Annotated in this window: 95 protein-coding genes (3 of these 95 running past the window's edge); 50 read left to right on the top strand and 45 right to left on the bottom strand. The window is 34.4% G+C overall.

All coding sequences use genetic code 11. The features are described from left to right. From metH to GKZ88_RS05125, 6 genes are all read left to right on the top strand, one after another. Positions 1-1,804 carry the 3' portion of a methionine synthase gene (gene metH, locus GKZ88_RS05150; RefSeq protein ID WP_155101329.1) on the top strand. The gene continues 872 nt to the left of window position 1, outside the view, so 1,804 of the gene's 2,676 nt are visible here — the last part of the coding sequence; its start codon lies beyond the left edge, outside the window; its stop codon occupies positions 1,802-1,804. A gap of 77 nt (positions 1,805-1,881) precedes the next feature. Then, entirely contained in the window at positions 1,882-2,838 is a 957-nt protein-coding gene (gene metF / locus GKZ88_RS05145; protein WP_073483305.1) for a methylenetetrahydrofolate reductase [NAD(P)H], read from the top strand. A gap of 130 nt (positions 2,839-2,968) precedes the next feature. Then, positions 2,969-3,622 carry a class I SAM-dependent methyltransferase gene (locus GKZ88_RS05140; protein ID WP_155101328.1) on the top strand — a complete coding sequence of 218 codons (654 nt, stop codon included), beginning with the start codon at positions 2,969-2,971 and terminating at the stop codon, positions 3,620-3,622. Between the two features lie 218 nt (positions 3,623-3,840). Next, positions 3,841-5,064: a dicarboxylate/amino acid:cation symporter gene (locus GKZ88_RS05135; protein ID WP_155101327.1), complete on the top strand. Its 1,224-nt coding sequence runs from the start codon at positions 3,841-3,843 to the stop codon at positions 5,062-5,064. 133 nt (positions 5,065-5,197) lie between these two features. Continuing rightward, positions 5,198-8,266, top strand: a complete 3,069-nt coding sequence (locus GKZ88_RS05130) for a T9SS type B sorting domain-containing protein (protein ID WP_155101326.1) — start codon at positions 5,198-5,200, stop codon at positions 8,264-8,266. Positions 8,267-8,343: 77 nt separating this feature from the next. Beyond that, entirely contained in the window at positions 8,344-9,753 is a 1,410-nt protein-coding gene (locus tag GKZ88_RS05125; protein WP_155101325.1) for a pyridoxal-dependent decarboxylase, read from the top strand. A 310-nt stretch (positions 9,754-10,063) separates the two neighbouring features. Here the strand turns inward: GKZ88_RS05125 and gldA are convergent, their stop codons facing one another. Then, on the bottom strand, positions 10,064-10,960 hold the full coding sequence (gene gldA / locus GKZ88_RS05120; RefSeq protein ID WP_155101324.1) for a gliding motility-associated ABC transporter ATP-binding subunit GldA: 897 nt from the start codon (positions 10,958-10,960) through the stop codon (positions 10,064-10,066). A gap of 146 nt (positions 10,961-11,106) precedes the next feature. Between gldA and GKZ88_RS05115 the strand changes: the two genes are divergently transcribed. The 3 genes from GKZ88_RS05115 (at position 11,107) to GKZ88_RS05105 (ending at position 13,201) form a co-directional block, all read left to right on the top strand. Further along, the gene (locus GKZ88_RS05115) at positions 11,107-11,688 is read left to right on the top strand and encodes an outer membrane beta-barrel protein (protein ID WP_155101323.1); all 582 of its coding nucleotides are present in this window, start codon (positions 11,107-11,109) and stop codon (positions 11,686-11,688) included. Between the two features lie 167 nt (positions 11,689-11,855). Then, a complete protein-coding gene (locus GKZ88_RS05110; protein WP_196216448.1) occupies positions 11,856-12,446 on the top strand; it encodes an outer membrane beta-barrel protein in 591 nt (196 codons plus the stop codon). Positions 12,447-12,616: 170 nt separating this feature from the next. Then, positions 12,617-13,201 carry an outer membrane beta-barrel protein gene (locus GKZ88_RS05105; protein ID WP_155101322.1) on the top strand — a complete coding sequence of 195 codons (585 nt, stop codon included), beginning with the start codon at positions 12,617-12,619 and terminating at the stop codon, positions 13,199-13,201. A gap of 303 nt (positions 13,202-13,504) precedes the next feature. On the opposite strand, the gene metE is transcribed toward GKZ88_RS05105, so the two are convergent. After that, complete coding sequence (gene metE, locus GKZ88_RS05100; RefSeq protein ID WP_155101321.1) at positions 13,505-15,835, bottom strand: 5-methyltetrahydropteroyltriglutamate--homocysteine S-methyltransferase; 2,331 nt, start codon at positions 15,833-15,835, stop codon at positions 13,505-13,507. A 158-nt stretch (positions 15,836-15,993) separates the two neighbouring features. Here metE and GKZ88_RS05095 point away from each other — a divergent pair, with 158 nt between their 5' ends. Both GKZ88_RS05095 and GKZ88_RS05090 read left to right on the top strand, forming a co-directional pair. Further along, complete coding sequence (locus GKZ88_RS05095; protein WP_129053166.1) at positions 15,994-16,455, top strand: Lrp/AsnC family transcriptional regulator; 462 nt, start codon at positions 15,994-15,996, stop codon at positions 16,453-16,455. Positions 16,456-16,519: 64 nt separating this feature from the next. Next, a complete protein-coding gene (locus GKZ88_RS05090; RefSeq protein ID WP_155101320.1) occupies positions 16,520-17,866 on the top strand; it encodes a deoxyguanosinetriphosphate triphosphohydrolase in 1,347 nt (448 codons plus the stop codon). A gap of 73 nt (positions 17,867-17,939) precedes the next feature. On the opposite strand, the gene GKZ88_RS05085 is transcribed toward GKZ88_RS05090, so the two are convergent. The 5 genes from GKZ88_RS05085 to GKZ88_RS05065 all read right to left on the bottom strand — a co-directional run bounded on the left by GKZ88_RS05085 (position 17,940) and on the right by GKZ88_RS05065 (position 23,590). After that, complete coding sequence (locus tag GKZ88_RS05085; protein ID WP_155101319.1) at positions 17,940-18,941, bottom strand: DUF3078 domain-containing protein; 1,002 nt, start codon at positions 18,939-18,941, stop codon at positions 17,940-17,942. A 34-nt stretch (positions 18,942-18,975) separates the two neighbouring features. Continuing rightward, a complete protein-coding gene (locus GKZ88_RS05080) occupies positions 18,976-20,763 on the bottom strand; it encodes a 1-deoxy-D-xylulose-5-phosphate synthase (protein ID WP_155101318.1) in 1,788 nt (595 codons plus the stop codon). A 65-nt stretch (positions 20,764-20,828) separates the two neighbouring features. Further along, positions 20,829-21,713: a hypothetical protein gene (locus GKZ88_RS05075; RefSeq protein ID WP_230392463.1), complete on the bottom strand. Its 885-nt coding sequence runs from the start codon at positions 21,711-21,713 to the stop codon at positions 20,829-20,831. Then, positions 21,713-22,546, bottom strand: a complete 834-nt coding sequence (locus GKZ88_RS05070; protein ID WP_155101317.1) for an energy transducer TonB — start codon at positions 22,544-22,546, stop codon at positions 21,713-21,715. Before GKZ88_RS05070 ends, GKZ88_RS05075 begins: the two co-directional genes overlap by 1 nt. Before the next feature lie 78 nt (positions 22,547-22,624). Beyond that, complete coding sequence (locus GKZ88_RS05065) at positions 22,625-23,590, bottom strand: energy transducer TonB (RefSeq protein ID WP_155101316.1); 966 nt, start codon at positions 23,588-23,590, stop codon at positions 22,625-22,627. 59 nt (positions 23,591-23,649) lie between these two features. On the opposite strand from GKZ88_RS05065, the gene GKZ88_RS05060 reads away from it, so the two are divergent. Next, entirely contained in the window at positions 23,650-24,093 is a 444-nt protein-coding gene (locus tag GKZ88_RS05060) for a nucleoside deaminase (protein ID WP_155101315.1), read from the top strand. A 12-nt stretch (positions 24,094-24,105) separates the two neighbouring features. Here GKZ88_RS05060 and GKZ88_RS05055 read toward each other — a convergent pair whose 3' ends face one another. Then, positions 24,106-24,618: a hypothetical protein gene (locus tag GKZ88_RS05055; RefSeq protein ID WP_155101314.1), complete on the bottom strand. Its 513-nt coding sequence runs from the start codon at positions 24,616-24,618 to the stop codon at positions 24,106-24,108. A gap of 232 nt (positions 24,619-24,850) precedes the next feature. On the opposite strand from GKZ88_RS05055, the gene GKZ88_RS05050 reads away from it, so the two are divergent. Then, complete coding sequence (locus GKZ88_RS05050) at positions 24,851-30,520, top strand: MG2 domain-containing protein (protein ID WP_347343855.1); 5,670 nt, start codon at positions 24,851-24,853, stop codon at positions 30,518-30,520. Positions 30,521-30,651: 131 nt separating this feature from the next. Next, on the top strand, positions 30,652-33,027 hold the full coding sequence (pbpC, locus tag GKZ88_RS05045; RefSeq protein ID WP_155101313.1) for a penicillin-binding protein 1C: 2,376 nt from the start codon (positions 30,652-30,654) through the stop codon (positions 33,025-33,027). A gap of 148 nt (positions 33,028-33,175) precedes the next feature. Here the strand turns inward: pbpC and GKZ88_RS05040 are convergent, their stop codons facing one another. After that, positions 33,176-34,720, bottom strand: a complete 1,545-nt coding sequence (locus GKZ88_RS05040; RefSeq protein WP_347343854.1) for a ribonuclease E/G — start codon at positions 34,718-34,720, stop codon at positions 33,176-33,178. Between the two features lie 384 nt (positions 34,721-35,104). Beyond that, a complete protein-coding gene (locus GKZ88_RS05035; protein WP_007805026.1) occupies positions 35,105-35,395 on the bottom strand; it encodes an HU family DNA-binding protein in 291 nt (96 codons plus the stop codon). Between the two features lie 140 nt (positions 35,396-35,535). On the opposite strand from GKZ88_RS05035, the gene mutY reads away from it, so the two are divergent. From mutY to GKZ88_RS05010, 5 genes are all read left to right on the top strand, one after another. After that, a complete protein-coding gene (mutY, locus tag GKZ88_RS05030; RefSeq protein ID WP_155101312.1) occupies positions 35,536-36,582 on the top strand; it encodes an A/G-specific adenine glycosylase in 1,047 nt (348 codons plus the stop codon). A 37-nt stretch (positions 36,583-36,619) separates the two neighbouring features. Further along, positions 36,620-37,060 (top strand): single-stranded DNA-binding protein, encoded by a 441-nt coding sequence (gene ssb / locus GKZ88_RS05025; protein ID WP_133523260.1) that lies wholly within the window; start codon positions 36,620-36,622, stop codon positions 37,058-37,060. Positions 37,061-37,083: 23 nt separating this feature from the next. Next, a complete protein-coding gene (locus tag GKZ88_RS05020) occupies positions 37,084-38,379 on the top strand; it encodes a gliding motility-associated protein GldE (protein WP_155101311.1) in 1,296 nt (431 codons plus the stop codon). A 1-nt stretch (position 38,380) separates the two neighbouring features. After that, positions 38,381-38,941 (top strand): gliding motility lipoprotein GldD, encoded by a 561-nt coding sequence (gldD, locus tag GKZ88_RS05015; RefSeq protein ID WP_155101310.1) that lies wholly within the window; start codon positions 38,381-38,383, stop codon positions 38,939-38,941. Between the two features lie 94 nt (positions 38,942-39,035). Beyond that, positions 39,036-39,428: a hypothetical protein gene (locus tag GKZ88_RS05010; RefSeq protein ID WP_155101309.1), complete on the top strand. Its 393-nt coding sequence runs from the start codon at positions 39,036-39,038 to the stop codon at positions 39,426-39,428. A gap of 94 nt (positions 39,429-39,522) precedes the next feature. On the opposite strand, the gene GKZ88_RS05005 is transcribed toward GKZ88_RS05010, so the two are convergent. Then, positions 39,523-39,900 carry a heavy metal-associated domain-containing protein gene (locus GKZ88_RS05005; RefSeq protein ID WP_155101308.1) on the bottom strand — a complete coding sequence of 126 codons (378 nt, stop codon included), beginning with the start codon at positions 39,898-39,900 and terminating at the stop codon, positions 39,523-39,525. A 100-nt stretch (positions 39,901-40,000) separates the two neighbouring features. Between GKZ88_RS05005 and GKZ88_RS05000 the strand changes: the two genes are divergently transcribed. Further along, on the top strand, positions 40,001-40,867 hold the full coding sequence (locus tag GKZ88_RS05000; protein WP_155101307.1) for an EamA family transporter: 867 nt from the start codon (positions 40,001-40,003) through the stop codon (positions 40,865-40,867). Between the two features lie 194 nt (positions 40,868-41,061). Here GKZ88_RS05000 and GKZ88_RS04995 read toward each other — a convergent pair whose 3' ends face one another. Together GKZ88_RS04995 and GKZ88_RS04990 are read right to left on the bottom strand one after the other, a co-directional pair. Next, the gene (locus GKZ88_RS04995; RefSeq protein ID WP_230392462.1) at positions 41,062-43,110 is read right to left on the bottom strand and encodes a pitrilysin family protein; all 2,049 of its coding nucleotides are present in this window, start codon (positions 43,108-43,110) and stop codon (positions 41,062-41,064) included. Between the two features lie 12 nt (positions 43,111-43,122). Then, a complete protein-coding gene (locus tag GKZ88_RS04990; protein ID WP_155101306.1) occupies positions 43,123-44,445 on the bottom strand; it encodes a pitrilysin family protein in 1,323 nt (440 codons plus the stop codon). A 275-nt stretch (positions 44,446-44,720) separates the two neighbouring features. On the opposite strand from GKZ88_RS04990, the gene rplU reads away from it, so the two are divergent. Further along, positions 44,721-45,158 carry a 50S ribosomal protein L21 gene (gene rplU, locus GKZ88_RS04985; RefSeq protein ID WP_155101305.1) on the top strand — a complete coding sequence of 146 codons (438 nt, stop codon included), beginning with the start codon at positions 44,721-44,723 and terminating at the stop codon, positions 45,156-45,158. Positions 45,159-45,182: 24 nt separating this feature from the next. Next, complete coding sequence (gene rpmA, locus GKZ88_RS04980; RefSeq protein WP_012023622.1) at positions 45,183-45,443, top strand: 50S ribosomal protein L27; 261 nt, start codon at positions 45,183-45,185, stop codon at positions 45,441-45,443. 311 nt (positions 45,444-45,754) lie between these two features. Here rpmA and GKZ88_RS04970 read toward each other — a convergent pair whose 3' ends face one another. Both GKZ88_RS04970 and GKZ88_RS04965 read right to left on the bottom strand, forming a co-directional pair. Beyond that, entirely contained in the window at positions 45,755-48,511 is a 2,757-nt protein-coding gene (locus GKZ88_RS04970; protein ID WP_155101303.1) for an AsmA-like C-terminal region-containing protein, read from the bottom strand. 39 nt (positions 48,512-48,550) lie between these two features. Then, the gene (locus tag GKZ88_RS04965; protein WP_155101302.1) at positions 48,551-49,132 is read right to left on the bottom strand and encodes a tRNA-(ms[2]io[6]A)-hydroxylase; all 582 of its coding nucleotides are present in this window, start codon (positions 49,130-49,132) and stop codon (positions 48,551-48,553) included. A 114-nt stretch (positions 49,133-49,246) separates the two neighbouring features. On the opposite strand from GKZ88_RS04965, the gene GKZ88_RS04960 reads away from it, so the two are divergent. Continuing rightward, positions 49,247-50,488 (top strand): glycosyltransferase, encoded by a 1,242-nt coding sequence (locus GKZ88_RS04960; RefSeq protein ID WP_155101301.1) that lies wholly within the window; start codon positions 49,247-49,249, stop codon positions 50,486-50,488. A 54-nt stretch (positions 50,489-50,542) separates the two neighbouring features. Here the strand turns inward: GKZ88_RS04960 and GKZ88_RS04955 are convergent, their stop codons facing one another. The 9 genes from GKZ88_RS04955 to porU all read right to left on the bottom strand — a co-directional run bounded on the left by GKZ88_RS04955 (position 50,543) and on the right by porU (position 63,413). Then, complete coding sequence (locus GKZ88_RS04955) at positions 50,543-51,421, bottom strand: helix-turn-helix domain-containing protein (RefSeq protein ID WP_155101300.1); 879 nt, start codon at positions 51,419-51,421, stop codon at positions 50,543-50,545. 10 nt (positions 51,422-51,431) lie between these two features. Continuing rightward, positions 51,432-51,845: a nuclear transport factor 2 family protein gene (locus tag GKZ88_RS04950; protein ID WP_155101299.1), complete on the bottom strand. Its 414-nt coding sequence runs from the start codon at positions 51,843-51,845 to the stop codon at positions 51,432-51,434. Between the two features lie 71 nt (positions 51,846-51,916). After that, positions 51,917-52,468, bottom strand: a complete 552-nt coding sequence (locus tag GKZ88_RS04945; RefSeq protein ID WP_155101298.1) for a carboxymuconolactone decarboxylase family protein — start codon at positions 52,466-52,468, stop codon at positions 51,917-51,919. Between the two features lie 561 nt (positions 52,469-53,029). Then, a complete protein-coding gene (locus tag GKZ88_RS04940; RefSeq protein ID WP_155101297.1) occupies positions 53,030-54,883 on the bottom strand; it encodes a hydrolase/aminopeptidase in 1,854 nt (617 codons plus the stop codon). 91 nt (positions 54,884-54,974) lie between these two features. Further along, entirely contained in the window at positions 54,975-56,612 is a 1,638-nt protein-coding gene (locus GKZ88_RS04935) for a pyruvate dehydrogenase complex dihydrolipoamide acetyltransferase (RefSeq protein ID WP_155101296.1), read from the bottom strand. 4 nt (positions 56,613-56,616) lie between these two features. After that, positions 56,617-57,615, bottom strand: coding sequence for a pyruvate dehydrogenase (acetyl-transferring) E1 component subunit alpha (pdhA, locus tag GKZ88_RS04930; protein WP_035645485.1), 999 nt, complete (start codon positions 57,613-57,615; stop codon positions 56,617-56,619). A gap of 158 nt (positions 57,616-57,773) precedes the next feature. Beyond that, positions 57,774-58,256, bottom strand: a complete 483-nt coding sequence (cdd, locus tag GKZ88_RS04925) for a cytidine deaminase (protein ID WP_155101295.1) — start codon at positions 58,254-58,256, stop codon at positions 57,774-57,776. Positions 58,257-58,331: 75 nt separating this feature from the next. Beyond that, on the bottom strand, positions 58,332-59,534 hold the full coding sequence (porV, locus tag GKZ88_RS04920; protein ID WP_155101294.1) for a type IX secretion system outer membrane channel protein PorV: 1,203 nt from the start codon (positions 59,532-59,534) through the stop codon (positions 58,332-58,334). A gap of 42 nt (positions 59,535-59,576) precedes the next feature. Beyond that, positions 59,577-63,413, bottom strand: a complete 3,837-nt coding sequence (porU, locus tag GKZ88_RS04915; protein WP_155101293.1) for a type IX secretion system sortase PorU — start codon at positions 63,411-63,413, stop codon at positions 59,577-59,579. A gap of 215 nt (positions 63,414-63,628) precedes the next feature. Between porU and gldJ the strand changes: the two genes are divergently transcribed. Both gldJ and murF read left to right on the top strand, forming a co-directional pair. Next, positions 63,629-65,314: a gliding motility lipoprotein GldJ gene (gene gldJ / locus GKZ88_RS04910; protein WP_155101663.1), complete on the top strand. Its 1,686-nt coding sequence runs from the start codon at positions 63,629-63,631 to the stop codon at positions 65,312-65,314. Between the two features lie 116 nt (positions 65,315-65,430). Continuing rightward, complete coding sequence (gene murF, locus GKZ88_RS04905; protein ID WP_155101292.1) at positions 65,431-66,717, top strand: UDP-N-acetylmuramoyl-tripeptide--D-alanyl-D-alanine ligase; 1,287 nt, start codon at positions 65,431-65,433, stop codon at positions 66,715-66,717. Between the two features lie 42 nt (positions 66,718-66,759). On the opposite strand, the gene GKZ88_RS04900 is transcribed toward murF, so the two are convergent. Beyond that, positions 66,760-69,630 carry a triple tyrosine motif-containing protein gene (locus tag GKZ88_RS04900; protein ID WP_155101291.1) on the bottom strand — a complete coding sequence of 957 codons (2,871 nt, stop codon included), beginning with the start codon at positions 69,628-69,630 and terminating at the stop codon, positions 66,760-66,762. A 345-nt stretch (positions 69,631-69,975) separates the two neighbouring features. On the opposite strand from GKZ88_RS04900, the gene GKZ88_RS04895 reads away from it, so the two are divergent. The 11 genes from GKZ88_RS04895 to GKZ88_RS04845 all read left to right on the top strand — a co-directional run bounded on the left by GKZ88_RS04895 (position 69,976) and on the right by GKZ88_RS04845 (position 87,611). Further along, on the top strand, positions 69,976-73,086 hold the full coding sequence (locus GKZ88_RS04895; RefSeq protein WP_155101290.1) for a TonB-dependent receptor: 3,111 nt from the start codon (positions 69,976-69,978) through the stop codon (positions 73,084-73,086). Positions 73,087-73,099: 13 nt separating this feature from the next. Beyond that, positions 73,100-74,605 carry a RagB/SusD family nutrient uptake outer membrane protein gene (locus tag GKZ88_RS04890; RefSeq protein ID WP_155101289.1) on the top strand — a complete coding sequence of 502 codons (1,506 nt, stop codon included), beginning with the start codon at positions 73,100-73,102 and terminating at the stop codon, positions 74,603-74,605. A 28-nt stretch (positions 74,606-74,633) separates the two neighbouring features. Further along, positions 74,634-75,491: a hypothetical protein gene (locus GKZ88_RS04885; RefSeq protein WP_155101288.1), complete on the top strand. Its 858-nt coding sequence runs from the start codon at positions 74,634-74,636 to the stop codon at positions 75,489-75,491. 141 nt (positions 75,492-75,632) lie between these two features. Next, complete coding sequence (locus GKZ88_RS04880) at positions 75,633-77,084, top strand: glycoside hydrolase family 30 protein (protein WP_155101287.1); 1,452 nt, start codon at positions 75,633-75,635, stop codon at positions 77,082-77,084. A gap of 90 nt (positions 77,085-77,174) precedes the next feature. Next, entirely contained in the window at positions 77,175-78,644 is a 1,470-nt protein-coding gene (locus tag GKZ88_RS04875) for a glycoside hydrolase family 30 protein (protein WP_155101286.1), read from the top strand. A gap of 28 nt (positions 78,645-78,672) precedes the next feature. Beyond that, entirely contained in the window at positions 78,673-80,148 is a 1,476-nt protein-coding gene (locus tag GKZ88_RS04870) for a glycoside hydrolase family 30 beta sandwich domain-containing protein (RefSeq protein WP_155101285.1), read from the top strand. Positions 80,149-80,186: 38 nt separating this feature from the next. Next, positions 80,187-81,929, top strand: coding sequence for a cellulase family glycosylhydrolase (locus tag GKZ88_RS04865; protein WP_155101284.1), 1,743 nt, complete (start codon positions 80,187-80,189; stop codon positions 81,927-81,929). Positions 81,930-81,965: 36 nt separating this feature from the next. After that, positions 81,966-83,039 carry a glycoside hydrolase family 16 protein gene (locus tag GKZ88_RS04860; protein ID WP_155101283.1) on the top strand — a complete coding sequence of 358 codons (1,074 nt, stop codon included), beginning with the start codon at positions 81,966-81,968 and terminating at the stop codon, positions 83,037-83,039. A gap of 62 nt (positions 83,040-83,101) precedes the next feature. Further along, the gene (locus GKZ88_RS04855) at positions 83,102-83,941 is read left to right on the top strand and encodes an endonuclease/exonuclease/phosphatase family protein (RefSeq protein ID WP_155101282.1); all 840 of its coding nucleotides are present in this window, start codon (positions 83,102-83,104) and stop codon (positions 83,939-83,941) included. 2 nt (positions 83,942-83,943) lie between these two features. Continuing rightward, the gene (locus GKZ88_RS04850) at positions 83,944-85,368 is read left to right on the top strand and encodes a glycoside hydrolase family 30 beta sandwich domain-containing protein (RefSeq protein WP_155101281.1); all 1,425 of its coding nucleotides are present in this window, start codon (positions 83,944-83,946) and stop codon (positions 85,366-85,368) included. 14 nt (positions 85,369-85,382) lie between these two features. Continuing rightward, entirely contained in the window at positions 85,383-87,611 is a 2,229-nt protein-coding gene (locus GKZ88_RS04845; protein ID WP_155101280.1) for a glycoside hydrolase family 3 N-terminal domain-containing protein, read from the top strand. Positions 87,612-87,659: 48 nt separating this feature from the next. Here the strand turns inward: GKZ88_RS04845 and GKZ88_RS04840 are convergent, their stop codons facing one another. Next, positions 87,660-87,917 (bottom strand): hypothetical protein, encoded by a 258-nt coding sequence (locus tag GKZ88_RS04840; protein WP_155101279.1) that lies wholly within the window; start codon positions 87,915-87,917, stop codon positions 87,660-87,662. Between the two features lie 284 nt (positions 87,918-88,201). On the opposite strand from GKZ88_RS04840, the gene GKZ88_RS04835 reads away from it, so the two are divergent. Both GKZ88_RS04835 and GKZ88_RS04830 read left to right on the top strand, forming a co-directional pair. Then, positions 88,202-88,966, top strand: coding sequence for an NUDIX domain-containing protein (locus GKZ88_RS04835; RefSeq protein WP_347343853.1), 765 nt, complete (start codon positions 88,202-88,204; stop codon positions 88,964-88,966). A gap of 34 nt (positions 88,967-89,000) precedes the next feature. After that, on the top strand, positions 89,001-89,324 hold the full coding sequence (locus GKZ88_RS04830; RefSeq protein ID WP_155101278.1) for an MmcQ/YjbR family DNA-binding protein: 324 nt from the start codon (positions 89,001-89,003) through the stop codon (positions 89,322-89,324). A gap of 2 nt (positions 89,325-89,326) precedes the next feature. Here the strand turns inward: GKZ88_RS04830 and GKZ88_RS04825 are convergent, their stop codons facing one another. The 8 genes from GKZ88_RS04825 to ahcY form a co-directional block, all read right to left on the bottom strand. Then, positions 89,327-89,935: an alpha-ketoglutarate-dependent dioxygenase AlkB gene (locus GKZ88_RS04825; protein WP_155101277.1), complete on the bottom strand. Its 609-nt coding sequence runs from the start codon at positions 89,933-89,935 to the stop codon at positions 89,327-89,329. Continuing rightward, positions 89,922-90,167 (bottom strand): Ada metal-binding domain-containing protein, encoded by a 246-nt coding sequence (locus GKZ88_RS04820; protein WP_155101276.1) that lies wholly within the window; start codon positions 90,165-90,167, stop codon positions 89,922-89,924. The genes GKZ88_RS04825 and GKZ88_RS04820 overlap by 14 nt, the downstream gene beginning before the upstream one ends. Positions 90,168-90,264: 97 nt before the next feature. Next, positions 90,265-90,978, bottom strand: a complete 714-nt coding sequence (locus tag GKZ88_RS04815; protein ID WP_155101275.1) for a 2OG-Fe(II) oxygenase — start codon at positions 90,976-90,978, stop codon at positions 90,265-90,267. A gap of 82 nt (positions 90,979-91,060) precedes the next feature. Next, positions 91,061-91,903: a methylated-DNA--[protein]-cysteine S-methyltransferase gene (locus tag GKZ88_RS04810; RefSeq protein ID WP_155101274.1), complete on the bottom strand. Its 843-nt coding sequence runs from the start codon at positions 91,901-91,903 to the stop codon at positions 91,061-91,063. Between the two features lie 147 nt (positions 91,904-92,050). After that, the gene (locus GKZ88_RS04805; RefSeq protein WP_155101273.1) at positions 92,051-92,383 is read right to left on the bottom strand and encodes a multidrug efflux SMR transporter; all 333 of its coding nucleotides are present in this window, start codon (positions 92,381-92,383) and stop codon (positions 92,051-92,053) included. A 52-nt stretch (positions 92,384-92,435) separates the two neighbouring features. Further along, positions 92,436-92,720 (bottom strand): hypothetical protein, encoded by a 285-nt coding sequence (locus GKZ88_RS04800; RefSeq protein ID WP_155101272.1) that lies wholly within the window; start codon positions 92,718-92,720, stop codon positions 92,436-92,438. Positions 92,721-92,983: 263 nt separating this feature from the next. Next, entirely contained in the window at positions 92,984-95,302 is a 2,319-nt protein-coding gene (locus GKZ88_RS04795) for a patatin-like phospholipase family protein (protein WP_155101271.1), read from the bottom strand. A gap of 233 nt (positions 95,303-95,535) precedes the next feature. After that, on the bottom strand, positions 95,536-96,852 hold the full coding sequence (ahcY, locus tag GKZ88_RS04790; protein ID WP_155101270.1) for an adenosylhomocysteinase: 1,317 nt from the start codon (positions 96,850-96,852) through the stop codon (positions 95,536-95,538). 291 nt (positions 96,853-97,143) lie between these two features. Here ahcY and GKZ88_RS04785 point away from each other — a divergent pair, with 291 nt between their 5' ends. Further along, positions 97,144-97,794, top strand: coding sequence for a 4'-phosphopantetheinyl transferase superfamily protein (locus tag GKZ88_RS04785; RefSeq protein ID WP_155101269.1), 651 nt, complete (start codon positions 97,144-97,146; stop codon positions 97,792-97,794). Between the two features lie 36 nt (positions 97,795-97,830). Here the strand turns inward: GKZ88_RS04785 and GKZ88_RS04780 are convergent, their stop codons facing one another. The 3 genes from GKZ88_RS04780 to GKZ88_RS04770 form a co-directional block, all read right to left on the bottom strand. Beyond that, the gene (locus GKZ88_RS04780; RefSeq protein WP_155101268.1) at positions 97,831-98,229 is read right to left on the bottom strand and encodes a group III truncated hemoglobin; all 399 of its coding nucleotides are present in this window, start codon (positions 98,227-98,229) and stop codon (positions 97,831-97,833) included. Beyond that, positions 98,226-98,513 carry a hypothetical protein gene (locus GKZ88_RS04775; protein ID WP_155101267.1) on the bottom strand — a complete coding sequence of 96 codons (288 nt, stop codon included), beginning with the start codon at positions 98,511-98,513 and terminating at the stop codon, positions 98,226-98,228. Before GKZ88_RS04775 ends, GKZ88_RS04780 begins: the two co-directional genes overlap by 4 nt. Before the next feature lie 82 nt (positions 98,514-98,595). Continuing rightward, entirely contained in the window at positions 98,596-99,192 is a 597-nt protein-coding gene (locus tag GKZ88_RS04770) for a Crp/Fnr family transcriptional regulator (RefSeq protein ID WP_155101266.1), read from the bottom strand. 93 nt (positions 99,193-99,285) lie between these two features. Between GKZ88_RS04770 and GKZ88_RS04765 the strand changes: the two genes are divergently transcribed. The 5 genes from GKZ88_RS04765 to GKZ88_RS04745 all read left to right on the top strand — a co-directional run bounded on the left by GKZ88_RS04765 (position 99,286) and on the right by GKZ88_RS04745 (position 105,573). Continuing rightward, positions 99,286-100,014 carry a geranylgeranylglyceryl/heptaprenylglyceryl phosphate synthase gene (locus tag GKZ88_RS04765; RefSeq protein WP_155101265.1) on the top strand — a complete coding sequence of 243 codons (729 nt, stop codon included), beginning with the start codon at positions 99,286-99,288 and terminating at the stop codon, positions 100,012-100,014. A 27-nt stretch (positions 100,015-100,041) separates the two neighbouring features. Then, on the top strand, positions 100,042-100,665 hold the full coding sequence (gene pnuC, locus GKZ88_RS04760; RefSeq protein WP_155101264.1) for a nicotinamide riboside transporter PnuC: 624 nt from the start codon (positions 100,042-100,044) through the stop codon (positions 100,663-100,665). Beyond that, positions 100,626-102,740: a DUF4301 family protein gene (locus GKZ88_RS04755; protein WP_155101263.1), complete on the top strand. Its 2,115-nt coding sequence runs from the start codon at positions 100,626-100,628 to the stop codon at positions 102,738-102,740. The genes pnuC and GKZ88_RS04755 overlap by 40 nt, the downstream gene beginning before the upstream one ends. Beyond that, positions 102,740-103,144: an alternative ribosome rescue aminoacyl-tRNA hydrolase ArfB gene (arfB, locus tag GKZ88_RS04750; protein WP_155101262.1), complete on the top strand. Its 405-nt coding sequence runs from the start codon at positions 102,740-102,742 to the stop codon at positions 103,142-103,144. The genes GKZ88_RS04755 and arfB overlap by 1 nt, the downstream gene beginning before the upstream one ends. Before the next feature lie 278 nt (positions 103,145-103,422). After that, positions 103,423-105,573, top strand: a complete 2,151-nt coding sequence (locus tag GKZ88_RS04745) for a TonB-dependent receptor (RefSeq protein WP_155101261.1) — start codon at positions 103,423-103,425, stop codon at positions 105,571-105,573. A 44-nt stretch (positions 105,574-105,617) separates the two neighbouring features. Here the strand turns inward: GKZ88_RS04745 and GKZ88_RS04740 are convergent, their stop codons facing one another. Then, positions 105,618-106,031, bottom strand: a complete 414-nt coding sequence (locus GKZ88_RS04740) for a hypothetical protein (protein ID WP_155101260.1) — start codon at positions 106,029-106,031, stop codon at positions 105,618-105,620. 155 nt (positions 106,032-106,186) lie between these two features. On the opposite strand from GKZ88_RS04740, the gene greA reads away from it, so the two are divergent. Beyond that, positions 106,187-106,663 (top strand): transcription elongation factor GreA, encoded by a 477-nt coding sequence (gene greA / locus GKZ88_RS04735; protein ID WP_029271926.1) that lies wholly within the window; start codon positions 106,187-106,189, stop codon positions 106,661-106,663. A gap of 71 nt (positions 106,664-106,734) precedes the next feature. Continuing rightward, entirely contained in the window at positions 106,735-107,124 is a 390-nt protein-coding gene (locus GKZ88_RS04730) for an HIT family protein (protein WP_155101258.1), read from the top strand. A 116-nt stretch (positions 107,125-107,240) separates the two neighbouring features. On the opposite strand, the gene GKZ88_RS04725 is transcribed toward GKZ88_RS04730, so the two are convergent. Further along, positions 107,241-108,392, bottom strand: coding sequence for a HAMP domain-containing sensor histidine kinase (locus GKZ88_RS04725; RefSeq protein WP_155101256.1), 1,152 nt, complete (start codon positions 108,390-108,392; stop codon positions 107,241-107,243). A gap of 160 nt (positions 108,393-108,552) precedes the next feature. Here GKZ88_RS04725 and GKZ88_RS04720 point away from each other — a divergent pair, with 160 nt between their 5' ends. The 4 genes from GKZ88_RS04720 (at position 108,553) to GKZ88_RS04705 (ending at position 111,462) form a co-directional block, all read left to right on the top strand. Then, positions 108,553-109,428 (top strand): flavin reductase family protein, encoded by an 876-nt coding sequence (locus GKZ88_RS04720; RefSeq protein ID WP_155101254.1) that lies wholly within the window; start codon positions 108,553-108,555, stop codon positions 109,426-109,428. A 31-nt stretch (positions 109,429-109,459) separates the two neighbouring features. Further along, positions 109,460-109,831 (top strand): DUF3127 domain-containing protein, encoded by a 372-nt coding sequence (locus tag GKZ88_RS04715; RefSeq protein ID WP_133523206.1) that lies wholly within the window; start codon positions 109,460-109,462, stop codon positions 109,829-109,831. 190 nt (positions 109,832-110,021) lie between these two features. Next, entirely contained in the window at positions 110,022-110,666 is a 645-nt protein-coding gene (aat, locus tag GKZ88_RS04710) for a leucyl/phenylalanyl-tRNA--protein transferase (protein ID WP_155101253.1), read from the top strand. Position 110,667: 1 nt separating this feature from the next. Next, positions 110,668-111,462 carry an MOSC N-terminal beta barrel domain-containing protein gene (locus GKZ88_RS04705; protein ID WP_155101251.1) on the top strand — a complete coding sequence of 265 codons (795 nt, stop codon included), beginning with the start codon at positions 110,668-110,670 and terminating at the stop codon, positions 111,460-111,462. On the opposite strand, the gene GKZ88_RS04700 is transcribed toward GKZ88_RS04705, so the two are convergent. Further along, complete coding sequence (locus GKZ88_RS04700; RefSeq protein WP_155101249.1) at positions 111,459-112,169, bottom strand: HesA/MoeB/ThiF family protein; 711 nt, start codon at positions 112,167-112,169, stop codon at positions 111,459-111,461. The two genes, GKZ88_RS04705 and GKZ88_RS04700, sit on opposite strands and share 4 nt — an antisense overlap. Positions 112,170-112,264: 95 nt before the next feature. After that, positions 112,265-113,386 (bottom strand): 2-iminoacetate synthase ThiH, encoded by a 1,122-nt coding sequence (thiH, locus tag GKZ88_RS04695; RefSeq protein WP_155101247.1) that lies wholly within the window; start codon positions 113,384-113,386, stop codon positions 112,265-112,267. 41 nt (positions 113,387-113,427) lie between these two features. Continuing rightward, positions 113,428-113,805, bottom strand: coding sequence for a GxxExxY protein (locus GKZ88_RS04690; protein ID WP_155101246.1), 378 nt, complete (start codon positions 113,803-113,805; stop codon positions 113,428-113,430). A 145-nt stretch (positions 113,806-113,950) separates the two neighbouring features. Further along, positions 113,951-114,727, bottom strand: a complete 777-nt coding sequence (locus GKZ88_RS04685) for a thiazole synthase (protein WP_155101244.1) — start codon at positions 114,725-114,727, stop codon at positions 113,951-113,953. Continuing rightward, positions 114,708-115,343, bottom strand: partial view of a thiamine phosphate synthase gene (locus GKZ88_RS04680; RefSeq protein WP_155101242.1) — the 3' portion only. Its footprint extends 3 nt past the window's final position; 636 of the gene's 639 nt are visible here — the last part of the coding sequence; its start codon lies beyond the right edge, outside the window — the gene reads right to left on this strand; the stop codon is at positions 114,708-114,710. Before GKZ88_RS04680 ends, GKZ88_RS04685 begins: the two co-directional genes overlap by 20 nt. After that, positions 115,339-115,343, bottom strand: partial view of a hydroxymethylpyrimidine/phosphomethylpyrimidine kinase gene (locus tag GKZ88_RS04675; protein WP_155101241.1) — the 3' end only. Its footprint extends 748 nt past the window's final position; only the last 5 of its 753 coding nucleotides appear in the window; the start codon falls outside the window, past its right edge; it ends in the stop codon at positions 115,339-115,341. The genes GKZ88_RS04680 and GKZ88_RS04675 overlap by 8 nt, the downstream gene beginning before the upstream one ends.

Genomic DNA, 115,343 nt, shown 5'->3' with positions numbered 1-115,343 from the left:
ACGCGACGATGCGACGGAACGACTTTTGGATTTTGCTGAAAACGTAAAAGGCGAAGTAAAAAGTGATGAAAAAGCGGTTCAGGAATGGCGTTTTGGAACGGTTCAGGAACGTATTACACATTCATTGGTAAAAGGAATTGATGCTTTTATTGAAGAAGATGTTGAAGAAGCTCGTTTAGCGGCAACAAAACCAATTGAAGTTATCGAAATCAATTTGATGACGGGAATGAATGTGGTCGGAGATTTATTTGGAAGCGGAAAAATGTTCCTGCCTCAGGTGGTAAAATCGGCACGTGTAATGAAAAAAGCGGTGGCTTATTTATTGCCTTTTATTGAAGCAAGTAAACAAGCCGGAGACAAACAAGGAAATGGAAAAATCCTGATGGCAACTGTAAAAGGTGACGTTCACGATATTGGTAAAAACATCGTTTCGGTGGTTTTGGCCTGTAACAACTACGAGATTGTAGATCTTGGTGTTATGGTGCCTCCGGAAAAAATTATTGCAGCGGCAATCGAGCACGAAGTTGACATTATTGGTCTAAGCGGATTGATCACGCCTTCGCTTGACGAAATGGTGTATTTAGCCAAAGAATTAGACAAACAAGGAATTAAAATCCCGATTATGATTGGCGGGGCAACGACTTCGCGCGCGCATACAGCCGTGAAAATCGCACCTCAATATAGAGAAACTGTAATTCACGTAAACGATGCTTCAAGAGCCGTTACCGTTGCAGGAAATCTGTTAGATCATAACCGAAAAATATATGCAAGCGATATTCGTGCAGAATATGATGCTTTTAGAGAAACGTTTTTGAATCGCTCAAGAGACAAAAACTTCCTGACGATTGAAGATGCCCGTAAAAATAAATTACCATTGGATTGGAGTGAATACACACCAACTAAACCAAAAGTAATTGGAAAACAAATTGTCGAAGTTGAATTAGATGTTTTAGAACCATATATCGACTGGACACCATTTTTTCAAACTTGGGAATTACATGGAAAGTTTCCTGCAATTTTAACCGATGAGATTGTGGGAGAGCAGGCAACTTCTGTTTATAACGATGCTAGAGAAATGTTAAAAACTATTCTAGCTGAGAAAAAACTAAAAGCCAAAGGTATTTACGGAATTTTCCCTGCGAATCAGGTTGATGATGACGATATCGAATTGCGTGATGAAAATGGAAAAGTTTTGGAGAAATTCCTAACGCTTCGTCAGCAGTCACAAAAAACAAAAGGTGCTCCAAACATCGCTTTAGCCGATTTTATTCTGCCAAAAGAAAGCGGAATAGAAGATTATATGGGAGCCTTTTGTGTGACCACCGGTTTTGGTGTAGATGAATGGGCAGCAGAATTTGAAAAGAATTTAGACGATTATAATTCGATTATGGTGAAAGCACTTGCGGATCGTTTTGCAGAAGCTTTCGCCGAATATCTTCACGAAAAAGTTCGTAAAGATTTCTGGGGTTACGATAAAGAAGAATCGTTAACCAACGAAGAATTGATTAAAGAAAATTATAAAGGAATTCGTCCGGCTCCGGGTTATCCAGCTTGTCCAGATCACTTAGAAAAACCAACGATTTGGAAGCTTTTAAATGTAGCCGAAGAAATTGGAGTTACGTTGACAGAAAGTATGGCGATGTGGCCAGCTTCATCGGTTTCTGGGTATTATTTCGGAAATCCAAAAAGCAGGTATTTCGGACTCGGAAAAATAAAAGAAGATCAGGTAGTAGATTACGCCAAACGACGCAATGTTCCAACGGATTACGCAATGAAGTGGTTAAATCCTAATATAGCAGATTAAATTAGTCTAAAGTCAAAAGTCTTAAAGTCCGAAAGGAAAGACTTTCGACTTTCGACTTTCAAACTTTAAGACTTAAAATGAAAGTAACAGAGCATATAGAAAACGCCAAAGGAAAAACATTATTCTCATTTGAAATTATTCCGCCTCAAAAGGGGAAAAGCATTCAGGAATTATACGATAATATCGATCCGTTGATGGAGTTTAAGCCACCATTTATTGACGTAACAACGTCTCGTGAAGAGTATATTTATATTGATCGCGGTAACGGACTTTTGGACAAAAAATTGACTCGTATGCGTCCGGGAACGCTTGGAATTTGCGCTTCTATAAAGCATAAATACAATGTTGATACCGTTCCGCATTTGCTTTGCGGTGGATTTACGCAGGAAGAAACCGAATATATGCTGGTGGATTGCCAGTATTTGGGAATCAACAATGTAATGGCACTTCGCGGTGATGCCATGAAAGACGAACAATCTTTTGTGCCAAAAGCGGGTGGAAATCATTATGCGATTGATTTGGTTCGCCAAATCAACGATCTAAACTGCGGGAAATATCTGCATGAAGTGATGGATATTGACAACAAAGCTGATTTTTGTATTGGTGTTGCAGGTTATCCTGAAAAACATTTAGAATCACCCTCTTTACAATCAGATTTAAAAAGATTAAAAGAAAAAGTTGACGCAGGAGCAGATTATGTGGTAACACAAATGTTTTTTGACAACTCTAAATATTTTGCCTTTGTAGAAAAAGCAAGAGAAATGGGCATCACAATTCCGATTATTCCTGGAATTAAACCAATTGCTGTTCAAAGACATTTACAAGTTTTACCACAGATTTTTAGAATTGATCTACCGGAAGATTTAATCGATGCCGTAGATAAATGCAAAAATAACGCTGAAATTAAACAAGTCGGAATTGAATGGGCAATTCAGCAGTCATTAGAATTAAAAGCTGCCGGAGTTCCTTTTTTACATTATTATTCAATGGGGAAATCGGAAAATATTCGCCAGATCGCGAGTCAGGTTTTTTAAGGTTTTTACGGATTGAACTTTGTCAAAGTTTAAAACTTTGACAAAGTTGTTCGAGTCTAGTTCCTCGGAAGACAAGAATAGGCTTAATTTGGAATTTGGTATTTTTTTATTGGAATTTAATTTAAGAATTATGAAAAACGAAGAACTACAAGCCATAGCCTCTCAATTAAAACTTCCATCGGGAGAAAAAGGAATAGAAATGGCGAACATGATGAACGAAACGAACATCAATATGACGCGCCATTCAATTCAGAATCTAAATATATCCAAAGAAAATAAAATTCTGGAATTGGGCCACGGAAACGCTGGACACCTTGAATTTCTGATGGAACAAGCAGACAATTTGAAATATTACGGACTGGAAATGTCGGAACTAATGTTTCAGGAAGCACGCCAGATTAACCGAAATTTTGTCTCTCAAAAACAGGCTTTCTTTTCACTTTATGACGGAAACGCAGTTCCGTTTGAAGATGATTCTTTCGATAAAATATTTACCGTAAATACGATTTACTTCTGGCAAGAACCAGAAAAATTACTTTTAGAAATTTACAGAGTTTTAAAATCAAGCGGAAATTTCTGTTTGACATTTGCTCAGGAAGATTTCATGAAACAACTTCCGTTTACTCAATTTGAATTTGAACTTTACAGTACTGAAAAAGCACAAAAACTAATTGAAAAAACAGCTTTTAAAATTGTTTATATTGAAAGCCAGACAGAACAAGTAAAAAGCAAAACAGGCGAACTTGCCGACAGGGTTTTTACGACGATTGTTTTGGAGAAATAGAATGAAGTTTTTTTTAAACACATAGAAACATAGGTTTATAGTTCAGTCGAAAAGAACTAAAAGAAAAATACATTTTTCACACATAGCTATGTTTGTTTAAATAAATGAAATGCCTTTTTAGACAAAGAAAAGCTATGTTTCTATGTGTTAAAAATAATTGCTTATAAGATTGTTTTTTTGAGTACTTTCATGTTTCTGAATTATAATCCTTAAAATTTATGGAAGTTAAAAAAATCAATTTTTTACAGAATTACAGTAGCATACTTTTGCTTCTGGGCGGTATTATAATCGGAAGCATTTTTGGATTAGTATTCGGAGAAGAAGTTTTAGTAATAAAACCAATTGGTGATATATTTCTGAACTTACTTTTTACAGCTATTATTCCGCTTATCTTTTTTACAATTGGTTCTTCGATTGCTAATTTGGAGAGAACGGAGAAATTAGGAAAACTGTTTGTTATTATGGTATTGGTTTTTCTGGCTACGATTCTTATTTCAGCAATTGTGATGATTTTCGCCGTTTATCTTTTTCCCATTCATCAGGATATAGCCATTACCAAAGTTCCGTTTGAAAAAATTGAATCAGGATCAGTGGGAGATCAAATTGCAAAATTGGTTACGACAAATGATTTCTTTGAACTGCTGTCACGAAAAAGCATGTTGGCTTTGATTATTTTTTCTTTTTTAATTGGATTTGCAACCTTACAGTCAGGAGAAAAAGGAAATGCTTTCAAGAGTTTTCTGGATTCTGGAAACGAGGTAATGAAACAGCTTTTAAACATTATAATGAAATTTGCCCCAATTGGTTTGGGAGCATATTTTGCTTATCAGGTTGGTATTTTTGGACCACAGCTGTTTGGTGTTTATGCAAAACCTATGGCGGTTTATTATGCTGCCTGTGTTTTTTATTTCTTTGTCTTTTTTAGTTTGTACGCACTTGTTGCTGGCGGAAAAAGAGCTTTTAAAGTTTTTTGGAGCAATAATATCACACCGTCATTAACAGCGGTAGGAACTTGCAGCAGTATTGCAACTATTCCTGCGAATTTGGATGCAGCAGAAAAAATGGGCATTCCGGCACATGTTCGAAATTTGGTAATTCCGCTTGGTGCGCCTTTGCATAAAGACGGTTCGAGTATGTCATCTATCTTAAAAATAACTTTTTTATTCGCCATGTTTGGGAAAGATTTTACAGATCCTATGACGATTCTTTTAGCGTTAGGAATTACTGTAATTGTTTCGATTGTTGAAGGCGGAATTCCAAATGGAGGTTATATTGGCGAAATCTTAGCCATAACCGTTTATGGTTTCCCGATGGAACAAGCACTGCCAGTCGCCATGATTTTAGGAACTTTAGTTGATCCAATTGCAACTTTGCTAAATGCAAATGGGGATGTAATTTGTTCGATGATGGTTTCGCGATTTTCGGAAAAAACCAAATGGTAGACTATTTCAATTTCGAAGTAAATCTTTGGTAGATAATACTTTTAAATACATCGATTGTTTCTTGGCATTAGTATAAAATTTTAAGCCGTTATTTTATTATAAAGTAGTTTTACCGACACAAAAACACTTTGTTTTGAATCGTAAAACTGTCTTAGTAATAATCTTATTTTTTCTTGTATTAAAAATACAGGCACAATTGTGTACTGGAAGCTTAGGTGATGCTGTTGTGAAGCTCGATTTTGGATCAGGAACAGCTTCCCACGGAACAGCTCTGGGAACTGGAATTACAAGCTACACTTGGACAACTGCAGATTTTCCAAACGACGGTTCTTATACCATCGAAAAAACAACCAATACGCCCGGCACCTGGTGGACAACGACAGATCATACAGGCGGAGGTTATATGATGGTTGTCAATGCGAGTCTTTCAACCACTGATTATTTTTATAAAAACACGGTTACAGGTCTTTGTCCAGATACTACTTATGAGTTTGCGGCCTGGATTATGAACTTACTGCGCTCAAACGATACTAGTCCGCCCAATATTACTTTTACTATCGAATCAACTTCTGGAACTATTTTAGGAACTTATAATACAGGAGACATTGGTTTGAGTTCAAGTGCAGTCTGGAAACAATATGGTTTCTTTTTTACGACTCCGACGGGAATTTCTACTGTAGTTATCAGAATGCGAAATAATAAAGCCGGTGCTGCGCCAGGAAACGATATTGCTTTAGACGATATTACTTTTAGAGCGTGTGGACCAACAGTTACTTCCTCTGTACAAAACAATACCAGCACTAATTTAACGATTTGTCAAGGCGATTCTCAAAGTTATACCTTGACAGGAACGGTATCTTCGGGATATTCAAATCCGGCTTATCAATGGCAAGTCAGCAGTGATAATGGAACAACTTGGACTGACATTTCAGGAGCAAATACATTAACCTACTCTTTTGTCCCCAACTCGACAGTGGGCACTTATTTATATCGCATGGCGGTTGCACAAAGCGCAAATATTTCCTCGGCATCTTGCCGGGTTGTATCAAACACTATCAGCTTTAAAGTAAATGAAAGCACCGTTGTTCCAACTTTCACAACTGTGCAGCCAACATGCGATGTGCCAACTGGAACTATAAGTATTACTGCTTCGGCAAATACAACTTATAGTATTGATGGAACCAATTATCAGGCATCTGGTATTTTTTCTAATTTGCCGGGCGGCGATTATAATGTTACGGCAAAACTGAGTACAGGTTGTGCTTCAACACCAATTGTGGCACATATCAATACAGTTGCTTCATCAAGTGCTGTCCCGACATTTTCTGTAATACAGCCTGTTATTTGTTCTAATCCTTTAGGAACAATTACTTTTACAAGTTTAGATTACGAATATAGTTTTGATAATGGTATAAGTTGGTCTGTCAGTAATTCTAAATCAGGATTAGAAGCTGGAGATTATTTAATAAAAAGCAGAAACAGTTCGGGCTGCGAAACAACGGCTGTTACAGTTTCAATTTTAGTGCCACCTGGTTATCCGCCAACACCAACAACTTCGGTAATTCAGCCGGATTGTATGCTCTCAACGGGAACAATAACAGTTTCTGATTCGGCAGCATCTTATAGTTTTGATAATGGAGCATCTTGGATAACTTCCAATTCAAAAGATAAACTAGTTCCGGGAATTTATAAAATTCTTATTAAAAACAATTTAGGCTGTGTTTCTTTAGTGCCAAATGAAGTTGAAATAAAGGCTTATATCAATACAGAACCACTTCCGTCAGCAGTAAGTCCGCAGACTTTTTGTATACAGCAAAATGCGAGTTTACAGGACATTTCAATAAACGGCCAGAATATAAAATGGTACGATGCTTCTTCAAATGGGAATTTATTGTCTGCGGCGACAATTCTAGGAAACAAAACCTATTACGCATCACAAGCAATTTCCATTTGCGAAAGCGAAAGAATTCCAGTTCTTGTAATTATTCAAAATACACTACCTCCAGTAGGAGATTCAGAACAAAATTTTTGTACCTCACAAAAACCAACAATTGGAAATCTAACTGCTGTTGGGACAAATGTTGTTTGGTATGACAGTGCAGTAAATGGTCAAATTTTATCTTCAACAACAAATTTAATAAATGGGACAGCCTACTTTGCATCACAGACTTTAAATGGGTGTGAAAGTGGAAATCGTCTGGCAGTTTCGGTTTCTATAGCTGTCCCATCTTTATTATTGAATAATGTTTCGGCTAATGTTTGTGATGAATTAAACGATGGAACTGAAATATTAAATCTTAATAATTATAATGCCGAAATAACTTCATGTCCTTCATGCATTTTTAATTATTACACTACATTAAGCGGTGCCGAAAATCAGATTACTGTTGAGAAAATCGAGAATGCTTCAAGTTATAATTTAGCAGATGGAACAACTTTAATTTATGTCAGAATTGATTCTGATGATAAGTGTTTTCAAATTGCGGAACTAAATCTGACACTTGTAAATGTCCCTGTAATTTCAATTTCTGATACTGTTTCTTTATGCCAAAATAAAGATGTCGAAGTTCATGCAGGCTCTGGTTTTGATGGTTATTTGTGGTCAAATGGAGCTTCTTCAGAATCAATAATTATTACAGAAGCCGGTTCTTATTCGGTAACTGTTACTCAAAATCATGGAAACGTCATTTGTTCTTCGACAAAAGATTTTCAGGTTAAACTCTCTAATAGTGCCACAATTAAAAATCTAGCTGTTCAGGATTGGACAGATTCAGATAATGTAATTGAAGTACAATTGGCGGATTCAAGTTTAGGAAATTACGAATATTCAGTTGATGGAAATACGTATCAGGACAGCAACATTTTTTCGGGATTAGCAACAGGTGATTACATCGTATATGTTCGTGATAAAAATGGCTGCGGAATTGTAAATCAAGAAGTATTTCTGCTGAATTACCCGAAGTTTTTTACTCCAAACCAAGACGGTTATAATGATACTTGGGGAATAAAATTTTCAGAAACAGAACCCTCAATAATTACCAAGATATTTGACCGTTACGGAAAATTTTTGAAAGAATTAAATGCTTACAGTACTTGGGATGGTACTTTTAACGGAAAAGAACTTCCATCTTCAGATTATTGGTTTGTTGTAACACGAGAAAACGGAAAAGTTTATAAAGGACATTTTAGTATGAAAAGGTAGCTGTTTTTTGGTGTATTTTTTCGGATGAAATGGAGATTATTCACTAAATTCGGGAAAAACATTTTAAAGCAGAAAAAATGAACTCAGTATTGCAAAATGATCTTAATGATTTTGAAAATATTCTTGAAAAAACAAAACAGCAGGGAATTGATTTCTTAAATAATCTCGAAACGATTCCTACTTCAAATAAAAACACAATTGATCCTGCGGCTACTTTAAACGAGTTTGGTTTAGGTTCAATTGCAGCATTAAATGAATTTAATGAAAGACTGGCACCGCTTATGGTTTCTTCGCCGGGACCGCGTTATTTAGGATTTGTTACCGGAGGTTCGACTCCAGCATCAATTGTTGGTGATTGGCTGGCTTCGGTTTACGATCAAAACACACAGGCGATCAAAGCGCAGGGAGGTGCATCGGCATTGATTGAATTCGAAACCATTAATTTTTTATTACAGTTATTAGAATTGCCGGATACATTTTCTGGCGGATTTGTAACTGGTGCTACGATGTCAAATTTTACCTGTTTAGGAGTTGCCAGACAGTGGTTTGGAAAACAGTCAGGAAAAGATTTTGCTAGAAACGGAATTTCTGAACCTATTTCAATTTTAACTGCAACACCACATTCTTCTTCTATCAAATGTTTATCAATGTTAGGAATTGGCAGTCAAAATTATACGGCTGTAAAAACAATTGAAGGCAATCGTGAAGCCATAGATTTATCTGATTTAGAAGAAAATATTAAAAAATTAAACGGAAAACCTTTTATCTTAATTTCAAGTGCAGGAACGGTTAATACAGCCGATTTTGACGATTTTGAAGCCATTGCAGCATTACGTGAAAAATATAATTTCTGGTGGCATATTGACGCTGCTTTTGGCGGATTTGCAGCTGTTTCAGATAAATTCAAACATTTAGTTGAAGGTTGGGAAGGAGCAGACAGCATTACAATTGATTGTCATAAATGGCTGAATGTACCTTATGAAAGTGCTTTTTATTTGATAAAAAAAGACCATTTAAGTTTACAGATCGAAACGTTCCAGAATTCTAATGCACCTTATTTAGGAAATCCGCTGGAGAATTTTAATTATTTAAATGTTCTTCCTGAAAATTCACGACGTTTACGTGCACTTCCGGCGTGGTTTGCGCTGCGCGCTTATGGGAAAGACGGATTTAAAGATATTGTTGAAAACAGTACAGCATTGGCGCTTCATTTTGCCAACGCTTTGATTGAAACAGGAAGTTTTGAATTGTTGGCTCCAATTCGTCTTAATAATGTTTGTTTTACTTTAAAAGGAAATCATAATCAAGAGAAAGTAAATGAGTTTTTGACGATTTTGAATGATAAAGGAAAAGTTTTTATGACGCCGACATTTTATCAGAATAAAAAAGGAATCAGAGCTTCTTTCGTGAATTGGCGCACAACCGAAGATGATATTAAGATTATTATTGACGAAATGAAAACTTCTATTTTAGATCTTGAAATATAAAGGTTCTAAAAATATAAAAGAGCCTGTTAACTACATACAGGCTCTTTACTAACACAAAAAAAAACAAAAAACAAGAATCGAAAGGTTGATTAAAGTATGAAATTGTACCATTTCTCTTTGCAAATATAATACTATTTATATCAAGTCTAAATAAAAATAAATAAAAAAAGCATATAAATTATTAATCGTTTGAAAACGAGATGATAAAGTGTGTTTGAAAAGAAAGAAAGCTTTAAGAGCTATCTAAAAAAGAAAAACCAATTTATTCTTAAGAACAAATTGGTTTTAATAGTATAGTGATTTGAAAAAACTACTTAGTAATTTCTCTAAAAACCGCTTCCAGATTTTTGTTTTTTTGATTCAATTGTAATGTTTTTAAGCCATTTTCATTGGCAAAATCGAAGATGGCTGGGCGCATGTCTTTCTCGGTTACAAAAGTAAGTTCCCAAGTCATGTCATGTGTGTTAACATATGAAGTGATGTTTTCCAGTTTTGCCAACAGCTGTTGTTCTACCTGATAATCAAATTCAACTTCTATAACTTGCTCTTTATTGGCAGATACTAAATGATCTAATTTATTATCGGCTACAATTTGTCCTTTGTCAATAATTATGACACGATCACAAATCGCTTCGACTTCCTGCATAATGTGTGTCGATAAAAAAACGGTTTTATCTTTTCCCACATTTTTAATTACATTTCGAATTTCCATTAACTGATTCGGATCCAGACCTGTAGTTGGTTCATCCAGAATTAAAACATCAGGATTGTGCAATAAAGCATTGGCAAGTCCAACACGCTGGCGGTATCCTTTTGATAATTGGCTTATCTTTTTATGACTTTCCGGTGTCAGTCCTGTCAGTTGAATTACTTCTTCGATTCTTGATTTTGGAACTTTATAAACATCGGCATTAAAAGCCAAATATTCACGAACATACAAATCTAAATACAGCGGATTATGCTCTGGCAAATACCCAATCGAGCGTTGCACCTCTTTAGTGTTTGTCATGACATCGTGGCCATTTACAAGGGCTGCGCCACTATCAGCAAGTAAATAAGTGGTCAAAATTTTCATTAAAGTAGATTTTCCAGCTCCATTTGGACCAAGAAATCCGACGATTTCTCCTTTGTTGATTTTAAAAGAAATTTCATTTAAAGCTTTTTGCTCTCCGTAACTTTTTGATATGCTGTTTACTTCTATCGACATTGACTTTTTATTTACTGCAAAAGTAAACAGAAATAGTTTCGATTACTACATTTTGTCTTCTAAAAATGATGATAAAAAATAGGAGAGTCCTTTATTCACGGCATCGTTATTGTTAAAGGAATGCTAAATTAAAATACACCCAAATCATGAAAAATTTTTTAGTGATAGCTGCCCTAGCTATCTGCAGTTTTGCAAATGCACAAAAAGGAACAATTTTAGTAGCTGGAAGCATTGGTTACACTTCTGAAAAATCAGAATACCAATTTAGCGAAGACAAAACAAGTACGTTTACTTTTTCTCCAAAAGTAGGTTACCAATTTAACGACAACTGGACAGTAGGAGGAGAAATTGCAGCAACTTCATCTGATGTGGATGCAGGTACGAAACGTAAAGACAATAATTTTAGAATTGGAGGTTTTGTACGTTATTCTGTGCCGTTAAGCCAAACGTTTTCGGTTTTTGCAGATATGGGAGCAGGTTTCCAAAGCGAAAAAAACAAGATCTACGCTAATAACGGAAATAGTTATGTGAAATATAAAGGAAATGGTGTTTATATTGGTGTAACACCGGCTCTTTTTATTAACATGAAAAAAGGTTTTGGTCTAAACTTCAATATTGGTGGTTTAGGATACGAAACATTAAGTTTTGATAACAATGGAGAAGATTACAGCAAATTCTTCTTCAATTTTGGTCAGACATTTAATATTGGAGTTTCTAAAAACTTCTAATCTTAATTTTTATTCAATTTCAAAAAGCATCTGCTCCGGCGGATGCTTTTTTTTTTAATTTATGTTTTTACAACTGCTTGTTAATTAATTGTTATGAAAATAATTGCTCAGTTTTTGTGGCATCTTTATTGTTAAATCTATATAAAATTTAACAAATCTCAACAATTATGAAAAAAATGTTACTTATTGCAATGTTAACTGTTTTTGGTGTTATGAACGCTCAAAAAGGATCTGTTTTGGTTATGGGAAATCTTGAATATAATTCTCAAAATGGAACAGCTGTAAATTCAGAAATCAAATCTAGATCTTTTGTTTTTTGGCCAAAAGTGGGGTACCAATTTCACGAAAACTGGACAGCCGGTATTGAAGGAGGAATTGGGAATGCAAAAACGGAATCCAAGTTTGTTGAAAGTTCTGAAAGTAAATCAGATGTTTTTTCGTTAGGAGGTTTTTTGCGTTACTCTAAACCTTTAAATCAAACTTTTTCTGCTTATGTTGATTTAGGATCGGGATTTCAGAACCAGAAGAGTACAAATAGTAACGGGTCTATTTCGTCAGTTGATAAAGGCAATGGGTTTTATGTTAGCCTTACCCCTGCAATTTTCATTAATGTTAATAATGGGTTTGGTTTAAATTTTAATGTAGGAGGTTTAGGGTACAATACTTTTAATTATGAAAATGAAAATGTAAACGATTTTAAAAACTTTAATTTCTCTTTCGGAAAAGCATTTTCTGTAGGTATTTCAAAGAATTTTTAATCGGGAAATAAATATTCAATTTTAGAAAGCATCCGCCACGGCGGATGCTTTTTTGTTTTAAAGTTTGTGTTTTTTAGATGCACTTGTTATGTAATTGTTATTAAAACAATTACATGTTTTTTGTGGCATCTTTATTGTTAAAACTATATAAAATTTAATAAATACCACATATGAAAAAAATTCTAGTTATTGCTGCATTGGCTATTTTTAGCTTTGCGAACGCCCAAAAAGGGTCAATTTTAGTAATGGGAAGTATTAGTTACAACTCTCAGACAACTTCTTATAATGCTGGAGATAATAAACAGCATTATTTTTCTTTTGCTCCAAAAGTAGGTTATCAGTTCCATGAAAACTGGACAGCGGGTATCGAAGGTGCTGTAGGAACTTATGAAAATAAAGATGAAGATTTGTTGCTGCAAAAAACAAATAATTTTAAGGTTGGAGGTTTTGTTCGTTATACAAAACCATTAAATCAAACCTTTTCATTTTATACTGATTTGGGTTTAGGTTTTCAAAACCAAAAAGAAAGAATTATAAACCCGGCAGATGGAGGAAATGATCAAAAAGCTGATGGAGTATATGTTACTGCTACTCCAGCTATTTTTATCAATGTTGATAAAGGTTTTGGCATCAACTTCAATATTGGCGGTTTAGGTTATAATACTTTAAACTATGATAATGGCGGAAGAGATATTAAAAACTTTAATTTTAGTTTAGGCCAGGCATTTTCTGTAGGAGTTTCAAAGAATTTTTAATTTCGAAACAGTATATAATTAAAAAGCATCTGCGAAAGTGGATGCTTTTTTTTAACTAAAAGGTCTTTTAAAAATATAAAGTTCTAGTCTAGCCCCGATAGAAGCGGTATCCTTTTATGGCAGTCCCGATAGCTATCGGGAGCCATAAAAGATATAGCGGATAGCGGGACAGAAGGTGTTATGAAAACGAAATTTCTGCTTCAAAAAATAATGCCAGCAAGAGTGAAGCTGAAACCGAATCATAACTAATTTCGAGCTCCACTTGCTGACATAAAAAAACAAAAATTATATTGTAATAAAATATTAATCCACAGGGTTTTCAACGGCAGTTCTCATTTCTTGAGCCGCTTTTACCATTTCAATTAGGGCTTTTTTAGTTTCGTCCCAATGACGCGTTTTTAAACCACAATCCGGATTTACCCATAATTGATCTACCGGAATTACAGATGAAGCTTTCTGTAACAGTTTCACCATTTCCTGACTTGATGGCACACGAGGCGAGTGAATATCATAAACTCCTGGTCCAATTTCGTTTGGATATTTGAAGTTGGCAAACGCATCTAAAAGTTCCATTTGCGAACGCGAACATTCGATCGTGATAACATCAGCATCCATATCGGCAATATTTTGAATAATGTCGTTGAATTCGCTGTAACACATGTGTGTGTGAATTTGTGTGTCGTCATTTACACCGCTTGCCGAAATTCTGAAAGCTTTAACGGCCCAATCTAAATATTTTGCCCATTCTTCTTTTCTTAAAGGCAAACCTTCGCGAATGGCTGGTTCATCAATTTGAATGATTTTGATTCCGGCTTTTTCTAAATCGACCACTTCGTCACGAATTGCCAACGCGATCTGTGTACAAGTTTCAGAACGAGGCTGATCGTTACGTACAAACGACCATTGTAAAATGGTTACAGGACCTGTAAGCATTCCTTTTATCCATTTTGGAGTCAATGATTGCGCATATTCTGACCATTTTACAGTCATAGGATTTGGTCTTGAAACGTCACCGTAAATAACTGGAGGTTTCACGCAACGGCTTCCGTAACTCTGAACCCAGCCATTTTTAGTGAACGTAAATCCGGATAATTGCTCTCCAAAATATTCCACCATATCATTACGTTCGAATTCTCCGTGAACTAAAACGTCAATTCCAGTTTCTTCCTGAAAACGAATTGTAGCTTCGGTTTCTTTTTCGATTAAATCGTTGTATTCTTGGGTAGATAATTCTCCTTTTTTGAATTTTGCTCTCCAGCTTCTTACTTCAGCAGTTTGAGGGAAAGAACCAATTGTTGTTGTTGGGAATAACGGTAATTTTAAGGCTTCAATCTGGCTTTTTCTTCTTACAGAAAATGTACTTTTTCGTTGATCATCAGAAGCTGTAATTCCGGCAACACGCGCTTTAACTTCGCTGTTATGAATTAATTTTGAAGTTTTTCGGTTTTCATTTGCAATCACGTTTCTTTCGTAATCAATTGAGTTTTTAAAGTCAATTTCGTTTGAAGCCGATAATTGTTTTAAAATTACAATTTCATTGATTTTTTGCTTCGCGAAAGCCAGCCATTGTTTGATTTCTGGCGTTAGTGTTTCATCATTCGTTTCTAATTCTAAATCGCACGGACTGTGAATTAAAGAACAAGATGGAGCGATTAAAATTCGGCTTTCACCTAAAGTATCAACCGCTTTTTTGATTATTTCTAATGATTTTTTGAAATCATTTTTCCAGATATTTCTTCCGTCAACAACTCCAAGTGAAAGATTTACGTTTGAAGCCAGTTTTCCAGATTCTAAAATATCATCTAATTGAAGCGGACAACGCACTAAATCTAAATGGAAAGTATGAACTGGCAAAGCCAAAGCGGTTTCCAAATTCTCTCCGAAACAGTCAAAATAATTCGCCAAAACAATTTTAAGTTTTGGAAAACGAATGTTGATTTCGTTGTAAACTTGTGTAAACGTTTTTCTTTCTTTATCAGTTAGATTTAGAGCTAAGAAAGGCTCGTCTAATTGAATATATTCGGCGTTTTCGGCCTGTAATTTTTCAAAAATTTCGAAGTAAACAGGAAGCAATTTATCAATAAGATCAATTCGGTGAAAACCTTCTTCTTCTTCTTTTTCTTTTCCTAGAAGCAAATACGAAATTGGCCCAATTAAAACGGGTTTTGTTTTAATTCCGATTGCATTTGCTTCTTTGAATTCATCGATTATTTTTTCAGAAAACAATTCAAACTTTTGGTTCTTTGTGAATTCGGGAACAATATAATGGTAATTGGTATCGAACCATTTTGTCATTTCCATTGCCACAACATCCTGACCTTCTTTTTGCGATCCTCTTGCCATTGCAAAATACAAATCCAGAGCCGAATTGTTTTTTGCCAATTCATGGTAACGTGCCGGAATTGCTCCAACTGTTAAAGTTAAATCCAAAACTTGATCATAAAAAGAGAAATCATTAGACGGAATTAAATCAACGCCTGCTGAAGCTTGTAAATGCCAGTTTTTGCTGCGAATTTCTTTTCCGACTGTGATAAGTTCTTCTGCAGAAATTTTTTCAGCCCAGTACAATTCAGATGCTTTTTTAAGTTCTCTGTTGCTGCCAATTCGTGGGTAACCTAAGTTATTTGTTTTCATTTTTTCACTCAGTATTTTTTACTGAACAAATTTATGTTAATGGATTTTAAAACTTATATTTGAGGTTTATTTCAGTAAAATGTGTTTTTAAATTGGAATTTAAAAGATTTATTTACTGGGAATGTCTTTTTAATGAACCTTTAGCAGTAAAAAAAACTATGGAAAATCTAGATAAAACTGATTTGTTGATCCTGAAACATCTTCAAGAGAACTCAAATATCAATACAAAAGACCTTGCGAGTAAATTATTCTTAACGGTTACGCCAGTTTATGAACGAATAAAACGATTAGAAAGAGATGGTTTTATAACTAAATATGTAGCGTTGTTAGACAAGCAAAAAATGAATCGGGGTATGACGGTTTTTTGCAACGTTCGTTTAAAAGAACACGCCAAGAATGTGGGAAGCAATTTTGTGAAAGATATTGTCGCCCTTCCAGAAATTATAGAATGTTATAACATTGCCGGCGATTATGATTTTATGCTGAAAATTCTAGTAAAGGATATGGCTAGTTATCAGGATTTTGTAATGAATAAGCTTTCTACAATTGAAAATATTGGAAATACGAATAGTATTTTTGTAATGGGAGAAATTAAACATAGTACGGCATTAGAATTTTAAAGAGAAAGAAAATCTTAAAATAAAATGTATTTTTGAAGTGAAATCTACAATCTAAAATATCAAAATGAACTGGGAACAACTTTTATCATTAAAACGTCAAGGAGATACAAGCAAAAGATTACGCGTAGAACAAGATGATACACGTTTAGGTTTTGAGGTCGATTATGACCGAATTATCTTTTCATCGGCATTTCGATCTTTGCAGGATAAAACACAGGTTATTCCGCTTTCAAAAACAGATTTTGTGCATACAAGATTGACGCATAGTTTAGAAGTTTCTGTTGTAGGAAGATCTTTAGGGCGTTTGGTTGGTAAAAAAATCATTGAAAAATATCCTTATTTAAAAGAAATTCACGGTTATCATATGAATGATTTCGGTGCTATTGTTGCGGCGGCATCTTTGGCGCATGATATTGGGAATCCTCCGTTTGGACATTCTGGTGAAAAAGCAATTGGGGAATATTTTTCGATTGGAAAAGGATTGAAATACAAAGACAAGCTTACAGCAAAACAATGGCAGGATTTAATTGATTTTGAAGGAAATGCCAACGGATTTTCGGTACTTACAGCTAGTCGTCCGGGAATTGAAGGCGGACTTAGAATTTCGTATGCGACTCTGGGCGCTTTTATGAAATATCCAAAAGAAAGTCTTCCTAAAAAACCGACCACTAATATTGCCGATAAAAAGTATGGTTTCTTTCAGTCTGATAAAGCATTTTTTGAGGAAGTCGCTCAGGATATGGGAATGATTGCCAATAAAGAAGAAGGCGATATTGGTTTTGAACGCCATCCTTTGGCATATCTTGTTGAAGCAGCAGATGATATTTGCTACACGATAATTGACTTTGAAGACGGAATCAATTTAGGTTTGGTTTCTGAAGATTATGCTTTAGAATACTTGATTAAACTGGTAAAAGATAATATTGGTGTTGCCAAATACAAATTATTGGAAACCAAAGAAGATAGAATCAGTTATTTGCGTGCTTTGGCAATTGGTGCATTGATCAATGATGCCGTTGATGTTTTTATCGAAAATGAAGAAGCGATTCTGTCTGGAAATTTCCCTTTTGCTTTAACTGATAAAAGCAAATACAAAGCGCAGATGAATGATATTATCAACTTAAGTGTCGAGAAAATTTATCAAAGCCGCGAAGTTATCGAGAAAGAAATTGTGGGCTACCAGATTATCCAGACTTTACTAGATAAATTTATTACAGCATTTAACAACAAATTTGAAGGAACGGCATCAAATTACGATAAGCTGATTCTGAAAATGCTTCCTGAAAAACATCATTTAGAAAAAGGCAACTTATATGAGCGTCTGCTTCATATTTGCCATTATGTTTCGCTTTTGACAGATGGAAATGCACTGGAATTATATGAAATGATTCAAGGACGAAAAAAGAGATAATGTCCTTTTGCTATAAAAGAAACAGCCGATAAAATATTTGTTTTATCGGCTGTTTCTTTATGTGAGAAGTTATTTATTGAAAAGCATAAACTAAACCAACACCAAGAACTTGACGTAATTGTGTTCGTGGTCCATCGTTAACTTGTGATTTTGCTCCAGTAATTGGGTCAATAACATCTTTTTTGGTTTTAATATCGTCATCATAAACAAGATGCAAGCCTATATTTGCTTTAACGTAAGCATTTACAACAAGATCTAATTTGGTGTCATAATCAACATCGACGTTTCCAAATTTATTTAAGTAATCCGTATATAAGCTCAGACGATTTTCGTAAAAAACGTTTTTATAAATCTCTGTTTTCATATATCCTGTAGCAAGTATACCAAATTCGGCTTTTACTTTCTGGCCTTCCTGAACCAATATTTGATTATTAGGATCAGCAGGATCAGCTATATAAACAGCTTTTTTAACCCCAAATGATCCTTGATTGGCTAAATATTGATCTAAAACCAAAGTAGTCTTTAATGTAATTGGAGAGAAATAGAACGTTCTGTTTTTCTTTTTGTTTGAATTCTCAGCTCCAGCTCCAAGGAAAATGTACGCTGGTGCAAAAGGTTTAGAGATTGCAATGTCTCGGTTTGGATAATTGTAACCGTTTGTAAACTGGGTATTGAAATTGAATTTTGAAGAGTAATACCAGTTTGAAACGGTATCTTTTCTAAAACCGTAAGTTGAATTGAATTGAACGGCGTCATCGGTTTTTCTTAATTCAATTCCGTCTTGTTTATTTAAGCCGTATTTAACAATAAGTTCGTTTACCCACTTATGATTTCCTTTAACGTAAGTTCTTCCAAATTCGCCTTTAAATAATCCAGAAATCGAACTTGTTCCCCCCGCGCTCCAGTTCACAAAAGCAATCTCAGAAATATCAAAACCCAGCTGATTTTTTTTAGTCCAGTTTGATGGAAGTTTCGGCAGTTGATTTGGGTCTAAAGTTGTTTGAATAATTTGAGCAAAGTTATGTGAAGTACACAATAGCAATAACAGCAAAAGGGTAGAACGCAATAATTTCATTAGGCTTATTTTAGTTTTTGGTTGTGCAAAATAATTATTTTGAATCGTTTGAAAAAAGATTTATTAAACTTTTAACGTCAATTTTACATAAATGTTGCAGTTCCGGAATGCTTCCATGCTCAATAAAATGGTCTGGAATACCTAAAATTTCAATCTTATTTTTAAAATTATTTGCTGCTGCATATTCTAAAACAGCGCTTCCAAAACCGCCATTTTTAACCCCGTCTTCAATTGTAATAATGGCTTCAAAGGTAGAGAATATGTGTTTTAATGTATTGATGTCTAATGGTTTAATAAAACTGAAGCCGTAATGAGCAATATTGTCTGGATTGCCGCATTCTTGTAAAGCTTCAATAACATTATTTCCAATTGTTCCGGTCGAAAGCACTGCAACTTTCGTACCGTTTTTTAGACATTTTGCAGGACCAATTTCAATTTTTTCATATTGTCCGAAATTTTCTACTTCCCAATTTGGTAAAACACCTCTGCCGCGCGGATATCGAATCGCGATGGGGTGATTTAACCCTAATTGTGCCGTATATAAAATGTTTTGCAGTTCAATTTCGTTGATTGGCGCATAAATAATCAGATTCGGAATTGCTCTTAAATAAGCAATATCAAAAACGCCGTGATGCGTTGCGCCGTCTTCGCCGACTAATCCGGCTCTGTCGAGACAGAAAATAACGGGCAAATCTTGCAGAGCCACATCATGAATCACTTGATCGTAGGCGCGCTGTAAAAAAGTCGAGTAAATATTGCAGTATACGATCATACCTTGTGTAACCATTCCTGCAGAAAGTGTTACGGCATGCTGTTCGGCAATTCCAACATCAAAAGCACGCTGAGGCAATTCATCCATCATGAATTTTAATGAACTTCCTGATGGCATTGCAGGCGTGATTCCGATAATTTTTTCATTCTTTTTGGCCAAATCTAAAATAGTTAAGCCAAAAACATCCTGATATTTTGGAGGAAGATTTTCTTCCGATTTTATATGAATTTCTCCGGTCGAAGCATCAAATTTTCCAGGGGCATGGTATTTCACCTGATTTTCTTCAGCTTGCTGTAAACCTTTTCCTTTTATGGTTACAATGTGAAGAAATTTCGGACCTTTTATCTTTTTTAGGCGATTTAATTCTTTGATTAATGTCGGGAAATCATGTCCGTCAATGGGTCCCGAATAATCGAAATTCAGTGATTTGATGATATTATTCTGTCTCGGATTTTTCCCGTTTTTAACAGCAGTTAAGTATTTTTTTAATGCGCCGACACTTGGATCAATTCCGATAGCGTTGTCATTTAGAATAACTAAAATATTAGCATCCGTAACTCCGGCGTGATTTAATCCTTCAAAAGCCATTCCGCTTGCGATGGAAGCGTCGCCAATTACAGCAACATGCTGTTTATCAAAATCGCCTTTTAATTTAGAAGCAATCGCCATTCCGAGCGCTGCAGAAATAGAAGTGGAGGAATGCCCAACTCCAAAAGTATCGTACACACTTTCGCTTCTTTTAGGAAAGCCAGAAATACCGTTTATTTGTCGGTTAGTATGAAAATTTTCTCTTCTTTCAGTTAAGATTTTATGTCCATACGCCTGATGGCCAACATCCCAGACCAATAAATCTTCGGGTGTATTGAAAACGTAATGCAAAGCAATTGTAAGTTCTACAACTCCTAAACTGGCTCCTAAATGACCTTCTTTTACAGAGACAATATCAATTATAAAATCTCGTAATTCTTTGGCCAGCTGTGGTAATTGAGTTTCGTCGAGTAAACGTAAATCAGCAGGATTGTATATGTTTGAAAGTAAATTGCTTTTCATTGTAAGGTAAAAAGCAAATTTACGGTTTTAAATTTAATTTTATGAATGAGATATTTAACGATACGCTATTGTAATGTTATTGGCAATGAATATTGTATTCTTATTTTTTTTCCATTGGATTCTCCAGGCTGCCATTTTGGACAAGATTTTAAAACTCTGATAATTTCATTTTCTATGCTTTTATCAATAGCTGGATCAGCTTGTAAAAAAGACATTGAGCCATTTTTCTCTACCGCAAACGCAATTCTAATTTTTAGATTTGAATCAGAAATGTTTTCGGGTTGTTTAAACTCTTTTGCGAAAAAGTTATAGAATTGTTCGATACCGCCCGGGAACTCTGCATTTGTCTGCATTACAGCGCCTGTAACAAAAGCAACATCATCTTCTTCTTCTCCTTTTGCCTTCTCGCAATTGATTTTTACTGATTTTTGAGTGCTTGTTTTTTTAGTATTAATTGGAGAGTTAACAAATTTTACCTGATCAACTTTTGGAGGCGGTGGAGGAGGCGGTACATTTGCCTTCGCAGTATCTTTTGGATCAAGAGGAGTTTCTCCAACAACGATTCGCTCTTTCGCCACAGTATCTGTTACAACTTCAACTTTATCAATTTTTTGCTTTTTACCATCTTTATTTTGACAGCTAAACAAAGTCGTTCCCATAGCAATGAACAATGCTAAAAGAAACATTTTACTATAATGAGTTTGAGAATACAAAATACGATTAGGAATTTGAATGGTTATTGAATCTAATTGCGATTTTTTGAATCTTCCGCAAATTTTATTGCTTTGATTTTGAATAAAAAAATGCTGAATTTCCTCCGGAAGCATTGACGTAAAATCAATAACAGTTTTAGAACAGCTCATACAAAATCGGCCATTTTCATTTGGAGTCATTTTGTTCCAGTTTTCGTGGCATGGTTCAGGAATTGTAATTTTAAGATTTCTTTCCATTATTTAATTGTAATTGGTAAAATATAAGAAGAACGGACAATTTTGCCGTTAAGCTTTCCGGGAATCCATTTTGGAGCTGTTTTCAAAACTCTAATGGCTTCTTCTCCAATTTCTTTTGATGTATTTCTAACGATGTTGAAATTGCTTAAAGTACCATCTTCTTCTACAACAAATACAACAAAAGCTCTTTCTTTAGATTTTTCTGTAGGTTTTGAGATAACATAGTTTTGTTTAAAAAACTCAACGAATTTTTTCATTCCATTTTCTGGAACTGGAGAAATATCTAAATCAGTTGAATTGTATATTGGGTGATAGTTAAAACTTCCAGTTTGAATAGAATTTGGAGCAATTAGATTTCCCATTACAAATTTCTGTCTAGTTTTTTTTGAGTTTGCTCTTTTAGATTCGAATTGATGTCCATAACATACAGAAGGAGCTTCACTTTCTTCTTGATTTTGTTCTGCATTATCAACAACTTCTATAGAAGCAATTTTCTTTTTGTTTCCATCGTTGTCTTGACAACTAAATAAAGTTGTTCCCATAGCAATGAATAAAGCCAGTAAAAACATCTTATGATAATGTGTTTGAGAATAAACAATCCGACTCGGAATTTGAAATGTGATTGTTTCTAATTGTTCATTTTTAAATCTTCCGCAAATAGTATTGTTTTGATTCTGAATAAAAAAATGCTGAACTTCTTGCGGAAGCATGGACGTAAAATCAACAACGGTTTTAGAACAGCTCATACAAAAACGGCCATTTTCATTTGGCGTCATTTCGTCCCAATTTTCATGGCATGGTTCCGGAATTGTTATTTTAAGATTTCTTTCCATATTCAGATATTAGAAATTAAATGTAATAAAAAATACATACCAATTAATTGATTTTTAAAACGTATTGGGAGCAATTATTTATTGACTTAAATTTAATTCTGTTTCTTCCTTACTCTCTCCGGTTTTAAAAATTTGCATGGAGGTAATTTTTGAAAATTTTCTTTTTCTTTTTTCCGGATTCAAAGTGTCGAGTTCAAGTGTGATAGGTAGATTGTAATAAGTTCTAACTTTCTTTCCCATGGTTTCGCCCGGAGTCCAATTTCTGGATTTTTCGAGAACCCGTTTTGCTTCTTCCCCAGTTCCAAAACCAAGGTCTTCAATTATTTTGACATCATCTAAACTTCCATTTTTTTCAATCACAAATGACATTTTAATTACTCCGGTTGATTTTTTTAAATCTTTAGGGATTTTGAATTCTTTTCTCAAAACATCATAAAATAGTTCAATTCCCCCCGGATAATCAGGTAAAACATCAATCCCTACGCCTCCATAAACTGTAGTGTCTTCATAAATTTCAGCGTAAGGCATTGTTTCTGCGGGTTTTGTTTCTGTGAAGGAAAAGAATTTTTCTTTTTTGAGTAGTGAACGACTTTTGCGTTTTGTATATTTTGTTTCTGGAGTTGTATCATTGCTTACTGCAATCTCTTCTTTATGAGGAGTTTTTGTAACCAAAGAATCTTCAATTACTTCAACTTTGTCGATCTTTTGTTTATTTCCATCTTTATCCTGACAGCTAAACAAAGTAGTTCCCATAGCAATAAACAATGCCAATAAAAACATTTTGTGATAATGCGTTTGTGAATATAAAACGGCACTCGGAATTTGAATTATAATAGTATCTAATTGTGATTTTTTAAATCTTCCACAAATTTTATTGTTTTGATTTTGAACAAAAAAATGCTGAATTTCATTAGGAAGCATCAAAGTAAAATCAACAACGGTTTTAGAACAGCTTATACAAAATCGGCCATTTTCATTTGGCGTCATTTCGTCCCAATTTTCATGGCATGGTTCCGGAATTGTTATTTTGTATTTTCTTTCCATATTCAGATATCAGAAATTAAATGTAATAAAAATTATTTCAAAACCTTATTTTTGCACTTATGATAAATCCTTTCACCGACGAATATTTTATGAAAAAAGCTTTGCAAGAAGCTGAAATGGCTTTTGATAAAGGCGAAATTCCTGTTGGAGCCATTGTTGTTGTTGCTGATAAAGTTATTGCAAGAAGTCATAATTTAACTGAATTGCTGAACGACGTTACCGCTCATGCCGAAATGCAGTCCATTACTGCGGCGGCAAATTTCCTTGGCGGGAAATATTTAAAGGATTGCACACTTTATGTAACGCTTGAACCTTGCCAAATGTGTGCAGGTGCGCTGTATTGGAGCCAAATTTCAAAAATTGTTTTTGGCGCACGCGACGAACAGCGTGGCTTTATTGCTATGGGAACTAAACTGCATCCTAAAACTACCGTTGTTTCTGGAGTTATGGCAAATGAAGCGGCTGATTTAATGAAACGTTTTTTTCTTGAAAGACGGAAGTAGGCTAGTTTTTTTCTAAAATAAATAAAACATATAAAAGCATAAAAACACCATAAAACCATTAAAACAAATTATATTGTAAAATGCGTTTTCAGTAAATTGTTTTTCAGAAAGAAGTATCTTCAAACTGATCGCTATTGAAAAAAGTAATACGAGAAAAAAGTAAAATTGAATTCCTTTTGGACTTAAACCATTGACAAGTAGTTTAGTGTAATCCTTATTTTTTGACTTAACATTTGTAACACTTTTAAAAAGCAGTGAGTATTCAATTGCTATATCAGCGTCATCAACAACATATTTTTCAGTTGTAAAAGTGAATCCTTTTTTTGTGAAAAAATGGTAAGAAATGCTTTTGCCTTTTACTTCTCTTGTCGAATAAGAAATTATAATATCATTAGCTTTTGTTGTTGGCAAAAGAAAAAAATCAGCAAAAGATATTGCGATAAAAAAAGTAACTACCGCTAACGCACGAATGACAAATGATTTGTACTTTATTATAAATTCACTTTCCGAGGAGTATTGAGACATAAATTAACTAAATTAAATGCTTTAGCAAGATATTATATTTTGGTATGATTTGATAAAAAACTTCAACAAAAGTTAAATGTTTTACTAGAGAAATTTCTTCTTAAAAGAGCGCGGAAAATATTTTATATTTACTACAATATATTTATTATTTGATAGTTATAGGATGTAACTGTCAAATGTTAAAATGTTCTCTGATTTCCTAAAAATTGTAACCCATTAACTCTAAATAAAAGTGAAAGCAAAAGGATTAGTTCTCGTGTTTTGTGTGTTTTTTATTTTTCAATCTTGCGGCAGAAAATCAGCAGCCGATTTCAATTCTGATTTTTCATTATTTAAAGAGTATATAGTCAGTTTCACAGGGGGAATAGTCTCGTCGGAATCAGATATTAGGGTGGTTTTGGCTTTTGATAAAAAAGAGTGGAAAGCCAATCAGGTTTTAGACAGCGATTTATTTGATATTTCGCCAAGCGTTGACGGAAAAGTGGTGGCGCTTTCGCCAAATACAATTGCTTTTATTCCAGAAAAAAAGCTGAAGCCTGGTACAGAATATCAGGTGACTTTGAAGTTGAATAAACTTATTACACTTCCGAAAGAGAAAGAGGCGGCACTTTCTGAATTCAACTTTACAGTCAAAACAATAAAACAGGATTTTACTATCAATACTGCCGATATTCAGTCGTACAGTAAAGAATATCAATATTTGAACTGTGTTTTAAAAACGGCTGATAATATTGATGTTGAAACTGCTAAGAAATTAGTTTTAGCAAAACAAAAAGGAAATAATCTTAAAGTTAAGTTTGAGAAAAAATCAGGATTCGGCAAAGAATTCAATTTCATCATTGATAGTATTCAACGTTATTCTGAAGCATCAAATCTTGAAATTTTATACGATGGAAGCGATTTTGATATTGATCAGAAAGGACAAATCGATTTCCCGATTACTAACATAAACGAATTTAAGATCATAAAAGTTGAAGTTCCAGATGGAAATAATCAATCGGTTTCGATTAATTTCTCAGAACCTCTGGAAAAAGGCCAGGACTTTAAAGGTCTAGTTTCAATTCAAAATACCAATAATTTAAAATTTTCTACGCAAGGAAATCTGTTGAAAGTTTATTTTAATAATGAAAAGGAAGCTAAAAAAGAAAAGCCGAATCCGGTTGCTGTAGAAGAAACAGCAGTTTCATTGGTAGATTCTGCAGCAGTTGTTGTAGATAGTGCTGCCGCGGTAGTAGATGAACCTGTAGAAGTGGTTCAAAATGAAGAAACAGCTTCTGATGAGATTGTCGTTGGAGATTTGACGCTTGAGGTTTTTCAGGGAATTGAGAGCCAATACGGCAAAAAACTGGAGGCGAACTTTACCGAGAAAATTTCTTTTGATCAGATAAAACCCAATGTCCGCTTTATTAAAAATGGAACAATTCTGCCAAGTTCAAACAATTTGAAATTAAATTTTGAAGCAGTAAACTTGAGCGCTGTTGATGTGAAAGTTTATAAAATCTACAAGAATAATATCTTGCAGTTTCTTCAATACAATGAATTAAACGGAGGCCAAAATCTTAAGAAAGTCGCACAGCCTGTCGCAAAAACAACACTGAATTTAATTGAAAGCAAACTTATAAATCCGAGTAAATGGAACACTTTTGCATTGGATTTATCCAAATTAATTACTCCAGAACCGGGAGCGATTTATAGAGTTGAATTTCTCTTTAAAAAGAAATATTCACTTTATAAATGTGCAACTTCAGACGGCGATGAAAACGATGAAGAGGAAGAAGAGGTTGATGAAAATGACGTAAACTACAGCGGCAACTCGTACGACGATTATTATTATGATGATTATGAGTGGAGAGAAAGCCAAGATCCTTGTTCAAGTTCGTATTATTACAACTCTAAAATAACAACCAATATTTTAGCAACAGATTTGGGTGTTATTGCTAAACGAGGAGAAAATAAATCGTATGTGTTTGCTGTAAACAATATTGTTACGACAGAACCAGTTTCGAATGCAAGAATTGATTTATACAATTTTCAACAACAAAAAATAGGAACGCAAGCAACCAGCAGTGAAGGAATTGCATCTTTTCAACTGGATAAATTCGCTTATTTTGCAATTGTAACTTTGGGCCAGCAATCCACTTATGTAAAACTTGATGACGGACTTTCGTTGTCCGTGAGTAATTTTGATGTTGCTGGGGAGACGCTTCAAAAAGGCTTAAAAGGATTTATTTATGGAGAACGAGGCGTTTGGCGTCCGGGCGATAATTTGTATTTGTCTTTCATTTTAAATGATGCCTCTAACAAATTGCCAAAATCACATCCAATTAAATTCAGATTAAATGACCCGAACGGAAAAACGGTTTATCAAACAGTTCAAAAAACAAATGAACTAAATCATTATGCTTTCACGGTTCCTACAAATCAAGATGCACCAACAGGAAATTGGGAAGCGATGGTAAGTGTTGGCGGAGCAAAATTTTATAAAAGCATCAAGATTGAAACGATTAAACCAAACCGTTTAAAAATCAAAAATACGTTTACCAGAAAAACCCTTTCTTCATCTTATCCTAATACCGATAATCTTGAAGTGACTTGGCTTCACGGTGCGATTGCTAAAAATTTAAATGTAGAAATGCAGGCTAAATTTTCGCAACAAGCAACAACATTCAAAGGTTATGAGAAATATAGTTTTGATGATTTGGTACGTCAATTCAGCACCGAAGAAATTAATGTTTTCTCCGGAAAATTAAATGAAAACGGAAAAGCATCGGTAAATATTCAGCCAAAATTGCAAGGTCAGGCGCCGGGAATGCTTCGCGCTTCGTTCATCACAAAAGTGTATGAAGAAGGAGGTGATTTTAGTACTGATGTTATGTCAACCACTTATTCTCCGTATAAAACGTATGTCGGAATTAAATCTCCAGAATTAAACAAATACAATATGCTTGAAACCAGAACGAATAATCGTTTTGATATTGTTACAGTTGATGAAAACGGAAGACCAAAATCAGTACGAAACTTAGAAGTAAAAGTGTTTAAAGTAGACTGGCGCTGGTGGTGGGATGCTTCAAGCGATAATTTATCAAATTATAATTCATCGAATGCTACAACTTCGTATAAAACCTTTGTAGTAAATACGGATTCAAGTGGAAAAGGAAGTGTTCAGTTTTCTTTAACCGATGAAGAGTGGGGACGTTATTTAATTCGTGTTTCAGATACTGCAGATGGACACGCAACAGCTTTAACGGTAAATATTGACTGGCCAATCTGGTCTGGAAAAACGCGAAACAGAGATGCTTCTACAGCTAATATGCTGGTGTTTTCTACTGATAAAAAGAACTATGCCGTTGGTGAAAAAGCACAAATTTCTTTTCCTTCAAGTGAAGGCGGACGCGCTTTGATTTCAATCGAAAATGGATCAAAAGTGGTTCAGACACTTTGGGCAAAAACAAAACAGGGAGAAACAAAAGTTGAAGTTCCAATTACCGGAGCGATGGCGCCAAATGTGTATTTTAATATTACATTATTACAGCCTCATGCATCAACTAAAAATGATTCGCCAATTCGTATGTATGGAATTGTTCCGATTGAAGTTGTAGACAAAAACACGATTCAGGCACCAACTATTAATATGCCGGATGTTTTGAAACCAGAACAGCCGTTTACGGTAAAAGTGGGAGAGAAATCAGGTAAAGAAATGACGTATACAATTGCCGTTGTTGATGAAGGGCTTTTGGATTTAACTCGTTTTAAAACACCTAATGCCTGGGACAGTTTTTATGTTCGTGAAGCTTTAGGAGTAAAAACTTGGGACGTTTATGATGATGTCATTGGTGCTTACGGCGGAAAAATAAATCAAATTTTCAGTATTGGTGGAGATCAGGATTTAGGAGGCGGGAAAGCTAAAAAAGCAAACCGCTTTAAGCCAGTTGTATTGTATTACGGACCATTTAAATTAGAAAAAGGACAAACAAAATCGCATCAGTTAAAATTGCCAAAATACATTGGTTCTGTGAGAACTATGGTTGTCGCTGGTGATGCAAATACAAGCGCTTACGGAAGTGTTGAAAAAGCAACTCCAGTTAAAAGTCCGTTGATGGTTTTGGCATCGTTGCCGAGAAAAATTTCGCCTTCAGAAAAAGTAACAATTCCGGTTACTGTTTTTGCAACAGAGAATAATATTAAAAATGTTTCGGTTCAGATTAAAACTAGTAATGGTTTAAAAGTAATGGGAAGCGCAACACAATCATTAAGTTTTACTTCGCCTGACGAAAAAATGGCCTATTTTAATTTGGTCGTTGGTGCAGCAACAGGAATAGCAAAAGTTCAGGTTATCGCAACTTCGGGAAATGAAAAATCAAGTTATGATGTCGAAATTGACATGACAAATCCGAATCCGGTTACAAGTACTTTTACGGATGTTATTTTGGCTCCAAACAGTACAAAAACACTTTCGTGGAAAACATTTGGAGTAGCCGGAAGCAATAAAGCCAGATTAGAAGTTTCGTCAATGCCTTCAATGAATTTGAACGGAAGAATGCAGTTTTTAATTCAGTATCCGCATGGCTGTGTTGAGCAGACAACTTCGTCTGTTTTCCCACAATTGTATTTAGGAGATGTTGCTGATATTGACGCTGTTCGTAAAGGATTAATTCAAAAGAATGTTACAGCAGGAATTGCAAGACTAGGAAATTTCCAATTGTCTAATGGTGGGATGCCGTATTGGCAAGGAAATGCAATAGCAGATGACTGGGGAACATCTTACGCTGGACATTTCTTAATTGAAGCCGAGAAAAAAGGATATGTCCTTCCAATTAATTTCAAATCAAAATGGCTTTCCTATCAGCAAAAAGAAGCAAAACAATGGCGTTTTGAACCTAAATATGGCAACGATCTGGCTCAAGCTTATAGATTATATACTCTGGCTTTAGCAGGAAACGCCGATTTATCGTCAATGAACAGATTGCGTGAAACAAAAGGAATTTCGAACGAAAGTAAACTTCGATTGGCGGCTGCTTATGTTTTAGCAGGTCAAAAATCGGCTGGACAAAGTTTGTTCTTGTCAACAAGTATTGAAGGCGATTCAGATGGATATAGTTATTACTATTATGGCTCTAGTGAAAGAAACCGTGCAATGGCTTTAGAAACATTACTGCTTTTGGGACAAAAACAAAAAGCATTTACAACGGCTACAAAATTAGCTAAAGAAATGTCAGCGAATCAATGGATGAGCACACAGACTACGGCTTATTGTTTGTATTCGATGTCGAAATTTGCAATAGGTAATGGTCCAAAAGGAATCAATATTCAGTTTAGTAAAAACGGCAAGGGAGAAACGATAAACACTCAAAAAACAATCGCTGACCGCAGTTTGCCTACTGCAAGCGGAACAAATAGTATTACGTTGAAAAACATTAAAAATAATACAGTTTATGTTCGTGTGTTAAATACAGGAATATTGCCAATTGGACAGGAAAATGCTGTTCAAACTGATGTTTCGGCTTCTATTGTTTTCAAAAACAGAAAAGGAAGTGTGATCAATGTTTCAAAAATTAATCAGGGAACAGAATTTATTGCTGAGGTTACCATTAAAAACCAAAGAAATGAAAGTGTTCAGAATGTTGCATTATCTCAGATTCTACCTTCTGGATTCGAAATTGTAAATACCCGTTTTACCGATTATGGAGACGCAGTTAATAATACTGCTGATTATATTGATATTCGTGACGACAGAACTAATTTCTACTTCGGAATGAAATCCAGAGAAACCAAAGTTTTCCGAATTCTGTTAAATGCATCGTATTTAGGGAATTATTATTTGCCAGGATTGCAATGTGAAGCCATGTATGATAACACTTTCTTAGCGAGAACAAAAGGATTCTGGGTTGAGGTGGTGAAATAAAGTTTCACGCAGATTTAGCAGTTTTTAGCGGATCAAAAAAGAAAATCTGCCATAATCTGCTAAATCTGCGTGAAAAAAAACTTAGCGGACTTAGCGAATAACTTAGCGCCTTTGCGGTAAAATAATCAGCATTGAAAAATAAACTTATAGCGTTTTTCCAACGCATTATAAACGGGATAAAAAGAAATAAAATAAAATCGGCAATTGCATTTCTGCTCTTGCTGCTGTACTATTTTTCTATACCAAGAACTTTATTCAAAGAGCCTTATTCAACGGTGATTGAAAGCAAAGAAGGAGAATTACTGGGAGCTAAAATTGCACGTGACGGACAATGGCGATTTCCAGCGCAGGACAGCGTTCCAGATAAATTTAAAAAATGCATCGTTTATTTTGAAGACGAGTATTTCTACAAACATCCGGGTTTTAATCCGGGAGCGATGGTAAATGCTTTTAAACAGAATAAAAAAGCTGGAAAAGTGGTCAGAGGCGGAAGCACCTTGACACAGCAAGTTATCCGATTATCCAGAAAAGGGAAAAACAGAACTTATTTTGAGAAAATCATCGAAATTATTCTTGCTACAAGATTAGAATTAGGTTATTCTAAGGATGAAATTCTGGAGATGTATGCGGCGCACGCACCATTTGGTGGGAATGTTGTGGGATTAGAAATGGCTTCTTGGCGTTATTTTGGTGTTCAGGCCAATCAATTATCTTGGGCAGAGAATGCTGTTTTGGCTGTGTTGCCAAATGCCCCAAGCTTGATTTATCCCGGAAAAAATCAGATAAAATTACTTAAAAAACGCAACCGACTTTTATTGAAACTTCATCAGGAAGGAATTATTGATAAACAGACGTACGAACTTTCTATAGAAGAACCTTTGCCTCAAAAGCCATATGATTTGCCTCAAATTGCACCGCATTTACTGCAGCGAGTGGCTAAAAATGAAGAAGGAACTAGAGTGAAGACAACGATAGATTATGCATTGCAGAATCGTGTAAATCAAATTGCGAGGTATTATTACAATCAATACAAGCAAAATGAAGTACATAATCTGGCTATTTTGGTAATTGATGTTCAAAATAGAAATGTAATGAGTTATGTTGGGAATGCTCCGGCAGATTCAGATCACCAAAAAGATGTTGATATTATTGATGCACCGCGAAGTACCGGAAGTATTTTAAAACCGCTTTTGTACGGCGCCATGCTAGATGACGGCGAATTATTGCCAAATACGCTCGTGGCTGATATTCCAACCCAAATTTCAGGTTATACACCACAAAATTTTAATTTGACATTTGATGGAGCTGTTCCTGCACATCGCGCATTGTCGCGTTCGCTTAATATTCCTGCTGTATTGATGTTACAGGATTTTGGCGTAAATAAATTCTATGAAGAACTCCAGAAATTTAAATTGAGAGATATCAATAAAACTCCAGATCATTATGGTTTGTCTCTTATTTTGGGCGGTGCCGAAAGTAATTTGTGGGATTTGTGCCGAACGTATGCTAATTTATCTTCAACATTAAATTATTTTACTAAAAATCAGGCAAAATATAGAACAAATGAGTTTACGGAATTGAATTATAAAAATGATTTCAAGCCCGATTTTGGTTCAGAAACCGATCAAAAGAATATTTTGGGTGCAGGATCAATTTGGCTGACTTATAATGCAATGGAAGAAGTTAATAGGCCAGAAGGAGACGAAGCATGGAAATTTTATGACAGTTCCTTAAAAATTGCATGGAAAACCGGAACAAGTTTCGGAAATAGAGATGCGTGGGCCATTGGAACAAATTCAAGATATGTGGTTGGGATTTGGGTTGGAAATGCAACCGGAGAAGGAAGGCCGACTTTAACAGGAGTTACCAGCGCCGCACCAATTTTATTCGACGTTTTTAATTTACTGCCAAGGCAAAGATGGTTTGATATTCCGTATAAAGATTTGGAAGAAGTTGAGGTTTGCCGATTAAGTGGTTATCTGGCAAAAGAAAACTGTCCGAAAATAAAACAGTGGGTTTCTAAAAAAGGAAAATCAACAAAAGTTTGTCCGTATCATAAAACGGTTCATTTAGATAAAACAGAACAATTTCAGGTAAACAGCAGCTGTGAAAGCATTGAGAATATTGTAACCAAAAATTGGTTTGTATTGCCTCCGGTTATAGCTTGGTATTATAAAAGTCAGCATATTGAATATTTGCCTTTACCGCCTTTCAAAGAAGGCTGTGAAGGAACGCAAACCACAACAGTGGATTTTATTTATCCAAAAACAAACAGCAAAATTTACTTGACTAAAGATTTCAATAGTAATGTGCAACCGGTAATTTTAAAAGTAGCGTATTCTGAAAGAGATAAAGAATTGTTTTGGTATGTAGATGATGTTTATAAAGCCACCACAAAAACATTCCATGAACTGCCAATTACGCCAACAACAGGAACGCATTATATCACTGTTGTAGATGCTTCTGGGAATGAAATTAGGCGTAAAATTGAAATAATAAGAGAATAATAACGGATTGTCAGGCTGAGCGGAGTCGAAGCCCTTTTTCGTTTTAAATGCCTTCGACTCCGCTCAGGGTGACACTCATGAGGCTGCTTCATAACAAATAATAAAGCACAAAAAAACCGCCAATCTCACGAAAGGCGGTTTTGTTTTTTTATTCTGAAATAACATTTCCTTTTTTATCATAGAAATGGTATTCTAAGTACGTGTAAGCGTCACGAGGTATGATTTTCACCCATTTCTTATGTTCAAAAAACCATTTTGAACGTAATGATGGAAAACCTTTGCTGAGGTATGCAGCCACAAACGGATGTGTATTAAGCACAACTTTATTGTGGGTTTTTAAAAGTCTTTCTAAGTCAGAGGTGATCTTGTCAATTATTAATATTGGTGCTTCAATTTCACCGTTGACTTTATTTGGATCTTCTTCTCTAGTTTTAATGTTAACTTCTGGTCTTACGCGCTGTCTGGTAATTTGGACCAAACCAAATTTACTCGGCGGTAATATTTTATGCTTTGCTTTATCGTCGCTCATTTCTTCTCGCAAGAAGTCGAACAAAACTTTCCTGTTTTCTGGATTAGACATATCGATAAAATCAACAACTATGATGCCTCCCATATCTCGCAGACGTAATTGTCTGGCGATTTCTGCTGCAGCGATCATATTTACTTCCATGGCGGTGTCTTCCTGGTTGGTTGCTTTGTTTGAACGGTTTCCGCTGTTTACGTCTATAACGTGAAGAGCTTCAGTATGTTCAATGATAAGGTAAGCACCTTTACTCATAGAAACGGTTCTGCCAAAAGAAGTTTTGATTTGTCTCTCTATATTGTATTTCTCGAAAATGGGAGTATCATTTGATTGATAAAACTTAACAATCGATTGTTTAGAAGGTGCAATTTCTTGCAGATATTCCTTCGTTTGATGGTACAACTCTTCGTCATCTATCTGGATACCGCTGAAGGTATCGTTAAATACATCTCTTAATATTGAAGAAGCTCTGTTGAGCTCTCCTAATACTTTTGATGGATGATGAGCAGTTGGTAATTTTTTACACATTGCAGTCCATCTGCCAAGCAGGTTCTGCAAATCTTTTTCTAATTCGGCTACGTTTTTGCCTTCTGCTACTGTGCGAACAATAACACCAAATCCTTTAGGTTTGATCGATAGAACAAGTTTTTTTAGACGATCCTTTTCTTTTTTGTCTTCTATTTTTTGAGAAATAGAAACACGATCAGAAAAAGGAACTAGAACGATAAATCTTCCGGCAAGAGAAAGCTCAGCACTTATTCTTGGGCCTTTGGTCGATATAGGTTCTTTAACTACTTGAACTAAAACAGATTGATTGGCACTTAAAATATCAGTAATGATGCCATCTTTGTCAATCTCTTTTTCAAACTGAAAGGTTTTTAGGGAGAAATCTTTTATTTTACCTGCGCTTACAAGTTTTATGAATTTCAGCTGAGAAGCTAAGTTTGGGCCTAAATCGTGATAATGCAAAAAGGCATCTTTTTCGAAGCCTACATTTACAAAAGCAGCATTAAGTCCTGCAACTGGTTTTCTGATTTTGGCAATAAAAATATCACCAACCTGAAAGTTGCTTTTCTCTTCTTCTTTGTGTAATTCAATTAGTTTTCCATCTTTTAATAAGGCAAAATCTACGGCATCAGAACTAGATCTAATGATTAATTCTTTATTCACACTGTAAATTTTTATCTGTTTTTTCAGAAAATAGAGTAAAGAGTAAAGAATATAGACTTCGTAAAAATCTAAAATCTGAAATCTAAAATCTAAAATCTTATCTACAGATGGATTAAACAATATTTTTAACAGGTATTAACCCGGTGAAAACTAGCTGGCAGTTTGCAGTTTTGAGTAATCAGTAGACTAAAGACTATAAACTGATGACTGAATACTAATTTTCAATTTCAATGAACGTTTAAAAAGAAAAAAGTAGTTTAAAACTACTTTTTCTTTTTGTGACGGTTAGCTCTCGCTCTTTTTTTACGTTTGTGAGTAGCTACCTTATGTCTCTTTCTTTTTTTACCACTTGGCATATCGTGTCAGATTTTATGTTAATTAATATTATTTTGCTTCGTTGTTCGTTTTTACTCCTTCTACAAAAACTTTTGCAGGTTTAAACGCAGGGATGTTGTGTGCTGGAATTTTAATTGTAGTGTTTTTTGAAATGTTTCTACCAGTCTTTTCAGCTCTAGTTTTAACGATAAAGCTTCCAAAACCTCTTAGGTAAACATTATCTCCAGTTTCCAATGAAGTTTTAACTTCTTCCATAAAAGTTTCTACTGTTGCTTGAACATCTCCTTTTTCAAGACCTAGTTTCTCTGAAATTTTCGCTACGATATCTGCTTTCGTCATTTTCTTTCCTATTTTATTTTATAAATGATGTACTATTTTTTTGAGTTTGCAAATATAGGAATTAAAAAAATAATTAATCAAGCTAAATCGTTAAATTTTAATTACATAAACATTTACTTTTGTTTTCTAAGTATTTTTAAATGGATTTTCATAAAGTATTGATAAATTGGTATTTACAAAACAAGCGCGATTTGCCTTGGCGTAAAACGGCCGATCCGTACCTGATTTGGCTCTCAGAAATTATGTTGCAGCAAACAAGAGTTGCTCAAGGAATGCCTTATTTTTTTGCTTTTACGAAGGAATTTCCTACTGTATTTCATTTGGCAAATGCCTCAGAAGAGCAAGTTTTAAAACTTTGGCAGGGATTAGGATATTATTCCAGAGCTCGAAATTTACATAAAACAGCTCAATATGTGGCAAATGAGCTCAACGGTATTTTTCCAGAAAATTATAAAAGTTTATTAAAATTAAAAGGTGTAGGCGAATATACCGCTGCTGCCATTGCTTCTTTTTCTTACAATGAAGCGGTTCCCGTTGTTGACGGAAATGTTTTTAGAGTTCTTTCTCGTTATTTTGATATAGAATCTGATATTGCTTTGCCGGCTACAAAAAAAGAGTTTACCGAATTGGCATCTGAATTAATGCCAAAAGATAACCCAGCGATCTTTAATCAGGCAATAATGGAATTTGGCGCGCTGCAATGTGTTCCTAAAAGTCCTAATTGTATGGTTTGTGACTTTAATGATAGCTGTGCTGCATTGCAAAAAAAGAAAGTCGCAGTTTTGCCTGTAAAATTGAAAAAGACAAAAGTGACAAACCGCTTCTTTAATTATTTGGTTTTAGAAGATGTTTCAGGAAATACAATAATTCAAAAAAGAACTGCTAAAGGAATCTGGCACAATTTATATGAATTTCCACTTTTAGAAACTGATGAAATTGTTGGCTTTGATTTGGTTTCAAAAGCGGTACAAAACGATATTTTTCCTTCCTATACTATTATAGGTATAGAGGAATGTGTAGAAACGACCGTTATACACAAACTTTCGCACCAGCATCTCCACATACAGTTTTGGAAAGTAAAAATCAGTGATAAACTTCAGAACGGCGTGAACGTCAGAGAGTTAAAAAGTTTTCCTTTTCCAATTGTGATTTATAATTTTATTGAAAAGCAGGAAATAAATTGCTAAAAAAATGTATCTTTGGGAGAAATACCACAAAAAAACTATGAACGGAACATTAAATAAGGTGATGTTAATTGGCCATTTGGGAGATGACGTGAAAATGCATTATTTTGATGGAGGAAATTGCATAGGACGTTTTCAGCTGGCTACAAACGAAGTGTACATCAATAAAACAACGAACGAAAAAATAACTTCGACAGAGTGGCATAATTTAGTTGTACGTAACAAAGCCGCCGAAATTTGTGAAAAGTATTTATCTAAAGGAGATAAAATATACGTTGAAGGCCGAATAAAATCACGCCAATGGCAGGCAGAAGATGGTACAACAAAATATACTACAGAAATTCAGGTAACGGAGTTTACTTTCTTGACTACCAAAAAAGAAACAGGAAATCATAGGCCAAATCACGAGTCAGAATCCACAAAAAACACTAACTTTGACGCAGCAAATGAAGGCCTGCCTGTAAACGACTTGCCTTTTTGATTGTTTAACTAATTCTTTTTAATTTGGACCCAGAGCCCAGTTTACTTTTTACTACAACTTTAGACACCAATTTAATCATTGGTTTTGTCGGAATATTTATTTTGCTGTTTTTATCAGCCATTGTTTCAGGCGCCGAAGTCGCTCTTTTTTCATTATCACAAAAAGATTTAGACGAAGCCTTGCAGGAAAACCTCTCAAAAGGAAAAACCATTTCCAATCTTTTGGATAAACCAAAAAAATTGCTGGCAACGCTTTTAGTTGCTAATAATTTCTTGAATATTGGGGTGGTTATTTTGTTCTCCTTTATTGGACGAAATATCTTTTCTAATATAACTTCGCCTGCTTTTAAATTCTTTTTAGAAGTAATTCTGGTTACTTTTCTGATTTTATTATTTGCAGAAGTTTTGCCTAAAGTTTATGCCAGCCGAAATAATTTAAAATTTGCTAAACGCGTTGCGTATCCCATCGCTTTTTTAGACAAATTACTTTCGCCAATAAGTTTACCGATGCGTGCTATTACCTTATATTTGCAGCGTAAATTGGGAAAACAAAAGAACAGTTTTTCTATAAATCAAATTTCTCAGGCGTTAGAATTGACAGATTCTGAAGGAACATCAACCGAAGAACAGAAAATATTAGAGGGAATTGTTTCTTTTGGAAACACAGATACCAAGCAGGTCATGAGTCCGCGAATTGATATTTTTGCCTTGGAAATTTCAGAGTCTTTTGCAGCAGTTTGTTCTAAGATTATAGAAAAAGGATTTTCGAGAATTCCGGTTTATAGAGACAATATCGATCAAATTGAAGGCGTTTTGTTTGTAAAAGATTTACTGCCTCATATTGATAAAAAAGAGTTCGAGTGGACTTCTTTAATGAGAGAAGCCTTTTTTGTTCCTGAGAATAAAAAATTGGATAATTTATTAAAGGATTTCCAGAGCCTAAAAAGCCATTTGGCAATTGTAGTGGATGAATATGGCGGAACTTCTGGATTGGTTTCTTTAGAAGATGTTATAGAGGAAATAGTAGGGGATATCAGTGATGAGTTTGATGATGAAAATTTAAACTTTTCGCAGATTGATGAAAAGAATTTTCTGTTTGAAGGAAAAATTAATTTGAAAGATTTCTACAGAATTATCGATGTCGATGAAAATATTTTTGAATCTCGTAAAGGAGAAGCAGAAACTCTGGCAGGATTTATATTGGAAATTTTAGGCAATTTCCCTAAAAAAGATCAAAAAATAGCTTTTGAAAACTGTGTTTTTACAATAGAAACAGTCGATAAAAAGCGTGTAAAACAAATAAAAGTAACGATAGATTAAGATGTTAAAAAAGATAATTTCAACGGCAGTAATTTTACTGACTCTGACTGTAGTAAGCTGTAAAGATGATGTATTGCCAAAACCGGCAAGTTTTCTGCGTTTAGATTATCCAGAAGCAAAATATGTTCATTTTGAAAATAACTGTCCGTTTGCTTTTGATATGAATGAAGCGGCAATTATTAAAGGCGAAAAAGACTGCGGATTTGCAATTACCTATCCAAAAATGAAAGCTACTATTTATTTGACTTATAAACCGGTCCACGGTGACATTAATAAGCTTTTAAAAGATGCTCAAAAACTGACATACGAGCACGTTATCAAAGCCGATGATATTTTAGAACAGCCGTATTTAAATCCAGAAAAAAAGGTTTACGGAATGTTTTACCAAGTAGACGGAAACGCGGCTACAAACTCTCAATTTTACGTTACAGACAGTACAAAACATTTTATAACGGGTTCGGTTTATTTTTACGCTAAACCTAATTTTGATTCGATTATGCCGGCGGCGAGTTATATCAAAAATGATATGCAAAGGCTTATGGAAACTTTGAAATGGAAATAAATAAAAAAAGAATCCAATTTGGATTCTTTTTTTATTTATGTAACTTTATTTAAGTTATCTAACAATATTCTAGCGGAGATACGAAATAATAATTATGAGATATAGATATATAATATTCCTAGTATTTAGCATAACAATATTTATATCCTGTGATGATGAATATGAAAAAGCTGTCATCGGAACTTATGAAGTAAATAGATATAAAACTATTAACGAGGTTCAAGATGAAGGGATTGATAATTTAAAAGTTATTATATGTCAAAATAAAAAAATCAAAATTTCTACAGATAAGGCAATAACATTTGGAGAATGGGATGTATATGATGATGGTGACAGAACTGTGATTAAATTTATGATTAACAATAAAATTGCAGAAGGAGTAGTACTTGGAGAAGGACAGCAAGTAGGTATACGTATCTATAATGGTGAAAAATTATTCTATGAAAATTTGGCTGAAATCTATCTGGAAAAGCAAAAATCGCCTTAAAGACTCACTTGTAAGATATGTGTTGTAACTGGAAGGAAAATAAAAAAAAGGCGTTCAAATTGAACGCCTTTTTTTTATTGGAAAGTTTTAGAATTTAAGATTTAAACTTCGAAACTTTATATGTTTTTCCGTCTCCAGTTCCTTGAACAATTCTAGTTAAAGACTCTTGATTTTGTAGCGTTTTGTCAAAAGTAACAGTTGCCGTTTTTTTGTCGAAATCAACCGCAGCTTTTTCAACTCCGTCAAGATTTGATAATTCTTTTTCAATAGTTTTGGCACATCCCATTGCGCAAGTCATTCCTTCGATTTCAAAACTTGCAGTTTGTACATTTTCTGCAGCAATTGGCTTTTGTTCTTTAGAAGTTGTTTCTAACGGTTTTATGTTAGCCAAATTTTTATCTTCTTCCTTTTTACAGCTTACAAATACTAAACCGGCAATGGCTATCGATGCTATTATTTTAGTGAATTTCATTATATAGAATTTTAAATTGTCAATATGTTTGTTGCAAAATTAATAAAATTGGAGAGGTCAATTCGTAAAAATAGTACAAATTTGCAGTAAAAAGGTGTTTATGGATGCAAAACAATTAAAGTGGGCTTATTTATTGGTTCTTTCACTAATCTGGGGAAGTTCTTTTATTTTGATCAAAAGAGGTTTGGTTGGTTTGACTGCAATTCAGGTAGGTTCATTCCGAATTATTTTTGCAGCCTTGTTTTTATTGATCATCGGATTTAAGAGTCTGAAGAAAATTTCGCTTCGCCAATGGAAATTTGTTGCCATAACTTCGTTTTTCGGAACTTTTACTCCGGCCTATCTTTTTGCTATTGCCGAAACACAGGTTGACAGTTCGATTGTAGCGATTTTAAATTCGCTTACACCTTTAAATACATTGGTTTTAGGAATTCTGATTTTCGGAATACAATTTCAAAAACGACAGGTTTTAGGTGTTTTTGTTGGATTAATAGGTTGTTTGCTTTTGGTTTTGAGCGGAGCATCAGCACATCCGGGGCAAAATTATTATTACGTTGTTTTGGTAGTAATTGCAACGCTTTGTTATGCGATAAATGTCAATTTGATCAAAAAGTATTTATCTGATTTAAATTCATTAAGTATTACAACCGGAAATTTTACCGTTTTGCTTTTGCCTGCATTAATCATTTTAAGTACAACTGATATTCCTCAAAGAATAAATATTGATATCACGCAGCATTCCATATTTTTTGTGATGATCCTTGGCGTATTGGGAACAGGAATAGCAAATGTTTTGTTCTTTAAATTAATACAAATGTCGTCTCCTGTTTTTGCAACTTCAGTTACTTATCTAATTCCGATTGTGGCTTTCTTTTGGGGATTGTTGGATAATGAAATGCTTACGCCAATTCAGTTTTTTGGTGCGTTTATTATTTTGATTGGAGTTTATTTATCGGCGAAGAAATAAGAGATTTGTTTGGATCTATTATTGTCACCCTGAGCGATCCCGAGGCTTCGGGAGAAGGGCTTGCCAATTGGAACGGGGCTTCGACTCCGCTCAGCCTGACAAAACGTTGCAAAAAAAAAGCTTTGTCAAAGGTTAAAACTTTGACAAAGCTCTCGAAATCTTAGAATCTTAGTATCTCAGAAACTTAGAATCTTCTACAAAAAATCTGCATCAGAAACTCCTTCGTTTATTTTGATATCAGACATTTTGATGTCCAATTCAAAACCTACATTCTGAATTAAATTAAAAGGGACTTTTACTCCTTTTACTTCTTTATAATCACCAAAGTTTGTTATTTGCGTTGCCGATTTTCCACCTTGCTCACGAACTTTAGATTCTGCAACTTTCAATCCTGATTTTACATCATAGAAATAAGTTGTTTTTCCATCCTTAATAGCGTAAGCCTCGCTTCCGTTAATTGATTCGATACTGTCAACTTTTAAATCTGTTCTTTTTTGCAATTGTAATTCTTCAAAAGGTGCAGCATTTGCTTTCATTTCTTTAAGATCATCGCCTTCTAAATTTTTGCGCTGTCCTTGCTGTTCAATATAAGCGCCTTTATCATTTACAACTTGTTTCATTAAATTCATAGTTCCCATAGCAAGAGAAACCATCATTTTTCCTTTTGAATCTAATTTTGAAGTAAAAGTAAGTGGAGTTGGAGCTTGCGGAATTGTAGTGCTTCCGTTCATGTAAAGTGTTTTTACTGCTGTTACTGCTTTTTCGCCGCCAATTGCTTTAATGTAATTTTGGAAAACGGTTTGTGCTGTAACATTTGAAGGAGCTTCTTTTTTAGTTGCTGGTTTTTCAACAGGAGTTCCGTACTTGTCAAAATAATAAATCGGAATTTGAAGTTTTTCTAAGCCAGAAATTACATCAGAACCTTTTCCTGCAATAACAATTCGCATATTATCAAGTAAGAAATACTTGTTTGCAACGCGGTAAATATCATCAGCAGTTACGTTGTTGATGGTTTGGATGTATTTTTCGTAGAAATCAGCTGGAAGTTTTTCTGTTTCAATGTTTAAGGCGTAACGCGCTACCGCTTGAGGTTTTTCAACCTGCATAACAAAACGGCCAATATATCCTGCTTTTACATTTCTTAAAACTTCTGGATCAACTCTTTCCGTGCGAATTCTTTTGATTTCTTTTATAAACTGAACGACTGCGCTGTCAGTAACTGAGTTTCTAACTGCAGAAGAAGCTTTGAATTTGGTTACATATTTACCACTTCCAATGTTTGAATTTGCACCATATGTCCAAGCGTGCTGTTCGCGTAGATTCATATTTAAATAACTGTTGAAATCGCCTCCTAAAATTTGATTGGCAATAACAGCAGGGAAAAAATCTGGATCACTCATTTTTAAATTCACCGTATTTACCAATGAAATCTCAGATTGTACTGCATTTGGAACATCTACAAAATCGATTTGAAGTTTAGATGCATTTTCCGGATTTGGATACGTGTTTTTTGGTGCAGCTTGTTTTTTCCATCCGCCAAAAAGTTTTTCTACGGCAGCTTTAGTTTCTTTAAACTTAACATCTCCAATAACAACTAAATAGGCGTTTTCAGGAACAAAATAAGTGTTGTAATTTGCTTGAACATCTGGCAGTGTTACATTTTTTACTGTTTCTTCAGATAAAAATTCTCCAGAAGGATGATTTTTTCCGAAAGCCAAAACATCAACCACTCGGTTAGCAATGGCAGGAACGCTTTTTTCGTCGGCTTTAAGTCCTTCTAAAAGTTTTGCTTTTTCTTTATCAAATTCGGTTTGAGTGAAATTTGGCTGTAAAGCACCTTCAGCAAGAAGTTCTAAAACACGTCCAGAATATTTTGATAAAGAACTTCCATAAGCACCTTGTGAAGAAAAGTTGATGCTTGCTCCGTAAAAGTCAATTTCTTCATTAAAAGCTTCTTTTGTTGTTTTTTTAGTCCCGTTGCCAATTAAGCTGCTCGTTAATTCGTCTACACCTTTTTTGTTTCCTTCAGTAAAAGGAGCGTTGTCAAGTGTTAAGTTAAAACTGACTCTCGGTAATTTATGGTTTTCAACAACTAAAACTTTCATGCCGTTTGCCAACACAAAAGTTTGAGGCTTTTTAATATTGACTACAGGGGCGTTTCCTGGTTTTGGTTGTGGACGATCTTGTGCTGTCATAATTCCAGTTAGGAAAAAAAGGATTAAAAAAGTATGTATATTTTTCATGATTCGATATTCTTAGTTTTGAGATTTTACGGTTGGTACATAATCTAAAATCAAGCGCTGGTTCGGATTTAAATATTTCTTGGCAACTTCTCTGATTTCTTCTCTCGTTATAGAATGGTACATGTCAATTTCAGTATTGATCAAGTTCACATCTCCGTAAAGAAGGTAGTAAGAAGCAAGATTTTCAGCAATTCCTTCTACGCTTGCATTCGCGTTCACAAAATTATTATCGAATTTGTTTTGTAATTTTTCGTAATCTTTTTCAGAAATCAAATCAGTCTGAATTTTTACGATTTCTTCATCCATTTCTTTTAAAATGTCGGCTGAAGTATATGGTGCCATTGGTAAACCATATAAAATGTATGTTCCGTAATCTTCCTGACTAAAACCTACTGCACCAATTTGAAGTGCCATTTTTTTGTCGTCAACGATTTTTTTGTACAATTTTGAACTTTTTCCGTCGCTCAAATAAGAAGATATTAAATCTAAAACTCTAGCGTCTCTCGTTTTCATTGAAGGCGTTCTGTAAGAAGCAACAACCATTGGAATCTGAATGTTAGGATCTTCGTAAGTGGCTTTTATAGTCTGCGTAATAGGTTCTTCGTTAAAAGTTTGTTTTTTAACTTCTTCACCTTTTGGAATTGGGCCAAAATATTTCTGAACCCATTCTTTGGCTTTTGCTTTGTCAAAATCTCCAGCAACTACTAAAACAGCATTATTTGGCGTATAGAATTTTTTATTGAATGCCTGAAATTCTTCAAGAGTTGCGGCATCTAAATCTTTCATAGAACCGATAGTTGTCCAGCGATACGGATGATTTTTGAACATATTCTTTTTAACCTCTGGAAGAATATTTCCGTAAGGCTGATTGTCGTAACGCATTCTTTTTTCTTCTTTTACCACTTCATTTTGCGTGTCAACTCCAATTTTATTAATAATAGGATGCATTAATCTTTCAGATTCCATCCATAAACCTAATTCTAAATTGTTTGATGGAAAAACTTCATAATAATAAGTTCTGTCGTCTGAAGTGTTGGCATTATTTACGCCTCCGTTTGCAGTAACGATTTTCATCCATTCACCGCGTTTTATATTTTGAGTTCCTTCAAATAATAAATGTTCGAAAAAATGTGCAAAACCAGTTCTGTCAGGACGTTCGTCTTTTGAGCCAACGTGATACATTACAGAAGTTATAACTACTGGTGCCGATGGGTCGTTATGCAGAATTATATGCATTCCGTTATCTAAATTATACTCTTCAAAAGCCACCTTTTGAGCATGAGCCACTCCGCCGAGCATTAGTGCTGCACTTAACATCATTATTGAATTTTTCATATACGATTAATAAATTTATAATACCTAGAACAAATAGGTAGCAAAAAGTTGATTATGTTACTTCAAAAATAGTGTTTTTTGTGGATTGTTTTAAATTTTATGTATTCAGGGTTAATAATTAACAGTATTTTACATCGTTTTTTTGTTTTTGAAATAATTAAAAAGCCCTGTAAAACAGTCTTTAAAGCCAAAGAAAATATTTTTGCAGCAAGGGATTGCGTAGTAAATTTTTAGTTGTATATTTGCAACCTTAAAAATCAATAAATCAATTTGATATGTATGCAATCGTAGAGATAGCAGGGCAACAATTTAAAGTAAGCAAAGACTTAAAGGTTTATGTTCACCGTTTAGCTAACGAAGAAGGTTCAAAAGTTTCTTTTGACAAAGTTCTTTTATTAGATGATAACGGAAATGTAACTTTAGGCGCCCCAGCTATAGAAGGTGCTTCAGTAGAAGCTAAAGTGTTACAACACTTAAAAGGTGATAAAGTTATCGTTTTCAAAAAGAAAAGAAGAAAAGGATACAAAAAAAGAAATGGTCACAGACAATATCTTACTCAAATTGTAATTGAAGGTATTATTGCAGCAGGAGGAACTAAAAAAGCAGCAGCTAAAAAAGCGGTTGTAGCAGAAGAAGCAGCTACTGAAGAAGTAGAAGCTCCAAAAGCTAAAAAAGCGGCTCCAAAAGCAAAAAAAGAAGCTACTAAAGAATAATAACAATATTTAAACTCATACGTCATGGCTCACAAGAAAGGTGTCGGTAGTTCGAAGAATGGTAGAGAATCAGAATCAAAACGTTTAGGCGTTAAGATTTATGGTGGTCAAGCTGCTATTGCTGGAAACATCATCGTTAGACAAAGAGGTTCAAAACATAATCCAGGTGAAAATGTTTACATCAGTAAAGATCACACACTACACGCAAGAGTAGCTGGAGTTGTTAAGTTCCAAAAGAAAAGAGATAACAAGTCTTATGTATCTATTATCCCATTCGAGGCATAATAATCATAGATTACTTTTTATAAAAAACCCGTTCAGAAATGATCGGGTTTTTTGTTTTTAGAATGTTTGTTCTGTATATGTTTTGTCATCCTGACGGAGGAAGGATCACACACGAAATTCCGCAATCTATGTTGCCAATCTTTATCGGGTTTCTAGTGTGATCCTTCCTCCGTTAAGATGATAAGATTGCGCTGAGTTTGCTTATGTTTCTAAGCAAAAAACCTTTGTCAAAGTTTTAAACTTTGACAAAGGCGTTATATTATTAGTAATAATTGGAATTTGGAATTTTAAAGATTTGGAATTTAAAATTTTTATTCCTCAGTATCCTTGGTTTCTTCTAAATCTTCAGATTTTTTGCCCACTTTTATTTTTGGATTATCCTGAGTTCCTGTAACTGTAAGAGGAATTCCGAAAATACCGAAAGGAGGCAATCCTAAACGCATTTTTAAGTTTAGTTTTCCATCTAAAGTTGTTTTGCCTTCGATTCTTGGTCGGAAACCGGCAAACTTAAATTTGAAACGTTCAACAGTCATTATGTTGTTTTTGATCGTAGTTTTGATATCAACTTTTGACAGATCTGGATTTTTTATGGATTCTGTGTTGGTTTCTTTGCTTACTGCAGTAAACATTTTCAATCCGCGTACTTTTACATCTTTTACAGAAAGCGTTCCGCCTCCAACTAGAGAAGGATAAACGGGATCCATATTTGCATTCAAACGGCCTTTTAGCTGATAATCTAAAGAGACAATTCCTTGTGCTTTTTCGGCAGCGCTGGCCATTTTTCTAAAAACTTCAATTTCGTTGTAAGCTCTTTTAATGTCAAAATCAGTTGCTTTTATAGCATAATCAAAATTTGCTTTTTGAGGAGTTACAGCTTGGTAATTGGCATTCATAGTTACCTTGCAGCCAATTAGATCAAAACCTGTATTTTGCATGGTCAGTTTGCCTTTGTTCATGCTTAGGTTTCCGGTAGCATTTTGAAGATTTAATTTGTCGAAATTTACTTTTTGAGCATTAGCAGTAAATTTTAAATTCAAATTAGACGGAATGATAATAACGCCTTTTTGAGTGTTTTCAGTTTTTGTCTCCGGTTTTGGAGCTGATTTTTCTGTTACAGAGGCTCCAGCTGTTGTTTCTGACATAAACTCATCAGCATTAATATAACGCGAGTTCACATTAAAAGAGCCTTTTAAAACGCCTGTATTTGTGGTTGCGTAATTAAAAACGTTCTGCAAATAACCATTCATTTTAAAGTCTGACTGGCCGTAGGCCGCTAGGAAATTATTGAAATACATTTTATCCTGATTGATCTTAAAAATACCTTCTTTAATGATGAATTTCTTTGGCAGATATTCTGATGTAATACCAATGTTTCTTAACTCAAGAGTTCCTTTATTATTCAGTTTGCTATAATTGCCTTTTTCAGCATCGCTTTGTTTTCCTTTTAAAGTCACATCGGCTTTTACGAAACCATCTAAATCAAGTCCTTTTTGCGAAAAAACTTTGTAGATTTTGTTTACGTCAAGTTCGCCTTTGGCTTTTATGTCATAAGTCAAATCATCAAAATTGCTTAAGTCGGCTTCTACAAAAACTGGTTTTCCTTCAAAAGTGAATTGCGCTGGTTTTAGTTTTACTTTCAAATCATCGTAAGTGCCTTTTTGATTGTCAATTCTCGATTTAACTGTAATATTTGTAATTGGATTTGGATAATAAGGCGTTTTTAAATAACCGTTTACCAAATTAATTGTTCCTTGTGTTTTTGGAAAAAGTCTGTTTTTTTGGTCGAATTTTCCATTTACAACAGCATCTCCATCAAGATTTCCTTTTAATACGATGTTTGGAATTCCAAGAGCTGACATCAATTTTCCGAGATCTATTTTAGCCTTTAAATCGGCATCAATATCTGGAGTGTTTACGCCGACTACGTGAAATTTCGATTTCAAATAATCGGTATTAATGTTTAATGATAAATTTTTAGCATCAATATCAGCCAGGTCTGGATTTAGATTTGGTACTTTGGTTTTAACTTCTAAATTCAGGTTAGTAACTGGGAAGGCACTTTTGTTATAATTTACAAATCCGCTGTCGATTTTTACATCCAAATCAAGTTCTGGTGCAATATTTTGTGAAGTAATATAATCGCCTTTTAAAGTTAAAAGAAGATTTGTGTTTCCTTTTAATTCGGTTTTAGAAAGCCAAGTGATGTATTTTGGTGGGAATGCAGTGAAAACATCGTTAAGTTTGCTGTTTTCTGATTTTATAACAAAATCCATATTGTAGCCATCTTTCAGGAAGTCGAATTTCCCTTTAAAATCAACTACAAGTTGATTGATTTTTAAGTTATTTTGTTGAAAAAAGAAAGAAAGCGAGTTTACATTTACTTTGGTAATCAAATCAGCATCGACCTTTTTATTCATCAAATACGGTTCGCCTTCATACACTACATTCAGCTTTTCGATTTTAGCTTTCGAATACAAATCAAAAACAGATTTGTTCAAATCTCCTTTTCCTAAATAGTTAAAACCAAACGCATCAAAATGAACTTTAGTCGACTGGTCGTCATAAATTATTTTGCTGTTTAAAATCTCAATTCGTTCCAGTTTTAAAGCAGTTTCAGTGCTGTCTTTAGGATTTGAAGGTTTTGATGATTTGTAAATATTATAATTGGCTTCGCCTTTTGCATTTACTTTTACATTGATAAAAGAATCTGATAAGTAAATTTGATCAATTTTTACAGTTTTACTGAAAACCAGACTGGCAACATTTATTCCAAAAGAAACTTCCTTTGCAGTAATGAATTTTTCCTTTGCATAAGGAGCAGAGCCATTAAGATTCAAGTCGCTTAATGTCAATGTCAGCGAAGGGAAATGGTGAAAAAATGAAACGGAAACATCGGAATAATTTAATTCTGCACTAAGCTTTTCGTTTGCCGTTTTTTTAATTTGTTCTTTAATTTTATCTGCAAAAATAATTGGCGTTAAAAACAATAATCCTATAATAACAACAAAGGTTATTCCAAGATATTTAAGGGTTTTTAATATAATGGATTTCTTTTTACTTGCAGTCATGTTATTTTGTTATTTGTTTTTGGAAAATATTCAGGAAAATTATCCGTGCACAGTTTCGTTTTTTCCGTAATTGGTAATAATGGAGCCTTCGAATTCAATCCATTCTTTCCAGCGTTTGTCAATGTCAATATTGTCTTGATATTTTCTGGCGAATCCTAAAAAAGTAGTATAATGCCCTGCTTCAGAAATCATTAAATCGCGGTAGAATTTAGCTAGTTCTTCGTCTTTAATATTTTCTGAAAGTACTTTAAAACGCTCACAGCTTCTGGCTTCAATCATGGCCGAAAATAATAATCGGTCACAAAGCGCGTCTCTTCGGCTTCCGTCTTTCTTCATGAATTTAAAAAGTTCATTTACATAATGATCTTTGCGTTCGCGTCCCAAAGTAAGTCCGCGTTTTTTGATTACATCATGAACCATTTGTAAATGTTCTAGTTCTTCTCTGGCAATTACCAGCATTTCAGTCACTAATTCCTCTAATTCAGAGTTATAGGTAACAATGCTTATTGCGTTCGAAGCCGCTTTTTGTTCGCACCAGGCATGATCCGTTAAAATTTCTTCGATATTTGATTCGACTATATTCACCCAGCGAGGGTCTGTGGCTAACTTTAATCCCAGCATAATTCTTTAAAAAAAATGTTCCTACAAAATTAGTGTTTTTTTACGACCGAATCTCAGGAAATTGGGTGCAAATCCGCGGAAAAAAGCATTATTTTGTAATATGAAACAAATATTATGAATCAGATAAAAAAACTTTTAATTATTGGGTTTGTCTGGCCTGAGCCAAATTCTTCTGCTGCAGGTGGAAGAATGATGCAGCTGATTTCTATTTTCAAAGAAAATGGATTCGAAATCACTTTTGCCAGCGCTGCACAAGACAGTGATTTTATGGTTGATTTAGCTGTATTTGGAGTCGCAAAAGTAAGCATCGAACTTAATTCTTCAAGTTTTGATGATTTTGTAACCGAATTAAATCCAGATGTAGTTTTGTTTGACCGATTCATGATTGAAGAACAATTTGGATGGAGAGTAATTGAAAATTGCCCGAAAGCAATCCGAATTCTAGATACAGAAGATTTGCATTGTTTAAGAACGGCAAGACAAAAAGCTTTTAAGGAAAAACGAACTTTTGAAATTTCAGATTTATTATCTGAAGAAGTGGCGAAAAGAGAAATTGCCAGTATTTTAAGATGTGATTTGTCTTTGATTATTTCAGAATTTGAAATGAATATCTTGCAAGATGTTTTCAGAATCAATAAAGAATTACTTTTTTATCTTCCTTTTTTAGTTGAAAAAATGAATGAAGAAGAACTGCTGAAACTTCCTTCTTTTGAGAATCGAAAGAACTTTGTTTTTATTGGAAATTTTCTTCATGAACCGAATTGGAATACCGTTCAGTATCTAAAAGAATCGATTTGGCCTTTTTTGAAAAAAGATTTTCCAGAAGCGGTTTTAGAAGTTTACGGCGCTTATCCTTCGCAAAAAGTATTGCAGCTGCATCAGCCTAAAAATGGTTTTTATATTATGGGAAGGGCAGAAGATGCCAATGAAGTGGTCAAAAAAGCCAGAATTGTTTTAGCTCCAATTCGTTTTGGGGCAGGTTTAAAAGGGAAATTATTGGAAGCCATGCAATGCGGAACGCCAAGTGTAACATCTTCAATTGGTTCCGAAGCCATGCATTTAGATTTTCCTTGGAATGGTTTTATCGAAGATGATCCGGCGGCGTTTGCAAAAAAAGCAATTGCACTTTATCAAGATGAAAATCTCTGGAAAGAATCTCAAAAAAATGGAATTACAATTATTAATGAATGCTATCAAAAAAGCGCTTATTCAGATAAATTAACTTCACTGATAAATTCTCTTTTAGCTGATTCTGAAAGTCATCGCCTTCATAATTTTATGGGCAATTTACTGCAACATCATGCTTTTAGAAGCACGATGTATATGTCGAAATGGATTGAAGCGAAAAATAAGTAATCAGTAACAGTTTACAGTAAGCAGCAGACTGAGACTGAAAACTGCGACTCTAAATTAATCTGTCATTCTTCCAAATCCTACTGTTTCACGATACAATTGTGGCGAAACATCGGCATTTGTTTTAAAGAAACGGCTGAAATAATGTTCGTCGTCATAACCTAATTCGTAGGCGATTTCTTTGACCGTTTTGTTGGTCATGTATAATTCTCTTTTGGCTTCAATAATTATTCTTTCAGATATTAAATCGGTTAAAGTTTTGTTGAAGTAATTCTTAGATAATTTTGCTAATGCTTTTGGTGAAATATTGAGCAAATCGGCATAATTTCCTGCGGAATGTTTGGTTTTGAAATTGAGTTCTATTGCATCTTTTAGATTTTGCAGAATTATAGGTTCTTTTGAATCTGGAACCGATTTCATTTCTTCCAATTGCTGATTCTTTAATCGGGAAGCTGTAATTAAAAAGATTTTCAAATAAGAAACAAGAGATTCGTATTGTGCCAAATCAGTATTTTGAATTTCAATTTTCATCTGTTCCAAAACCATTTTAAAAGTAGCGGAAGCTTCTTCAGTAATGATCGTAAATGGCGGTTGATATACATTATTAAATAAAACGCCATTGCAGGAAACTTCTTTTTGATGAAAGTGAATGCAATAAAAATCCGGATGAAAATGAATGGCAATTCCTTCGATTGGTTCGTTTACACAAAGCATATAAGGCTGATAAGGCGAGAAGGCCAGGAGCGAGTTTTCTTCAAATTGATGTTCAGCAAAATCAGCTTTTACCTTTCCTTTTCCTTTGGTGACCCAAATTAGCGAGAAAAAATTATTGCGTTGCAGATGATCAAAATGGCTATTGTCATCAAACGGAAGAAGTTTGAAAGCTAAATTGCCATTTTGCGGATTTATTAAAGTGAAAACATTTTGATTGCTCATTTGGTACTATTTATAATTTGCGATCTGCTTCATTAATTGGTAAATCATTAATGCTGGCAAATCTTTTTTGCATATAACCGTTTTCATCAAATTCCCAGTTTTCGTTGCCATAACTGCGAAACCATTGTCCTGAATGATCTTGCCACTCATATTCAAATCGAACGGCCATTCTGTTTTCACGAAAACCCCATAATTCTTTTTTGAGTTTGTAGTGCAGTTCCTTTTGCCACTTTGCCGTAAGGAATTGTTTTACTTCTTCACGTCCATTAATAAAATCAGTTCTGTTTCTCCATTCGGTATCGATAGTATAAGCAAGAGCTACTTTTTCAGGGTCTTTTGTGTTCCATGCGTCTTCAGCTATTTGAACTTTTTGAAGAGCAGTTTCCATTGTAAATGGAGGTAAAGGATGTCTTTGTGGTTCCATAATTAAATTTTTATGATAAAGATAGTCATGAAATTAATCATGACTATCTTTAAGAATTTCTTTTTTGAAAATTAATTTTGTAATTCCAAACTTGGAACTGCAGGAAAATCAATTTCTGTATTTGCGGTATTGTTGAAATAGTTTGTTAAAACATTTAGCGCTACATGTGCAACAGTTTCAGCAATTTCAGCTTCTGAAACTCCTGCATTTTTAATTGCATTTACATCTTCATTGTTTACCAAACCATTTTTGCTTACTAAAGTTTTAGCAAATTGAAGAATCGCGGCAGTTTTTGCATCAGCAGAATTTCCTGTTCTTGCATCGTGTAAAACTTGCGCATCAGCTTTTAATAATTTTTCTCCGATGAAAGTGTGAGCCGCAACACAATAATCACATGAATTGCTTTCTGAAACCGTTAAGGCTAATAATTCACCTGTTTTTGCGCTTAATTTTCCGTGGCTCAATGCGCCGCTTAAATTTAAATATCCTTCAAGAACTGCTGGAGAATTTCCCATTGTTCTCATCATGTTCGGAACAACGCCTAATTTTGCTTGAACTGCATTGAATAAATCTTTAGTTTTTCCTGTTACTTCTTCTGGGTTTAATGCTGTTAATCGTGTCATTTTATTTAATTTTTTAAGTTGTTATTTGTTATTGTCTTTTGACATTACAAAGGTGCGACGATTACAGATTTTAGAACATGGAGAATGTACGCTATGTGATGGACAATTTTCCCTAGCTTTTTTTTCAGGAGCTAATCCAGCTTTCCGTTTCAAGTCCTCGCTCAAAACCCTGATTTTTCTAAACCACAAAACGAGCTTCCGTTGGTCGCTGTTTTCTGGCAAGAAAAATCAGAGTTTTGAGCTCTGGGCTTTCCACTGCAATCTGGGCTAGGGCACTCGTTTTCATAAGATTGTTTTTGTTTGTTTTGTCAGGAATGATAAATTTTACGTGTTGTAAACTTTGTCAAAGTTTCAAACTTTGACAAAGTTTACCGCAAAGCTCTTTCGCAATCTTGTCATTTCGAGGAACGAGAAATCTTCGCGAGAAGCTCGACAAAGATTGGATTATCGTTGCGGAATTACTTGCGAAGATTTCTCGTTCCTTGAAATGACAAACAATACGAAAAAAAAACAGGTTGTCCTTTTAAGGACAACCTGTTTTAAAAATAAATTCTTGAAATCTTATTTCAAAATACCTTCAACAGCCTGAATGGTAGTTGCATGATAACCAGATTTTGCTTTCTCAAAAATCTGTTTCGCCCAAACTTTTCCTTCAGGAGTTTTAACCATTTCTTTATAAAGCATCATTACAGATCCGGTTCTGCTGATTCCAATTAAAAATTGTTCAATTGCAGGATAAGCCGTTTTGTATTGGTGACGTAATGCCTGTACAAACCATTGACGTTTGATAATGAAATTCCCGCCTTTTGTAAAGTTGAATTCATTGTCAATCGCTTCCATTTCTTTTACAGTAATATCAGCAGGAAGATGATCTATAAAGTGCTGTTTTTCTGCAGTGGTTGTTATTTTTTTACTTAAACCTGCAACACCCGTTTCTCTCCAGCTTTTTTGAATTTTGTCGATAGCATCAAAATCAACTGAACTTACCGTAAGAATATTGGTTGGAATTCCTGGTTTGTAAATCCAGTCTTCTAATTTGATTTTATCTGCTAATGCTTTATCATCTTTAATTAGATTTTCGTTTAAATACTTCACGAAATCTTCTGTAGTAATGGATTTAAAAGCATGCGAATCAAAATAATTCTTAATAAACGGATCAAATTTGTCGCGTCCAACGGCGTTTTCAATAACTCTTAAGAAAGCATATCCTTTCACATAAGGAATTTGACTGATTCCGTCGTCAGGATTTCTGCCAGTTAAGCTGACTTTTAATCTTGTATCTGGATTTGTATCTCCATATTCAGCTACATTATCAGTCAGTTCTTTGTTTGTGATAACGTTTTGCATTTCAAATTCTTTTTTGCCAAAGATTGCTTCGCCAATTCTATGTTCAACATAAGTCGTGAAACCTTCGTTAAGCCAAATATCATCCCAGGTCGCGTTTGTAACTAAATTTCCGCTCCAGCTATGGCCTAATTCGTGTGCTAGCAAACTAGTTAAAGAACGGTCGCCAGCAATAACTCCTGGAGTCAAAAATGTTAGATTTGGATTTTCCATTCCGCCATAAGGGAAACTTGGAGGTAAAACCAAAACGTCATAACGTCCCCAGCGATAAGGACCGTAAAGTTTTTCGGCAGCTGTAACCATGTTTCCAAGTTCAGCAAATTCCCAAGCTGATTTTTTCAGCATTGATGGTTCTGCATAAACTCCAGTTCTCTTGTCGATTGCTTGAAATTCAATATCTCCAACTGCAATTGCCATTAAATAAGAAGGAATTGCTTTGTCTTGTTTAAAAGTATAAACGCCCGTATCATTTTTCTTCTGCGGATTTACAGCGCTCATCACAGCCAATAAATCTTTAGGAACAGTAACTTTTGCATTGTAAGTAAAACGAATTCCCGGCGAATCCTGACAAGGAATCCAAGTTCTTGACCAGATGCTTTCGCCTTGAGAGAATAAAAAAGGTTTCTTTTTATCTGCGGTTTGTTCTGGTTTTAACCATTGTAGTGCAACTGCATCTTTTGTTGTGCTGTAATAGATGTTTACTTTAGTGGTATTTGGTTCAATGGTAATATGAAGTGGTTTTCCGTGAAATTCAACGTCTTTTCCTAGTTCAAATTTGGTTTCTTTCTCTTCTTCTCCTTCTTCTAAAGTAACTTTTGTAATATTTAAAGTATTTTCATCGAAAATAATTTCGTTTCCTTTGCTTATGTTGTCAATTGTCCAAGACGCTTTACCGGAAATTGTTTGCGTATCAAAATCAACTTTAATGTCAAGATCAAGGTGTTTTGCAACAGCAAGTTCTGGTTTAGAATAGCTGTGTTCGTCTGTAACGACTGCTGGTTTTTCTGTTTGGTCTTTTTTCTGGCAGGCAATTGCTGTCAGAAATAAGATGGCAAGGGTTAGTTTTTTCATTTTATGAAGTATTGAATTTGAAGATGAAAATTAAACAAAAAATCCCGTTTTGAATAAACAAAACGGGATTTAATTATAAAATTAACAGCGATTATGCCAACATTGTAACTGGGCTTTCGATGTATTGTTTTAATGTTTGTAAGAACTGAGCGCCAGTTGCACCGTCAATTGTTCTGTGGTCGCACGCTAATGATAACATCATCGTGTTTCCAACTACAATCTGACCGTTTTTAACTACTGGTTTCTCAACAATTGCACCTACAGAAAGGATAGCAGAGTTTGGCTGGTTGATAATTGAATTGAATTCAGTAATACCAAACATTCCAAGGTTAGATACTGTAAAAGTACTTCCTTCCATTTCTTGTGGTCCTAATTTTTTGTTTTTAGCTCTTCCGGCAAGATCTCTTACAGAAGCACCAATTTGAGATAAACTCATAGCATCTGTAAATTTCAATACAGGAACTACTAATCCGTCTTCAACAGCAACAGCAACACCAATGTTTACGTGGTGGTTGATAATGATAGCATCTTCTTTCCATTGAGAATTGATTTTTGGATGTTTTTTCAATGCTAAAGCACAAGCTTTAATCACCATATCGTTGAAAGATACTTTTGTGTCCGGAACAGTATTGATTGTCGCTCTTGCGCCCATAGCTTCGTCCATGCTTACTTCAATCACTAAGTTGTAGTGAGGAGCTGTAAATAAAGATTCTGCAAGACGTTTAGCGATAATTTTACGCATTTGAGAGTTTTTGATCTCTTCTGTGAAAACTTCGCCAGCAGGAACAAATACTTTTGGTGCAGCAGGAGCAGCCGTTTCAGCTTTCGGAGCAGCGGCAGTTGCAGCAGGTTGTGCTTGCGCAGAAGGAGTAAAGTTCTCGATATCGCTTTTTACGATACGTCCGTTTTCTCCAGATCCTTTTACTTGAGATAATTGGATTCCTTTGTCAGAAGCAATTTTCTTAGCTAAAGGTGAAGCTAAAACTCTTCCGTTTGAATTGTCAGCAACAGTTTCAGTTGCTTTTTCAGCAGCAGGAGCAGCTTTTGTTTCTTCAGCAGCAGGAGCACTTGCAGTTGCAGCGCCTCCGGCAGTATAATTGTCAGCAATTCCAGAAATATCAGTTCCAGCAGGCCCAATGATAGCTAATAAGCTGTCAACAGGAGCAGTGTTTCCTTCTTGAATTCCGATGTATAATAATGTTCCAGCATTGAAAGACTCAAACTCCATAGTAGCTTTGTCAGTTTCAATTTCTGCTAAAATATCACCTTCAGCGACAGCATCTCCAACTTTTTTCAACCAAGTTGCTACTGTACCTTCAGTCATTGTATCACTCAAACGTGGCATAGTTACTACTATAACACCTTTTGGTAATTCAGCTGCTTTTGCAGGAGCTGCAGTTTCAGTTTTTGCTTCAGCAGCAGGAGCATCCGCTTTTGGAGCTTCGGCAGCAGGAGCATCACCACCAGCTAAAAGAGCAGAAATATCTTCTCCTTCTTTACCAATGATGGCTAATAATGAATCAACAGGAGCAGTTTCTCCAGCTTGAATTCCGATATGTAAAAGAGTTCCTTCGTTAAAAGATTCGAACTCCATAGTTGCTTTGTCTGTTTCAATTTCAGCTAAGATATCTCCTTCACTGATTTTGTCGCCTACTTTTTTTAACCAAGTCGCTACCGTTCCTTCCGTCATAGTATCGCTCAAACGAGGCATTGTTACTTTAATCGCCATGATGTTATAGTTTATGAGGTGTAAATGGATAGTCTTCTTGTGCGTATACTACATCGTATAATTGCTGTAAGTCTGGATATGGTGACTCTTCAGCGAATTTTTGACATTCTTCAACTAAGTCTTTAACTCTTTGGTCAATTACTTCAATTTCTTCTTCTGTAGCATATTTTTGATCCAAGATTACATCAAGAACTTGTGTAATTGGGTCAATTTTTTTGTACTCTTCAACCTCTTCTTTAGAACGGTATAATTGTGCATCAGACATAGAGTGTCCTCTGTAACGGTACGTTTTCATTTCAAGGAAAGTTGGTCCGTCTCCACGACGCGCTCTTTCGATTGCTTCGTGCATAGCTTCAGCAACTTTTACAGGATTCATTCCGTCAACAGGTCCGCAAGGCATTTCATAACCTAAACCTAATTTCCAGATGTCAGTGTGGTTTGCAGTTCTTTCTACAGAAGTTCCCATTGCATAACCGTTGTTCTCAACGATAAATACAACTGGAAGTTTCCATAACATAGCCATGTTGAAAGCTTCGTGTAAAGAACCTTGTCTTGCAGCTCCGTCACCAAAGTATGTCATAGTAACACCGCCAGTGTTGAAATATTTATCAGCGAAAGCTAAACCAGCTCCCACAGGAATTTGTCCACCAACGATTCCGTGACCTCCGTAAAAACGGTGTTCTTTAGAGAAAATGTGCATAGAACCTCCCATACCTTTAGAAGTTCCTGTTGCTTTTCCTAAAAGCTCAGCCATTACGTTTCTAGGATCAACCCCCATACCAATTGGCTGAACGTGATTTCTGTAAGCAGTAATCATTTTGTCTTTAGTCAGGTCCATAGCGTGCAATGCACCGGCTAATACAGCTTCCTGACCATTATATAGGTGTAAAAAACCTCTAACTTTTTGTTGAATGTATAACGCTGCAAGTTTGTCTTCAAACTTTCTCCAAAGCAGCATGTCTTCGTACCACTTTAAATATACTTCTTTTGTAACTTCTTTCATCTGAATTCTTTCTTTTGCTAAAGTTTGTTTGTGTTATCAATTGTTGCCTATAACGCAAAATAGTTTCCTCCCACAAATTTGCGCCCGAAAGGTCGGGATGCAAAAATAAGACATTACATTTAAGAACTAAAATTTAAACGCTACTTTTTGGCTTTTTTTTACAAGAACTTTTTATCAAACATAAAAGGAAGCAAATTTTTCAGGGATGCTGATTTATAAACCTCGCCTATTTCGCCCATAAAATAGATTTCTATAGGGGTGTCTTGTTTGATTTCGTATTCTGCTATTGATTGTCTGCATGAACCACATGGCGGGATAGGAGCAGTGGTTTGATTAGTATCTGATGCGGCTGTAATGGCTATTTTTAAGATTTTGGCTTCTGGATAAATACTTCCTGCATGAAAAATTGCCACGCGTTCTGCACATAATCCTGACGGATATGCTGCGTTTTCTTGATTTGATCCTAAAACTATTTTTCCGTTATCAAGCAGTAATGCAGCTCCAACTCTAAATTGCGAATAGGGTGCATAGGCTTTTTTTCTAATTTCAACGGCTTGAGTCATTAAATCTTGAATCTCTTCTGAAAGTTCTTTAATGTCGTTATAAACTAAAAATGATGATGTAATATTGATTTCTTTCATTGTTTTTATCGGAAAAAAAATCCAAATTCCTAAAAATAGAAATTTGGATTGTTGTTATTTTTTTATTTAAATCGTTTAATATTCGTCATATTTGTCTCCAAAGTTAAACGTTAAAGAAAAACGAAGCGTGTTTTCTAACGGATTTTTAACTTTTGAAGTTGAGAATAAGTATGAAACGTCAATTTTTACGATGTTATATTTGAAGCCGGCTCCTAAAGAGAAAAATTGTCTTGCTCCCTTTTCTGGGCTTTCGTGAAAATATCCTGCTCGCAATGCAAATGAATCTTGGTACATATATTCTCCTGAAAGGCTATAAGTGATTTCTTTTAATTCTTCGCTAAAACCGCCTGGAGCATCTCCAAAAGATTTGAAAATTCCTTCAACCCAGCCGATGTCGTTATATTTATTGTAAGCAATTGTGCTTTGGTCCTGTGCGCTTTCTCCTGGATCAGTATAATCACCATCTCCGTTTAAATCTACTGCTGTTTGTTGTCCTGGAGGAGTTGGTACAAGTAATTTAGTGAATTCCAAGTTCACCGCGACTTTGTTATAATCGTCAAGAATGAAATCAAAACCACCACCCAGACGTAAGTTTGTTGGTAAGAAGTTTTGACTTAGATCATCATTATCATAACTGATTTTTGGTCCTATATTCTGAATATTGAAACCGCCTCTCCATCTTCCGTTGAAATCAGTGTAAGCTATTTCTTCAGATTGATAAAATCCGGCAACATCAACAGCAAATGATTTTCCTGCAGTTGCATCAACATCTTCTGAGGCAACTTTTAAATTAGAGCGAATATATCTTGCTCCAACGGCCATCGAAAAGGTTTCGCTTAGTTTTTGCGAGTACGATCCATCTAAGGCAAGTTCGTTTGGTGATACGATATTTGGAATTTCATTTGGATCACCGGTTCTTCTTAATTCGATGTCTCCAAATCCAAAATAACGAAAACTTCCTGCAAAAGCGCTACGGTCACTGAACTTGTTATAATAGGTTAATTGTCCAAGTGAAATATCATTCGCTAAATCAGTTAAATATGGTGTATAACTGATTGAAAGCCCTTGTGCATCTGTAGAAAATGCATATTTGGCAGGATTCCACTGCTGTGAGAAAACGTCTGCCGAAGTAGCGACACCTTGGTCAGCTAAACCTGCTGCTCTCGCATCAGCTGCTACTAATAAGAAAGGAACTCCAGTGGTGATTGGTCTAGTTTCTTGGGCTTTTGCGTATGATATAATTAAAAAACAAATTAATAAATGTGATACTTTTTTCATTTAGGGCTTTAATGGTATTTTGTGGTACAAATATATATATTATTATAAAATGACAAGCTTTTCGTATTTTTCTGCTTTTTTATTTGTCAAATTTGACTTGACAGTCAGTTTGTAAATATAAACTCCTTTACCTATCCGATCTCCATAATCGTCTTTTCCGTCCCAAGATATTTCTCTTGACAGGAACCCTTCAGTCGTAATAATTCGGTTTGTTGTCCAGACTACTTTTCCTGTAATAGTCATAACTTGTACCTGAACTTCTAATGGTTCATAAGGTCTGTTGTGTGAAAACCAAAATTGTGTGTAAGTTGAAAACGGATTTGGGTAATTAAGAACGTGGGTTAAAGATAATGATTCATCTCCAACAACAATAAATTGTATTTCGCTAGTCACAGGATTATTGTAAACATCCCATGCCGTAAAACTTATCGTGTGCAGTCCGGCTTTTAAATTTCGAAGCGGAAAGCGTAAATTTCCATTTGTATAATCGTCTAATTTTGTCTGATAATAATCATTCAAAATGTACGGATTGCTGACATCTCCATCTAATATTGCAACAATATCATGTCCAATTCCGCTTGCTGTATTAATTCCGTTTTCATCTTCAAGAAAAGCTAAAAGGAATGGTGAATCATTTGTTATACCGCCCGAAACGAATGTTTCATCATTCATATATAACTTCACTTTTGGGCTAATATTGTCCTGAGGCGCATTTTCGTTTATGCCTCCTATTTTTATGGCAGTGTTATAGCCAGACTGATTTTCTAATCCTTGATTTTTCTTTGAATAAAAACTGATTCGGCCATAATCAACCGCAATTCGAATATCTCTTGGAACAACAAAACTAAATTCAAATTGGCCGTTAGTGACTGAAGCGTTGCCTCTGAAAATGGTTTCGCCTAAAGTTTTAAAAGACATTGCAGGACTGAATCCGTCATTGTTTAGGGTAGATGCTGTAATCAGTTTATCGAAAATGGCGGTTGCGATTTCACCATTGTAATTGCTTAAAAGCGTGTTGTTTTCATCGGTTATTTCGCCGGAAATTTTAATTTTTGAAAGTGATTTTAAATCAGGAATGGCCTGAGAAATTACAATGTCATTTACTTTTGTTAAGTTGATTCGCGGTTTTGGAATGGCTAGCATTATTGCCGGATCGCCAATATAAAAAATGACGTTGCTCGAAGAACTCGGATTTTCGTTTTTTGAAATTCGAAGCGCTTCGGCAATGGTTGTATATTGATTTGATCCGTAAGAAAATAAATTTTTGCTCAGACTGTCGTTGAAATTTTCTGCGTTAAACTGACCAATAGAGCGAATTGTTGTCAACATTGAGATTGCGCCACCTTTTGGATTCCAATAGGTATATTCTCCGGCTGTTGGCCTTGTTGGGTCGTCGAATCTTGAAAATTCGCAGGTAATTGTAATAAATAAAGGATATTTGTATTGGTTATTAAGATTTTGGCCGTCTGATTTCTCCCAAATTCTTTCACTTGCTAATCCGTCTTCACCGCCGTGTCCTAAATAATTGAAAACTAAAGCACCTTTTTCAAAAGCATTAAACAAATCAGTTCGGGCTTTTGGATATCTCGATCCGCCTGCAGAAGCTTCCTGAGTATAAGAGTCTAAAATGATTTTGTCGATATTGAAAAAAGGTTTTTGAGTTGCGATTATATCTGCCAAAGCATTTTGACGAGATTGAAGTGTCGCGTCAGAACTTTGGTCAGAATCATCACTTATTAATACAAAATTGTTTCTCCAATTTCCGTATGATTTAGTGTCGTGATATTCTAAAATCTTATTTACCATTTCATTGGCTTGTGCATTGTCAGAAACGAGCATTCTGCCTGTTGCAATGTCAATTCCGCCAAAGAAATTAGTCACATTTCCTTCATCGGCATCCATTAATCCATAAAAATCATCAGATGCAAATGCAGCTTCGCCTGTAGTGTTGCTAATTAAGGAATGATATATAGGTACAATATTGGTATTATTTGAAATTCTATCTTTATAATCATAGGAAGCATCTCCAAATAAGTTTACATATTTAATTCTTTTGTCAGTCGAAGATGCGTTTTCATAAATATATCGGATACAGTTTCTGATGGCCGCAATATCTTGTTTTCCTGATGAAAATTCCTGATAGATATTTTCTAAAGCAATTACTTTTACACTTAAATTAGAATAACTTCTGTGAAAAGCAGCTAGTTTTTCAGCCTGCGAAACTAAAGATTTTGGCGAAATAATGACATAGTCAATATCTTGAAAGCTGTTTTGTGTATTTTTGAAAAGAGTTCCTTTTAAATTTTGATTGGTAACTTTTGACTGGCTTTCTTTTAAAGGTGTAAAATAATCGGAAGCATCAATAGCGATATATTTTCTGATTTCTCCAAGCGATGCTTTAAAACTAAAAGAGGCTTGATTTGAATTTTCGATTTTAGAGACATTATATATGTCGGTAATGTCCCAAATTTGAGATATTCCGGCAGCGTTTCCAACGGTGTAATTTACGATTCCGGGTGTAGAGCCGGCCAAATCATATTGAAACTTAAATTGTTTTCCAGTTCCTAGCAGTTTTCTTTTTGCAATTATATTAATGTAATCGAGATATCCTTTTGATCCCGGTACACCATTATTATTATAGGTAAGTTTTATTTTTACGCTTTCGGAACCTGTAAAAGTTGTATTTGCAGGTAATTTACCCGTATAAAATTTAATATCTGAACTAGAAACTAGTGTGTTGAAATTGATGTTTCCAATACTTTGTCCATTTGCGCTTACTGCAAACGAAGTAGGAGTAAAGGCAGCAGAAGCGCCAACGACTTCTATTTTTGCAGGAACTGAGGCGTCTAAATTTGGAAATGCAAAAGTAAATTCCTGCTCTTGATTAATGTCAAATGATTCTCCAAACCATTGACGGCCTAAATGCGCAATATTAGTTTGGTCAATTTCGTGGTATTGATAGTCATCAAACGTGTTCAATTCTAAGGTGCTGTTTCCAGATGGCTGATTTAGGTTCGGAATTCGTTTTCCGTTGCTGCCTTCAGTTGTGATGTAATAATAAGATTTTGAATCAAATAAATTAAGATTGGTTTGGCTCTCAGTATTCCAGTTGTCAACTCCTTCGGCATAAAAAAGAATATAATCTTCATTGTTGAAGATGCCGTCTGTTTCTCCAATAATCTGAATTGCGTTTTCGGTTAAGTCATTTGGATAATAAGTACTGTTGGCCAAAGGAAGCATTCGACCTCCGTTTCCATAAATTTTAATTCGTCTTGGATCTGTTTTACTTGGATCAAAACCCAAACTTTGCAAAAATGATTTTGATATTTTATAAACGCCAGATTTTTCAACATAAAAACGATACCAATCTCCTGATGCTAAAACAGAATTCGATATAATATTTGTTTTTTGAGCAGAAAAAGTATTGCTCGTTTTTGATGTTGTCCCGATTGAAGAATATGAACAAGACCTGATTCGTTTAAAGCTGTTTCCTTCTCTAATAATTGGTGAAAGTGAAAGAAAAATTTGCCTTTGGTCTCTTGAAGAAGTCGTTTTTAACGTTTCATTTGGTTTTTCAGGGATGTTTTCAGGAGCTAAATCACCAATGTCATTCACTGAAATTGCTTCGTAAATAATGTTTGATAATTGAACCGAAGTGTTTGCCGAGTAGTTCGATTCGCTTAAATTAAGAAGCAGTGTTATACTTTTTTTAGTAGTATCATATCGAAAACCGTTTCCTGAAAAATAAGGGATCACAGTTTTGAAATCACCAAAACTCATTTCTTTTTTGCCTTGCCAATCTATTGTTAAGCTCCCATTTATCTGGGAAAAACCAAGAATCGGAATTAAAAAAAGACATAAAATTAAGGTTTGTTTCATAGCTCAAAAAAACGAAATTATTTACAAAATATTTTAGTAAGTAAAAATATAGTATTTAATGTTATAGTAATAATAAAAAGTATATTTTTGCGTTCGTAACTATAGGTTATTTTCTGGTAAAAAAAAACAGCTAAATAAAATTATTAGAACAGATGTTGCTAATTAAATGTTAATTATTATATTGCAGCACCTAAATTTATCACCTAAGAATGAGTATGAAAGTAAACAAAATTGTAGTCCTGCAATTAATGATGTCAATGGTATTGATGTTGGGCACGGCTAGTTGTAGCAAAAAATCGAGTTCCTCTCACGCTTCTCGAGCGACTGGTTGGGATGTAGATAGTCAGAATGGAACGGCTGCTAGAAATGCAGGAAAAAAACAACAGGCTGGTCCTGGTTTAGTTTTTGTTGAAGGAGGTACATTTACTATGGGTAAAGTACAGGATGATGTTATGCACGATTGGAATAACACACCAACTCAACAACACGTTCAGTCATTCTATATGGATGAAACCGAAGTTACTAATGGTATGTACTTAGAATACCTAGAGTGGTTGAAAAAAGTTTTCCCTCCGACAGAAGAAAATTACAAAAACATTTACACAGGAGCATCACCTGATACATTAGTATGGAGAAATCGTTTAGGATACAACGAAACGATGACTAACAACTACTTAAGACATCCTTCATATGCTGACTATCCTGTAGTTGGTGTAAATTGGATTCAGGCTGTTGAATTCAGTAAATGGAGAACAGACCGTGTAAACGAAGCTGTTTTAGAAAAAGACGGATACATCAAAAAAGGTGCTAAAACTAACGATGTTAGTGCTGAAAGTTTGTTTAATACGGAGGCTTATTTAGCTTCACCTTCTACACAGTACGGAGGTAGTGAAGAAATCGTATTGAAGAAAAATCCTAGCGGAAGAAGAGCAAAAGCAGGAAAAGATGGAGTAGTTCCAGAAGAGAAAAATGTGTATGCACAACGTTCTTCAGGAGTTATTTTGCCAGAGTACAGACTTCCTACTGAAGCAGAATGGGAGTATGCAGCTGCTGCTGATGTTGGACAAAGAGAATACAACATTTACAAAGGACAAAAGAAATATCCTTGGTCTGGAGATTATACACGTTCAGCAAAACGTAAAAACAGAGGTGATCAATTGGCTAACTTTAAACAAGGAAACGGTGATTACGGTGGAATTGCAGGTTGGTCTGATGACGGAGCTGATATTACTAATAAAGTAAAAAGCTATGCTGCAAACGATTTTGGTTTGTATGATATGGCAGGTAACGTTGCAGAATGGGTAGCCGATGTTTACAGACCTATTATTGATAACGAAGCAAATGACTTCAACTACTTTAGAGGTAACCTTTATGCTAAAAACAAAATTGGCAAAGATGGTAAAATTGAAATCGTTTCAACTTCTAACATTAAATACGATACTTTAAGCAACGGTAAAGTTGTAGCAAGAAATCTTCCAGGAGAAATTGCTCAGGTTCCAGTTGATGAACAAGAAACATATTTGAGAACAAACTTCAGTACAAGTGATAATATCAACTACAGAGATGGTGATAAACAATCTTCTAGATATTTTGACTTCGGAGATTCAGAGTCTGGGCCAAAAACAGATCAGGCGATGTACAATTCTCCTAAACACAATATCACAACTGACAGTTTAGGAAAAATGGTAAGAAAATATGATAGCTCTAGTAAACGTACTACTTTAATCGATGATAAAGTAAGAGTTTATAAAGGAGGTTCTTGGAGAGACAGAGCTTACTGGTTAGATCCAGCTCAAAGAAGATATTTTCCTCAAGATATGGCAACTGATTACATTGGTTTCAGATGTGCAATGTCAAGAGTAGGATCTAAAACTGAAAGAAGAAAATCACCAAGGAATTAAGATTTAGAAATTCCAATATAAAAAATTCCAAATTCCAAAAGCTGATATTCAGTTTGGAATTTGGAATTTTTTTATTGTTTTTTTTCTACTTTTATCATCTATTAAAAAATATATAAATGAATATCCAAGACATTCATAATCTGTTTTTACAATGTAAATCAGTTTCAATTGATACAAGAAAGATTGAAAAGGATTCTATGTTTTTTGCTATTAAAGGAGAGAATTTTGATGCTAATACTTTTGCGGAAGAAGCATTGAAATTAGGAGCATTATTCGTTGTTATAGACAATGAATCCTATTTTATTGACGACAGGACTATTTTGGTTAAAAACAGTTTAGAAGCATTGCAGGAATTAGCTAAATTTCATCGTGCTTATTTAAAATTGCCTATCGTAGCGTTGACAGGAAGCAATGGAAAAACGACAACCAAAGAGCTTATCAATGTGGTTCTTTCTAAGAAATACAAAACAAAGGCTACTGTTGGAAATTTAAACAATCATATTGGTGTTCCTTTAACTTTGCTTTCTTTTACTAAAGAAACAGAAATTGGAATTGTTGAAATGGGTGCAAATCATAAAAAAGAGATTGAATTTTTATGCGACATTGCACAGCCGGATTATGGCTATATTACCAATTTTGGGAAAGCGCATTTAGAAGGATTTGGCGGCGTTGAAGGCGTAATTCAAGGCAAAAGTGAAATGTATCAATATTTGGCAAAAAATGATAAAACAGCATTTGTAAATCTTGATGATTCAATTCAGATTGAAAAATCTGCTGGAATAAAGTCATTTTCTTTTGGGTTAAATAATAAAGAAGGAGATCTAAATATCAAAAAGATTGAAGCAAATCCTTTTGTTGTGATTGACTATGAAAATTTTAGTGTTGAATCGCATTTAATAGGATTATACAATTCGAATAACATAAATGCAGCAGTTTCTATTGGCCGTTATTTTAAAGTGGCTGATGAAGCAGTTAAAGAAGCAATTGAGAATTACATTCCAGAGAACAATCGATCTCAATTATTAAAAAAAGGTTCAAATCAAATTATTTTAGATGCTTATAATGCTAATCCTAGCAGTATGGCAGTTGCAATTGCTAATTTTTTGCAGTTGGATAATCAGAACAAAATAATGATTTTGGGCGATATGTTTGAATTAGGTGCAGAAAGCCCGCAAGAGCATAAAATTATCATCGAATCGCTATCAAATCAAAGTGAAGCGGTTTGTTATTTGATAGGAAAGATGTTTTATGAAAACAAAATTTCAAACGACAAACTTCAGTTTTTTGAAACATTTGATGATTTTTCTACTTATTTAAAAAATCTTCATTTTGACAATAATACAATTCTAATTAAAGGTTCCAGAGGAATGGCTTTAGAACGAACCTTGGAATATATCTCATAAAAAGAAAGCCATTCGCAACAACGAATGGCTTTTCTATTTTATTTAGATGCTCATTAGGAATCCTATTAAATTTTCTTTTTTATTTAGTCCGAGTTTTTTTCTTAGACGGTATCGGGCTAATTCAACTCCTCCAGTTGAAATATTCATAATTTCTGCGATTTCTTTTGTAGACATATTCATCAATAAATAAGTCGATAAATCAAGCTCGCGTGGTGAAATCATTGGATATTTTTCTTTTAATCTTTTTAGAAATTCGAAATGAACGTTTTTAATGTGTTTTTCTAAATCTTTCCAGCTTTTATCTGTATTTACTTCTTTTACAATACTCTTGTTAAGTTTGCTGACTTGAAACTTGGTAGAATCATCTAGTGCTTCAACGTCAATTTCTTTTAATTTGTGAATAATTCCATTTAGGATTTTATTTTTCTTTACAACTTGTAAGGAATTGTTTACTAGTTCTTTGTCTTTTGCTAAGATTTTAATCTGAAGTTTGTCATTCTTTAGTTTTTCAATTTCTTTTTCAAGATCGTATTGTTCTTGTCTGATTCTAGATTCTTTTTCAAGATATAATCTTCTTTGTTCGATTGTTTCGTAATATTTGTTTTTTCTGATCTTCATTTTTATTCTGTCAGAAATCACATAAATAGCAATAATGATAAAAATAAAGTAAATCATTAATGCCAAGAAATGTCGGTACCAAGGCGGAGAAACAGTAAATGATATTGTTGACGGCTCAGATTGAATCCCGTAACTGTTTCTTACTTTTACTTTCATTGTATATTCTCCCTCTCGCAGGTTGGTGTATTCTTTTATAGAAATGTTTGACCAATTGCTCCATTTATCATCAAAAGGCTCTAATTGGTACGAGAATTCAACATTTTCTAAATTTTCATATGTTGGAGATGAAAATGTGAAACGCACGTGATTTGAAGAATATGGAATTCGGATGTTTTCAATTTTATTCTGATTATTTCCTAAGATAATGGTGTCGCCAGGAAATGAAAAACTTCGGATAAAAGCTTTTGGTTTGGTAACAAAATTATTAAGCAATTCTGGATCGTAATGCGCTAATCCGTCTGTTAATCCAATAAAAATGTTGTTCGAATCAATTGTGTTAACAGATAAATAACTGCTTACTAGATTCCCGGTCAAATTTGAGAATGGGGCAACAATATTAGTGTAATAATTGTTTTTTTTCATCAATACACCAAGAGACTCATCAAAAGCATACCATAAATTAGACTGAGAATCTTCGGTTAGACTATTAATTATTGGAATGTTTTTGAATAATTTAGACATGTTTTTGTCTTCATAAAACAAATCCTGTTCTTTAGAATATTTATAAAAATGATTATTTGTTTGAAAATACAATTGATTATCGATTTTCTGAATACTTCCAATGTTTTTGTACTGCGATGTGAGTCGATCAATTTTTTTGATTGAAGAGAATCGTGTTAAATCACTGCTTAATGACATTCGGTAAATCGATTCGTCTTTTTTAAGCCACAAATAAGAGCCATCGAGCTCAAAACTATTTGAAGACTTATCAAATCCAATTACTTGATTTTTATGAACTAAGCCATTTGCTGTTTTTTGGAAAATGGCAAAACCGTCATAATTTGAGCCAATAAAAAAGCCCGGATGATTTGGAATGCTTTTAAAACCAAAATACCCTTTTGAGTCTATGGTATTAGTGACTCTTCCTCCTGAAATTACTAACGCACCGCGGTTATTCGAACAAATTAATTCATTGTCAATTACCTGAACATTCCAGGATTGTGCGGTTGTTCCTTCAACAAGTTTAAATGTATCCTCTTTAAAGCTGTTGTTCCATGCATGATAGAATACACCTTGATTTGTTGCTACATATAAATTCCCTTGATGGATCACAGATGCATAAACCGTACTGATGTCATAACTGAAACCAAAATAAGTAAAAGGAGAGCCTTCATTTACGAATGCGATACCATTATCAAGACCAAGCCAAAGGTTGTTTTTATTGTCTATAAAAGAAGTTAAAACGGTATTATTCTGCAGACCTTTCTTTCGATTTAAATGCTGAATTATTTTTCCATTATAATCGCAGATTGCAATTCCGTCCAAAACTGAATTTAAAACGATGAAGTTGTTGTTGATTGTAACACCGCCCAATGAGTTGTTTTTTTTGACAAAATTATTCGCTTCGGTATTCCAAGGTTTTACGGTTTGGTTTTCATAAATAAATAAGCCTTTTTCTAGTGTTATAACTAAAATTTTGTCTTTTGCCAGGCTATACATGGCCCAAATTTCAGTATTGTTAAAACTTGTTGTGTTTGGCAATGAATAAAGTTTGCCATTTTTGTATTCTAATATTCCTTTTTCAATGTCTTGAAAATAAAGCTTATTGTTTACTACAAAAGAAAATTGAAATCGTTTAGGAGCTTTTAAAATTGTCAGTTTGTTATTCTTAAAGATATAAGCTCTCGCAAAAGATTGAAAAATTACCTGATTCTCAAATGTGTGAATTTTCCAGATAAAGTCGATTATTTTGATTTTGTTTTTGTCTACTTGTTTAGATAGTGATGTGTATTGAAGTCTTCCTTTTTCATTTGGCTTAAAGTAGCCAAACTCATTATAACCGCCCACAAAAATTTTTCCGTCATTGGCAATTTTTAAACATCGTACAGAAGTTAAATTAGGAAGAGGATATTTTCTCCATGAAGAACCGTCAAACTGTAAAAGACCATTGTTGTTAGCAAAATAAAGGTTTCCATTCTTATCCTGTCCAATATTCCAGTTTTGTGTTCCTCCTTTATATTCGTTTCGCTTGTAATTTCTTACATCAGGCAGTCCAATGTTTTTAACTTGCCCAAAAAAACTGATTGTGAATAATGTAAAAAAAGTAATAATAAAATATGATTTTATCAATTTCATAATTTTTTTTCGAATTTTAAAATTTTACACGTTAAACGCTTGTTTTGTAGTGTTTTATATGTTGAGTTTCTCTACTATTTCGTTGTAGAAAGCTATTTTATTGATAAAAATAAGCAATCTTATACAACTGTAGTGTTTATTTTTACAATTAACATTTTGATAACATCTTAAATTTTGATTTTAAATAATTATAAATCAGTTATTTGTAAAAAAAATGATGTGTTTTTGTAATGTAGTAAAATTTGTTTTGATGTGTTTTTGTAGTGAAATTTACTTGTGGATAGTAAAAAATTAACATTATTATTGCATCAAATTACTAATTAATTAACCAAAATTTTTAGAAAAATGAAATTAACAAAATTATTTATTTTTTGTATTTCATCTCTGTTATTCTCGGTTATAGCTGTGGCTCAGGATGTCACAGTAAACGGAATAATAAATGATGAAAGTGGAATGCCAGTTCCTGGTGCAACTGTTGTATTAAAAGGTACAAAAAAGTCAACTGCATCAGACTTTGATGGAAAATTCCAGATTCAAGTACCGTCAAATGGTGTTTTGACAGTTACTTTTATTGGTTACAGCACAATTAACGAAGCTGTAAACGGAAGAACAAAAATTACGTTTCAATTAAAACCAGAATCACAGTCATTAAATGAGGTTGTGGTTGTTGGATACGGTACTCAAAAGAAATCAGTAGTTACTGGAGCTATTTCTAGTGTTAAAGCTGCAGATTTAGAGAAAGTACCAAACGGGCGTGTTGAACAGTCTTTACAAGGTAGAGTTGCAGGGGTTTCTGTTGCATCTACTTCTGGACAGCCTGGTTCAGCTTCGAAGGTACGTATTAGAGGTGTAACTACTTTTAGAGAAGGTGGAAATGATCCTCTATGGGTTATTGACGGTATTGCAGTAGATGCTGGTGCAATTGGTTTCATCAATCAAAGTGATATCGAATCTATCGAGGTTCTTAAAGATGCTGCTTCAGCTGCAATTTATGGTACTCGTGCTGCAACTGGGGTTATCTTAGTTACTACTAAAAAAGGAAAATCAGGTAAAATCTCTGTAAACTATAATGGATTTGCAGGTGTTTCTGCTCCAGCTAAAGTATTGAAAATGCTTGATGCTACACAGTACGGAGCAATTATGAATGAAAAATCTTTAGCAGATGGAGGTCCTATTAAATATCCAAACCCATCAGCTTTAGGTAAAGGTACTGATTGGCAAGATGCAATTTTTAATAAATCAGCTTTCAGATACACACATGAATTAAGCATCAGTGGTGGTGGAGAAAAATCTACTTTCTATGCTTCTTTTGGAATCCAAGATCAAGATGGTATTGTTACAACTGATATTTCTAACTATACAAAGAAAAATTTCCGTTTAAACTCTACTCACAAAATTTCTGAGTACTTTACTTTCGGACAAACTTTTGGTTATACACACCAAAAATCTGCTTCTCTTGGAAACACAAACAGTGAGTTTGGTGGACCTTTAAGTTCTGCTATCAACTTAGATCCTCTTACTCCATTAGTTGAAACAGATCCTGCTAAAACTAGCACTGGTTTTTATACAAATCCAAATATTGTTAGAGACGCAAATGGAAATCCTTATGGAATCTCTACTTTAGTTCAACAAGAGATGAGCAACCCATTAGCTTACACTCAAACAAGATTAGGCGGTTATAACTGGTCTGATGATTTTGTTGGAAATGCTTATTTAGAAGCTAACATTACATCTCATTTAAAATTCAGAACTACACTTGGTGGTAAATTAGCTTACTGGGGAAGCCAAGCTTTCACACCTGTTTTCTTCTTAAATCCAAACGTTAAAGCTGATAAAAACAATTTAAATCAGAATAATGAAAATTCATTTGCTTGGACTGTTGAAAACATTTTAACTTATTCTAATAAATTTGGTGATCATACAGTAAATGTATTAGCTGGACAAGGTGCTTATGTAGAGAATATCGGAAAAGCTGTTAATACTACAATGTTCGGACTTCCAATTTCTAGCTATAAAGATGCTTCTTGGAATTTTGATATTCCTCAAACAGATAGAGCAACAACAACAAGCGATAAAACAGAGCATAAATTAGCTTCATTGTTTTTACGTGGAAACTATGATTTCATGGAGAAATACCTTTTCACTGGTATCGTTCGTCGTGATGGATCAACTCGTTTTGGTGAAAATAAAAAATTCGGAGTTTTCCCTTCATTCTCTTTAGGATGGGTTATTTCGAAAGAAGGATTCTGGAATGAAAATAATGTAGTTAATACATTAAAATTGCGTGGAGGTTACGGAGTTGTTGGTAACGATAACATCGATAATTTCAAATATAGAGCTTTAGTAGTCGGAGGTTACAACTATGCAGTAGGGAATTCTGGAAATATCACAACTGGTTACGGAAACTCTACTTTGCCTAATGCTGATTTAGGATGGGAAGAAACTGCACAAACAACAATTGGTCTTGATGCAAAATTGTTCAATGATTTCACACTTACTGCAGATTACTACAAAAAAACAACTAAAGGAATCTTAAGAGATGTTGTTATTCCTGGATATGTAGGAGTTGTTACTGCACCTTCTGCAAATATCGCAGATATGAATAACAGTGGTTTTGAGATTGAATTAGGTTACAAGAAAAGACTTGGTGATTTTAACTTAGGAGTTAACGGTAACGTTGCTTACTTGAAAAACGAAATCACTTATGTAGGTTCATCTACAAACTACATTGTTGGAGATGCTAGCTTCCAGTCTATGGGACCTGTAACAAGAACTCAAGTAGGACATTCTTTCAACGAATTCTATGGTTACAAAACTGCAGGTATCTTCCAAAATGAAGCTGAAGTTGCAGCTTACAAAAATGCAGGTGGAGGTTTAATCCAGCCAAATGCTAAGCCTGGAGATTTCCGTTGGGTTGATACAAATGGTGATGGAGCTATTTCTGATGATGATAAACAATTCTTAGGAACTAACTTGCCTAAATATACTTTTGGTCTTACAGTAAACTTAGATTACAAAAACTTTGATTTCATGGCATTTGCTCAAGGATCAGCAGGAAGTAAAATTTTCCAAGGGTTAAGAAGACTTGATGTCTTGAATGCAAACTACCAGACAAAAGCTTTAGAGCGTTGGGTTGGTGAAGGAACTTCAGATGATTATCCAAGATTAAGTAATAACGATCCAAATAAAAACTTCACTAACATGTCTGATTTTTATTTAGAAAATGGAAATTACTTACGTTTAAAAATCGTTCAGGTTGGTTACACAATGCCAAGTGCTATATCATCTAAAATTGGTTCAGATAAAGTTCGTTTTTACCTAACAGGAGAAAACTTAATCACGTTCACTAAATATACTGGATATGACCCAGAAATTGGAGGTCAGGTTTATGGTGTAGATAAAGGAGTTTATCCACAGGCTAGATCTATTTTGTTTGGTGCAAACATTCAATTTTAAAAATTAAAGAATTATGAAAACTAAAAATTTTAAATACATATATATTGCTTTGGCAATGGCAGCTTTAGGATCTTGTTCTGAAGATTTCGTAACCATTGACCCAAAAGGACAATTTGACACGAGTACTTACTTTTCTAATGAATCAGAGTGTTATGCTGCTTTGATGGGAACCTATGATCCAATTAGAAAAAATACAGGTGGTTTTGAAAATTTAGTAGCAATGCTAAATGCTGGATCTGATGATTTTTATGCTGGTGGAGGAGGTCCTACAGATGGAACTGGAATTCAGAATTTCTCTACGCATTCACTTACGTCTATCATCATTCCAGGAAGTTTTTGGGGTGATCATTATCAAGGTGTTTCAAGAGCAAATCTTTTGATTGAAAAACTTCCAGCAGCTCCTATGGATGCTGCAAAGAAAAGCAGATTTACAGCTGAGGCAAAAACACTTCGTGCACTTTACTATTTCAACTTAGTAAGATTGTTTAAAAATATTCCTTTAATCTTGGAATCTTTAAACACAGGAACTATTTATAGCCCAGAGCAAGCTACGCCAGAAGCAGTTTACGCACAAATCGAAAAAGATTTGCTTGAAGCAATTCCTGCTTTACCAAATACTGTTGATGTAGCAACTGAAGGTGGAAGATTTAATAAAGGTGCTGCACAAGCATTACTAGGAAAAGTATATTTATTTGAAGGTAAAAAGCCTGAAGCTGCTGCAGTTTTGGCTCAAGTAAATGGTACTCCTGGACAAACAAATCAATACGGAAATAAATTGTTGGCTGATTTCAACGATTTATGGAAAGTTTCAAACAAATTCAATGCAGAGTCTTTAATTGAAGTATCTCACTCTAGTGCAGGTAACTCAAACTGGGATTTCTGGGGTTCTGGAAGAGATGAAGGAAACTCATTAAACGTTATGGTTGGACCTAGAGGTTATGCTAAAAAAGGATCTAACGCGCCAGATCTTCCAGCAGGATGGAGTTTTAGTGTTCCTACTCAAAAATTGTATGATTTCATGAAAAACGATCCACGTTTTGGTGCTACAATTCTTGACGTAAAAGCACTTAAAGCGGCAGGTGAAGCTGATTATATTGGTGGTTACCAAGATACAGGTTATTTCTTGAACAAATTCCTTCCAAGAACAGGTGATGTTCGTACAGGTGGAGGTGCTGCAGAGTTAAACTACAAACAAGATTCTTACATCATCAGACTTGCTGATACGTACTTAATGGAAGCAGAGGCTTTAGGGTCTGGACCAAGAGCTCAGGCATTACTTGATGCAGTTAGAAAAAGAGTTGGATTAGCATCTGTTCCTGTAACATTAGACGCGATTAAAGCTGAAAGAAGAATGGAGTTAGCTGGTGAAGGACATAGATTTTTTGATTTAGTAAGATGGGGAGATGCAGCTGCTGCATTATCTGATAGAGGTTTCAATGCTGGTACAGATGAGATTTTCCCAATACCATACACTGAACTTAATGGTACTAAATTGAAACAAAATCCTAACTACCAATAGTAGAATTAACCACAAAAACCGAAAAAAAATGAACCTAAATATAAATTTGAAAAGAAGTGTATACCTAATGCTAGCTTTAGCATTAGGAACACTATCAAGCTGTAGTGACGATGTAAATCCTAATACTTTAGTTGCTTCAAACGTTGATGCCTCATTTACTTTTACACCAGTAGCTGGTGCAGTAAATACTTACCTTGCAGTTGCACAGACTAAAGGTGTAATCTCATCAATGTGGGATACAGGTACTGGTGCTTCTCCAGGAAAAATGACGGAGACTATTGTTCTTCCAGATGCGGGAACTTATACTATTACACATACTGCTATTGGAGCAGGAGGGGCAACAGGTACTGCAAACACTCAAGTGGTTGTGGCAACTTCAGACCCTGTAAAAGGTAACCTTGTAAAAGGTGGTTCTTTTGCAACTGCTGCTGATCAAGCTAACTGGAAAAAAGTTATTTATAAGCCAAATAGCGATTGGACATATAGTGCAAAAGGAGCTACTGTAACTGGTGATCATGCTGGAATCTACCAAGCAATTGACGTTATTAAAGACAAAGAATATACAATTGACATGGTTATGTCTGGTGGTGCTTCAAAAGATATGTGGTTTGAGGTTTATGCTGGCAAAACTGATCCGGCTACAGTTTCTGGTGATTATGCTGATGGCGGAAAAGTAATGGGACTTAATACTTGGGATGGTTGTGGAAACACTACTATTTCTGGTAAACTATCTGCTATAGGATGTACTAAAAATGTAAAACTAGATAAAATCAGTAATGTTGTAAAATTTGATATTACAGGTAAAATTTATTTAATGATTAGATGCGGTGGTGGAATTGCTCCGGGCGGTATCACAATCAAAGGCGTGGAATTACGCGGAAAATAATAAAGTTAAGTTAAGTTTAAGTTTGGTTGTAAATAGCCCATAATCGTTATGAGTATGGGCTATTTTTTAAATCCTTCCTTAAGCTGTCAGAAAATGAGTTTTCTGAGAACTTGTAATTAGAAATAATATAATAAGGAAAGAATGAAAAATAATAGTTTAAAAATTCTATGTTTTTTGTTTTCAGTGGCTGCTTTTGCCCAGCCCAAAGCAAAAAAAGAATTTACAACCAACGGAAAAAAAGTAACCGTATATACGACAGCTGAGAATTCTAATTTAAGATTAACTTCTACCGATAATTTAACTTTTTCAGCATCAAAACAGCCTCTTGAAGTAGAATCATCTGTATTTGTTGAACCTTCAAAAAAGTTCCAAACTTTCATGGGAATTGGCGGTGCGATTACTGACGCGAGTGCCGAAATTTTTGCTAAACTTTCTAAAGAAAAACAAGCAGAATTCTTAAATGCTTACTACGATAAACAAAAAGGAATTGGCTATTCTTTGCTAAGAACAACGATACAGAGTTCTGATTTTAGCAGTGGAAGCTATTCTTATATCAAAGAAGGCGATAAGGATTTAAAAACCTTTTCTATTGAGCATGACAGACAATTTCGTATTCCGTTAATCAAACAGGCTATTGCAAAAGCTGGTGGGAAATTAACAACTTATGTTGCTCCATGGTCACCAAATGCTTTTATGAAAGACAATAAGAATGTCCTTAAAGGCGGAACATTATTGCCTGAATATTATCAGACTTGGGCTAATTTTTATGCCAAATTTATAAAAGAATATGAGAAAGAAGGAATTCCTATTTGGGGAACTTCAACTCAAAATGAGCCAATGGCGGTTCAAACTTGGGAATCTTGTATTTATACTGCCGAAGCCGAAAGAGATTTTATCAAAAACTTTCTTGGACCAACTTTGAAAAAAGAAAAACTAGGCGATGTAAAAATCATTGTTTGGGATCATAACCGTGATTTAATGAACTACAGAGCAAATGTTATTTATTCTGATCCAGAAGCTTCAAAGTATGTTTGGGGAATGGGTTTTCACTGGTATGAAAACTGGTCTGGCGGAGCATCAATGTTTGATAATGTTGGAAAAGTACACGAAGCATATCCAAATAAAGGTCTTTTATTTACTGAAGGATGCGTTGAAAAATTTGATGCCAAAAAATATCAGTTTTGGGGTAACGGCGAAAGATACGGTATTTCGATGATTAATGATTTTAATAATGGAACAGCCGGCTGGACGGATTGGAACATTCTTTTAGATCAAAACGGAGGCCCTAACCACGTAGGTAACTTTTGTTTTGCACCAATTCACGCAGATACAACAACTGGTGAATTGATTTATACACCGTCTTATTATTACATCGGACATTTTTCGAAATTCATTCACTTAAATGCAGTTCGTGTTAGTACTGCAGTGAGCAGAAGTGCTTTATTGAGTACTTCATTTTTAAATACTGATGGAACAATGGCAACAATTGTCATGAACCAGTCAGACAAAGAGATTACCTATAACTTAATTATAGCTGCTGAAAAGACTGTAGTTAAGATTCCTGCGCATGCTATACAAACACTTGTATATTAATATTATTTGTAAATAATGAGGGTTGATCTGAATCATCCAAATTGACCCTCAATTTACTTTTTCTTAATTAAATCGTTTTTTGAAAGTACAATGAAAGCCATAAGCAGCATTTTAATCGTCCCAATACTATTACTGCAATTTAGTTGTAATTCATCAAAAATTGCAGATGCTTCTGCGGTTTCTGGTTCCAAATCAAATAAAAAAATAGCGGTTTACACTACAGCCGAAAACACCAATTTTAAATTATCATTATCGAATAATTTAATTTCGAACAACACTACACAACAAACAATTTCATCAGTTTCTATCAATGTAGATCCTGAACATACAGATCAGACTTTCCTTGGAATTGGAGGTGCAATTACAGATGCAAGTGCTGAAGTTTTTGCCAAATTATCTCCAAAAAAACAACAGGAATTTCTAGACGCTTACTACGACAAAAACAAAGGAATTGGTTATTCATTAGCCAGAACCAACATCCATAGCTGTGATTTTAGCAGCGACAGTTATACTTATATTGCTGAAGGTGACAAGGAATTAAAAACCTTCAATATTGACCACGATCGAAAATACAGAATTCCACTTTTAAAGAAAGCAATTGAAACAGCCGGCGGGAAACTAACGTTATTTGTCAGTCCGTGGAGTCCCCCAGCTTTCATGAAAGACAATAATGATATTTTGCACGGCGGCGTTTTATTGCCGGAATTTGCTCAGTCATGGGCTAATTATTACGTGAAATTTATAAATGCATACGAAAAAGAAGGTATTCCAATTTGGGGATTAACCATTCAAAATGAGCCAATGGCAAAACAAAGATGGGAATCTTGTATTTATACTCCTGAAGCTGAAAGAGATTTCTTGAAAAATTTCCTCGGACCAACTTTGCAAAAAGAAGGACTTGCCTCAAAAAATGTAATTATTTGGGATCACAATCGCGGCGAAATGCTTGAAAAACGTGCCAATCTTGTTTTCTCTGATTCTGAAGTTTCAAAATTTGCATGGGGAATCGGATTTCACTGGTACGAAACTTGGGGTGGCGGACCGCCAAGATTTGAATCTGTGGGTGAAGTTCATAAAGCTTTTCCAAATAAAGGACTTTTATTTACAGAAGGCTGTATTGAAAAATTTGATGCCACAAGATTTCAGTTTTGGGGAAATGCCGAACGTTACGGTCTTAACATGATTAATGATTTTAATAACGGAACAGTAGGCTGGACAGACTGGAATATTCTTCTAGATCAAAACGGAGGTCCAAATCATGTTGGCAATTTTTGTTTTGCGCCAATTCACGCCGATGTTACAAAAGATGAATTAATCTACACGCCAATGTATTATTATATTGGGCATTTCTCAAAATTCATTCATGCAAATGCAAAACGCATAGCACAGACCATTAGTGATAAAACCCTTTTAAGTACGTCATTTAAAAATACCGACGGAAAAATCGCCACTATTGTGATGAACCAATCCGATAAAGATGTTGTATACAATTTAACCAGCAACACTTTAAAAACCACTATTACTATCCCTGCACACGCTATTCAAACGATTGTTTACTAGCGTACTATTAACTAAAAAAACTATAAAAATGAACCTCAATTTAAAAACCACTATAAAAGCATTATTTTTTGCTTCGGCAATATTTGCTCAGGTAAAATGTTCCTCTTCAAATGACGCTACAGATCCAGGACCAGTAACTCCTCCGGTTGTGACTCCTCCGGTGACAGTAACAAATGACGTTGATTTTTGGCTGACGAAAAGCAATCAAAGTGTTCTTTTGGCTAAGCAAAGTACAACATTAGGGTTTGGAACGACTTATAATACGTTCGCAAACATTGTAGTCGATGAAGCAATAAAATATCAAACGGTTGATGGTTTTGGATATACACTTACTGGTGGAAGTGCCGATGTAATCAATCAGATGACTCCGCCAAAGAAAAGTGCACTTTTACAAGAACTTTTTGGTTCAGGCGAAACTTCAATTGGAATTAGTTACATCAGAATCAGTATTGGAGCTTCAGATTTAAATGCTTCTCCTTTTACATATGACGATCTTGCAACAGGTGAAACGGATTTGGATTTGGCAAAATTTAGTTTAGACAAGGACAAAGCAGGTGTAATTGCTCTTTTGAAAGAAATTCTGGCAATCAATCCTAAGATTTTAATTTTAGCAACTCCATGGTCAGCTCCTCTTTGGATGAAAGATAAAGACAGTTTTATTGGAGGAAAATTACAGACAAAATATTATGATGTTTACGCTAAATATTTTGTGAAATACATTCAGCAAATGAAAGCGGAAGGTATTACAATTGATGCAGTAACACCACAAAACGAACCATTGCATGATGGTAATAACCCAAGTATGTATATGTCTGCAACAGAGCAGAAAAATTTCATAAAAACAAGTTTAGGTCCTGCATTTAAGGCGGCTGCACTTAAAACAAAAATTATTGCTTACGATCACAACTGTGATCAACCAAGTTATCCAAAAGAAGTTTTGGCTGACGCCGATGCATTTCCTTTCGTAGATGGTTCAGCATTTCATTTATATGCTGGCGATATTAGTGCACTTTCAAATGTGTACAATGCGTTTCCAACTAAAAATGTGTATTTCACTGAGCAATGGACTTCGTCAGCAGGAGAATTTGGAGGCGATTTAAAATGGCATCTTAAAAATGTAGTGATTGGTTCTATGAGAAATTACAGTAAGAATGCATTAGAATGGAATTTAGCTAATAATGGTTCATTCGAACCTCATACTTCGGGCGGATGTAATATGTGCAAGGGTGCTTTAACAGTAACTTCAAGTGAAACTTTTCAGCGTAATGTTGCCTATTATATTATTGCTCATGCATCGAAATTTGTTCCAGCTGGTTCTGTTAGAATTGGAAGTAATATTAGCGGAAATCTTCAAAATGTTGCTTTTATTACGCCAACAGGCTCAAAAGTTTTAATTGTTGAAAACGACGGAGCTGATATGGAAATGTTCAATATTAAATTCAATGATAAATGGGTTACCGTTACACTTGATGGTGGATCGGTAGGAACATTTACTTGGAAATAATAACACAATTCAGAATACAGAAATAACAAGTTTTCAGCATGAAAAAAATAATTACAGGAGCATTGCTTTTATTGACTGCTGCTTCATTTGGACAAGGTTTTTTGCATAGAGACGGACAAAATATTGTTGACGGAAACGGCAAAAATATAATTTTAAGAGGTCTAGGTCTTGGCGGCTGGATGGTTCAGGAAGGATACATGCTGCAGACACAGCCATTCGCGAGTCCGCAATATCAAATTAAGCAAAAAATTCAGGACGTTATTGGCGAGCAGGGAACGAAAGAGTTTTATGCCGCTTATAAAGCAAACGGAATTACAAAACGTGATGTTGATTCATTGGCAAAATGGGGCTTCAACTCGATTCGCCTTCCAATGCATTACAATTTATATACACCATCAATTCAGGAAGAAAAAAATGGTGAAATTACCTTTTTGGAAGAAGGTTTCGCAATGACCGATAATTTATTGAAATGGTGTGCCGAAAATAAAATGTACCTGATTTTAGATTTGCACGCTGCTCCGGGCGGTCAGGGAAATGACGCTGCGATATCTGATTACGATACTACAAAACCATCACTTTGGAACAGTGAAGCCAATCAGAAAAAAATGATTGCTTTATGGAAAAAACTGGCTTCTCGTTATAGAGATAATCCTTGGATTGGTGCTTATGATATTATTAATGAGCCAAACTGGAACTTTACCGGAACCAATAAAAACGGCTGCGACGAAAATTCAAACGGACCGTTGAGAGATTTATTGGTTGCCGTAACAAAAGCGATTCGCGAAGTGGATACCAACCATATGGTTATTATTGAAGGAAATTGCTGGGGTAATAACTACAACGGAATTTTTCCTTTATGGGATGAAAATATGGCATTAAGTTTCCACAAATATTGGAACTATAATACTGTAGGTTCAATTCAGAAAATGTTGGATTACAGAAAACAATACAATGTGCCAATTTGGTTAGGAGAAAGCGGAGAAAATTCAAATGTTTGGTTTAAGGATGTTCTGACTTTGGTAGAAGGAAACAATATTGGATGGGCTTTTTGGCCAATGAAAAAAATCGAGAATATTGCTGGAGTAACTTCGGTAACAAAAATTCCAGAATACGATGTTTTATTGAAATATTGGAAAGATGGAGGTCAAAAACCAACTCCCGAATTTGCAAAGAAAACGTTGATGAAAATGGCTGATAATTACAAAATGGAGAACGTAACGGTTAAGCCAGATGTAATCGATGCGATGTTCAGACAAGTTCAGACAAACGACACAAAACCGTATAAAAAGCATATTATTCCGGGAAAAATTGCCGCAACGCAATATGATTTAGGAACAAACGAATATGCTTATTCTGATAAAGATTTTATAAACTACAGAGTTGAAACTGGAAAATTTGATGAGTGGAATAAAGGAAATACCATGAGAAACGATGGTGTAGATATCATGTCTTGCAAAGATGCTGGATCAAATGGTTATCAGGTTTCTTTTATTGAAGATGGGGAATGGCTGCAGTTTACATCTGAAGTCAAAAAACAAAATAAATATAAAGTTGCGATTCGTTATTCAAGTGAAAAAACAGAAGGAAAACTGCATTTTGAAACAGCTGACGGAAAAAAATCAGAATCAATTGTACTTCCTGCAACTGGAGGAAATGACAAATGGAAAACGATTGTTTTGTCTGGAGTAGAATTACAAGCAGGAACAAATAAAATCAAAGCTGTTTTTGAAAAAGGAGGCTTCAATTTGAATTATTTAGATTTTTCTGAAGCAAAAAAATAAGCATTAAAACTATAAACTAACCAAAAACCAAAACCAATGAAACTATATAATGTAATAAAGAAAACAGGTTTTTTGCTAGCCTTGCTGTTTGTCAGTCAGTCTTGTAGCAGCGGAAACGATGCCAGCGATGAGACGCCTATTGCAACAGCACCTTCAAATCTTTCTGTTACGGTAGAAGTAATTGGTAAAACTGCTGATAAACCTAACGGTGACGGCAGCGGAAAAGTAAAACTTACAATTACGGCATCAAACGCAACGTCGTATAAAGTGGTGATAGATAATAAGTCACAAGATATCACAGCGGGTGACTTGACGTATGAATTTACAACTTCTGGAACTAAAAATTATCCAATTATAGTTTCTGCATATAACGGATTACAGTTTGTAAGCACAACAACTTCGGTAGATGTTTTTGTAGCTCGAAAATTACTTTGGGCTGACGAATTTGATGTAAATGGTGCGCCAAACACTTCAAAATGGGGTTACAATACAGGAACAGGAAACGGCTGGGGAAATAACGAATTAGAATATTATACCACTCGCCCTGAAAATGTGATTGTTGAAAACGGAATTTTAAAAATTAAAGCAATTAAAGAAGAATATATGGGAAGCCATTATACTTCGGCAAGAATGCTTACAAAAGGAAAATTCTCGTTCAAATACGGACGTGCTGAAGTTCGTGCGAAATTGCCAGTTGGAGGCGGAACATGGCCGGCTTTCTGGATGTTGGGCGATAATATTGATACAGCTCCTTGGCCAGCGTGCGGTGAAGTTGATATTTTAGAATCGGTTGGAAATAATCCAAATGTCAATCATTCTTCCCTGCATTCACCGGGACGTTCAGGGAATACTCCTGATACTGCTATAACAACAGTTCCAAATTCAGCAACAGAATTTCATGTTTATGCTGCAGAATGGAGTCCGCAAAGCATTAAGTTTTATGTCGATGATAATTTATTTTATACATATGGAAACACGAGTTCGTCACCATTTAATGCCAACTTTTTCTTGATTTTAAATCTGGCAATGGGAGGGAATTTTGGTGGAACAGTGGATCCGAATTTTACTAATGCAACTTTTGAAGTTGACTATGTCAGAGTGTACAATTAACATTAATTTTAAACTGTAAAGCTTCGTAAATACTAGCTTTACAGATTAAAATTTTTTAAAATATGAAAAAGACAAGTAAAATCATTTTAGTAGTATTCCTACTTTTAGCAAGTAACTCATTTTTTGGTCAGAATTTAAAAATTATGACTTATAATATTCGTTTAGATGTAGCATCAGACGGAGAAAATGCTTGGCCAAATCGAAAGGATTATTTTGCTTCACAGATACAATTTTACAGCCCTGATATTTTTGGAGTTCAGGAAGCGACTCCAAATCAGGTTACAGATATTGCTTCGGCTTTGCCAAATTATAACAGATTTGGAGTAGGAAGAGAAGAGGGTGGAACAGGAGAAGCCTGCACGATTTATTATAAAAAAGATCGTTTTAAAGTTCAGGAATCAAATACATTTTGGTTGTCTGAAACGCCTGATAAAGTTTCAAGAGGCTGGGATGCCGCTTGCAATAGAGTTTGTACGTATGGTCTTTTTAAAGATTTAAAAACTAAAAAAGTATTCTATGTTTTTAATCTGCATTTGGATCATATGGGAGAGGTTGCAAGAGTAAAAGGTGTTGAACTTGTTTTGTCAAAAATTCAAACAATCAACGCAAAAAAATATCTTGTTTTTTTAATGGGAGATTTTAATTCGGAGCCGGATACGAAACAAATTGCTTCGGTGAAAAAAGTAATGGATGATACGAAAGAGGTTTCAATAGAAAAACCTTTTGGACCATCTGGAACATTCAATGATTTTAAACATGACAAACCTGTAACATTATTGATTGATTACATTTTTGTTTCAAAAAATAGCGGACTAAAGATTTATAAACATGCAGTTTTAAGTGATTCTAAAGATTTAAAATATCCTTCAGATCATTTACCTGTTTTAATAGAAGTAGATTAAAAATGAAAAACATCAACAAAAAACTTCAAATTTTACTTTTACTGCCTTTAATAGCAGTTCAAATAAAATGCGGTTCTTCAAAAAGCACAGCTTCCAATTCTGGAAAAGCTGAGTCTTGGATTACAACCACAGACGAAACATCAAAATTGAAAAAACAGCCAGATTTGGTTTTTAATTCTGATGTAAATTCGAATCAGACCATTGTAGTTGACGCTTCACAAAAATTCCAGACCATTGAAGGTTTTGGATTTTCTTTAACAGGAGGAAGTGCTCAGACTATTTTGAAATTGGATAAAGCAAAAAGAGAGGCATTGCTTCAAGAGCTTTTTTCAAGAAAAAATGATGCTGTAGGGATAAGTTATTTAAGAATCAGTATTGGTGCTTCAGATTTGAATGAAGTGGTTTTTTCGTATGATGATATGCCAGAAGGCCAAACCGATTTAAAATTGGAACATTTTAATCTTGGTCCAGATTTAAAAGATGTGGTTCCGGTTTTAAAAGAAATTTTAGCGATAAATCCTAAAATCAAAATTATGGGTTCTCCGTGGTCGCCTCCGGTTTGGATGAAAGATAACGGAAGCTCAAAAGGCGGCAGTTTACAGCCAAAATATTATCAGGTTTATGCCGAGTATTTTGTAAAATATATTCAGGCAATGAAAGCGCAGGGCATTGTAATTGATGCGATTACGCCTCAAAATGAGCCTTTGCATCCTGGAAATAATCCTAGTATGCTAATGTTGGCTGAACAGCAAGCCGATTTTATTGGAAACAATTTAGGACCAGCATTTAAGGTTGCAGGAATTAAAACGAAGATTATTGTTTACGATCACAATTGCAATAAGCCAGAATATCCTTTGACGATTTTAAAAAATGCAAAAGCGTATCCGTTTGTTACAGGTTCTGCTTTTCACTTGTATGAAGGTGACATTAGTGCTTTGACAACAGTTCACGATGCGTTTCCAAACAAAGATTTATATTTTACAGAACAATATACAGGATCAAAAAGCAGTTTTGAAAATGATTTGAAATGGAGTGTGAAAAATGTTGTAATTGGTTCAATGCGAAATTGGAGTAAAAATGCACTTTCATGGGGATTGGCAAATGACGAATATTACAAACCATTCACGCCAGGAGGATGCTCTACTTGTAAAGGTGCGCTAATGATTGATCAAAATCAGAATATTAAAAGAGAAGTAGGTTATTATATTATTGGACACGCTTCAAAATTTGTTCCTGAAGGATCAGTAAGAATTGGAAGTAATATTGCTGGGAATTTACATAACGTTGCTTTCAAAACGCCATCAGGACAAATTGTTGTAATTGTTGAAAATGACGGAACTACAGCAGAAACATTCAATATCAAATACAATCAAAAACAAATTTCAACTACTTTAAATGCTGGTGCAGTAGCAACTTACGTTTGGTAATCAAAATTAAATTCATGAAGAAATTAACCACATTTGCCTTGTTGATGGCCTCGTTTTTTGCGGTGGCACAACAGCAGACAATAGATCAAAAAGTGAATGATCTGTTGAAAAAAATGACTATTGAAGAAAAAATAGGTCAGCTTAATCAATATACTGGCGATAATCAGGCGACAGGTCCAATAACCATAAACCCAAATAAACAATCGGAGATTAAACAAGGTTTAATAGGTTCGATGCTGAATATCATTGGAACAAAATATACCAGACAATATCAGGAATTGGCGATGCAGTCACGTTTGAAAATTCCGTTGTTGTTTGGTCAGGATGTTATTCACGGTTACAAAACAACATTTCCAATTCCGTTAGCTGAGGCCGCGAGCTGGGATTTGCCAGCTATAGAATTGGCAGCAAGAGTTGCGGCAACTGAAGCATCAGCAAGCGGTATTCACTGGACATTTGCTCCAATGGTTGATATTGGGCGTGACCCAAGATGGGGAAGAGTTATGGAAGGCGCCGGAGAAGATACTTACTTAGGGTCTAAAATTGCTTATGCGCGTGTAAAAGGTTTTCAAGGAAATAAATTAGGCGATTTAAACTCGGTTATGGCTTGCGTAAAACACTTTGCAGCTTATGGCGCAGGTGTTGGTGGAAGAGATTATAACTCTGTTGATATGAGCGAAAGAATGCTGCTTGAAACCTATTTGCCTCCTTTTAAATCGGCTTTAGATGCTGGTGCAGCTACTTTTATGAATTCATTTAATGATTTAAACGGAGTTCCAGCAACAGGAAATGCACATTTACAGCGCGATATTCTAAAAGGAAAATGGAATTTTCAAGGTTTCGTAGTTTCTGACTGGGGATCAATTGGAGAGATGGTAGCGCACGGTTACTCAAAAGACCTTAAAGAAGCTGCCTATTCTGCAATTACTGCAGGAAGCGATATGGACATGGAAAGTAATGCATACCGTAAGAATTTAGCAGAGTTAGTAAAAGAAGGAAGAGTTTCTATTGATTTGATTGACGATGCGGTAAAACGTATTCTTCGTAAAAAATATGAGTTAGGCTTATTTGATGATCCTTACAAATATTCAGATGATAAAAGAGCTGAGAAAGTTTTAAACAATCCAGAAAACAGAAAAGCAGCACTTGAAGTAGCACAGAAAAGTATTGTTTTATTAAAGAATGATAACCAGACTTTACCGCTTTCTAAAAACTTAAAAACAATTGCATTCATTGGACCAATGGTAAAAGAATACAAAGCCAATATGGGATTTTGGTCTGTTGAATTACCAGATGTTGATTATGACAAATGGGTTGTTTCGCAATGGGATGGTTTGCAGAATAAAGTAGGTAAAAATACCAAATTGCTTTATGCTAAAGGCTGTGAAGTTGACGGAGATAATAAAGATGGTTTTGCCGAAGCAGTAGAAACTGCAAAACAAGCTGATGTAGTTATTTTAAGTATTGGTGAAAGACGCGACATGAGCGGTGAAGCAAAAAGCCGAAGCGATTTACATTTGCCAGGTGTTCAGGAAGATTTAGTAAAAGCGATTCAGGCGACAGGAAAACCGGTTGTGGTTTTGGTAAATGCAGGTCGACCGCTAATTTTTAACTGGACAGCAGATAATGTTCCGGCAATTGTTTACACATGGTGGTTAGGTACAGAGGCTGGAAATGCAATTGCAAATGTTCTATTTGGAGATTATAATCCGTCTGGAAAATTACCTATGACTTTCCCAAGAGAAGTTGGTCAAGTGCCAATTTACTATAATCATTTCAGCACTGGAAGACCAGCTAAAAATGAAGATTCAAAAAATTATGTTTCAGCCTATATTGATTTAAAAAACTCACCTAAATTCCCATTTGGGTACGGTTTGAGTTATACAAAATTCGATTATTCAGGTTTGAAATTATCTTCTGCAAAAATCAAAAGCAACGAAACAATTAAAGTTTCTTTCCAATTATCAAATGTTGGAAAAGTGGCTGGAGAAGAAGTAGTGCAATTGTATTTGAAAGATAAATTCGGATCTGTTGTTAGACCAGTTTTAGAATTAAGAGATTTCCAAAAAGTGAAATTAAATGCAGGAGAATCTAAAACAATCGAATTTACAATTGATAAAGAAAAACTTTCGTTCTATAACAATAAATTAGAATGGGTTGCTGAACCTGGTGATTTTGAAGTAATGATTGGAGCTTCGTCAGCAGATATAAAACTTAGAGCAGACTTTGAATTAGTACAATAGTAGAAGTCAATTTTAAATTGGCGCTATCGATTTTATAAAGGTTTTGAATTATTTCAAAACAGTATTTATAAAATCCATAGCGCCAATTCCTTTGTATGATGCGTACAAAGCTTTGTCAAAAGCTTCGCGTTTTGCCTTTTTATCTTTTGCCTCAGTTTCACTAATCATTTCATTGAAAATTTTTTCCTGCTGCTGGCTGTATTTTATTGATTCTTCCAATAAATAAGTTTTCGAAACAAATCCGAAAGAAGCCCAGATTTTGGATCTAATTCTTTTGTTTATGTCTTTTAATGGATTGGTACTCATATCTCTCACATTGACTTTCTGAATATATAAAAAGAGCAAATATAAAATTTACATCTTAATTTTCTTACTTTATTATTTAAAATAATAACAAAATTATTTAAATGTGTTATTATGACGCAATGTACTTATTTTTTTTATATTTGAATTTAATTTTAAGTTAAAATTGTGAGAGACACACTTATTTTGCAAATGTGAATTTTGTGTTTATAACTTCTAAATTGTTTTGTTTTTATAAAAATAGAGTAAATTGCAGGGTTATTTGATAAAGAAAAAGGTTCAATTAAATGTCAAAAATGTTAAAAGACATCATAGAAAATAATGAAAATTATCAGCCTGGGCTGTCGATTGACTGTGTCATTTTTGGATTTCACGATAACCAGTTAAAGGTTTTGCTGATCAAAGTAGATCGAAATCCAAAATGGTCTTTGCCAGGAGGATTTATCCCAATTGATCAGGATATAGACACGGCAGCCGTAACTATTTTAAATGACAGAACTGGTGTTGATGGTATTTTTTTAAGACAGTTTGCCACCTTTGGAAAAGTGAAACGAAACGATCAGCATTTTGACAAACAAGTATTAGAATATTTAAAAATAGAAGAGGCTAAAGGAAAATGGCTGATGCGACGTTTTGTTACGATTGGTTATTATGCTTTAGTTGATTTTTTAAAAACGATTCCCAAACCTTCAAGCGATCGTGAAATTGTGGAATGGATAGATCACAAAGAAGTTCCGGAACTTATTTTAGACCACAAAGAAATTCTGGATAAAGCATTGCAAACTTTGAGAATGGAATTGAATTTAATGCCAATTGGTTATAATTTACTCCCAGAAAAATTCACAATTCCAGAACTTCAAAAATTGTATGAAACAATTCTGGATAAAAAACTGGATCGGAGAAATTTTCTAAGAAAAATAACGAATATCGGAATCCTTAATAAGCTTGACGAGAAGAAAAGCAATGTGGCTCACAAGGCTCCAAACTTATATTCTTTCGATAAAGAAAAATATGATGAAGTCTTGAAAAACGGACTAAATCAAGGCTGGTAAAAAGAAACATTTTTTATCTAAAAAAGCATAAGTTATGATAGATATTGATACATTTCGAACTTTAGCTTTGGCATTTCCGGATGCAACTGAAGAACCACATTTCGAGAAAACCTCTTTCCGCGTCAATAAAAAGATATTCGCAACATTTGACGAAAAAAACAATCGAGCTGTTTTAAAATTAAATGAAATCGATCAATCTGTTTTTTGTGCGTCAAGCGAAATGATTTTTTATCCAATTCCAAATAAATGGGGCGAACAAGGCTGGACAATTGTCGAACTTTCAAAAGTAAGACCAGAAATGTTTGAAGATGCACTATCACTTTCGTATCAAAATGTCGCTCCAAAAAAGAAGAAATAAATTTACCTGATAATCGTTCTGAAAGTCAAATTTACCCTTGGCTTCTGAGTAGTTTTAGTTGGAGGTAATCGGTGTAACCAATGCGTTTGCGTTTCATCTTTCATAACCAATAAACTTCCGTGTTCTAAAATTAAAGAAACTGTTTCTTTGGTTTCTTTATGTTTGAAGGCAAATTTGCGTTCCGCCCCAAAACTTACCGAACCAATTGCGCCATTCTTTTTTAAATCTTTTTCAGCATCGCTGTGCCAAGCCATTCCTTCATCGCCGGAATGATATAAATTCAGCAGACAGGAATTGAAAGTTTCTCCGGTTTTTTGCTCAATAAAAGCTTTTAACTTTAATAATTCTGGCGTCCATTGAAGTGCTTTTTTTGTGGTATTGGAATACGTATATTCAAATTCCTGATCGCCGTACCAAGCTACTTTTCGTTTGGTTAAAATTAATTTTCCAAAGATGATTGCTTCATCGTTTTTCCATTCGATTGTATCCAATAAAATATCACGATAGAAATTTGCCTCTTCTCTTGAAAACAATTTTCCGTAATAATTTACAGTTCCATCTTTAGGAAGCAGATTTGTATTTTCGTCATTTTCAGGATTAAATAAGTCCATTTTTCCAGTTTTGATATTCGGTTTTCATACAATGTCCGCAAGGTCTGAAACCGTTTTGTTTTGCTTCTTTTTCAGATAAAAAGAAAACCCGATTTTCGCGTTTCATTCTTTTTCCCGAAGAACATTTTAGCGTTCCGTAGATTTTTAATTTTCGGTTGCCGCCGAAGCAAATTTCAGCATTTTTAATTTTAATCCGAAGATCTGAATCTGAAATTTTATTGTGTTGTATCATTTGTTTTAAGTTGCAAAGTTACAGAGAGACAAAGAGACAGAGGTTCAAAGGTGAATAACTTTGTATCTCTGTCACTTTGAATCTTTGCACCTCTAAATTAAGATAACGCATCATGAAAAATAATCCCCAATGTGTATCGTTCACCCGAATAAATTTCACTAACGCCATGTTTCATATTTACTCGATAATATCCTTTTGTACCTTTTACAGGTCTGAAATTGGTTGTGAAAACTAAAATATCTCCTTTTTTAGGTTTTAAAACAATTGCTTTCGATTGCGCTCTCGGCGTTTGCTGTGTCAAAACAAATTCGCCTCCGGTAAAATCTTCCTCGGGTTCTGAAAGGAAAAGCACAATTTGAATCGGGAAATAAATATCGCCGTATAAATCTTGATGCAAAGTGTTGAATCCGCTTTCACCATATTTTAAAATTAAAACCGTTGCTTTAAGTTGATTATTATCGTGACATTGTTTTAATAATTCTTGATGTGAATGAGGAAAAATAGTGTTGATATTCAGTGCTTTCATCCATGCATTTGCGATTGGTGCTAATTTTGGATAAATCGAAGATCTGATGTCCTGAATTAAATCGGGCAATGGATAATTGAAATATTTATATTCGCCCAAACCAAATCGATAACGTTCCATTACAACCGTTTTTCGATAAAGATTTGGATTTTCGTAATCGAATTTTAAATCTTCACATTGTTCGTTATTGAGTACATTCGGGATAATGACAAAGCCATTTTCGTGCATAGATTCGGTGATGCTTTCCCAATTTTGAGAAGCAATTTTTTGTTGTATATTTTGCATAAGAATTTTAGATGTAGTCAAATTTCCAATGAATGATTAATCCTTGGAACTTGGAATTTTGAGTATTGAAATTTTGCAGTTTTTATGGATTTATTTGCGCACCTTCCCAGCCAATTATGGCTGTTTTTCGCGTATTTCCCCACATATAACCGCCAAAAATTCCCGAAGATTGAATTACGCGGTGACACGGAATTAAAAACGCAACAGGATTGCTTCCAATTGCTGTTCCGACGGCTCGTGAGGCATTTGGTTTTTCGATTTTTTGTGCAATAGAACCATAAGTTGAAAGTTGTCCCATCGGAATTTTAAGCAAGGTTTCCCAAACTTTCAATTGAAAATCGGTTCCTTTTAAGTGCAGTTTTATTTCAGATAATTTGCTCCAGTCATTTTGAAATATAAATAAAGCGTTTTGTTGTGCGAGATCTAATTTTTTAGAGAATTGCGCATTCGGGAATTTATCTTTTAAAGCGTCAAATCCGTTTGCTTCTTCTTCGGCGAAAGCCATAAAACAAACGCCTTTTTGAGTAGATGCAACAATAATATTTCCGAAGGGACTTTCGGCAAAACTGTAGTTTATTTCCAGATTTTTACCGCCGTTTTTATATTCGGCTGGCGTCATTCCTTCAATATTTACAAATAAATCGTGAAGTCGGCTGGTTCCTGAAAGACCCGTTTCATAAGCCGTTTCAGAAATGGTTGCTTGATTTTCTTTGAGTAATTTCTTGGCGTGTTCTAAACTTGTATACTGCAAAAACTTCTTCGGACTTGTGCCAGCCCAATCGCTGAAAAGCCTTTGAAAGTGAAACGGACTCAAGTGCACTTTCTCCGCAACCTCATCAAGATTGGGCTGCTCTTTAAAATTTGCTTTGATATAATCGATAGCTTCTGCGATACGATTATAATTAATGGTTTCTTGTGTGTTCATTTTTATTCCATTTTATAAGGCAAAGATCGATTGGTTTTAGCAGGTATAAAATCCGAAACTTGCGGAAATAGATTTTTGTTGTTTTTGTTTCAAGTTTCAAGTTTCATGTTCTGTACTAACTTGAAACCTGAAACTTGAAACAAAATTTTAATGCGCCACAGTTTTAGAAAAAACATTAATTACAATAACACCAATAACAATTAAACTCAGTCCAATTATAGCCGGCAAATCTGGTATTTCTTTGAAGAAAATAGCACCAATTGCTGTAATTAAAACAATCCCGACTCCAGACCAAATGGCGTAAGCAAAACCAACAGGAATTGTTCTGATGGCAAAACTTAAACAATAAAATGCACCGCAATAACCAATAATGGTAATGATGCTCGGAATTAATTTAGTGAATTCTGAAGATTTTTTTAATGCCGAAGTTGCTATGATTTCGAAAATTATAGCAATGAATAAAAATAAAAAGTTCTTCATGGTTCGTGTTTTTTACAAAGTTAAGCTTTGTTTGAAACGGAAAAGAATTTATTTATCGAATGTGAATTTCTGTTTCATTGTTTTTAACTTCATCGAAACAATCAATGCACAGCATTTTAAAATCGGCTTTGGCTTGAAAAACACTAGTCCATTCTTCTCCATTATCAAGAAGCCATTGTTCACATTCTCCGCACCATGCAATTTGCGGAAGATCTTCTTTGACTTCTGAATAATAAAAGCCTACTTTTTCTTTTGAGTCTATTGCCATTGCAATGTGAATACAGGCGAAAGTCATTTCTTTTGAACCATGTATTTCACATAAAATTTTTTCGATCATATTTTTTTGATGTTGTGGAGTTCAAATTTAAATTTAAAATTTCAGGAGACACAAAATAATATGAGAATATTTAAAGTTCTTGGTCTACGTTTGCGTGAGGGATAGAAGCTGGCTACCGAAGTAGCGCGGATAGCCCGACATTATTTAAGAAAAGGCCCTAATCGACTCAAAGTATATTTGGGCCTTTTTTTAAATAATGGCACGCCCTGATGATTTTAGATTTCTGATATTTGATTTTAGATTTAAGAAGTAATTCAGTTCTATTACGGGTTGAGAGACAATCCTACGCTGAAAAACAACCTTACTTTGTCAATATTATTTATCCATGAAGTGTCAAAATGGATTGGGCCTAAAATAGATTGATAGGAAATAGCGGCTCCACCTGATATTACAAGACTAGGTTCAATATTATCATCCCAATTTCCTTTTGGGTTAAAGGCGTGGTCGATATAATCGTCGAAAGTATCAAAACCTACAGTTGCAATATTAAAATGTGGCGTCAGATAAATTTTTCCGGTAAGATTTATTTGAGATCCGAGTTTTAGTCCCATATATTGTGTGACATTGAGTTCGTCTTCGTGCAGACCCGCAAATGAAAAACGATTACTGCCAGAACTTGGAATAATACCACCTATGAAATATTTTGAGGCATAACCAAATCCTGAAAAATCAATTTGATTTTCTTTAAGTTTATCCTGAAAAATAAAATAAGAATCAAACCCAATAATTCCTGTAATTTTCTTTTTTAAGGATAGTCTCTTTTCAATACCGAAGCCAAATTTTGTGTAACCATTTGTTTTGCCAGAAACAGGGGCTAAATCTGGGTCAGAGAAAGAGGCATCAATATCGGTTAAGAATGATCGTGATAGGTTTGATTTTATAATCGTTCCGTTTGTAGCAAAGAAAACTTTATCCATATCATTATAGGAATAATGCATGTTGAATTCGATATTATTAAAGCTGTAATTGTTTAGTGAAATGGAGTTTGGGTTGTATTCCCGATCGTATTTTGGTTTTAAATTGGTGTAATGATAGTTTAGGCCAAAACCAAAGTAGCTTTTCAGGGAATTTAGATTTCTGTTTACCTCATTGTTGAACTCAAAAGCATTATAAAGTATATTGTCTGAGGCTTTGCCATTTATATAAATTTCTTGTCGGAGCAAAGCGCCATAAGCTTCAGTTGCCCACCACCATTCTCTATGCCCACCAAAATTTTTCTGATAGTTGATTCTGGCTTTTGGCTGTTCTGCAATATCGGCGGTTATCAAAAGGCGGGAAGCGTCTGCGAGAATGTTTCTTCCGGTGTAATTAAAAATGATTCCGACGCCTCTATAAGTATCGTAATGAATTGATGTGTTGAGCTGGTTTTTGGCACGTTCAAATCCGAACAATGTAATGCCGAGTTTGTCTTTATCTTTGATGAAATAGCTGTAGGTAATCTCGTCAAAAAGATTGGTTCCCATAGCTCTGTTAATACCTGCGATTAAATCTTTGGTAGTATATTTTACATGGGTTTTAAGGTTTGCTCTTCCAACTACCAAAGGAAGGTTTTCGGGACTTATTTTTTTATAAACTATCGTGTCTAGAACAAATTCTTTGGGCATATCGGGTAATGCGTGCGTGCGTTGCGGAAATGCTTTTAGTTTTTCTGATAAAGCAATTAAAGCCGGAAGATTTTGATTTGTTGCTATTTTACCGTCTTTGTAGATTTCGTCGCTATCTGCAAAATCAGCGGTTGAGAAACGCAAATTGGGTAAGTGATCGACCAAAATTGTACAAAGATCACGATTTGCCGGATTTTTAATATTGCTCGGAAACATACTCGTTTGCATCAAAATGGTCATCAAATTATTTAGCTTATCTGTTGGTTCCATTCCTCCTCCTACGTCGCTTCCAATAATAATATCGGCACCCATTTGTTTGGCAACATCAGTCGGGAAATTATTTAATACTCCTCCGTCTACTAACACTGTTTTTTCGTAAGGCATTGGTTTAAAAATCGCAGGCAAGGACATACTGGCCCGCATGGCATACGCTAAACTGCCTTTGTTTAAAATGACTTCTTTGCCTTCTGCCAAGTCTGTAGCCATCGCTCTAAATGGTATCGGAAGACTGTCAAAATCTCTGACATTATACACAGGAAAGGTTAATTCAGAAAGGTATTCTCTTAGATTTTGATCGTTTAAAAGAGAGCCAACACTATTGAGTTTTCCATCTTTAACACCAATTCCCACTACATATCTTTGAAATTCTCTTTTTTCTTCGGCACTAACAGATCGTAATGATTGGCCTCCGCCAAGAAGTTTGTCCCAATTAATACTTTTCGTTAGTTTTTCAATGCTGTCACCAGAATATCCCATAGCATACAAACCGCCTATGACGCTTCCCATACTATTTCCAACAATAAGATCTGGAACAATGTGCAGTGAATCCAGTTTTTGCAAAAGCGGGATATGGGCAATTCCTTTTGCCCCGCCACCGCTTAAGACCAAAACGACTTTAGGTTTTTTTTCCTGAGAAAAAATGATGTGAGGAAGACACATGAAAAGCAAGAAGACGAATAAATAAGATGTTTTTTTCAAGTTTGTACTGTTTAAGTATTTGAGAAATAGTAACTTATTTTAATTCTTAAAATTAAGCAGTTATTCTTAAAAAACATATTTTTTGAAAGAAATCTTTTCTTTTTTCAGAAATGGATGTCTTATTTATTTCGAAAAATCTATTAAAAACAGAAAACCCGACAGATTTTTAAAACCTGTCGGGTTTGAATATGTATTAAAAATCTAAGATCTACAATCTTAAATCTAAAATCAATTTAGTATCTGTAGTATTCTGGTTTGAATGGACCTTGAACTTCAACACCAATGTAAGCTGCTTGATCGTCTCTTAAAACTTCAAGTTCAACTCCTAATTTAGCTAAGTGCAAAGCAGCAACTTTTTCATCTAAATGTTTTGGCAACATGTAAACGTCATTGTTGTAAGCAGCGCTGTTTTTCCATAATTCGATTTGAGCCAAAGTTTGGTTTGTAAATGAGTTACTCATTACAAAACTTGGGTGACCTGTAGCACAACCAAGGTTTACTAAACGACCTTCAGCCAAAATGATGATATCTTTTCCAGCGATAGTATATTTGTCAACCTGAGGTTTGATTTCGATTTTAGATGCACCGTGGTTTTTGTTCAACCAAGCCATATCAATTTCGTTATCAAAGTGTCCGATGTTACAAACAACAGTTTTGTCTTTCATTTGCTCGAAGTGCTCCCCAAGAACGATATCTTTATTTCCTGTAGTTGTAATGATGATATCAGCATTAGCAATTACAGTGTTTAATTTTTTAACTTCATAACCGTCCATTGCAGCTTGTAAAGCACAAATTGGATCGATTTCAGTAACCGTTACAATAGATCCAGCACCTCTGAAAGAAGCAGCAGTTCCTTTTCCAACGTCACCGTATCCACAAACGATTACTCTTTTTCCAGCTAACATTAAGTCAGTTGCACGACGTACAGCATCTACAGCAGATTCTTTACATCCGTATTTATTATCAAATTTAGATTTAGTAACAGAGTCGTTAATGTTGATTGCAGGCATTGGAAGAGTTCCAGCTTTTACTCTTTCGTAAAGTCTGTGAACACCAGTTGTAGTTTCTTCAGAAAGACCTTTAATTCCAGGAACTAATTCTGGGAAACGATCAATAACCATGTTAGTTAAATCTCCACCGTCATCAAGAATCATGTTCAATGGTTTTCTGTCTTCACCAAAGAATAAAGTTTGCTCAATACACCAGTCAAATGATTTTTCATCAAGACCTTTCCAAGCATAAACTTGAATTCCAGCAGCAGCAATAGCAGCAGCAGCCTGATCCTGAGTAGAGAAAATGTTACAAGAAGACCAAGTAACCTCAGCACCAAGAGCAATTAAAGTTTCGATCAAAACCGCAGTTTGAATCGTCATGTGCAAACATCCAGCAATACGAGCACCTTTAAGAGGTTGTTCGTCTTTATATTCAGCACGAAGCGCCATTAAACCTGGCATTTCAGCTTCAGCTAGTTCAATTTCTTTTCTTCCCCAAGCCGCTAGAGAAATGTCTTTTACTTTGAAAGCCACAAAAGGCGTAGTTGTAGTACTCATTTATAGTATATTTGTATTGTAAAATTTTTGCAAATTTACGGAATACCTTTTGAATTTTACTAATTTCTCTCAGATTTGTGAAATCTTTAATTTCTTAATCTCTAGAAAGTTAGTTATAAAGGTTTTTAGGAGCTAATCCTGCTGTCCGCTATATCTTTTCCTGGCTAAAGAAGCCAGAAAAAGGATACCGCTCCCATCAGGGCTAAAAAGACCAGACATTCAATTAGAAATTTCATTTTCAAAAGAAAAATAATTTATAATTCACAACTCATAATTCATAATTAAAAAGTAATGCCTCTATTTCAGACCATACAATTCAACGAAACGACAAAAATTTTAATTTGGGAAATAACAGAATCTCTCGAAGAATTATTGAGCAAAGTTGTACTGAAAGAAAAAACACAAAAGAGACTGGACGGAATGAAATCACAAATGCATCAGCGTGCTTTTTTGAGCGTTCGAATGCTGATTCAGGAAATGGGTTTTACAGATAAAGATTTGCATTATGACGAATTTGGGAAACCGTATTTTGATTGTCATAATTATATTTCAATAACACATTCATATCATTTTGCAGCCATAATTATAAGCCATGAAACGGTTGGAATCGACATGGAATTACAGCGTGAAAAAATTCAGAAAATTGCGGATAAATTTACTGATTTTGAATGCAGTTATTTAAAACCGGAATTTACGGCAGAATATATAAAAAAACTAACAGTAATCTGGGGGGCAAAAGAGGCAATCTTTAAAATTAGAAACGAAAAAGGAATCAGTTTTAAAGATCATATTTTGGTTGAAGATTTTTCTTTAGAAAAAGAACAAACACAGGCAAGTCTTCATTTTGACGACTTGGTGAAAGATTTTAATGTCTATTATCAAGAAGTTAAATCAGATAATTTTGAAGGGACTTTTACTTTGGTTTATGCTTTTGAAAAGTAGTTTTTTAGTTGCAGTCGCAGTGACAGTTTTCAGTTTTTAAACTTCACTTTCTTTTTTTCGATGCTGAAACATACTCATATACAAAAAAGTGCTCATTTTTCTGGCGCGTCTTTTTAACGTTTCTACGTTTTCACCTTCAAAATGCTCATCTAATGTCTGCGCCCAATAATTTAGCCAAATTCCGAATTCGTTTGCTGTAATCTTACTGCCAAAATGCTCGTCAACCTCATTATGAACCGCATGCGGATTTCCTTTGTACTTGCGAACCGCAAATAAATTAGTTTCCCAAAAATCAGTCAGTTTTTCGAGATGCGCGTCCCAATCGGTAATCATTTCGTTAAAATAAAAGCCGATTTCTTTATCGGCTCTTATTTTAGCATAAAACTGATGCACTAAAAAGGCAACATCAGCTCTATTTTCGATTTGTTTTCTCATACTATAAAATTATTCAGAATGATAAATAAAATGCTTAATACAACACTTGTCAGAATGAAGTTAAAAACGACTTTGTGCTTCATTTGTGCCAAGATAGAAGTATTTGCTAATATACAAGCTAATACTATTATACCTAATTGAATCATTTGTCCAATTGAAGTTCCGTGTGAAAGAATATACATTGCTGCTGCAGCGCCTAGACAGCTTTGGCCAATTACAGCCATTGTTGCAGAACCAATATAATTTTTATTGAAATTTTCGAATGTTGATTGATATAGTGTCATGATATTGTGTTTTTTATACCAACAAAGGTACAGGCACAATACCGGTGCGTTTTATGATTTTAATCATAAAACAAGAACTTTTTTATCGATATACTTTTCGGTTTATAATCTTTAATTCGCCTTTTTTTTCCAATGCTTTTATGGTTCTGATTACGGTTTCTACACGCAAGCCAGTTAAATCGCCAATTTGCTGTCGGGTAAAATTAATGAGGTGGCCGTTTGCATCTTTTTTAAAATTAAAATAAGCAATTCCGTGATCGATTAATTTTAAAACCCGGTGCTCCGGTTCATGTGTTGATATTTCGGCAGCCATTACTGATTTATAATATAAGCGCTGTGCGAGATTTTCGATTATCTTGATACTTATTGCAGGATTTTCTTCAAGAAGTGTCATGAATTTAGATTTTGGCAGAAGAAAAATTTCACAGTCTTCGACCGCAATTGCATTGGCGGGATATTTTTGGTTTAAAAACAAAGGAGGTTCTCCAAAAGATTGTTCTTTATAAAATATTCCTTGAATAAATTCGCGTCCGTCATCATTGTAATTACTCATTTTAATTTCGCCCGAAATAATCTGATAATAATGCGTTGGCAGATTTCCTTCTTCAAAAATAATATCATTTTTTTCGAAGGATTTTTTTAAGGCGCCATATTTTTCTAATAGTGAAGCAGCAATCATAATTTTTTCATTGGTTATCAGTGACGGTTGTACAAATATAATTCATTCAAGATAGTTCTTCTACGTCAAAAACTTTTTACTTTTACGCCCACTATGGCGCAAAAATTACTCAATATACACCAACAGATTTTAGAGGCTAAAAAGAAGGGACAAAAATTATTGGCCATCTTATTAGATCCTGATAAAATTGTACTGGAAAACTTAGATCATTTATTACTAAAAATAAATCAATCTCCGGCTACGCATATTTTCGTAGGAGGCAGTATTGTTGAAACTGAAATTTTAGAAGTTTTAATTGGCCAATTAAAAGAAAAAACAAATTTGCCTGTGGTAATTTTTCCAGGTGATCCGTCGCAAATTTCACCTCAGGCCGATGCAATTTTGTTTTTGTCTTTATTATCAGGCCGAAATCCAGATTATTTAATTGAATATCAGGTTCAGGCTGCGCCAATTCTAAAAAAGACAAATTTAGAGGTTATTTCTACAGGCTATATTTTGATTGAAAGCGGTAACGAAACAGCAGTGGCGCGTGTCAGTAAAACAAAACCGCTTAATCGCGAAAATTTTGATTTGGTTTTGGCAACGGCACAAGCTGGAGAAATGCTGGGAAATAAATTAATGTATTTAGAGGCCGGAAGCGGTGCTAAAAACGCAGTGCCGCTGGAAATGATACAGTTAATTGCGCAAAATATCGAAATTCCTATAATTGTTGGAGGAGGAATTGTAGATTTGCACGGAATTCAAAAAGCGCATAAGGCAGGTGCAGATTTAGTAGTTATTGGAACTGCTTTTGAAAACGACAGCCATTTTTTTGAATCATAAACAACAACCCAAAAACCGCTTAACCCAATGATTGATTTTTTTCTTAATAGTTATGTAGACAAACCATTGTGGCATATTGCTTTAGAATTTTTGATGTTTGTTTTCGGAATTTTAAGTGTTTGGTTTGCTAAAAAAGAAAATATTTGGGTATATCCAACGGGATTAATTGCAACTGTAATTTCAGTGTATCTATTATATATTGCTGGTTATATTGGTGATATGATTATCAATGCCTATTTCTCTATTATGAGCATTTATGGCTGGTATGTATGGGCGAGAGGAGGCACGGTAGAAGATAATTTACCTATTACTCGTACAAGTTTTAATGAAAAAATAATCGGAATCGTACTGTTTATTGTTACTGTTTTTGTAGTTTTCGGGATTTATAAATATTTCGATTATAAAATCAATCCAGACAATTATGTCGATATGATTTCGTCAGGAATATTTTTTGCAGGAATGTGGTACATGGCCAGGAAAAAAATCGAAAACTGGACACTTTGGATTATTGGCGACATTATTGTAGTGCCTCTTTATGCTTATCGCGGCTTAGGGATGATGTCACTTCAATATTTAATTTTTACAATTTTGGCTATTTCAGCTTATTTAGAATGGAGAAAAATCTTAGACAGCAAACAACAACTATCATAAAAATTGCTTTGTTTGGGCCCGAAAGTACGGGAAAAACGACTTTAGCAAAACAGCTTGCAGATTACTATGAAACTGAATGGGTTCCTGAATTTGCACGTGATTACCTGCAGGAAAAATGGGAGGAAAATCAGCATATTTGTGTGGCTGATGATATGATGCCAATCGCATACGGACAAACTGCATTAGAAAATGAAAAACTTTCTCAAGCAAATAAATACCTCTTTTGCGATACTAATTTAATGGTTACTAAAGTTTTTTCTGAAATGTATTATGGCTTTTGCGATCCGCTTTTAAATGAGGCCGCACTTGATCATGAATACGACTTGTTTTTCCTAACAGATATTGATGTTCCTTGGGAAAAAGATGATATTAGAGATTCTCCAAACGGAAGAGAAACGGTGTTTTCTGTTTTTAAACAAACTTTAATTGATACAAAAAAGCCCTTCATAACATTGTCAGGTGATAAAGAAAGCCGATTGTCAAAAGCAACTGCAATCATTGCTGAACTTGCTATGGCTAAAGAACGTGGTTTTTCTTCAGAAGATTTTGTTCAGTTGTATGAACGTGGAATTTCTGTTGATAATGTTCTGAAACAATTGAAAATTTTTAAAAAAGGAATTACAAAAAGCAATTTAATAAGTCCGGCAACAACTGAGAATGGAATTTTAGAATTCTCTGAATCAGAATTTGAAGAAAAAGCGGTTTTTTTTGATTCACAAAAAGAAAAACTTAAAATTAAAAAATTCGTTCCGGCTTCGGGAGCTGCAACAAGAATGTTTAAATTTTTAAGAGCTTTCTTGAATGATTTTGATATTGAAAAAGAAACAATAAATGCCTACATAAACAGGCAAAAAAATAAAGAGCTTTCAATTTTTATTGTAGCAATGGACAAGTTTCCGTTTTTTAAAGCAGTGGAGAAAAAACTGAAATCAATTTATCCTGATTTTGAAAACTTAGAACGCGATTACAAAAATTATTACTTTATAAAAACATTGCTTTCTCAGGAGTATTTTGCTTTTGCAGATAAACCAAAAGCAGTTTTGCCTTTTCATAAATACAAAGATCATATCGCAAATCCTATTGAAGAACATTTAAACGAATGTGTACATTATGCTTCTTCAAATAAAGTTTCGAATCTACATTTTACAGTAACTGAAGCGCATCAAGGATTATTCGAAAAAGAAATTGAAGTGCTAAAGCAAAAAGTCGAGAAGGATTCTGGCATTCAAATTAATATTGGCTATTCTTATCAAAATGCTGGTACAGACTCTATTGCTGTTGATACAAAAAACAGAATAGTCAGAGATAAAAATGAAGCGCTGATTTTTAGACCAGGCGGACACGGTGCTTTGATTCAGAATCTAAACACACTGGAAGCCGATGTTATTTTTATTAAGAATATTGATAATGTGATTCAAAACCATATTGATAAAATCACATTGTACAAAAAAGCGTTGGCTGGAATTTTGATTGAAGCGCAGCAAAAAGTTTTCAATTATTTAAATGCGATTGATCAGAAGAAAATAGGAGAAAGCGAGTTAGAAGAAATGATTTTCTTTTTGTCAGAAGAATTAAATATTCAGATATCAAGTGATTTTAATATGTTTACTTTCGAGAATAAAATCGGAAAAATCAAAGAACTTTTAGATCGTCCAATCAGAGTTTGCGGCATGGTAAAAAACGAAGGCGAACCTGGCGGAGGACCATTTTGGGTTATGAATGATAAAGGAATAAAATCACTTCAGATAGTTGAAACGTCTCAAGTTGATTTATCAGATAAAAAACAGTCTAAGATTTTAGCTGAAGCCACTCACTTTAATCCGGTCGATTTAGTTTGCGGGATTAAAAATTATAAAGGTGAAAAATTTGATCTGCAAAACTTTGTGGATCAAAAAACAGGTTTTATTGTAGAGAAAAGTGTTGAAGGCAAAACAGTTAAAAACTATGAACTGCCTGGATTATGGAACGGTTCAATGGCACACTGGCTTACTATTTTTGTTGCAGTCCCGTTAATTACTTTTAATCCGGTGAAAACGGTAAACGATTTACTGAAAGCACCACATCAGCCACAATAATGGATATTGATAAAATCATATCAGAATTAAGTTTTAAAGCCGTTCGCAGTAGTGGAGCTGGCGGACAAAACGTGAACAAAGTTTCATCAAAAGTCGTTTTGACTTTTGATTTAAATGCTTCGCAAGCTTTGTCTGATGATGAAAAACTGCTTTTGCTCACCAATATTGCATATCGTTTAACAACCGAAAATATACTGATTTTAAATTGTGACGAAGATCGAAGTCAGCTTAAAAATAAAGATATTGTTATAAAACGGTTTTTAGAAATCATTAAAAAAGGATTGTTTGTTCCGAAAATTCGTAAAGCAACCAAGATTCCAAAATCTGTAATCAAAAAGCGTATTAAGGATAAAAAGAATGTTTCTGAAATAAAACAATCACGCAAGAAACCTAACTTGGATTAAAATTCCAATTTTTTAAATTCCAAATTCCAAAAAGCCAATGTGAAAAGTTAGTTTTTTGGAATTTGGAATTTGTTTTTTGGAATTTAACACATTACATTTGCAATGTCTCAAAGGGGTGCTCTAAATAACGAGCTGAGATCATACCCAAAGAACCTGAGCGAGTAATGTTGCTAAGGGAAAAAACGACACTATCGAGCGTGCACACTTTATTTTGTCGTGAAACAATTTATTAATTTAACAAAAGAATAATTCCCCCTTTTATTCGTAATTTTTTACGAATGAAAACTATTTTTAAAGGTACTAAGGTACTAAGTTACAAAGGTTCTAAGTTGAACCGAACATCTATTTTCTTTACTCTATTTTCTTTATTCTATTCTCTATTCTCTTTTTCTCAAGAGCAGGATTCTACCAAAGTAAATCAGCTTGATGATGTATTGGTATCAGCGGTTCGTGTTACTGCAAAAACTCCGGTTACGTTTAGTAATATGGATAAAAAAGAAATTAAATTCAGAAATCTTGGTCAGGATATTCCAGTTTTGATGAATTATCTGCCATCTGTAGTAACAACATCTGATGCTGGAGGCGGAATAGGTTATACCGGAATCAGAGTCCGCGGAAGCGATGCTACAAGAGTAAATGTTACGATCAACGGAATTCCGTATAATGATGCTGAAAGCCAAGGAACTTTCTGGGTAAACATGCCCGATTTTGCTTCTTCTGTAGAAAGTCTTCAATTACAGCGCGGCGTTGGAACATCTACAAATGGTTCAGGAGCTTTTGGAGCAAGTTTAAACATGCTTACTGACAGTTATGCTTCTAAAGCAAATGGAGAAATCTCAAGTTCGTTTGGAAGTTTTAATTCGCAAAAAAACACAGTAAAATTCAGTACAGGTTTATTAAATGATCATTTTGAATTGGCTGGACGTTTGTCTAGAATCAAATCGGATGGTTATGTAGATAGAGCGAGTTCTGATTTGAAATCGTATTTCTTGCAGGGAACTTATGTTGGCAAAACAACTTTAATTAAAGCATTAGTTTTTGGTGGAACCGAAAAAACGTACCAATCTTGGAACGGAATTGATGAGGAAACTTTAAATACAAATCGAACTTTCAATTCGGCTGGAATGTACACCGATGAAGCTGGAAATGTTCGTTTTTATGATAATGAAACCGATAATTATCAGCAAGATCATTACCAATTGCATTGGAGCGAATCATTTTCAGATAAATGGAGTTCTAATTTAGCTTTCCATTACACAAAAGGGAAAGGATATTATGAGAATTACAAAGAAGATGCTGATATGGCTGATTATGGTTTAAATCCGGTTGGAGCAATTACAACAACCGATTTAGTGCGCCAAAAATGGTTAGATAATGATTTCTACGGAACCACTTTTTCTGTTAAATATAAAGATGAAAAACTGGATGTTATTTTTGGCGGAGGCTGGAATAAATATGAAGGAGATCATTACGGAAAAGTAATCTGGGCGAGATATGCTTCGCAGTCAGAATTGGGAGATCATTATTATGACGATTTTTCAACAAAAACAGATGGTAATATTTTCGCAAAAGCAAATTATCAGTTTACAGAAAAATTGAGTTTCTATGGTGATTTACAATACAGAAATGTAAAGTATAAAGCAAATTCTTATGAAACTGGAATCGTAGATGATAATTTCAATTTCTTCAATCCAAAAGCGGGTTTAAATTATCAAATCAACCAAAAAAATACTTTGTACTTTTCGTATGCACGCGCTAACCGTGAACCAAACAGAACAGACTATGAAGGCGGCAATGTGAAACCAGAAAAATTGAATGATTTTGAATTAGGCTGGAGATTTAATTCGGAGAAATTCCAGTTGAATTCTAACTTTTATTATATGGCATACAAAGATCAGTTAATCTTAACCGGAACATTAGACGATGTTGGTTCACCAATTCGTGCTAATACTGATAAAAGTTACCGTTTAGGTTTTGAATTGGATGCTACAATTAAACTTTCGGAACAATTTATCCTTCGACCAAACTTTACTTTAAGCAGTAATAAAAACGTTGATTTGGCTGTTGATGGACAAAATTACGGAACAACTAAAATTGCTTATTCTCCAGAAGTTATTGCAGGAAATATAATTGTTTACAGTCCAATTCAGAGTCTGCATATTTCATTATTGCAGAAATATGTTGGCGAGCAATACATGAATAATATTGAATTGCCATCAGCAAAACTGGCAGATTATTTTGTGAACGATTTGAATGTATCTTATGAAATAAAACCAAAATCGGTTTTCAAATCTATTATGATCACAGGTTTGGTAAATAATATTCTAGACAAAAAATATGTTTCAAACGGCTATATGTGGGATGTTTACCCATATTATTATCCGCAGGCTGGAATTAATTTCTTAGCTGGATTAACTTTGAAATTCTAAAAAATAAAAAAGCCTGAAAATTTAAACTTTCAGGCTTTTTTATTTTAATTATAAACGTGAATCACAGATCCTATAACTTCGACACGATATTGTTTCAAAGGATATTCTTTTCCGCCAAGACCAGTAAATAAGCTATATTGCGTTTTATCGCAAGAACAGACTGCGTTTATGCCATCAATTGTCATTGCAGTGCATGAAGTAAGTTCTTGATTAGGGCAGGCAGCATCAAAAGCATTATAACCGCTTCCGGCATTAAAAACAATAATTCCTTTTGCTCCAAAGTTTGGAACAATGACTCCATTACTTACAAATTTCAAATTCGAATAAGCTGGCAAATTCATATCTACAGATAAATTTACAGAGTAGTTTGGAATGTAAGGATTTTTATTGCTGCGTTCACTGTCGCTACAGGCAGAAAGTGCACAAACAAAGACGATTAAGAGCCAGATTTTTTTCATTATTTTAATACGAATTAGTGAAACAAAAATAAATTATTTAGTTTTGATTTTTATATGATTAACATATAATTATGTACTATTAAAAATAATAGTATATTTGTAATACAAAATCCCGTCCCGATGGGATTTTTTGTATTTATATAAACGATGAAGTTATGAGTAAAGTATCTTATTATACAGCAGAAGGATTAAAAAAGTTGAAAGATGAATTGGAGCATTTAAAAAGTGTAATGCGTCCTAAGGCATCTCAAGATATAGCAGAGGCGAGAGATAAAGGTGATTTATCTGAGAACGCAGAATATGATGCAGCAAAAGAAGCACAAGGGTTATTAGAAATGAGAATTGCTAAGCTGGAAGAAGTGTATTCTAATGCAAGATTAATTGACGAATCACAATTAGATGTTTCGAAAGCGTTGGTTTTATCTAATGTAAAAATTAAAAACCAAAGCAACGGAATGGAAATGAAATACACGCTTGTTGCAGAAAGTGAAGCCGATTTGAAAACTGGAAAAATCTCAGTAACTTCTCCTATTGGAAAAGGCTTATTAGGAAAATCAGTTGGAGAAGTAGCCGAAATTACGGTTCCGAATGGTGTTTTGAAATTTGAAATTCTTGAAATTTCAAGAGACTAAATATTTTAGTTTAATCGTTTAACTGTTTAATCGGTTAAACGAATAAACAGTTAAACGATTAACCAGAAAAAATGAGTTCTATATTCACAAAAATAGTAAACGGAGAAATTCCTGCATATAAAGTTGCTGAAGATGAAAACTTCTTGGCTTTTTTAGATGTTAACCCAAATGCAAAAGGACACACGCTTTGTATTCCAAAACAAGAAATCGACAAGATTTTTGATATGGATGACGAATTGTATTTAGGTTTAATGAAGTTTTCTAAAAAAGTAGCAATTGCTTTAGAAAAAACAGTTCCGTGCAAAAGAGTAGGCGTTGCCGTTGTTGGATTAGAAGTTCCTCACACGCATGTGCATTTGATTCCATTAAATCATATGGATGAAATGCGCTTTCAAAACAAAGTAAAACTTTCTAACGAAGAGTTTGAGGATTTAGCTAAAAGTATTCAGGCGAATTTGTAAAATAAATTTTCTGCTTTTCAACAGAGGATTATCAGACTGAGCGATCCCGAAGCTTCGGGAGAAGCCCCCACAAAGTTTGGCTTTACATAAAAATATAAAAAATGCAGTAAAATTAATTACTGCATTTTTTTATTCAACTGAATCTGAAAAGTAGTTCCTTTCCCCATTTCAGAATGTAAAACTTTGATTTTGCCACTATGGTATTCTTCAACAATTCTTTTGGTTAATGAAAGTCCTAATCCCCAGCCGCGTTTTTTGGTGGTAAAACCAGTTTCAAAAACGGTCTTGAATTGCTTTTTTGGAATTCCAGTTCCGGAGTCTTTTACATTAATTTTTACATGATGTAAATCTTGTTCAATTTGAAGTTCCAGAAATCCTTTTCCTTTCATGGCATCAATGGCATTTTTTACCAGATTTTCAATGGTCCAGCTATAAAGAATTGGATTTATCTGAACCATAATAGGATCTTCAGGAGTATGATAAGTAAAAGCAACCTGTTTTGAAAAACGGGATTGTAAATATTTAAAGGCATTTAAAGTTTCAGAAACAATATCGTGCGTTTCTAAAACAGGAACAGAGCCAATTTTAGAAAAACGATCTGTAATAGTCTGTAGACGCGTAATGTCTTTTTCAATTTCTGAAGTGATGGACGAATCAATATCTTCTGTTTTTAGAATCTCAATCCAGCCAATTAAAGATGACAAAGGTGTACCAATTTGATGCGCAGTTTCTTTTGCCATTCCGGCCCACAGCTTGTTTTGTGTGGCCATTTTGGTGCTTTTGTAAAAGTTATAAATCAAAGCAACAAACAGAAATACAATAAGCAATAAAGCAATTGGATAATATTTTAATTTGTTAAGCAATGCCGAATTACCATAATACAAATGTTGATATTTTCCCGGAGCATATTCAAAAGTTATAGGTTCATTTTCATTACTTAAATTCTTTAAAAAAGCTTTTAGTTTTTTCTTGTCATTCAGGATTTCATCAGGAACATTTTTTGAACTTACAACATTATCGTAAAGCATCAATACCACCGGAATAGAAGTGTTGTTGCTGAAAATTTGAAGAGGCAGTTCAACATCAGTATTTTCGTCTGCGTTTACAATTGTAATTTGCGCATCGGCAAAAAGCTTCATTTTCAGACGCTCTTCATTTTTGAAAATTTGGAAAAAAGTATAAGTGTTCCAAAGAATCAAGGTAATGATTAAAAAGGAAATAAGAATTATAACCCAACGAGTTGTATTTCTGCGTTCAGAAAAATGCATAAATTAATTTTTGAGGTATAAATATAACGAAATAAACGCATTTTATATTTTGCTTTTCTTTAAAGATTTTTGTTTTTATGTCTCAAAGAATTTCTTTGGATTAAACCATTTCTATACTTTTGCAGTTACCAAAATGAGGTTTGGTTAAAAAGAAAAAATTATGATTAGCATCGATCCAAAAGAGATACCAACGGCAAAACTACATGGTTATCTGCAAAGTTCAGTAGGACCGCGTCCCATTGCATTTGCAAGTACAATTAGTGCAAAAGGAATTCCTAATTTGTCGCCTTTCAGTTTCTTTAATGTGTTTAGTGCCAATCCGCCAATTTTGATCTTTTCGCCTGCCAGACGTGTTCGCGACAATACCGTAAAACACACTTTAATTAATGCCGAAGCAACGCGCGAAGTTGTAATTAATGTTGTGAATTATGATTTGGTGCAGCAGACCTCTTTAGCGAGTACCGAATATGCAGAAGGTGTAAACGAATTTATAAAGGCCGGTTTAACACAGATTCCGTCAGATTTGGTAAAACCATATCGTGTAAAAGAATCTCCGGTGCAGTTTGAATGCAAGATAACGCAGATTATTCCGTTAGGAACAGAAGGAGGAGCAGGAAATCTGATTTTATGTGAAGTGGTAAAAATGCATATTCATGAGTCAATTTTAGATGAAAATGGAGCAATCGACCAGCATAAAATTGATTTGGTTTCAAGGTTGGGAAAAGACTGGTATTCAAGATCTAATCAAGGACTTTTTGAAGTGCCAAAACCGTTGACAACTCTTGGTGTAGGTGTAGATGTAATTCCGAATTTCATCAAGGAAAGCCCCGTTTTTACTGGAAATGACCTCGGCAAACTAGGAAATATTGAGGCCTTGCCTACAATGGAAGAAGTTAGTATATTTGTGAAAGAAAATTTTTCTGTGAAAGGGGTTTTGAGCTCAGATGATCAGGAAAAAGTACATTTAGAAGCCAAAAAATATCTGAATAATGACGATATTGAATCGGCTTGGAAAGTGCTTTTAGCTAAGAAATAAGAAAAGAAACAATAATTAATTATAGACGAAGATGGAAGTTATAGGAAAAGTAAAAGTGGTTAATCCTGAGCAACAAGTTAGTGCTGCATTCAAAAAAAGAGAATTAGTAGTTACTACAGATGAACAGTATCCACAGCACATTTTAATCGAATTTACACAAGATAAATGCGATTTATTAAGCAGCTATAAGCAAGGTGAAGCAGTAAAAGTTTCTATCAATTTAAGAGGAAGAGAATGGGTTAACCCACAAGGTGAAACTAGATATTTTAACAGTATTCAAGGTTGGAGAATCGAAAGATTAGCTCCAGAAGGTCCAGCACAAGGAGCTCCAATGCCAGCAGCAGAAACATTTGCTCCAGCAGCTAGCATTAACGAAGACGAACCAGACGATTTACCTTTCTAAGAGATTAGAAATTTCAATATTTTAAATTCCAAATTCCAAATTCAGTTGAATGAATTGGAGTTTGGAATTTTGTTTTTTTGTTGAAAGATTGAAAATCGCTATTATGAGACCTTTGTCAAAGTTCAAAACTTTGACAAAGGTTTTCCTCCACGTTTGGAATTTGGAATTTAAAATTTGATTTTTTTAAAATATGCATTATCTATTCGAAGATTTATTTTTTCCTCCAGTAACCGAAGCCGATGAAGAAGGCGTTCTGGCAATTGGTGGCGATTTAAGTTCAGAACGTTTAAAACTTGCTTATAACAGCGGTATTTTTCCATGGTTTAATGAAGGAGAACCAATACTTTGGTGGGCGCCAGATCCTCGAATGGTATTGTTTCTGGATGAATTGGTAATATCCAAAAGCATGCGAAATATTCTGAATCGGAAAATGTTTAAAGTTACTTACAATAAAAATTTCAAAGAAGTTATTTCTAATTGCCAGCAGATAAAACGCGATGGGCAAAGCGGAACCTGGATTTCCAACGAAATGATCGATGCATATTGCAAACTAAATGAAGAAGGAATTGCAAAATCGGTTGAGGTTTGGCAGGACGAAAAGTTGGTTGGTGGTCTCTATGGAATTGATTTGGGGAAAGAAAATATTTTTTGTGGAGAAAGTATGTTTTCTAAAGTTTCAAATGCGTCGAAGGTCGCTTTTATTGCTTTAGCTTTATATTTGCAAAAAGAAAATTACAAATTGCTAGATTGTCAGGTTTATAATCCGCATTTAGAAAGTTTAGGCTGTCGCGAAATTGATCGTGACGAATTTATGTCTATTTTAAAAAGTAAGTAAAATGAGTGTAATTTACAGTGTAAAAGAAATCTATATTTATCCGATAAAAAGTTTGGCAGGAATAAGCTGTGAAGCTGCATTAGCTGAAGAAATGGGTTTTGAAAACGACCGAAGATGGATGTTGATTGATGCAGAGAATCAAATGATAACACAAAGAGAACATCGAATTATGAGTCAGTTTTATCCTCAGATTTCAGATGGGAAAATCAGTATTACTTTTGAAAATCAAAAGCATGAATTTTCTATTGATGAACATTTAGAAAATTCGTTAGCGGTTAATGTTTGGGATGATAAAAGTGAAGTTGTTGAGGTGAATCATGAAACATCAAAATGGTTCAGCCGGCACTTAGGTTTTGAATGTAAATTAGTCAAAATACTTAAAAATGGAGCTCGTAAACACGAAAGCTCTAGACTAAAAGAGACTTTTAATGTGAGTCTGGCAGACGGTTATCCTTATTTATTAATTGGGTCAAAAAGCCTTGATTTTTTGAATGATAAATTGGATGAGAAAATCACAATAAAAAGGTTTCGTCCAAACATTGTAGTAAGCACTGAAAATCCTCATGAAGAAGATGATTTTAATACTTTTACAATTGGAGAGGTTCAATTTAAAAACATAAAACCCTGCGGAAGATGTGTTATGGTTAATAATGATCCGGAAAATGGGCGTTTGAAAAAAGAACCGTTAAAAACGTTAAGCAAATACAGAAATGTAGACAATTCGGTTCTATTCGGAACCAATATTGTGAGTTTGAATGCTGGAAATATTAAGGTTGGAGACGTTCTTGTATTCTAGAAATTCAGTTTTGTAAAATTCCAATTCAGCGTATTAAAAATTATAAGTTCATTTTTTAAGGAAGGTAATTCCAAAATTACTTTAAGTGTTTCATGTGCCATCATATTACCAATAATTCCGGGAAGCGTTCCTAAAACGCCATTCAAATTACAATTCGGAACATCTTTTGGATCGGGCATTTCAGGAAATAAATCTCGAAGGTTTTTACTTCCATTATGATTAAAAACTGCAATCTGACCTTCAAATTTCAAAATACTTCCGTAAACCAAGGATTTGTTGAGTTGAACGCATGTATCATTGACCAAATAACGTGTTGTAAAATTATCTGAACCGTCCACAATGATGTCATATTGCGCAATAATTTGCGAAGCATTTTCTGAAGTTAATTTTTCAGTAATCGCAACTGCTTCAATAAGCGGGTTTAATTTTGAAACAACATCTTTTGCCACGATTGCTTTTTGCTGGCCAATTTCATTTTCGGTATATAATATTTGTCGGTGAAGATTATGAATTTCAACGCTGTCAAAATCCATAATTCCGATAAAACCAACGCCGGCAGTGGCAATATATTGTAAAATAGGACAGCCCAGACCACCGGCACCAATTACTAAAACTCGTGCTTTTTTTAGTTTTTCCTGACCTTCATCGCCAATTTCAGGAAGAATAGTTTGTCTGTTGTAACGAAGGAATTCCTTGATAATGCTCATTTTTTTTAGTCTTAAAGTTTGAAAGTCGAAAGTCGAAAGTGAAAAGTTATAAATGAAAGATTAAAGTCAAGTTTTGGACTTTATGACTTTCGATTTTACAACTTTTGACTATATGCTAGGTCCCAATCCTTCCAAACGGGTTCGTAACCTTTGCTTTTTATAATTTTTGAAATTTCTGCGGCAGAGCGTTCATCACTGATTTCAAATTGTTCCAAAGACTGTGGATCAACAACATAACCACCCGGATTTGTCTTTGATCCCGCACTCATACTTGTAACGCCAATTGGAATAATATTGTTTCTAAACTTTTCATTTTCTCTGGTCGAAATTGATATCTCCAAATCTTCATTCCACAAACGATACGCACAAATCAATTGTGTCAAATCTTTATCATCCATAATAAAATTGGGTTCGATAATGCCTTCAGCGGGACGGAGACGCGGAAACGAAACGGAATATTTCGTCTGCCAATATTTCTTTTGAAGATAATCCAAATGCAAAGCGTTAAAAAAACTGTCCGTTCGCCAATCTTCCAAACCTAATAAAACACCCAAACCAATTTTATGTATTCCGGCAGTTCCTATGCGGTCTGGAGTTTCCAGTCTATAATCAAAATTTGATTTCTTGCCTTTCGTGTGATATTTTTTGTAAACTTCCTGATGATACGTTTCCTGATAAACTAAAACGGAGTAAACTCCAGCATCATGCAGACGCTGATAATCTTCTGTAGAAAGTGGCTGTACTTCAACAGAAATAATCGAAAATTCTTCCCGGATTAAAGCAATGGCATTCAGAAAATAATTGATATTTACCGTATAATTTGCTTCGCCAGTCACCAATAAAACATGATCAAAACCTGTATTTTTTAAAGCTTCAACCTCGAGTTTTATTTCTGCATCGGTTAGTGTTTTTCGTTTGATTTTATTGTCTAAACTAAATCCGCAATAGGTACAAATGTTTTGACATTCGTTGCTTAAATATAATGGCGCATACATTTGGATTGTTTTTCCGAAACGTTTCTTGGTAATTTCATGGCATTTCTGCGCCATTTCTTCTAAATAGTTTTGAGCAACAGGAGAAATCAAAACTAAAAAATCGTCGAGATTGTATTTGGTTTTAGCCAAAGTCCGCTCAATATCTTTTGAAGTCGTTTCGTATATTTTGGTTTGAATGTTATCCCAATTATATTGCTCGAAAATAGATTTGAATGTGTTCATTTTTTTATTTTGTTTCCCGCAGATTTTGCAGATCATACAGATTAAATTTTATTAACTACGCGATGGATATTTTCAAGAATATTAGAGCAGTTGAAATTGACCAACAATCCAAGTCTTTTATTAGTTAATTTTAAATAAGTATTTAATTGTTTAAAGTGAATAGACTTTATCTCTTCTACTGATTTTAGTTCTATAATTACTTTGTTTTCCACTAAAATATCTAGTCTAAAAGTTATGTCTAAATAAATTTCATCATATTTAACTGGTAAATCAATTTGTTTAATTACTGTTAATCCATCTTTTTTTAATTGATAATAAAGGGCACTTTCATACACCGATTCTAATAACCCAGGACCTAGATTGTTATATACTTTAAAAATTGCTCCTCTGACTTTATATGAAATTTCATTTTCTGACATACTTTTGATTTGATTCTTTTGAATCAAATTTAACGAAATTTCTTACTTTTTAATAGAATGTTCTCTCACAGATTTGGCAGATTATTTTTCGTATTTTAAATCAAATAAATCTGTTCAATCTGCTAAATCTGCGAGAGATTAAAAATTAGTCATATAAAAATGAAGTCAAAGGACTTGAAGCAACAGCATAGTTGTGTTGATGAGCAACTTTGGCTTCGAATGCTTTTCTTCCTGCTATTACAGCTTCTTTAAAAGCTTCGGCCATTAATTTTGGATTTCCGGCTACAGCAATTGCAGTGTTTACCAAAACAGCATCGGCACCAATTTCCATTGCTTTTGCAGCGTCAGACGGAGCGCCAATTCCGGCGTCAATAATAACAGGAACATTGCTTTGCTCAATAATAATTTCTAAAAAATCAATAGTTTTCAAACCTTTATTGCTTCCAATTGGCGAACCCAAAGGCATAACGGCCGAAGTTCCTGCGCTTTCCAGATGTTTGCACAAAACAGGATCAGCATGAATGTAAGGAAGTACTATAAAACCAAGTTTCGCTAATTCTTCAGTCGCTTTTAAAGTTTCAATTGGATCCGGCATTAAGTATTTTGGATCAGGGTGAATTTCTAGTTTTACCCAATTTGTCTCTAATGCTTCTCGGGCCAATTGTGCTGCAAAAACAGCTTCTTTTGCATTTCTTGCGCCAGAAGTATTTGGCAGTAAATTAATATTCGGATGTTTTAAATGTGATAAAATAGCATCAGTATCGGTTTCCAAATCGATGCGTTTTAGGGCAACGGTTACCAATTCACTTTCTGACGCTAAAATGGCGGTTTCCATTTCTTTGTTCGAACCAAATTTCCCAGTTCCTAAAAACAAACGAGATTTGAAGCTTTTATCTCCAATATTAAACAATGACGTTTGCATATAATTTTTCGTTTAATTGTTGAATTAATAATTTCTTTTCTGGACTTTCTGTGATGATCCCGGAAACGGCAATTCCATGAATTCCTGTTTCCATTAGCGGACTGACATCTTTTAAAGTAATTCCACCAATAGCATAAACCGGAATTTCAATTTTGTTTTTTTTCATTTTTTGAAGAATCTCAAAATAACCGGATAAACCTAAAATCGGACTTAATTTTTCTTTTGTAGTTGTAAACCTAAAAGGCCCCAGACCAATATAATTGCATCCATTTTTTACATGGTTTTCAATATCTTCAAAAGTATTGGCTGTTCCGCCGATGATTTTTGTATTGCCCAAAATAGCTCTTGCTTCGTCAATTTTCATGTCCGAAAGGCCAAGATGAACTCCATCTGCATCAATTTTCTGCGCAAGATGTAAATCGTCGTTTACAATAAATTTCGCCTGGTATTCGTTGCATAAAAGTTTTACGGCTTCCGCCAAAGTAAAAATATCTTTAGCAGTTTGGTTTTTAAACCGCAGTTGTATCCAGTCACAGCCAGCATCAAGCGCCTGATGAATATTATATAATTGTTCTTCTATTGTTTTTCCCTGTGAAATGTATTGCAGTTTTTTATA

The sequence above is a fragment of the Flavobacterium sp. LC2016-01 genome, from assembly GCF_009711135.1.
GTDB lineage: Bacteria > Bacteroidota > Bacteroidia > Flavobacteriales > Flavobacteriaceae > Flavobacterium.
The sequence above is the reverse complement of the archived record's forward strand: the minus strand, read 5'-3'. Positions and strand labels throughout refer to the sequence as shown.

What these genes read in the sequence shown, in the direction of transcription:
- GKZ88_RS05115 (WP_155101323.1), top strand. Translation starts at nt 11,107, where the DNA reads ATGAAAAATTTTTTAGTGATAGCTGCCCTAGCTATCTGCAGTTTTGCA.
- GKZ88_RS04715 (WP_133523206.1), top strand. Translation starts at nt 109,460, where the DNA reads ATGGAAGTTATAGGAAAAGTAAAAGTGGTTAATCCTGAGCAACAAGTT.
- GKZ88_RS04945 (WP_155101298.1), bottom strand. Translation starts at nt 52,468, where the DNA reads ATGACACGATTAACAGCATTAAACCCAGAAGAAGTAACAGGAAAAACT.
- GKZ88_RS04845 (WP_155101280.1), top strand. Translation starts at nt 85,383, where the DNA reads ATGAAGAAATTAACCACATTTGCCTTGTTGATGGCCTCGTTTTTTGCG.
- GKZ88_RS05085 (WP_155101319.1), bottom strand. Translation starts at nt 18,941, where the DNA reads ATGAAATTATTGCGTTCTACCCTTTTGCTGTTATTGCTATTGTGTACT.
- GKZ88_RS04890 (WP_155101289.1), top strand. Translation starts at nt 73,100, where the DNA reads ATGAAAACTAAAAATTTTAAATACATATATATTGCTTTGGCAATGGCA.
- GKZ88_RS04745 (WP_155101261.1), top strand. Translation starts at nt 103,423, where the DNA reads ATGAAAACTATTTTTAAAGGTACTAAGGTACTAAGTTACAAAGGTTCT.
- GKZ88_RS05110 (WP_196216448.1), top strand. Translation starts at nt 11,856, where the DNA reads ATGAAAAAAATGTTACTTATTGCAATGTTAACTGTTTTTGGTGTTATG.
- GKZ88_RS05035 (WP_007805026.1), bottom strand. Translation starts at nt 35,395, where the DNA reads ATGACGAAAGCAGATATCGTAGCGAAAATTTCAGAGAAACTAGGTCTT.
- GKZ88_RS04730 (WP_155101258.1), top strand. Translation starts at nt 106,735, where the DNA reads ATGAGTTCTATATTCACAAAAATAGTAAACGGAGAAATTCCTGCATAT.
- greA (WP_029271926.1), top strand. Translation starts at nt 106,187, where the DNA reads ATGAGTAAAGTATCTTATTATACAGCAGAAGGATTAAAAAAGTTGAAA.
- GKZ88_RS04990 (WP_155101306.1), bottom strand. Translation starts at nt 44,445, where the DNA reads ATGAAAAATTCAATAATGATGTTAAGTGCAGCACTAATGCTCGGCGGA.
- cdd (WP_155101295.1), bottom strand. Translation starts at nt 58,256, where the DNA reads ATGAAAGAAATCAATATTACATCATCATTTTTAGTTTATAACGACATT.
- gldJ (WP_155101663.1), top strand. Translation starts at nt 63,629, where the DNA reads ATGAAAGTAAACAAAATTGTAGTCCTGCAATTAATGATGTCAATGGTA.
- GKZ88_RS05055 (WP_155101314.1), bottom strand. Translation starts at nt 24,618, where the DNA reads ATGTCTCAATACTCCTCGGAAAGTGAATTTATAATAAAGTACAAATCA.
- GKZ88_RS04815 (WP_155101275.1), bottom strand. Translation starts at nt 90,978, where the DNA reads ATGCAAAATATACAACAAAAAATTGCTTCTCAAAATTGGGAAAGCATC.
- GKZ88_RS04895 (WP_155101290.1), top strand. Translation starts at nt 69,976, where the DNA reads ATGAAATTAACAAAATTATTTATTTTTTGTATTTCATCTCTGTTATTC.
- GKZ88_RS04700 (WP_155101249.1), bottom strand. Translation starts at nt 112,169, where the DNA reads ATGAGCATTATCAAGGAATTCCTTCGTTACAACAGACAAACTATTCTT.
- GKZ88_RS04800 (WP_155101272.1), bottom strand. Translation starts at nt 92,720, where the DNA reads ATGATCGAAAAAATTTTATGTGAAATACATGGTTCAAAAGAAATGACT.
- GKZ88_RS04775 (WP_155101267.1), bottom strand. Translation starts at nt 98,513, where the DNA reads ATGACACTATATCAATCAACATTCGAAAATTTCAATAAAAATTATATT.
- GKZ88_RS04960 (WP_155101301.1), top strand. Translation starts at nt 49,247, where the DNA reads ATGAATCAGATAAAAAAACTTTTAATTATTGGGTTTGTCTGGCCTGAG.
- GKZ88_RS05000 (WP_155101307.1), top strand. Translation starts at nt 40,001, where the DNA reads ATGGATGCAAAACAATTAAAGTGGGCTTATTTATTGGTTCTTTCACTA.
- rpmA (WP_012023622.1), top strand. Translation starts at nt 45,183, where the DNA reads ATGGCTCACAAGAAAGGTGTCGGTAGTTCGAAGAATGGTAGAGAATCA.
- GKZ88_RS04690 (WP_155101246.1), bottom strand. Translation starts at nt 113,805, where the DNA reads ATGTCAGAAAATGAAATTTCATATAAAGTCAGAGGAGCAATTTTTAAA.
- GKZ88_RS04900 (WP_155101291.1), bottom strand. Translation starts at nt 69,630, where the DNA reads ATGAAATTGATAAAATCATATTTTATTATTACTTTTTTTACATTATTC.
- mutY (WP_155101312.1), top strand. Translation starts at nt 35,536, where the DNA reads ATGGATTTTCATAAAGTATTGATAAATTGGTATTTACAAAACAAGCGC.
- GKZ88_RS05010 (WP_155101309.1), top strand. Translation starts at nt 39,036, where the DNA reads ATGAGATATAGATATATAATATTCCTAGTATTTAGCATAACAATATTT.
- GKZ88_RS04940 (WP_155101297.1), bottom strand. Translation starts at nt 54,883, where the DNA reads ATGAAAAAACTAACCCTTGCCATCTTATTTCTGACAGCAATTGCCTGC.
- GKZ88_RS04995 (WP_230392462.1), bottom strand. Translation starts at nt 43,110, where the DNA reads ATGAAAAATATACATACTTTTTTAATCCTTTTTTTCCTAACTGGAATT.
- GKZ88_RS04720 (WP_155101254.1), top strand. Translation starts at nt 108,553, where the DNA reads ATGATTAGCATCGATCCAAAAGAGATACCAACGGCAAAACTACATGGT.
- GKZ88_RS05080 (WP_155101318.1), bottom strand. Translation starts at nt 20,763, where the DNA reads ATGAAAAGCAATTTACTTTCAAACATATACAATCCTGCTGATTTACGT.
- GKZ88_RS04965 (WP_155101302.1), bottom strand. Translation starts at nt 49,132, where the DNA reads ATGCTGGGATTAAAGTTAGCCACAGACCCTCGCTGGGTGAATATAGTC.
- thiH (WP_155101247.1), bottom strand. Translation starts at nt 113,386, where the DNA reads ATGAACACATTCAAATCTATTTTCGAGCAATATAATTGGGATAACATT.
- GKZ88_RS05060 (WP_155101315.1), top strand. Translation starts at nt 23,650, where the DNA reads ATGATAAATCCTTTCACCGACGAATATTTTATGAAAAAAGCTTTGCAA.
- porU (WP_155101293.1), bottom strand. Translation starts at nt 63,413, where the DNA reads ATGAAACAAACCTTAATTTTATGTCTTTTTTTAATTCCGATTCTTGGT.
- GKZ88_RS04725 (WP_155101256.1), bottom strand. Translation starts at nt 108,392, where the DNA reads ATGCATTTTTCTGAACGCAGAAATACAACTCGTTGGGTTATAATTCTT.
- GKZ88_RS04935 (WP_155101296.1), bottom strand. Translation starts at nt 56,612, where the DNA reads ATGGCGATTAAAGTAACAATGCCTCGTTTGAGCGATACTATGACGGAA.
- GKZ88_RS04820 (WP_155101276.1), bottom strand. Translation starts at nt 90,167, where the DNA reads ATGATACAACACAATAAAATTTCAGATTCAGATCTTCGGATTAAAATT.
- GKZ88_RS04880 (WP_155101287.1), top strand. Translation starts at nt 75,633, where the DNA reads ATGAAAAATAATAGTTTAAAAATTCTATGTTTTTTGTTTTCAGTGGCT.
- GKZ88_RS04870 (WP_155101285.1), top strand. Translation starts at nt 78,673, where the DNA reads ATGAACCTCAATTTAAAAACCACTATAAAAGCATTATTTTTTGCTTCG.
- arfB (WP_155101262.1), top strand. Translation starts at nt 102,740, where the DNA reads ATGGATATTGATAAAATCATATCAGAATTAAGTTTTAAAGCCGTTCGC.
- GKZ88_RS05125 (WP_155101325.1), top strand. Translation starts at nt 8,344, where the DNA reads ATGAACTCAGTATTGCAAAATGATCTTAATGATTTTGAAAATATTCTT.
- GKZ88_RS04785 (WP_155101269.1), top strand. Translation starts at nt 97,144, where the DNA reads ATGCCTCTATTTCAGACCATACAATTCAACGAAACGACAAAAATTTTA.
- pnuC (WP_155101264.1), top strand. Translation starts at nt 100,042, where the DNA reads ATGATTGATTTTTTTCTTAATAGTTATGTAGACAAACCATTGTGGCAT.
- GKZ88_RS04970 (WP_155101303.1), bottom strand. Translation starts at nt 48,511, where the DNA reads ATGACTGCAAGTAAAAAGAAATCCATTATATTAAAAACCCTTAAATAT.
- GKZ88_RS04865 (WP_155101284.1), top strand. Translation starts at nt 80,187, where the DNA reads ATGAAAAAAATAATTACAGGAGCATTGCTTTTATTGACTGCTGCTTCA.
- GKZ88_RS04705 (WP_155101251.1), top strand. Translation starts at nt 110,668, where the DNA reads ATGAGTGTAATTTACAGTGTAAAAGAAATCTATATTTATCCGATAAAA.
- pdhA (WP_035645485.1), bottom strand. Translation starts at nt 57,615, where the DNA reads ATGAAAGAAGTTACAAAAGAAGTATATTTAAAGTGGTACGAAGACATG.
- GKZ88_RS05065 (WP_155101316.1), bottom strand. Translation starts at nt 23,590, where the DNA reads ATGGAAAGAAAATACAAAATAACAATTCCGGAACCATGCCATGAAAAT.
- GKZ88_RS04855 (WP_155101282.1), top strand. Translation starts at nt 83,102, where the DNA reads ATGAAAAAGACAAGTAAAATCATTTTAGTAGTATTCCTACTTTTAGCA.
- metE (WP_155101321.1), bottom strand. Translation starts at nt 15,835, where the DNA reads ATGAAAACAAATAACTTAGGTTACCCACGAATTGGCAGCAACAGAGAA.
- GKZ88_RS04805 (WP_155101273.1), bottom strand. Translation starts at nt 92,383, where the DNA reads ATGAAGAACTTTTTATTTTTATTCATTGCTATAATTTTCGAAATCATA.
- murF (WP_155101292.1), top strand. Translation starts at nt 65,431, where the DNA reads ATGAATATCCAAGACATTCATAATCTGTTTTTACAATGTAAATCAGTT.
- GKZ88_RS04780 (WP_155101268.1), bottom strand. Translation starts at nt 98,229, where the DNA reads ATGAGAAAACAAATCGAAAATAGAGCTGATGTTGCCTTTTTAGTGCAT.
- GKZ88_RS04955 (WP_155101300.1), bottom strand. Translation starts at nt 51,421, where the DNA reads ATGAGCAATCAAAATGTTTTCACTTTAATAAATCCGCAAAATGGCAAT.
- GKZ88_RS04770 (WP_155101266.1), bottom strand. Translation starts at nt 99,192, where the DNA reads ATGATTGCTGCTTCACTATTAGAAAAATATGGCGCCTTAAAAAAATCC.
- GKZ88_RS04835 (WP_347343853.1), top strand. Translation starts at nt 88,202, where the DNA reads ATGTCAAAAATGTTAAAAGACATCATAGAAAATAATGAAAATTATCAG.
- GKZ88_RS04740 (WP_155101260.1), bottom strand. Translation starts at nt 106,031, where the DNA reads ATGAAAAAAATCTGGCTCTTAATCGTCTTTGTTTGTGCACTTTCTGCC.
- porV (WP_155101294.1), bottom strand. Translation starts at nt 59,534, where the DNA reads ATGAAAAAAGTATCACATTTATTAATTTGTTTTTTAATTATATCATAC.
- ahcY (WP_155101270.1), bottom strand. Translation starts at nt 96,852, where the DNA reads ATGAGTACTACAACTACGCCTTTTGTGGCTTTCAAAGTAAAAGACATT.
- metF (WP_073483305.1), top strand. Translation starts at nt 1,882, where the DNA reads ATGAAAGTAACAGAGCATATAGAAAACGCCAAAGGAAAAACATTATTC.
- aat (WP_155101253.1), top strand. Translation starts at nt 110,022, where the DNA reads ATGCATTATCTATTCGAAGATTTATTTTTTCCTCCAGTAACCGAAGCC.
- GKZ88_RS04885 (WP_155101288.1), top strand. Translation starts at nt 74,634, where the DNA reads ATGAACCTAAATATAAATTTGAAAAGAAGTGTATACCTAATGCTAGCT.
- GKZ88_RS05090 (WP_155101320.1), top strand. Translation starts at nt 16,520, where the DNA reads ATGAACTGGGAACAACTTTTATCATTAAAACGTCAAGGAGATACAAGC.
- ssb (WP_133523260.1), top strand. Translation starts at nt 36,620, where the DNA reads ATGAACGGAACATTAAATAAGGTGATGTTAATTGGCCATTTGGGAGAT.
- GKZ88_RS04825 (WP_155101277.1), bottom strand. Translation starts at nt 89,935, where the DNA reads ATGGACTTATTTAATCCTGAAAATGACGAAAATACAAATCTGCTTCCT.
- GKZ88_RS04875 (WP_155101286.1), top strand. Translation starts at nt 77,175, where the DNA reads ATGAAAGCCATAAGCAGCATTTTAATCGTCCCAATACTATTACTGCAA.
- GKZ88_RS05005 (WP_155101308.1), bottom strand. Translation starts at nt 39,900, where the DNA reads ATGAAATTCACTAAAATAATAGCATCGATAGCCATTGCCGGTTTAGTA.
- GKZ88_RS05095 (WP_129053166.1), top strand. Translation starts at nt 15,994, where the DNA reads ATGGAAAATCTAGATAAAACTGATTTGTTGATCCTGAAACATCTTCAA.
- GKZ88_RS04840 (WP_155101279.1), bottom strand. Translation starts at nt 87,917, where the DNA reads ATGAGTACCAATCCATTAAAAGACATAAACAAAAGAATTAGATCCAAA.
- GKZ88_RS05070 (WP_155101317.1), bottom strand. Translation starts at nt 22,546, where the DNA reads ATGGAAAGAAATCTTAAAATAACAATTCCGGAACCATGCCATGAAAAT.
- GKZ88_RS04850 (WP_155101281.1), top strand. Translation starts at nt 83,944, where the DNA reads ATGAAAAACATCAACAAAAAACTTCAAATTTTACTTTTACTGCCTTTA.
- GKZ88_RS04685 (WP_155101244.1), bottom strand. Translation starts at nt 114,727, where the DNA reads ATGCAAACGTCATTGTTTAATATTGGAGATAAAAGCTTCAAATCTCGT.
- GKZ88_RS04860 (WP_155101283.1), top strand. Translation starts at nt 81,966, where the DNA reads ATGAAACTATATAATGTAATAAAGAAAACAGGTTTTTTGCTAGCCTTG.
- GKZ88_RS05105 (WP_155101322.1), top strand. Translation starts at nt 12,617, where the DNA reads ATGAAAAAAATTCTAGTTATTGCTGCATTGGCTATTTTTAGCTTTGCG.
- GKZ88_RS05075 (WP_230392463.1), bottom strand. Translation starts at nt 21,713, where the DNA reads ATGGAAAGAAATCTTAAAATTACAATTCCTGAACCATGCCACGAAAAC.
- gldD (WP_155101310.1), top strand. Translation starts at nt 38,381, where the DNA reads ATGTTAAAAAAGATAATTTCAACGGCAGTAATTTTACTGACTCTGACT.
- GKZ88_RS04755 (WP_155101263.1), top strand. Translation starts at nt 100,626, where the DNA reads ATGGAGAAAAATCTTAGACAGCAAACAACAACTATCATAAAAATTGCT.
- rplU (WP_155101305.1), top strand. Translation starts at nt 44,721, where the DNA reads ATGTATGCAATCGTAGAGATAGCAGGGCAACAATTTAAAGTAAGCAAA.
- GKZ88_RS05140 (WP_155101328.1), top strand. Translation starts at nt 2,969, where the DNA reads ATGAAAAACGAAGAACTACAAGCCATAGCCTCTCAATTAAAACTTCCA.
- GKZ88_RS04950 (WP_155101299.1), bottom strand. Translation starts at nt 51,845, where the DNA reads ATGGAACCACAAAGACATCCTTTACCTCCATTTACAATGGAAACTGCT.
- GKZ88_RS05135 (WP_155101327.1), top strand. Translation starts at nt 3,841, where the DNA reads ATGGAAGTTAAAAAAATCAATTTTTTACAGAATTACAGTAGCATACTT.
- gldA (WP_155101324.1), bottom strand. Translation starts at nt 10,960, where the DNA reads ATGTCGATAGAAGTAAACAGCATATCAAAAAGTTACGGAGAGCAAAAA.
- GKZ88_RS04810 (WP_155101274.1), bottom strand. Translation starts at nt 91,903, where the DNA reads ATGAACACACAAGAAACCATTAATTATAATCGTATCGCAGAAGCTATC.
- GKZ88_RS04830 (WP_155101278.1), top strand. Translation starts at nt 89,001, where the DNA reads ATGATAGATATTGATACATTTCGAACTTTAGCTTTGGCATTTCCGGAT.
- GKZ88_RS04765 (WP_155101265.1), top strand. Translation starts at nt 99,286, where the DNA reads ATGGCGCAAAAATTACTCAATATACACCAACAGATTTTAGAGGCTAAA.